The sequence below is a fragment of the Gluconacetobacter diazotrophicus PA1 5 genome (assembly GCF_000067045.1).
GTDB lineage: Bacteria > Pseudomonadota > Alphaproteobacteria > Acetobacterales > Acetobacteraceae > Gluconacetobacter > Gluconacetobacter diazotrophicus.
The window spans coordinates 3,015,001-3,130,343 of sequence record NC_010125.1 but is presented as its reverse complement, the minus strand read 5'-3'; the positions used below and the strand labels follow the sequence as shown (position 1 = coordinate 3,130,343).

The following is a 115,343-nucleotide window of genomic DNA, read 5'->3' as shown; positions in this document are numbered from 1 at the left end:
CGCTGAACCATCGGATTCGGGTCATCGTCACGACCGACGAGACGAATCCGGTGCCGTCCGTCCATCATCTGTGGCCCGCGGCGACGTGGTGGGAACGCGAATGCTACGACCTGTTCGGGGTCCTGTTCTCGGGCCAGCCGGACCTGCGCCGTATCCTGACCGATTACGGTTTCGAAGGGCATCCGCTGCGCAAGGATTTCCCGCTGACCGGCTATGTCGAGGTGCGGTACGACGAAGACCGGCGCGAGGTGGTCTACGAGCCGGTCAAACTGACGCAGGATTTCCGCAATTTCGATTTCGAATCGCCCTGGGAAGGTATCCTGACCCTGCCGGGCGACGAGAAGGCGCATGAAACCCGCCAGGGGCTGAAGCTGCCGCGATGACCGGGACATGCATGCGCAAGGTGAGGGGAGGCGGACGATGAGCGACATTGTCCTTCATGAGGATATTCCGGAATCCCTGCTGCCCGGTGGCGAGGCCGCGGCGGCCGCGACCCACACGGTGGAAATCGATTCCCACGCCCTGAATTTCGGCCCGCAGCATCCGTCCGCCCATGGTGTGCTGCGCCTGGTCCTGGAAATGGAGGGCGAGGTCGTCGCCCGCGCCATTCCGCATATCGGCCTGCTGCATCGCGGCACCGAAAAGCTGATCGAATACAAGACCTATCCCAAGGCCCTGCCGTATTTCGACCGGCTCGATTACGTCTCGCCGATGTGCGAGGAGCAGGCTTTCGCGCTGGCGACCGAAAAGCTGCTGGGGATCGACATTCCCGATCGCGCGAAATGGATTCGCGTGATGTTCGCGGAAATCACCCGGATCCTGAACCATATCCTGAACCTGACGGCGCTCGGGCTCGATTGCGGCGCGGTGACCCCGGCGCTGTGGGGCTACGAGGAACGCGAAAAGCTGATCGAGTTCTACGAGGCCGCGTCGGGCGCCCGGTTCCATGCCAATTACTTCCGTCCCGGCGGGGTCTCGCGTGACCTTCCGGCGGGGCTGGAGGATCGGATCGCCGAATGGGCGCGCCAGTTCCCGGCCTGGATCGACGATCTGGAATCGCTTCTGACCAACAACCGGATCTGGAAGCAGCGCACGGTCGGGATCGGCATCTTCACGACCGAGCAGGCGCTGGCCTGGGGCTTCAGCGGTCCGTGCCTGCGCGCCTCGGGCGTGCCGTGGGACCTGCGCCGCGCCCAGCCTTATGACAATTACGACAAGGTCGAGTTCAACATCCCCGTCGCGCGCCAGGGCGATTGCTACGACCGCTACCTGATCCGCGTCGCGGAAATGCGCGAGAGCGTGCGGATCGTCGAACAGTGCCTGGCCCAGATGAAGCCCGGCCCGATCAAGATCCAGGACCACAAGATCACGCCGCCGCCCCGGCGCGAGATGAAGCGGTCGATGGAAGCCCTGATCCATCATTTCAAGCTGTTCACGGAAGGGTACCACGTCCCGCCGGGGGCAACCTATACGGCGGTCGAAAGCCCCAAGGGCGAATTCGGGGTCTATCTGGTCGCGGATGGCAGCAACCGGCCCTACCGGTGCAAGATCCGGCCGACCGGCTTCGCCCATCTGCAGGCCATCGACGAGATGTCGCGCCGCCACATGCTGGCCGACGCGGTGGCGATCATCGGGTCGCTGGACCTGGTGTTCGGCGAGATTGACAGGTGAAAGAGATGTCCGCTCACTCCCCCATTGACCAGATCGAGCAGCCTTCCTCCTTCGCCTTCGATGCCGAGAGCGAGGCCGAGATCGCCACGATCCTGGTCAAGTACCCGCCCGAGCGCAAAGCCAGCGGCACGCTGCCGCTGCTCTATGTCGCGCAGAAGCAGATGGGCCGCGTCACCGGCAGCGCCTGGGTGCCCCGGGTGGCGATGGACGAGATCGCCCGCCGGCTGGAGGTCGCGCCGATCCGCGTCTACGAGGTTGCGACCTTCTACCTGATGTTCAACACCAAGCCGATCGGCCGCTATCACCTGCAGGTCTGCACCACCACCTCGTGCTGGCTGCGCGGTTCGGACGACGTGGTCGCGGCCTGCAAGAAGGCCACCGGCATCTCCGCCTTCGGCCAGTCCAGCGCCGACGGACTGTTCACCCTGACCGAGGTCGAATGCCTGGGGGGATGTTCCAACGCGCCGATCCTGCAGGTGGATGACGATTTCTACGAGGATCTGGACGGACCGCGCACGATCGAACTGATCGAGGCGCTGCGGCGCGGCGATCGCCCGAAGCCGGGCCCGACCATCGATAGAATGGGTGCCGCCCCCGCGGGGGGGCGCAAGACGCTGACGGACAGTCCGGCGGACAGCCGGTCGGACCAGGGTTGAGCGGGAGAGACGGCAATGCTTCAGGACAAGGACCGGATCTTCACCAACCTGTATGGTCAGCAGGACTGGCGTCTGGCCGGCGCCCGGGCGCGCGGCGACTGGGACGGCACGGCCGAGATCATCGCCCGCGGGCGCGATGCGATCATCAACGAGATGAAGGCGTCCGGCCTGCGCGGCCGGGGCGGCGCGGGCTTCCCCACCGGCGTGAAATGGTCGTTCATGCCCAAGAATTCGGACGGCCGTCCTCATTACCTGGTGATCAACGGCGACGAATCCGAACCCGGCACCTGCAAGGATCGCGAGATCCTGCGCCATGACCCGCACAAGCTGATCGAGAGCGCGCTGATCGCCTCGTTCGCCATGGGGGCGCATGTCGCCTACATCTACATTCGCGGCGAATTCTTCAACGAAGCCCGGCATCTGCAGATCGCGATCGACGAGGCCTATGCCGCCGGCCTGATCGGCCAGAACGCCGCCGGCTCGGGCTGGGATTTCGATTTCTACATTCATCGCGGCGCCGGCGCCTATATCTGCGGCGAGGAAACCGCGCTGCTGGAAAGCCTGGAAGGCAAGAAGGGCCAGCCCCGGATGAAGCCGCCTTTCCCGGCGGCAATGGGCCTGTATGGCTGCCCGACCACGGTGAACAACGTGGAAAGCATTGCCGTCGCCGCGACCATCCTGCGGCGCGGGGCTACGTGGTTCTCGTCGCTGGGACGCCCGAACAACGCGGGCACCAAGCTGATGGCCATATCGGGCCACGTGAACACGCCCTGCGTGTTCGAGGAAGAACTCGGCGTTCCGCTGAAGGACATCATCGAAAAGCATGGCGGTGGCGTGCGCGGCGGCTGGGACAACCTGCTGGCGGTGATCCCGGGCGGCTCTTCGGTCCCGCTGCTGCCGGCCTCGGTCTGCGAGACCGTGCTGATGGATTACGACAGCCTGCGGGCCGAACGGTCGGGCCTGGGCACGGCATGCATGATCGTCATGGACAAATCCACCGACGTCATCCGCGCCATCGCCCGCTTCTCGCAATTCTACAAGCATGAAAGCTGCGGCCAGTGCACGCCCTGCCGCGAAGGCACGGGCTGGATGATGCGGGTCATGCACCGCATGGTCGAAGGCCGGGCCGAAATCGAGGAAATCGACATGCTCGAACAGGTGACGCGCCAGGTCGAAGGGCACACGATCTGTGCCCTCGGCGATGCGGCGGCATGGCCGATCCAGGGCCTGATCCGGCATTTCCGCCCGGTGATGGAGGAGCGGATCCGGGCCTACAAGGCCACCCACGGCGGCGGTCAGATCACGCAGGTGCCCCCGGGTATCCCCGTGGCGGCGGAGTAAGGGCGATGGTGAAGGTTACCGTCGACGGGATTCCGGTCGAAGTTCCCGGCGGGTCCAGCGCGTTGCAGGCGTGCGAGGCCGCGGGCAAGGAAATTCCGCGCTTCTGTTTTCATGAACGGCTGTCCGTCGCGGGCAATTGCCGCATGTGCCTGGTACAGGTGGTGCGCGCGCCGAAGCCCGTCGCGTCCTGCGGCTTTCCGGTGTCGGAAGGGATGGAAATCCTGACCGACACGGAAATCGTGCGCAAGGCGCGGCGCGCGGTCATGGAATTCCTGCTGATCAACCATCCGCTGGACTGCCCGATCTGCGATCAGGGCGGCGAGTGCGACCTCCAGGACCAGGCGTTCGGCTACGGCGCGGACCATTCGCGCTACCAGGAAGCCAAGCGGGCGGTGAAGGACAAATATCTCGGCCCGCTGGTCAAGACGGTGATGACGCGGTGCATCCAGTGCACGCGTTGCGTGCGCTTCGCCACCGAAATCGCGGGCGTGCCCGAACTGGGCGCCGTCTCGCGCGGCGAGAACATGGAAATCACCAACTACGTCGAAAAGGCCCTGACATCGGAACTGTCGGGCAACCTGATCGACATCTGCCCCGTGGGCGCGCTGACATCGAAGCCCTACGCCTTCGTCGCACGGCCGTGGGAACTCAAGCGCACGGATTCGATCGACGTCTGTGACGCCGTCGGCACCAATATCAGCCTGCATGCGCGCGGCAGCGCCGTCCTGCGCGCCGTGCCCCGCGTGAACGACGAGGTGAACGAGGAATGGCTGGCGGACAAGGGGCGCTTCTCGGTCGACGGGCTGAAGCACCGCCGCCTGGATCGCCCCTGGGTCCGCGTGCACGGCAAGCTGCACTCCGTCTCGTGGCAGGAGGCCTTCGTCGCCATCGGCCGCCGGCTGGACGGCGTGGCGGGTGACAGGATCGGCGCCATCGCCGGTGACCTGTGCGACGCCGAAAGCATGCTGGCGCTGAAGGACCTGATGACGGCGCTGGGCTCGCGCAACATCGACTGCCGGCAGGACGGCGCGCAGTACGACCTGTCCAGCCGCGCCTACTATACTTTCGGCAGTTCCATCGCCGGGATCGAGGACGCCGACGCGCTGCTGATCGTGGGCTCCGTTCCCCGGCAGGAAGCACCGGTCCTGAACGCGCGCATCCGCAAGCGCTTCGTCGCGGCGGGGCGGGGCGGGTTCCCGATCGGCCTGATCGGCGCCCCCACGGCCGACCCGACCTATGCGGCCCAGGTCCTCGGGGATGGGCCGGACGTGCTGACCGCCCTCCTGGACGGCACGCACCCCTTCGCCGATACGCTGAAGGCCGCGAAGCGGCCGATGATCATCGTCGGCCACGGCGCCCTGGTGCGCGAGGACGCGCAGGCGATCCTGGCGGCAAGCTGGGCGCTGGGGCAGGCGGTGGGCGCGATCGGCGCCGGCTGGAACGGGTTCAACGTGCTGCACAACGCGGCCAGCCGCGTGGCCGGCCTCGATCTGGGCCTGGTGCCCGGGCAGGGCGGCCGCAGCGTCGCGGGGATGATGAGCGGCGGCGTGGAAGTGCTGTGGCTGCTGGGCGCGGACGAATTCCACACCGCCCAGATCGGGCCCGAGACCTTCGTCATCTATCAGGGCCATCACGGTGACGCGGCCGCGGCCCGGGCGGATGTGATCCTGCCCGGCGCGACCTACGCCGAGAAATCCGGCACCTATGTCAATACCGAGGGCCGGGTCCAGCGGTCGTTCCGCGCGGTCATGCCGCCGGGCGACGCGCGCGAGGACTGGCGTATTCTCCGCGCCTTTTCCGAGGTCGTGGGCAAGACGCTGCCCTACGACACGCTGGAAGCCCTGCGCGAGCACCTGGCTGCCGTCAACCCGGTCTTCCGGGTGATCGGGGGGCGGGACGCGGTGGACGTCTCGGGCCTGACCGGGCCGGCCGGCGATCCGCGCGCGGTATCGTCGGCGCCGTTCCGCCCGGTCTTCGACGATTATTACCAGACGAATCCGATCTGCCGGGCCAGTCCGACGATGGGCGAATGTTCGCGGATCTATGTCCCCCCCCGGGCCCTGGCGGCGGAGTAAGGCGACGTGGCGCATTTCTTTCTGCACACCCTGATCGGTCAGGTGATCCTGACGGTCCTCGAGGCCCTGGCCGTGCTGGTGCCGCTGCTGCTGGGGGTCGCCTACCTGACCCTCGGGGAACGCAAGGTCATGGCGGCGATGCAGCTCCGCAAGGGGCCGAACGTGAACGGCCCGTTCGGCGTGCTGCAGGCCTTTGCCGACGCGATCAAGATGATCACCAAGGAAACGGTGATCCCGTCCGGGGCCAACCGGTTCCTGTTCCTGTTCGCACCGTTCCTGACCTTCTCGCTGGCCATGGTCGCCTGGGCGGTCATTCCCACCAATAACGGCTGGGCGATAGCGAACATCAATGTCGGGATACTCTACCTGCTCGCGATTTCCTCGCTGGGGGTCTACGGCATCCTGATCGCGGGCTGGGCGTCCAACTCCAAATACGCCTTCCTGGGCGGCCTGCGCTCGGCGGCGCAGATGGTGTCCTACGAGGTCTCGATCGGCCTGGTCATCGTCTCGGTCCTGCTGGCGGTCGGCAGCCTGAACCTGAACGACATCGTCCTCGCGCAGCGCCATGTCTGGTTCTGCCTGCCGATGTTCCCGATGTTCATCGTCTTCTTCATCTCGGCGCTGGCGGAAACCAACCGCGCGCCGTTCGACCTGCCCGAGGGCGAGAGTGAACTGGTGGCCGGCTTCTTCGTCGAATATTCGGCGCTGGCCTTCGGTCTCTTCTTCCTGGGCGAATACGCCAACATGTTCCTGATGTCGGGGATGGTCAGCATCCTGTTCCTGGGCGGCTGGCTGCCGCCGGTGGGGATCGCGCCCTTCACCTGGATCCCGGGGCCGCTGTGGCTGATCGCGAAGATCCTGTTCTGCCTGTTCGTCTTCATCTGGGTGCGCGCGACATTCCCGCGCTACCGCTACGACCAGCTGATGCGGCTGGGATGGAAGGTGTTCCTTCCGTTCTCGCTGGTGTGGATGGTGCTGACGGCGGGCTTCCTGCTGGCGACCGGGCTTCTGCCCCAGGGAGGAGCAAGCTGATGGGACATTTCGACCGGACGGTCCGTTCCTTCCTTCTGGCCGAGCTCGTGGCCGGAATGGGGGCCACGTTCAAGGCCATGTTCAAGCCCAAGGTGACGATCAACTATCCCTATGAAAAGGGACCGCTCTCGCCCCGCTTTCGTGGCGAGCACGCCCTGCGCCGCTACCCGAACGGCGAGGAACGCTGCATCGCCTGCAAATTGTGCGAGGCGACGTGCCCGGCGGAAGCGATCACCATCGAATCCGAACCCCGCGATGACGGGTCGCGGCGCACCACGCGCTACGACATCGACATGACGAAGTGCATCTATTGCGGCCTGTGCGAGGAAGCATGCCCGGTCGATGCGATCGTCGAGGGACCGAATTACGAGTTCGCGACCGAGACGCGGGAGGAACTCATGTACAACAAGGACAAGCTGCTCGCCAACGGCGACCGCTGGGAAAGCGTCCTGGCACGGCGGCTGGAGCTCGATGCGCCCTATCGTTGAGACATCCGGCGTAGGGACATCCAGCGTGGGGACATCGAGCCCCGGGCATCGGGAGGACATATCCATGCGGCAGGCCCGCTACAAACAGCCCCGCTACAAACAGCAAGGTCACAGATGATGGCCCAAATCGTCTTTTACGTCTTTGCGACGGTGCTGGTCCTGTCGGCCGGCATGGTGGTCAGCGCCCGCAATCCGGTGCATTCTGTCCTGTTCCTGATCCTGGCGTTCTTCAACGCTGCCGGATTGTTCCTGGTTGCGGGCGCCGAGTTCCTGGCGATGATCCTGGTCATCGTCTATGTCGGCGCGGTCGCGGTCCTGTTCCTGTTCGTCGTGATGATGCTCGACGTCCGGTTCACCGAGATGCGTGAGGGACTGCAGCGCTACGCGCCCTTCGGCGCGGCGGTGGGCGCCGTCCTGTTCGCGGAGCTGGCGCTGGCCTTCGGGCACTGGCAGGTCGCGCGGAACATCGCGGACGTGTCGCACCTGGTGCCGACCCCGGGGCGGACCAATACCGCGGCCCTGGGCGATGTCCTGTATACGCATTACATCTTCCTGTTCGAATCCTGCGGCCTGGTGCTGCTGGTCGCTATGATCGGCGCCATCGTGCTGACGCTGCGCGAACGCCCGGTGGGCAGGCGGCAGAACATCGAACGCCAGCACGAGCGTACGGCAGCGGATTCCCTGGACATGATGGCCCTGCCGCTGGGGCAGGGCGTCGTGGACAATGGCGGATACCGCCGTCCGAAGCAGTCTTATTACGTCGCGTCGGTCCCCGGATCGTACGGTGTCAGCGCCGATGCCGTGCCGCAGCCCGCCCCGGCCGGCGGAACGCCCGGCACGACGCCCAGTGATACGCATGGAGGGCTGGCGCAATGACCGGCGGACTCGGAAGCATCGGCATCGGCCCGTACCTGACGGTCAGCGCCATCCTGCTGGTGCTGGGCGTGTTCGGGATTTTCCTGAACCGCAAGAACGTCATCATCATCCTGATGTCGATCGAACTGATCCTGTTGTCGGCGAACCTGAATTTCGTCGCGTTCTCATCCGCGCTCGGCGACCTGTCGGGCCAGGTCTTCACCTTGTTCGTCCTGACGATCGCGGCGGCGGAATCCGCGATCGGGCTGGCGATCGTGACGGTCTATTTCCGCAACCGCGGATCGATCGAGGTCGAAGACATCACCATGATGAAGGGTTGAGCGGGTCATGGAAACGGCATCCTACCTTTTCGAGATCGCGGTCCTCGGCCCCCTGTTCGCTGCCCTCGTGGCGGGCCTGTTCGGCCGGCTGCTGGGGGACGGCCTGGCCCAGGCGCTGACCACGGGCCTGATGATCATCGCCGCCCTGTGCGGAGCCGGCGCGCTGTTCCTGGCGATGCATGCCGGCGGCATGCCCGTCGTGGTGCAACTGGCGGACTGGATCCGTGCCGGCAGCTTCCACGCCGCCTGGACCCTGCGGCTGGATACGCTGTCGCTGTCGATGGTCGCGATGGTGACCTGTGTCTCGGCGCTCGTTCACCTCTACAGCGTCGGCTATATGGGGCACGAGACGACGCCGACCTACCGGTTCTTCTCATACCTCTCGCTCTTCACCTTCGCGATGCTGATGCTGGTCACGTCCAACGACCTGGTCCAGCTCTTCTTCGGGTGGGAAGGCGTGGGCCTGTGCAGCTACCTGCTGATCGGAACCTGGTACGACCGCCCCAGCGCGAACAGCGCCGCGATCAAGGCGTTCGTGGTCAATCGCGTGGCCGATCTGTTCTTCATGGTGGGCATCGCCCTGCTGTTCGTGGAATTCGGCTCGGTCACCTACGACAATATCTTCGCGCTCGTCCCGGCGCATGGCGACGACACGTTCACGCTGTTCGGCACCCATCATATCTATGAAGTCATCTGCATGCTGCTGTTCATCGGTGCGATGGGCAAGTCGGCGCAGCTGTTCCTGCACACCTGGCTGCCCGACGCGATGGAAGGCCCGACGCCGGTCTCGGCCCTGATCCATGCCGCGACCATGGTCACGGCGGGCGTGTTCCTGATGGCGCGCATGTCGCCGCTGGTGGAATTCGCCCCGGGCACCAAGGCCTTCGTCGTGTTCATCGGCGCGACGACGTGCTTCTTCGCCGCCACGGTCGGCCTGGTCCAGCCGGACATCAAGCGTACGATCGCCTATTCCACCTGCTCGCAGCTCGGCTACATGTTCGCGGCGGTCGGGGTCGGCGCCTATCAGGCCTCGGTGTTCCACCTGACGACGCATGCCTTCTTCAAGGCGCTGCTGTTCCTGGGCGCCGGCTCGGTCATCCATGCCGTGCATGACGAACAGGACATGTTCCGCATGGGCGGCCTGTGGAAGAAGATTCCGCTGACCTACGGCGCGATGTGGGTGGGCAGCCTGGCGCTGGCGGGCATCTTCCCCTTCGCCGGATACTGGTCGAAGGATGCGATCCTGGAAGCGGCCTGGATGGCGCATAGCGGACTGGGCTTCTATGCCTGGAGCCTGGGCTGCATCACGGCATTCATCACCGCGCTGTATAGCTGGCGGCTGATCTTCCTGGTCTTCCACGGCACGCCGCGCGACGCGCACCTGCATGAAGGCGCGCATGAAAGCCCCGCCTGGATGACCATCCCGCTGGTGCTGCTGGGCTTGGGGGCGGTCCTCGCCGGCCTGCTGCTGGCGCCGTATTTCGTGGGCTCGGGCCAGGCGGCATTCTGGAACGGTGCGATCGTGAACGCGCCGGGCAACACCATCATCGCGACGCTGGAACAGACGCCGGAACTGATCGCCCTGGTGCCGACCTTCGCCGGGATCGCCGGCATCGTGGTGGCCTACCTGTGCTACATGGCCAACCCGGCGATACCGTCCGTCCTGGCGAACAGCCTGCGGCCGCTTTACCTGTTCCTGCTGAACAAATGGTATTTCGACGAACTGTACGAACACATCTTCGTCCGGCCGTACCGTGCCCTGGCGCGCCTGCTCTGGAAGGGCGCGGACGAAGGCGTGATCGAAGCCATCCCCCAGGGGCTGGCCCGCATTACGGCGGGGACCGCCACCCAGGCGGTGCGGACCCAGACCGGGTCGATCGCGGTCTATGCCTTCACGATGCTGATCGGCCTGGTGGTGCTCGTCTCCACCATGCTGGTCTTCCACTGATCTTTCCGGGAAACGGGTCTGAACCGATGAACTGGACACTTGCACTGCCGGAAATCGTCCTGGCGCTCTGTGGCCTCGCTATCCTCGTCTTCGGCGTGGTGCAGAAGAAGGAGCAGCCGTTCCTGTCCTGCTCCATGCTGACGATCGGCGCGTTCGTGCTGACCGGTTTCCTGGTCGTGATGTCGCCGGACGGGGTCGGATACAACCATATCTTCGTCAATGACGATTTCGCCCGCTTCATGAAGATCCTCAGCCTGGCGGGCGGGGCATTCGCCACCATGCTGACGGTCGGCTACGCGCGGAACATGAAGGTGGAACGGTTCGAATTTCCCGTCCTGCTGCTGTTCTCGACCCTGGGTGCGATGATGATGGCGTCGTCCGAGAACCTGATGACGCTGTTCATCGGCCTGGAACTGTCGTCGCTTGCCATCTACATCCTCTGCGCCTTCGCACGGGACGAGGTCAGGGGCGGCGAGGCCGGGCTGAAATATTTCGTCCTGGGCTCGCTGGCCTCCGGCCTGCTGCTCTACGGCTCGTCCCTGGTCTACGGCTATGCCGGCACGATGGAATATGGCGGCATCCAGATGGCGCTCAGCACCAGTTCCACCGCCGTGCCGATGGGCCTGATGTTCGGCATCGTGTTCATGCTGGCCGGGCTGACCTTCAAGCTGTCGGCGGTGCCGTTCCATATGTGGACACCGGACGTCTACCAGGGCGCGCCGACCTCGGTGACCGCGTACATGGCCGGCGCGCCGAAATTCGCGGCCTTCGCGCTGCTGCTGCGGGTCATGGCCGGTCCCTTCGGCCATGTCGCGCCGCAATGGCAGATCCTGGTCGAAGGTGTCTCGATGCTCTCGATGCTGTTCGGTTCGCTGGCGGCCATTCCCCAGACCGACATCAAGCGGCTGATGGCCTATTCCTCGATCGGCCATATGGGCTACGCCCTGATGGGCCTGTGCGCCGGCACGGCCGAGGGCATGCGCGGCACGCTGGTCTATCTGACCACGTACCTGCTGATGAATGTCGGCGCCTTCGCCGTCATCATCGCCATGCGCCGCAAGGGGCGTGAAGTGACCGGGATCGCCGACCTGGCCGGGCTGGGCAAGACCGATCCGGGCCTGGCCACCGCCATGGCGATCTTCATGTTCAGCATGGCGGGTGCGCCGCCGCTGGCCGGGTTTTTCGGCAAGATGATGGTGTTCTATGCCGCGATCAACGCCCACCTGTTCGGCCTGGCGGCCATCGGCGTCGTCAGCAGCGTGATCGGCGGCTACTACTATGTCCGCATCGTCAAGGTGATGTTCTTTGACGACGCCGCGGCCCCCCTCGATCGCCGGCCGCTGTCGCTGTCCTTCGTCTCGGTGGGCATGGGCATCGCCACCACCGGCTTCCTGCTGGTGCTGGGACCGGTATCCAGCGCGGCGCAGGCGGCGGCCCAGGCCCTGTTCAGGTGAACGGCGCGACGCCGGTCGCACCCGTACCGCCGCCGGGGCCGACACCCTGGCGGCTGGAGATTCATGACGAACTGGACTCGACGTCCGATACCTGCCTGGCCCGGGCCGGGCAGGGCGAACGCTCCGGCCTGGCCGTCATGGCCCGCCGCCAGACGCGCGGGCGTGGCAGCCGGGGGCGGGACTGGCAGGACCCGGGCGGGAACCTCGCGTTTTCGGTCTTGCTCCGGCCGGGCGGGAAAGGGGAATGGCCCGTCGGGCTGTGGCCCTTCATTGCCGGCCTGGCTTTCCACGGGGCGATTGCACCCTGGATTCCCCACCCCATATCTCTCCGGCTGAAATGGCCGAACGACCTGCTTCTGGAAGGGCGCAAGGCGGCTGGAATCCTGATCGAGGCCGGCACGGATTCGTCCGGGCGATTGCTGGTGATCGGGTTCGGCGCCAATCTGCGGGCGGCCCCCGCCATTACGGGACGGGACCTGGCCTGTGTCGCCGAATACGGAACGGCGCCCGAGCCGGAGATCGTGGCACGGGCGATCTGCGCCGGACTGGACCATTGGATGGCGGTTTGTGGCGGGCAGGGGGACGGCCTGGGGTTCGAAGCGGTGCGGCAGGCGTGGCTGGCGCACGCGCACCCCATGGGCACAAGGCTTGTGGTGCGCGCTGAAAGCGGGCAGGTAGAAGGTTCGTTCGCTGGTCTGGACGCGCAGGGCATGCTCCTGCTGCGTTGCGCCGACGGACTGAAACGGATTTCCACCGGCGAAATCCTGCTGCTGGACTAGGTGCCGGCGGGATCGACGGTGACAGGCGCGACGCCTGAATTTTTTTGGCCTGACGGCAGGCGGGGACGATCGTCGAGCGGAGGCGCACCCTTCGGCTCCGGTCGGTTCGGATGGGGCCAGGGCCGATACGGGATTGCCGCCCGATCCGGCGGTACGGAATTCTGGCGGACAGGGCTTTGTCCGCGATGGGTGCGGACCGGCAGGTCCAGACGACGCATGAGACTGATTTTAACGAGCGTATTCATAAGATGAGGCCATCAACCCCATCACGATCTGCTCTGGTATAAAAGGACTTGGTTATGAACGATTTGAGTGATGGTCTGGCCTTTCTGCCCTTGGGCGGAACGGGCGAGATCGGCATGAATCTCAACCTTTACAGGCTGGGCGGCACATGGCTGGCGGTGGATTGCGGAATCGGCTTCAGCGGCAACGACACGCCGGAAGCCGAGATCCTGATGCCCGATCCCGTCTTCATCGTCGACCGCAAGGCGGATCTCGCCGGACTGGTCATCACCCACGCGCATGAAGACCATCTGGGCGCTGTCGCCCATCTGTGGCCGCGCCTGGGTTGCCCGGTCTATGCCACGCCGTTCGCGGCCGCCGTGCTGCGCCGCAAGCTGAGCGAGGCCCATCTGCAGCAGCAGGTGAAGATCCACATCATTCCCCCGGGCGGCGAATTCATGGTCGGCCCGTTCGACCTGCGCTTCATCCCCGTCACCCATTCGGTGCCCGAGGCCCAGGCGCTGGTCCTGCGCACGCCGCAGGGCATCGTGGTGCATACCGGCGACTGGAAGTTCGATCCCACCCCGATGGTCGGGCCGCCGACCGACATCGCGGCGTTCGAGGCGCTGGGCGACGAGGGCGTGCTGGCCCTGGTCTGCGACAGCACCAACGTGATGACCCAGGGCCCTTCGGCGTCCGAGGCCGACGTGCGGCGCGGCATGACCGACCTGATCGGTTCGCTGCAGGGGCGGATTGCCGTGACCTGCTTCGCCAGCAACGTGGCGCGGGTGGAAACCATCGCCAAGGCGGCGCAGGCCGCCGGGCGTTCGGTGGTGATCGTCGGCCGGTCGCTGCGCAACCTGGACGTGGCGGCGCGGGAATGCGGCTACCTGGTCGATGTGCCGCCCTTCCTGTCGGAACAGGAAGCCAATTCGCTGCCGGATGACGAGGTAGTGCTGATCATCACCGGCAGCCAGGGCGAGCCGCGCTCGGCCCTGTCGCGCATCGCCAGCGACAGCCATCCCAACATCTCGCTGGGCCAGGGCGATACCGTCATCTACAGCAGCCGCATGATCCCGGGGAACGAACAGGCGGTCATGCAGGTGCAGGACAACCTGACCCGCCGCGGCGTACGCGTGCTGACCGACCGCGATCATCTGGTGCATGTGTCCGGCCACGCCACCGGCGGCGACGTGCGGCGCCTGTTCGACATGGTGCGGCCGCGCTTCGCGGTGCCGGTCCATGGCGAATGGCGCCACCTGACCGCCAATGCCGCCATCGCGCGGGAAAAGGGTGTGTCCCCCATCCTGCTGGAAGACGGCGACATCCTGAACCTGGCCCCCGGCGCGGTCGAGGTCGTGGACACCGCGCCGACCGGCCGCCTGGTGCTGGACGGCGGCCGCCTGCTGCCGATCAATGGCGGGGTGCTGGCCGCCCGTCGGCGCATGCTGTTCAACGGCATGGTCATCGGCAGCTTCGCGGTGGATGATGAGGGCTACCTGATCGGCGACCCCAAGGTCAGCGCGCCGGGCCTGCTGGACCCCGAGGACCCGGAAACCTCGCGCATGACCGAGGAATTCGGTGACGCCCTGGACGAAATCCCCGACGAACTGCGCCGCGACGACACCACCTTCCGCGAGGCCGCGAAGACCGCGCTCCGCCGCGCCCTGGGCCGCAAGCTGCAGAAGCGGCCGCTGGTCGACGTCCACCTCCTCCGCGTCTGAGTCGGTCCGTAAACGCGCTCTGGTGGCGATCCGACGCGCGTTTCCTGCGCTTCGCTGCTCACGGCCCACAAGGCCGCTCCGCTGCGATGCTCGGAAACATGCGACGGGCGTGCCGCTTTGCGGCACTCTCGCTCACCAGACCACGTTTCCGGACCGACTTTTGTGGGTATATCTGAAGGGATCGGGCCCTAAAGGATTACGGCAGGAAAGGCGGTCGCCCTTCCTGCCGTTCCCGGACGTTTTTTTCCCTAGACCCGGCGTATCGTCACGACCGGATCAGACGGGCGGGACTGTAGGAGGCTGCGGCGGGCCTGTCACCTGCCTCACGCAGTTGTTGAACGGGCCGGGTTTCACGCCTGGGTGTAGGGGTGGACGGATACCTGCCGGTGGGGCGTGGCGGCGGCCCGGATTCTGGCGTATTCGTCTTCTCCTGTTTCACGATCCGCCCGGCGTCCGCCGGTTTTTCCGAGGTTGATAACGGTATGCGTCTGTCCCGCGGCTTCCTGCCCACTCTCAAGGAGAATCCTGCCGAGGCGCAGGTCATCTCGCACCGGCTCATGCTGCGGGCCGGTCTGATCCGCCAGACGGCGGCGGGGATTTATGCGTGGCTGCCGGCCGGCTGGCGCGTGCTGCAGAACATCGCCCGGATCGTGCGCGAGGAACAGGACGCGATCGGCGCGCAGGAACTGCTGATGCCCACCGTCCAGTCGGCGGAACTGTGGAAGCGGTCGGGCCGCTATGACGCCTACGGCCCCGAAATGCTGCGCATCCAGGACCGGCACGAGCGCGAACTGCTGTACGGCCCGACCAACGAGGAAATGATCACCGACCTGTTCGGCCAGGTGGTCAAGTCGTACCGCGAACTGCCGCAGGTCCTGTACCATATCCAGTGGAAATTCCGTGACGAGGTCCGTCCGCGCTTCGGCGTGATGCGCGGCCGCGAGTTCCTGATGAAGGACGCCTACAGCTTCGACCTCGATTACGCGTCGGCCGTCGATTCGTACCGGCGGATGATGCTGGCCTACCTGCGCACCTTCCAGCGCCTGGGTGTCCGGGCCATCCCGATGGTGGCCGATACCGGCCCGATCGGTGGCGAACTGAGCCACGAATTCCTGATCCTGGCGCCCACGGGCGAAAGCGGCGTGTTCTTCGACGGCGCGTTCGAGGAACAGGACTGGCTGTCCGACCCGGTGGATATCGACGACCGCGAATCGCTGGATGCGTTCTTCACCCGCATGACCTCGTTCTATGCCGCGACCGACGAAAAGCATGACGAGGCCGCCTGGGCCGACGTCCCCGCCGAGCGCCGGCGCGAGGGCAGGGGCATCGAAGTCGGGCACATCTTCCATTTCGGCCGCAAATACACCGAATCGATGGATATCACCGTCAGCGGTCCGGACGGCGCGCCGCTCTATCCGGAAATGGGCTCGTACGGCATCGGCGTGTCGCGCCTAGTCGCCGCGATCATCGAGGCCAGCCATGACGATAACGGCATCATCTGGCCGGACAGCGTGGCCCCCTTCCGCGCCGCGATCCTGAACCTGAAGACGGGGGATGCGGCCTGCGACGCGATCTGCGAACAGGTGTACGCCGCCGCCCCCGAATCCTTCCTGTATGACGACCGGGGCGAGCGCGCGGGCGTGAAGTTCGCCGATGCCGACCTGATGGGCCATCCGTGGCAGGTCATCGTGGGCCCCAGGGGCGCCAAGGAGGGCAAGGTGGAACTGAAGCGCCGCGCCGACGGCGCGCGGTTCGAACTGTCGGTGGATGACGCCCTGGCCCGAATCCTCGGGGGCTGATCGATGTTCGGTCCGTTCGAACGGGCGGTTGCCGGCCGGTACCTGCGTGCCCGCAAGGGTGAGCGGTTCGTGTCCGTCATCGCCATTTTCTCGCTGGTCGGCATCGCGCTGGGTGTGGCCACGCTGATCATCGTCATGTCGGTGATGAACGGGTTCAAGGCCGACCTGATGGGGCGGATTCTCGGCCTGAACGGCGATCTCAGCCTGTTCGGCGTGACCCGCACCATCCAGAACTACGACGACCTGGCGGCGACCGTGCGGCAGGTGCCTGGCGTCGTCACCGCCACACCGCTGATCGAAGGGCAGGTACTGCTCAATTCCGGCAGCTACAACGCGGGCGGGATGGTACGGGGCATGACCCGCGCCGGGCTGCACGACCTGCATGAAATCAGCGATTCCCTCATCGCCGGGTCGCTGGACGATTTCGCGGGCAATGATGCGATCATCGTCGGCGTGACCCTGGCGGAACGGGCCGGGCTTTCCGTGGGGTCGAAGCTGACGCTGATCTCGCCCAACGGTGCGGCGACGCCCTTCGGCACCATGCCGCGCATCCGCGCCTATCGCGTGGTCGCGATCTTCGATGCCGGAATGCACGACTATAATTCCAGCTACGTCTTCCTGCCGCTGCCGGCGGCGCAGATCTATTTCGAAATGCCCGCCCAGGTGACGCAGGTCCAGGTGACGACCCGGGATGCGACGAACGTCCAGCCGGTGCGCATGGCGATCGAGCAGGCCGTCGCCGACCCGCGCATCCGCGTGCTGGACTGGACACAGAGCAACAACGCCTTCTTCGGCGCGGTCACGGTGGAACAGAACGTGATGTTCCTGATCCTGACCCTGATCGTGCTGGTGGCGGCCTTCAACGTGATTTCGTCCCTGATCATGATGGTCAAGGACAAGACCGGCGACATCGCGGTGCTGCGCACCATCGGCGCCAGCCGGGGGGCGATCATGCGCATCTTCCTGATGTGCGGGGCCTCGGTCGGCGTGACGGGCACGGTGGTCGGCACCGTGCTGGGCATCGTGTTCTGCCTGAATATCGAACGCATCCGGCAGGGGCTGCAATCGCTGACCGGGACCAACCTGTTCAACCCGGAAATCTATTACCTGGAACATCTGCCGGCCAAGCTGGTCTGGTCCCAGGTGTCCGAGGTCATCGTCATGGCGCTGGTCCTGTCGCTGCTGGCCACGCTCTACCCGTCCTGGCGTGCCGCCCGGACCGATCCCGTCGAGGCCCTGCGCCATGAGTGAGACCGTGAATGAGGCTGGCCGGGACCCGCTGGTGCTGTCCGACGTCTGGCGCACGTTCCACAGCGGGGACGAGCGGCTGGACGTGCTGCAGGGCGCGGACCTGACCCTGCGCGCGGGCGAGATCGTGGCCCTGGTCGCGCCGTCGGGCACCGGCAAATCGACCCTGCTGCATCTGGCCGGATTGCTGGAATCCCCTGATCGCGGGCAGGTCCTGGTCGGCGGCCAGGATGCGGGGCGCCTGGACGATTCCGGGCGCACGGCCATCCGCCGCCGCCGCATCGGCTTCGTCTACCAGTTCCATCACCTGCTGGCGGAATTCACGGCGCGGGAAAACGTGGTGCTGCCGCAACTGATCGCGGGTGTGGCCAGGGCCGACGCCCGTGCCCGGGCGGACGCGCTGCTGGGCTCGTTCGGGCTGGCGCACCGGCTGGACCATCTGCCCGGTCGCCTGTCGGGGGGCGAAAAGCAGCGCGTGGCCATCGCCCGCGCGCTGGCCAACCGGCCGGGCATCCTGCTGGCGGACGAACCGACCGGCAACCTGGACGTCCACACCTCGGACGCGGTGTTCGACGAATTGCTGCGCATGGTCCGGGGCGAGGGCGTGGCCGCCCTGATCGCGACCCATAACGAGGCCCTGGCCGCCCGCATGGACCGCGTCGTGACCCTGCGCGACGGACGGTTGGTGGACGTGGCCCCCGTGGCGTAGGATCGCGCCATGCCCCACGCCGATTTCGTCCATCTTCGCGTTCATTCCGCCTATTCGCTCAGCCAGGGGGCGATCCGCATCCCCGAGATCGCGTCCCTGGCGCAGGACATGCGCATGCCGGCGGTGGCGATCACCGATACCGGCAACCTGTTCGGGGCGCTGGAATTCTCGCAATATTGCTCGGGCAAGGGGGTGCAGCCGATCATCGGCTGTCAGGTCGGCCTGCCGCCGCGCAACGACAAGCCCGGCGCGCCGGCCGAGCCCGTCGTCCTGCTGGCGCAGGACGAAACCGGGCTGATGAACCTGCAATACCTGTCTTCGCAGGGGTTCCTGACGGGCGACACCGCCGAGCCGACGGTGACGCTGGACGTGCTGTGCGAGCGGGCGGAGGGACTGATCCTGCTGACCGGCGGCACGCGCGGCCCGCTGTTCCGCATGCTGGCCGACGGGCAGCAGGACGAGGTCGCGCAGTGGCTGGAACGGCTGCACGCCGCCTTCGGAGACCGGCTGGCGGTCGAACTGCACCGGCACGGGCTGCCGGTCGAAAAGGCGGTCGAACCCGGCATGATCGCGCTGGCCGACCGGATGGGCCTGCCGCTGGTCGCGACCAACGAATGCTTCTTCCCCCGGCCGGAGATGTACGAGGCGCATGACGCGCTGCTGTGCATCGCCCAGGGCCGCACGATGGCCGAGCGCGACCGCTGGCGGGTCACGCCGGAACATTGGTTCAAGCCCCCCGCGATGATGCGCGACCTGTTCGCGGACCTGCCGGAAGCCTGCGACAACACGCTGGCCATCGCCCGGCGCTGCGCGGTGCGGGTGGAAACCCGCAAGCCCCTGCTGCCGGTCTGCCCCAAGGTGCAGCCGGGCGCGACCGAGGAGCAGACCCTGCGCGCCATGGCCGAGGACGGGCTGGCCCGCCGGCTGGCGCGCATGGACATGGATGACGCGACCCGTCAGGTCTATCGCGACCGGCTGACGTTCGAGCTGGATATCATCGCGAAGATGGGCTTCCCCGGCTATTTCATGATCGTCGCGGACTTCATCCAGTGGGCGAAGGCGCATGACATTCCGGTGGGGCCGGGGCGCGGATCGGGGGCGGGGTCGCTGGCGGCCTGGGCGCTGACGATCACCGATATCGACCCGATTCCCTTCAACCTGCTGTTCGAACGGTTCCTGAACCCCGAACGCGTGTCGATGCCCGACTTCGACATCGATTTCTGCCAGGACCGGCGGGACGAGGTCATCCGCTACGTCCGCGGCGAATACGGTCCCGACCGCGTGGCGCAGATCATCACCTTCGGCAAGCTGCAGGCCCGGGCGGCGGTACGCGACGTGGGCCGCGTGCTGGGCCTGCCGTTCGGCATGGTCAACAAGGTCGCGGAACTGATCCCCAACAATCCGGCCAAGCCCGTGACCCTGAAACAGGCGATCGACGGCGAGCCCCGCCTGCAGGAGATGCGCGATACCGACGAGGCGATCCGCCGCCTGATGGAAATCGCGCTCCAGCTCGAAGGGCTGTACCGCCACGCCAGCACCCATGCGGCCGGCGTCGTGATCGGCGACCGGCAACTGGTCGAACTGGTGCCGCTCTACCGCGATCCCAAGAGCGACATGCTGGTCACCCAGTACAACATGAAGTTCGTCGAGCAGGCGGGGCTGGTGAAGTTCGACTTCCTGGGCCTGACCACCCTGACCATCCTGCAGCGCGCCTGCCAGTTCCTGAAGGGGCTGGACGTGACGGTCGATCTGACCACGCTGCCGCTGGACGACGCCCCGACGTACGAGATGCTGGCGCGCGGCGACACGGGCGGCGTGTTCCAGTTCGAAGGCGCGGGCATGCGCGACGTGCTGAAGCAGATGCGCCCGACGCGGCTGGAGGACCTGATCGCCGCCGTGGCGCTCTACCGTCCCGGCCCCATGGCCAACATCCCCGATTACTGCCGCCGCAAGCACGGCGAGGCGTGGGAGCCCCCGCACGAGGAGATCCGCTCGATCCTGGAAGAGACCTACGGCATCATGGTCTACCAGGAACAGGTGATGCAGATCGCCCAGAAGATGGCGGGCTACAGCCTGGGCGGCGCCGACCTGCTGCGCCGCGCGATGGGCAAGAAGATCCGCGCCGAGATGGACAAGCAGCGCGAGATCTTCACCGAGGGCGCGGTCGGTCGCGGCATCGACCCCGAGAAGGCGGCCGAGGTCTTCGACCTGATGGCCAAGTTCGCCGATTACGGCTTCAACAAATCCCACGCCGCCGCCTATGCGCTGGTGTCGTACCAGACGGCGTGGATGAAGGCGAACCATCCGGTGCCGTTCCTGGCCGCCTGCATGTCTCTGGCGCGGGAAAAGACCGACAAGCTGGCGGCCCTGCGGCAGGAGGCCGAGCGGCTGGGCATTCCCGTCCTGCCGCCCGACATCAACGCTTCGGGGCCGGATTTCACCGTCGAGCGCCTGGCCGACGGCCGCCTGGGCATCCGCTACGCGCTGGCGGCGGTCAAGAAGGTCGGATTCGCGGCGATGGAGGCCCTGGTGGCGTCGCGCGGCGACCGTCCGTTCGCCGACCTGTCGGACCTGGCGGCGCGTGTGGACCCGCGCCAGTTGAACAAGATGCAGATCGAAAACCTGGCCAAGGCCGGGGCCTTCGACACGGTGGTGCCCAACCGCGCCCTGGTCGCGGCGGCGGCGGAGACGGTCCTGCGCCGCGCCAACACCAAGGCGCAGGAGGCCGCGAGCGGCCAGATCGGCCTGTTCGGCGGCGGAGGGCCCACGCCGGCGCCGGAACCGCTGCGCCTGCCGGACGTGACCGACTGGCCGGAATTCGAACGGCTGGGGATGGAGGCCGAGGCCATCGGCTTCCACCTGACGGCGCATCCGCTCGATTCCTACGGCCTGCTGCTGCGCCGGCTGGGGGCCGTGCGCGCCACGGCGCTGGAGGCCGCCGCCCAGGCCGGGCTGACGCGGGTCAAGATCGCCGGCTGCGTGGTCGACCGCAAGGAACGCCCGACCCGCACCGGCAGCAAGATGGCCTGGGTGCGCCTGTCCGATTCCAGCGGCGGGTGCGAGGTCACGCTGTTTTCCGAGGTCCTGTCGCGCACCCGCGACATCCTGACCGCCGGCACCGCCGTGCTGGTGACGGCCGATCTGCGCCTGGACGGCGAGGCCCTGCGCATCACCGGCAGCGACGTGGTGGCGCTGGAACAGGCGGCGGCCGACGCGGCGGCGGAACTGCGCATCTGGTTCGACCGCGAGGACGCGATCACCCCGATCCACGCCATCCTGTCCGAGGAGAAGGGGGGGCGCGGCAAGGTCATCCTGCTGCCGTCGGTGGCCGAAACCCGCGATGTCGAGGTGCGGCTGGGCGGCGCCTATCGCGTCACGCCGCGCATGGCGCAGATGATCAAGGCCGTCGCCGGCGTGGCCCGGGTCGAACAGGGATAGGATCAGGGGTAGGGGCAGTTTCCCGCCGCGCCGCGCTTGCATTGCACGGCAAAAAAGGTCATATCGACGCCCGTCGGCCCCTCGGCCGGCAATTCGCACGCGAAGCAGTGCCTCTGGTGTCCTGCGGGATTTCCCCCGGGACCGGCGCTTCGCGGAGGACCAACCAGAAGATCAAGGATTTGGCCGATCATGGCTATGCCCGATTTCACGATGCGCCAGCTGCTGGAAGCCGGCGTTCATTTCGGACACCACACCCGCCGCTGGAACCCGCGCATGGCGCCGTTCCTGTTCGGCGTGCGCAACCAGGTTCACATCATCGATCTGCAGCAGACGGTGCCGATGCTGGACCGCGCGCTGAAGGCGATCCGTGACACCGTCGCCGGCGGTGGCCGCGTCCTGTTCGTCGGCACCAAGCGCGCCGCCGCCGACCAGATCGCCGAGGCCGCGAAGCGGTCCGGCCAGTATTACGTCAACCACCGCTGGCTGGGCGGCATGCTGACGAATTGGAAGACCATCACCGGTTCGATCAAGCGCCTGCGCCAGATCGACGACATGCTGACCGGGGACACGCACGGCCTGACGAAGAAGGAAATCCTGGACATCACCCGCAACCGCGAGAAGCTGGAGCGGTCGCTGGGTGGTATCAAGGAGATGGGCGGCCTGCCGGACATCCTGTTCGTGATCGACACGAACAAGGAGAAGCTGGCCGTCGAGGAAGCCAACAAGCTGGGCATCCCGGTCGTCGCGATCCTGGACAGGCAATTCCGATCCGCGCGGCGGTGACTTTCCAGATCCCGGAAAATAGAAGATTGCCATCCGCGGCCATCGCCCTGTAGTTGAGAACTGGTGTGGGGCGGGGTGCTGATCGGCATCTCGACGAAGATGGGCGCGTCGGGCCAGGATTTCGGCGCCGCCGAGGAACTGCCGGTCGACACGGCGGCCGAAGCCGCCGCGGCCGAGGCTGCCCCCGCGGCCTGAGTGTCGCGGACTGGAGTTTGACGGGTTCCACCCCGCGCCGCCCGGGCGGCGCGGGGTGGGATCTTCACGATGACAGATGCAAGGGCGCGCCCTGCCGTCACGGCAGGGCGCGCGCCTGCCTTGAGGAGTGACGCATATGGCGGAGATTACCGCAGCCCTGGTGAAGGAACTTCGCGAGAAGACCGGTGCCGGCATGATGGACTGCAAGAAGGCCCTGAACGAGGCCGGCGGCGAGATCGAGGGCGCGATCGACTGGCTGCGCACCAAGGGCCTGGCGGCGGCCGCGAAGAAGTCGGGCCGCGTGACGGCCGAGGGCCTGGTGGCCGTGGCCTCGGCCCCCCGCGCTGCCGCGATGGTCGAAGTGAACGCCGAAACCGACTTCGTCGCGCGCAACGAGAGCTTCCAGGCGTTCGTCGAGGCCGTGGCCCGCGCTGCGCTGACCGCCGGCGAGGACCTGGAGAAGATCAAGGCCGTGGTGCTGGACAGCGGCCGCACCGTCGCTGACGAGCTGACCCACCTGATCGCGACGATCGGCGAGAACATGTCGATCCGCCGCGCCCGCGTGCTGAGCGTGCCGTCGGGCGTCGTCGCCAGCTACATCCATTCCGCCGTCCGTCCGGGCCTGGGCAAGATCGGCGTCCTGGCCGCCATCGAAGCCCCGTCCGAGAGCGAGGCGCTGGAACTGCTGGGCCGCCAGGTCGGCATGCATGTCGCCGCCACCCGCCCGGCCGCGCTGGACATCGACAGCGTCGATCCCGCGTCGCTGGAGCGCGAGCGTGCGGTGCTGGTCGAGCAGGCCCGTGCCTCCGGCAAGCCCGAAGCGATCATCGAGAAGATGGTCGAAGGCCGCATCCGCAAGTTCTACGAGGAAGTGGTCCTGCTGGAGCAGGTCTGGGTGCATGACGGCGAAAGCACCGTCCGCAAGGTCGTCCAGAAGGCCGGCGCCAAGCTGAGCGGCTTCGATCGCTTCCAGCTCGGTGAAGGCATCGAGAAGGAAGAGAACGACTTCGCGGCCGAGGTCGCCAAGGCGGCCGGCGTCTGACCGGCACGCGACCCTCTGATCGCAGCCTGAACGGGGCGGGGCCTTCCTGATGGAATGGGAGGCACCCGCCCTTGTGCTGTCTGCGTCCCCCTATGGCGAAAGCAGCGCCATCGTCCATCTGCTGACCGAGGATCTCGGCCTGGTCCACGGCCTGGCCCGTGGGGGCACCGCCCGCGCCAACCGCGCGCTGTGGCAGCCCGGTAACCTGATCCGCGCCTCCTGGCGGGGGCGCCTGCCGGACCAGTTGGGCAATCTGTCCGGCGAACTGGTCCATGGGTCCGCCGCGCGGCTGATGTCCGCGCCGCTGGCCCTGGCGATGCTGGCCTCGGCCTGCGCGGTGGCCGACGGCACCCTGCCCGAGCGCGAACCCCATCCCCGTATCTTCCACCTGCTGACCCGCTTCTTCAGCCTGCTCAGCCTCGACCCCGACATGGCCGGGTGGGGCGGCATGGCGGCCCTGCTGCGGTGGGAGGCCTGCCTGCTCGGCGACCTGGGCTATGGCATGGACCTGTCGGCATGCGCGGTGACGGGGGGCAGCGCGGAACTGGCCTGGGTCTCGCCCCGGACCGGGCGCGCGGTCAGCGACGCGGCGGCGGGGGAATGGCGGCCGCGCCTGCTGCGCCTGCCGCCGCTGTTCCTGGACGAATCCGATCCCGGCACCGTCCAGGACTGGCGGGACGGGCTGCGCCTGACCGGGCATTTCCTGGCCCGTGACGCCTTCGGCCAGCGCCATCGCCCGCTGCCGCCCGCGCGGTTGCGGCTGGTGGATATGATCGATGCCCTTCAGCCCGGCGCCCTCCACCCCGACGATTGAGGCACGCACGCGATGGACAAATCGCGGATTTTCTCTATCTGTTCCCGGGACAGGAGGAGTGCGCATGTCAGTGGATACCAGCGGCCATATCGAGGAAACCCGTCTCGCGGACGCGTTGAGCGAGCGGTACCTGGCCTATGCGATGTCCACCATCATGTCGCGTTCGCTGCCCGACGTGCGCGACGGGCTGAAGCCGGTGCATCGCCGGATGATCTATGCGATGCGGCAATTGCGCCTGGACCCGACATCGGGGTTCAAGAAATGCGCCCGCGTCGTCGGTGACGTCATCGGTAAATACCACCCCCACGGCGATGCTTCGGTCTACGAGGCGCTGGTGCGCCTGGCGCAGGATTTCGCCGTCCGCTACCCACTGGTCGAGGGGCAGGGCAATTTCGGCTCGATCGACGGCGATAACGCGGCGGCGATGCGTTATACCGAAGCCCGGATGACCGAGGTCGCGCGCGCCCTTCTGGAAGGGATCGACGACGATTCGGTCGATTTCCGCCCGACCTATGACGGCGAGGAGCAGGAACCCGTTGTCCTGTCGGCGGCCTTTCCGAACCTGCTGGCCAACGGCGCGGCCGGCATCGCGGTCGGCATGGCCACCAGCATTCCCCCCCATAATGTCGGCGAGATCTGTTCGGCCGCGATCAGGCTGATCCGGTCGCCTGATGCGACGGTGGCGGACCTGATGGAGGACATGCCCGGTCCGGACTTCCCGACCGGCGGCCTGATCGTCGAGGACCGCACGACCCTGTTGCAGGCCTACGAGACCGGGCGCGGCAGCATGCGCATCCGCGCCCGCTGGTCGGTCGAGCAGGGCCGATTCGGCACCTGGCAGGTCGTGGTGACGGAAATTCCGTACCAGGTGCAGAAATCCCGCCTGATCGAGCAGATCGCCGACCTGATGGAACAGAAGAAGCTGCCGCTTCTGGGCGATATCCGCGACGAAAGCACGACCGACATCCGCCTGGTGCTGGAGCCCAAGTCGCGCGGTGTGGAACCCGAAGTGCTGATGGAAACGCTGTTTCGCGCCACCGCGCTGGAAAGCCGCTTCGCCCTGAACATGAACGTGCTGGGCGCCGACCGCGTGCCCGGCGTACGCAGCCTGCGCGAGGTCCTGCGCGCGTGGCTGGACCATCGGCATGATGTGCTGCAACGCCGCAGCCGCCACCGGCTGCAGGCGGTGGACCGCAGGTTGGAAATCCTGGACGGGTTCCTGGCCGTCTATCTGAACCTGGATGAAGTCATTCGCATCATCCGCGAAGAAGACGACGCCAAGGCCGGGCTGATGGCCACGTTCTCGCTGACCGAATTGCAGGCCGAGTCGATCCTGAACATGCGCCTGCGCAGCCTGCGCCGGCTCGAGGAACTGGAGATCCGCAAGGAACACGCGGCGCTGACGGCCGAACGCGGTGACCTGACGGCCCTGCTGGGCAGCGAGCCCCTGCGCTGGAAGAAAATCACCGAGGAAGTGAAGGCCATCCGCAAGGCATTCGGCGCCGGCGCGCTGGGCACGCGGCGCAGCGAACTGGCCGCCCCGCCGCGCGCGATCGAACTGTCGGCCATCGAGGCGGTGGAGCGCGAGCCGCTGACCCTGATCCTGTCCGCCAAGGGCTGGGTCAAGACGCTGAAGGGCCACGGCATCGACCCGACGGCCCAGAAATTCAAGGAAGGCGACGGGTTCCGCCTGGCGGTGGAATGCCAGTCCACCGACCGGCTGTGCGTCTTCGCCACCGACGGCCGTGCCTTCACCCTGCGCGCCGCCGACCTGCCGCGCGGGCGCGGCGACGGCCAGCCGATCCGCCTGCTGATCGAACTGTCGAATGACGAGGATCTGGTGGCGGTCTTCCCGGTGCGCGAGGGCACGCGCCACCTGCTGGCTTCCAGCGCCGGGCGGGGCCTGGTGATCCGCGACGAGGACCTGGTGGCCGAAAAGCGTACCGGCAAGCAGGTGCTGAACCTGAAGGATGCCGAAAGTGCGCGGATCTGCCTGCCGGTCGAGGGCGACCACGTCGTGGTGCTGGGGCAGAACCGGCGCATGCTGGTCTTCCCGGTAGCGCAACTGCCGGAAATGGCGCGCGGCCTGGGCGTGGCCTTGCAGAAATACAAGGAAGGCGGCCTGATGGACGCCTGCCTCCTGTCCTCGACGGACGGCGCGGCGTGGCCCGATCCGGCGCGAATCCGTCCCTTTGCCGATTTCCGTGACTATCTGGGCAAGCGCGCCGATGTCGGCCGACCCGCCCCGGCCTGGGCGACCCGCAAGCCCAAACCGAAGACCCCGGCCGGCGGGTAGGTCGGTCTACTCGGTCAGGCTGGCCGGGAAGCGGGCGGGCCCGCGATCGCCTTCCTCGGGCAGGCGGTCGCGGTCCAGCGGCGTCCAGGCGCCGTGGAACAGGATTTCCGCCGGCTGGAAGCGGGCCTTGTACGCCATCTTGGCGCTGTCGCGAATCCAGTAGCCCAGATAGAGATAGGGCAGCCCCAGCCGCCGCGTGTGCGCGATCAGGTGCATGATCGCGTAGGACCCCAGCGACCGGGCGTCCATCGTGGGGTCGAAGAAGCTGTAGACCGCCGACAGCCCGTCATCCAGCCGGTCGATCAGGCTGACGCAGACCAGCCGGTCCTCGGGCGTGCGGAACTCGATCATCATCGTGTCGATCGGGGTGTCCTCGATCATCGCCCGGTAATCGTAGAAATTCATCGCCGCCATGTCGCCCTCGGCATGGCGGGCGAACTGGTAGCGCTGGAACAGGGTGAATTGCTCGGTCGTGGCGTGGGCCGGAACCTCGAACCCCTCGATCGTCGCATTGCGGCGCAGGGTCCTGCGCTGCGTGCGGTCGGGCGAGAAGGAGGCCACCGGCACCCGGATGGGCACGCACGCGCTGCAGGACGGGCAGACCGGGGCATAGGCGATGGTGTGGCTGCGCCGGAAACCGGCGCGCGACAGGCGGTTATGCAGCCGTTCGGCGTCCGGCCCGCCAATGTCGGTCACCACCTTGCGTTCCATCCGGCCTGCGACATAGGGACACGGCATGGGGGCGGTCGTGTAGAAAAGTTGCGGACGACGTGGCGATGTATAGGTCATACGCCTCCTCGACGGGATTCAGCGCCCCCACGGCCGATGTCAGGGGCCAACGGCGACGGGTCCGCATGTCTCCTGGCGCCACGCGGTACCGCTCCGAAACGGATGGTAACGGTACAGGGCCCGGTTTGCATCACAATCCGCCGCGTGAGCGAGGATTTGTGACGTCTGGATGAAAGAGGCTGTTCCCCCGGCCGGGTCGGGTCAGCCGCCCCGCAGCCGGCGTGCGGCGTCCACCGCGAAATAGGTCAGCACCCCGCTGGCGCCGGCGCGGCGGAAGGCCATCAGGCTTTCCAGCATGGTGCGGTCGCGGTCCAGCCAGCCATGGTCCATGGCTGCGGTCAGCATCGCGTATTCGCCCGATACCTGGTACGCGAAGGTCGGCACCGCGAAGCGGTCATGGACCCGGCGGATGATGTCCAGATACGGCATCCCGGGCTTGACCATGACCATGTCCGCCCCCTCGGCCAGGTCCTGCTCCACCTCGCGCAGGGCCTCGTCGCTGTTGGCCGGGTCCATCTGGTAGGTCTTCTTGTCGCCCTTCAGCAGCCCGCCCGATCCCAGCGCGTCGCGGAACGGGCCATAGAACGCGCTGGCATATTTGGCGGCATAGGACATGATCCGCGTGCCGGTCAGGCCCTGCGCGTCCAGGTCGCGGCGGATGACGCCGATGCGGCCGTCCATCATGTCGGACGGCGCGATGATGTCGATGCCGGCCGCCGCCTGGTTGACCGCCTGCCGCGACAGGACGGCGACGGATTCGTCGTTGACGACATATCCGTCGCGGATCAGTCCGTCATGCCCATGGTCGGTATAGGGGTCCAGCGCCACGTCCCCGATCAGGCCCATGTCGGGGAATTCACGCTTCAGCACGCGCGCCGCCCGGCACATCAGGTTGTCGGGGTTCATCGCCTCGGTCCCCTCCGCGTCGCGCAGGGAGGTGGGGGTGATCGGGAACAGCGCCAGGGCCGGAATGCCCAGCGCCGCCGCCGGTTCGACATGGGCCGCCAGCCGGTCCAGCGTCACCCGGCGCACGCCGGGCATCGAGGCGACCTCGGTCTGCGTGTCGGTGCCTTCCATGACGAAGATCGGCCAGATCAGGTTGTCGACCGTCAGCGTCGTTTCCGCGACCAGGCGTCGGGTGAAATCGTCCTGGCGGTTGCGGCGCGGACGGGTGGCGGGAAAGCGGCCGAGCGTCATGAAAGCGAACTCCGAAATTGGCGGGGGCCCAGATGGGCGGGGCCAGGTGGGGCAGTATGGACCGCGTCCACCTGTCCCGCCAGCTTCGGGCAGCGGGGCGCCTATGCGCCCCGGGCCAGATGGCTGCTGCGCCGGCTGTAACCGAAATAGATCGCCATGCCGACGATCAGCCAGACCACCAGCCGGACCCAGGTCAGCCGGTCCAGCGAAAGCATGACCGCCAGGCAGCAGACGATGCCCAGCACCGGAATCACCGGGCCGCCGGGCACGCGAAAGCGGCGTTCCATGTCCGGCGCGCTGCGGCGCAGGAACATCACCCCGATACAGACGATGACGAAGGCCAGCAGGGTGCCGATCGACGTCATGTGCGCAAGCTGGTCGATCGGCAGGAAGGCGGCCAGCCCGCCGGTGATGACCATGAACAGCAGGTTGGAATACCACGGCGTGCGCCACCGCGGATGGATGGACGAAAACAGCCCCGGCAGCAGCCCGTCACGCGCCATGGCGTAGAAGACGCGGCTCTGGCCCAGCAGCAGGACCAGCAGCACCGAGGTGAAGCCGCAGATGATGCCGAACTTCACGGCCAGCTTCAGCCAGCCGAACGGCGTCTGGTCGATGGCCGTGGCCACCGGCGCCGCATCGCCCAGCATGTCCTTGTAATTCACCAGCCCCGTCAGCACGAGCGAGAACGCCACATAGGCCACGGTGCAGATCAGCAGGCTGCCCAGGATGCCGATGGGCATGTCCCGGGCGGGATTGCGGGCCTCCTGCGCCGCGGTGGATACGGCGTCGAAGCCCACATAGGCGAAGAAGATGGTGCCCGCCGCGCGCATGATGCCCGACAGGCCGAAATGGCCGAACGTGCCGGTATTGGCGGGGATGAAGGGCACGTAGTTCGCGGTCTTGATATAGGGCAGGCCGAACGCGATCACCGCGACGATGATCGCCAGCTTCACCACCACGATGGCGCTGTTGACCCGTGCCGATTCCGACACCCCGCGAATCAGCAGCAGCGACACGACGCAGATGATGAAGGCGGCGGGCAGGTTCATGATTCCCGCGACATGGCTGCCGTCGGGCAGTACCACCGCTTCGAACGGCGAGGCCACCAGCCGGGGCGACAGGGAAATTCCCCATCCCCCCAGCAGCGACGTGACATAGCGCGACCAACTGACCGACACCGCGGCGGCGCCGACGGCGTATTCCAGCACCAAGTCCCACCCGATGATCCAGGCCACGACCTCGCCCAGCGCCATGTAGGCATAGGTATAGGCGCTGCCGGCGATGGGGATCATGCTGGCCAGCTCGCTGTAGCACAGGCCCGCGAAGCCGCAGGCGATGGCCGCGACGATATAGGACAGCACGACGGCGGGGCCGGCGTTTTCCGACGCGGCGATGCCGGTCAGCGAAAACAGCCCGGCGCCGATCGTACAACCGATTCCCAGCGCGATCAGGCTGCCCGGCCCCAGGACCCGCCGCAGCCCCTGCGCGTCGGCGGGGATTTCGATTCGTTTGCGGCGAAGCAGGCTGGAAGTCGGCGGGTTAGCGGGCGGCTGCGCCATGCAATGCGTCTCCTGAAAAAGCGGGCCCCCGAAGCGGGGGTGGTGAAAAGCGGGTCGATGAAACGCGGAACGGCGGCCAACGGGCATCGTTGTGTGGCCTCGCCGACGTGGAGACGCTAGAATGCGCGAAATCACATTGACGCATGTGCAAGGGCCATTGGAACTCTTCCGGTGACTGGCTGCGGCGTTGAAGGAACTGGAGAATATAACGATGCCGGACCAGATGAGCCAGAGCGGGTTGCACGCCTATTTCCGCTCCCCGCTTGCCGAACGCGATCCCCTGGTCGCGGAGATCATCGCGGGTGAACTGGAACGCCAGCGCGACGGAATCGAACTGATCGCCAGCGAGAACATGGTGTCCGAGGCGGTGCTGCAGGCGCAGGGCAGCGTGCTGACGAACAAATACGCCGAGGGTTATCCCGGCCGCCGCTATTACGGCGGCTGCGCCGAGGTGGACAAGGTCGAGAGCCTGGCCATCGAGCGGGTGAAGACGCTGTTCGGCGCGGGCTTCGCGAACGTGCAGCCCCATTCCGGCGCCAACGCGAACCAGGCGGCGTTCATGGCGCTGGTCAGCCCGGGCGATACCATTCTGGGCATGAGCCTGGCGGCGGGCGGCCACCTGACGCACGGGGCGGCGCCGAACTATTCCGGCAAATGGTTCCGCGCGGTGCAGTACGGCGTGCGGCGCGAGGACGGGCTGCTGGATTACGAGGAGATGGAGCGCCTGGCCCGGGCCGAGAAGCCGAAGCTGATCGTGGCGGGGGGCTCGGCCTATCCGCGCGCGATCGATTTCGCCCGCTTCCGCGCCATCGCGGACGAAGTCGGGGCCTACCTGATGGTCGACATGGCCCATTATGCCGGACTGGTTGCGGCGGGCCTGTATCCCTCGCCGATGGCGCATGCGCATGTGGTGACCAGCACGACGCACAAGACCCTGCGCGGCCCGCGCGGCGGCCTGATCCTGACGAATGACGCGGACCTGGCGAAGAAGATCAACTCGGCGGTCTTCCCCGGGCTGCAGGGCGGCCCGCTGATGCACGTGATCGCGGCCAAGGCCGTGGCGTTCGGCGAGGCGCTGCAGCCGGAATTCCGCGCCTATCAGGAAGCGGTGGCGGCGAATGCCCGCGTGCTGGCGGAAACGCTGCTGTCGCGCGGGTTCGACATCGTGACGGGGGGCACGGACAGCCACCTGCTGCTGGTGGACCTGCGCCCCAAGAAGGTCACGGGCCGCGCCGCCGAACGCAGCCTGGAACGCGCCGGGATCACCGCGAACAAGAACGCGGTGCCGTTCGACCCGGAAAAGCCGGCGATCACGTCGGGGATTCGCCTGGGCAGCCCCGCCGCCACGGCGCGCGGCTTCGGCACCGACGAATTCCGCGCGGTGGGCGAGATGATCGACGAGGTCCTGACCGCCATGGCCGGCAAGGGCGAGGACGGATGCCCCGCCACCGAACAGGCGGTGCACGACAAGGTCCGCGCCCTGTGCGCGCGCTTCCCGATCTATCGCTAGGGTCTGCAGGCTCTCAAGCACGCGTAATCAGGTGACAACACCTGATTACGCGAAAGTATTTCGGGGGGATGAGTCATTTTTAAGCCAGACCTGAGCTTCGCTGAAGCCTGCCTGGAAGTCCGCCGTACAATTATTGAGACTGCCTTCAAATGCGGACAGGCGACGCATATTGGTGGCAGTCTAAGTATGGTCGAAATCCTGAACACGCTCTTCAGTGAAATACTCGTTCATCGCCCCCATGAGCCCGAGTGGAACGATCGGGATGTATTCATCCTCAGCAAGGGCCACGCGGTTTTAGGCTACTTTGCCGTGCTTCATCGCCAGGGATATTTTTCGGCCGAAAAGCTCGCGACCTTCCAGACGAACGGCAGCGACCTGATCGCACACCCTGTCAAAAAAGAGGTACTGGGCATCGAAAGCTCCAATGGCAGCCTCGGGCAGGGCCTCGCTTATGGCATGGGCATGGCGCTGGGCATGCGCAAGCGCGGGCAGGACAGGCGTGTCTACGTCATGCTGGGCGACGGCGAGTGCAATGAAGGCTCCGTTTGGGAAAGCGCCGCCACGGCTGCGGAGTTGGGTCTCGGAAACCTGACGGCGATTATCGATGAGAACGGCTTCCGAAATGACGGTCCCAATACGACGTACGCGGGCAGGGTCGTGCTGGCGAATGTGTGGAGGGCATTTGGCTGGAACGTGATCGAAATCGACGGGCATGACCATCAGGTCATCCTGAATGCTTTCCAGAATGCGCGGCATACCACGGACACGCCTACGGCGATTGTGGCGCGTACGGTGAAGGGCAGGGGCGTGGACTTTATGGAGAACAATAACGATTGGCATCATAATCGCATCACGGCCAACGTTTTCGAAAGATGTCTGAAGGTTCTGGACGGTTGCGATCTGCCGAAGCTTGATGCGTCAGGAGAGCCGAGTGTCTGAAATTTCGAATTCCAGCGCCCGCGCACTGGCGCGCCTGGGGCCAAGGGCCACCTATGGCCAGACGCTGACCACCCTGGCGGGTGCCGACAGAAATATCATCGCCATAAGCGCGGATCTTGGACGGTCTTCGGGGCTCGACCGCTTTTCCAGGGAGCTTCCGGATCAGTTCGTGAATGTCGGCATTGCCGAGCAGACGATGGTCGGCTGTGCGGCGGGCCTTGCCCGCATGGGATTCGACGTCTTCGCCTCGACATTCGCGCCCTTCGCCTCGATGCGGGCGAGCGAACAGGTGCGGATGAACATGGGCTACATGCGCGAACCGGTTAAACTGGTAGCGCTCGGAAGCGGGTTGTCGATGGCGTATCTCGGCAATTCGCACTTCGGCCTCGAAGATGTCGCGGTGATGCGTACTGTGCCGGGGCTTACGATCATCTCGCCAGCCGATTGCGTGGAAATCCAGAAGACGCTTTATGCCTGTGTCGGATACGGCCAGCCAGTATACATGAGACTGACCGGCGCCTCGAGTACCCCCATAATTTATACCAGCGACTATGTATTCGAGATCGGGAGGGCGGTCTGGCTTACACCTGTCCGCAAGATCATGTTGATCTCAAGCGGGACAACCGTGGCGCATTGTCTCAGGGCGACCGAGACACTTGCGCAAATGGATATCGAGGCAGGCGTTCTCAACATGCACACGATCAAGCCGCTCGATGAGAATGCACTCGAAAAAATCGCGCAGGAAACCGACGCCATTTTTGTCATCGAGGAGCACAAAGTTGCTGGGGGATTGGGCAGCGCTATTTTGGAATATTATAATGCCGCGAGTATATCATGCCCCCCGATCATCCTGCATGGGATTGCCGATCGATTTGTCGAAACCGGAGACTATGCCTTCATGCTGAAACAGAACCGCCTGGATGCTGAAGGCATAGCCGGTTTTGTGAGGGAGCGTCTGGGCGCGGTGGTGTCTGCCGATGAACGATAGTCCGTGGTACGTGTATGGTGCCGGCGGTCTCGGCGTTGAAACCATGGACATATTACAAAGCGCCATAAATCATGGATCGGAAAAGCCGCATCGCCTGGCCTTCCTTGTCGATGACCCCCGGCGTGAAGAGGTCCTCGGCCTGCCCGTCACAGCCGTTGGCCGGCATGTCGCGGGGGCCAAGGTCACGATCGCCGTGGGGGAGCCATCCGATCGGGCTGCCCTCGCCGAGAAAGTCAGGATGCTCGACCTGAGGCTGGCCTCGATCGTTTCGCCGCTTGCATTTGTGTCCCGCCACGCGGAAATCGGTGACGGGGTGATCGTCGCTCCGTACGTGTCCGTGCAGGCGACGGCCAGGATCGGTCGTAACGTCGCCATCAATACGGCATCGATCGTTGGTCACGACGTCGTCGTGGAAGATAATTGCGTCCTCTCTTCCATGGTGAACCTGGGGGGCGGAGTGCATATCGAAACCCTCAGCTACGTTGGCATGGGCGCTCTTATCAAAGAAAAACTGCGTGTCGGCTGCTCCTCGATCGTCGGCATGGGGGCGGTCGTCCACTCCGACGTACCGAAAGAAGTCATTACGGTTGGCAACCCGGCCCGCGTTGTTCGTAGAAACGAAGACAGAAAAGTCTTCAGATAGGAATATGAGATGAGCAATCGTGAAAAGTACGATACTGTATTTATGGAGACCTTTGGTATCGGTTCTGAAGACTTGAATGCCGATTTGCAATATCAGAGCATCAGGGCATGGGATTCTGTCGGTCACATGGCGCTGGTCGCCGCCCTGGAAGAGACGTTCGACATCATGCTCGAAATGGATGATGTCGTCGATTTCGGCTCTTATGAGACCGGATTCGACACGCTCAAAAAATATGGCGTGACCTTCTGAGATGTTCTGGCAGGACCGCCCGAGCGACGCCGAAGACCGGACATTCCTGCTGGAAGAAGGGCGTCGCTACAGCTACCACGACATTTTCCGTTTGGGCGACGCGCTTTTCGCAGATTCCTCAAGGGCTGTCGCGGTCATTCTCTGCGACCGAACCCATGAGACCGTTGCCGCATATTTCGGTGCCTTGCGACATGGGGTCGTTCCGCTGCTTCTCGACGGCCACGCGAGATGGCCCACCTTGTCAAAGACGATCGAGGCGTACGCGCCCCGCTATCTGGTAGGCAACGCGGATGCCGTCCCGGATGGGTATATCCCGACGAAGCGGCTCGTCTCGAAAGTGCTCTTCGAGCGTGTCGTGCCGATCGACTATTCGTTAAACGAAAATCTGGCGTTGCTTATCCCGACCTCGGGCTCTACCGGTGACTCGAAATGCGTGCGGCTGACGGGGCGAAACATCGAATCCTGTACCCGGGCAATCGTGAGCTATCTCGCCATTACAGAAGAGCGCGTCACGGTAAGCCTGCTTCCATTTCATTATTCCTATGGACTTTCCGTACTTCACAATACTGCCTTCGTTCGCGGCACGATGTTGTTGACGGAACAGTCTGTTCTGGAAAAAAATCTCTGGCAACGTATCGAAGATGCGTGCGTAACGGATATTTCCGGGGTTCCTTTTACGTTCGAAACGATACGTCGGATTCGCCTGAGCGAAAAAGTGATGGGCAATCTATTGTGTGTTACCCAGGCGGGCGGAGCCTTGACGCCGCGGCTGACACAGTATTTCTGGCAGTACTTCGCGGACCACAACGTGCGCTATTTCACGATGTACGGACAGACGGAGGCGGCGCCGCGCATTTCCTACGTGCCGCCGGATCGGGCCATGGACAAGCTGGGAAGCGTGGGCATCCCGATTCCCGGCGGAAAAATCGAGATCGTCGAAGAGGTTCCAGGGGCCGGGGAGGGCGAGCTGGTCTATGAAGGCCCGAATGTTTCGATGGGCTATGCCAATTCCTGGCAAGACCTCGCCACGGGTGACCAGTTCGGAGGGCGACTGCATACCGGTGATCAGGCCCGTATCGATGCGGACGGTTTCGTGACCATCGTCGGGCGCAGGAAGCGTTTCATCAAATTGCACGGCATTTCCGTCAATCTGGATCACGTCGAATCCGTGCTCCGGAGCGCCGGGGTAAATTGCATTCTCGTGGGAAAAGAAAACTGCGTGGTCATCTGTACCATGGCTGTCGACGTAAATGCCGTGCAGACGGCGCTGAAGGAGAATTTCGATTTTCATCCCTCTGCGGTCCGCGTCGAAATTTGTGACGAACTGCCATTTACCGCGTCCAACAAGCCAGATTACGCCACGTTGACGCAGCGTTTTCTGACCTAGATGTTCGGTCCCAAGGTTTGACCACGGAAAATCCAAGGCGCAGGTCGCGGACGGCACGACGCGAGACGGGATTTGGATCAAGGAGACAAGGCGTTGAGTTTCTCGTTAAATGGTGAAGAACTGAAGGAATTTCAACCCAATCGATATCCATTTCTGATGATCGATTACGTGACCGACGTCGAGCCTGGTAAGTATGCCAAGGGCTATAAGCATCTTTCGAATAACGAATGGTATTTTCCCATTCATTTCCCCGGTCGGCCAAACATGCCCGGCGCACTTCAACTCGAAGCGATGGCACAGATGCTCACGGTCGCCATCACGACGCAGGACGGGCTGAAGGGAATGATCACGCACGCACTTCGGCATACGGTACGGTTTCGTAAGGAAGTGCTGCCGGGTGAAAGCCTGATGATCGAAGCCTATGTGGATTCCTGGCGTCGCGGCGTGTGCAAGGGGCATGCGACAGGCTACACGAACGGTACGGTCGCCTGCGAAGCCGAGATGATGATCACCATACCGGAAATCTTCGAGCAGTATCTTCCCAGGAAATGAGTCGCCTCGACTTCATCATTGTCGGTGCGGGTGCTTCCGGCGCGGCGGTAGCCTGGTCGCTCGTTTCCAGGGGATACAAGGTCCTTTGTCTGGACCGCGGTCCACGGATGGACCCATCGCATTATCCGTCTACCGGGCATGATTGGGAGATACGCAAGCGAACAGAATTCAACCCTGTCACGGCAGAGCGCCAGAACCGGTTCGACTACCCCATCGACGACAGCCGATCGCCGATCGCCGTGTGTAACTTCAATGCCGTGGGCGGATCGACGATTCTCTATTCCGGCCATTTCCCGCGCTTTCTCGAAGCTGACTTCGCACTGAACAGTCGCGAGGGAGTGGGCGCGGATTGGCCATTCGGGTACGGGGAACTGGCCCCGTACTTCACGTTGAACGAGAGGATGATGGGGCTGTCCGGCCTCGCCGGTGATCCCTACTATCCGCAGATCGAAAAAACCCTTCCGCCCGTTCCACTCGGAAGTGGGGGGGAGCGGCTGGCGAAGGCCTTCAACGCCAAGGGATGGCATTGGTGGCCGAGCTTTTCCGCAATTCTGACAAGACCGAGAGGCGAGCGAGGCGCCTGCCTCAATCTCGGTCCCTGCAACACCGGCTGTCCGCAAGGTGCCAAGGCCAGTGCGGACAACACCTACCTGAAGGAGGCCCTGCGCCTCGGCCTGATGCTCGTGCCGGAATTCGCGGTGTCCCGAGTGCTGGTCCGCGACGGCAAGGCCTACGGTGTGGAGGGCTTTGACGATGCCGGGGAAGGGCGGGTTTTCGAGGCCGATCATGTCATCCTGACGTCGAGCGCGATCGGTACGGCGCGTATCCTCCTCAATTCACGGACCGACGAGCGGCCGCAAGGGTTGGGCAATACGAGTGGTCAGGTGGGCCGCAATCTGATGATTCACCCGCTGGGCTATGTGGAAGGCATTTTCGATCAGCGGTTCGATACCGATTCCGGCCCCCAGGGCTGCATGCTGTATAGCCTGCAGTTTCATCGCACACCCGGCGCGGACCATCGCCTCGGCTACATGATGCAGGCATTGCGTGGCACCGGCCCCGTCGAAACGGCGCTTTCCGCGCTGGCTCGGCGTAAGCTCAGGTTCGGCACGCAGGTCTATGACGATTTCGACGCGTTCTACGCGAAACAGCTCGTCATCGCCATTGTCTGCGAAGACCTGCCCAGGACGGAAAACCGGGTGGAACTCGACGAGACCCGGCACGATCGCTTCGGCGATCCGGGTGTGAAAATTCACTACGTTCTGCATGACAACACGAAGAAGATGATGATCCATGGCATGAGCCGCGCGCGTGAACTGATGGCCGCTGCCGGCGCGATCAGAAGTTCCGCGTATGGTCCCGTACGCAATACGGGCTGGCACCTGCTGGGAACGGCGCGAATGGGGGACGATTCCCGCAATTCGGTTGTCGATGCCCAGGGGCGCGTCTACGATACCGCCAACCTTTATGTGGCGGATTCCAGCGTCTTCGTGACCGCGTCATGCGTCAATCCGGCCAATACCATTCAGGCAGTGGCCCTTATGTTGGCGGATCGTATAGATAAGCATGTCAGATCGACTCGCTCTTGAACTCTTCTATGCGATGTTCCCCGGGGACCCGCTCCGTCAGGTTCCGGAGGCGAGGGCCACCGGCGCTCGGCTGCGTCTCCAGAACGGCTTTCCGTATCTTGATGAAATCGACGCCCTGCTGGACGGCGATACGACCCAGGAATGGAGGCAAGACCCTAACGGCTGCCTGAAAATGCTGAAGGCGCGAGCGCCTGATGTCGTCGACTTATTCATCGAACAGGCAATTATGGCCTACTTCTCCGATCCGATCGTTTCCCATGTGTTGACGGGCAAGGCGACACCGCTGTTCCCGCATCACGTTGTCATGCCCGATATTGACTATGACCTGCTCGAACCGGTCCTGGCCCATGGATGAAAAACTCCGGCGCGTCGCTGTGGTGACGGGGGCAAGCCGAGGAATCGGCCTCGCGATCGTGACGAAACTGGCCGCGGAAGGGTTCGACGTTGCCGCCTGCAGTCGTGTCCGGTCGGACGGGTTGGAGGCGGTCATGGCATGCCACCCGGCCGTTCGTTTTTTCCTCTTCGATCTCGCCGATGTCGAATCCGTAACGTCATGCGCCCAGCATCTTCACAAGGCACACGCCCGCATTGATGTCCTGGTAAATGCCGCGGGCATTGCCGCTGGTGGTCTCTTCTCGATGACCAGGGTCGAGGACATGAAACGGGTCTTCGACATCAATTATTTCCATCAGATCCTGTTCACACAGTACGTAGCCAAGAAGATGATGCGGGCAAGGAGCGGTTCCATCGTCAATATCGCATCGGTCGCCGGTTCGAGGGCGGATGCCGGAACGTTGTCCTATGGGGGCAGCAAGGCTGCCCTTATTCACGCCACCGGCGTCCTGGCGACGGAACTTGGCCCGTTCGACATTCGGGTCAATGCGATTTCACCCGCCGTCGTCGAGACCGATATGGCCGCTGAAATGGACGAAAAGGCGAGGGCGGTGCTGAATGAACGCTCGGCCTTAGGGGGAGAGATAAAGCCGGCGGACGTGGCCGGTCTCGTGTCTTTTCTTGTTTCGGAAGCCGCTTCGAAAATGACCGGGCAGATCCTATGCCTGGATCGCGGGCTGCACTGAAGACGCCGCATCCCGCATGTCCCGTGACGGGGCGACAAGGTCGATGCGGCGGGAAAGCTGCGCCAGAATGTCCTTGCCGTCCCAGAACGGGTTGATGTCCAGCGCCTTGCCGACGGGTACGATGCGATCGACCGTGTGACGACCGCCGCGCAATGCCCGTTGCAGGACATATGGGTCGACGCCAAAATAGGTCAGGGTCTGCTCCTGTGAGCGTAGAAAAGTGGCGATACCGTCAACGGACGGAAGATCCATATCGACGAACTGGCCGAAGCGCAGAGCCAGATTTCGCGGCGGCATCCGTTCTTCCACGCACCATATATCCGGGGAATATGTCTTCAGGTTAACCGGGCGCTGAAAGGTTGCGGTGACGGCCATGAGGTCGAGAAACTTGTCGATCCGTGCCGTCGGCTCCAATCGGTAGTCTCGATTCTTCAGTTCCTCGTCCAGCGTCTTCCAGAAGCAGTCTCTCGCCGTCGTGACGGGGGCGGGATTTCCGACCCAGAACACAATACTCGGGGACGAGCAGGCATTCTGGTCCACGAGATAGGTATCGTTGAAGAAATTACGCGCCAGTCTTCGCCGGGCATCCTGCGAAGTCATGGTGTAGGCCGCGGCATCAATGACCGCTGAAGATTTGCGATCGGGAAAATAAATCTCCACGCAGCGCGGCTTCTTGATAAGGGTGCGAAACGCCGCGATCGTTGCGTCGCCGCCCCATACGATCAGGCTGTCGGCCTCTGCGATCCACGCCTCAAATACCTTGCTGCCGTGCGACGTTCGAAGCAGGAGAGTGCCATCGGCGATGGAACTGAAACGGGGGGTGCCAGCTATCCGATCGAAAATCTCGACGAAGAGGTCGTTCTGCGGGAAATGCCGACTCGGCATACGCACGATGTTCGAATTGCCCGCGAGCAACCCGAAGACCAGGGAAAAGGCAAAGTTGATCGGAATGTTGGCCGGAGCAACGTGGACCGCCGTTCCCCAGCCGGAACGCTGTGCCGAATCCGTGTAGCGTTGGAAAAGAGCGTGGAGGTTGGCCCTTCGGCAGAAATAGGCGAAGGTAGCGAGATCGGGATATTGCCGCGCCTCGGTATTCTTCAGGATAGCGTGCGAAAGTTCCTGCAGGAATTCGACGACGATTTCATCAAAAAAAGCGAAACGCGACGAAAAGTCGAAAGCGTCTGCCCATTCGCTACGCGCGGATTCGTCAATGGTAACGATAGGCATCACTGCATCCCCGAATTTCCGCCTTCTTCAGTCGGCCCCTGATCGTGACGATCGTTCCTTTTTGCCCACAGCCGCAATTCGTTCCGTCAAGAGTGGCTCCGACGTCTTCTGTCAGCAGGGCATGTCCCGGGTAGCTTTTCTGGATGGTGGAAAAGACCTGGATCAATCCTTCGGAGCCGTGGGGCAGAACCTCCAGCGAATTCGGATCGCGGATGATTGCGTCCGAGCCTGGTGCGGCATGAAGATGGCCGCGGGGACATTCCATGAAGATCGTGCCGGTTTGCTCGACCATGCCGTAATAGTTTCTGATATCGCCACAGCCGGTCCATTCCTGAACTTCGGCCTTGAATCTCTCGTTCGAGATGTTCTGGTCCGCAAGTTTCTTCCATCCCCCTCCATGCAGCAGGAAGGCATCGGACAGGTCCAGCCTGACATTCTGCCGCTTCAGTTCCTGAATGAAATGCTGCCAGACGACGAAGGTGAAACCGAACATGAAGATACGGCGGCCGCGATTTTGCTCGATAAAAGCCTGTACATGATCGATATCGATCTGGAACTCGTCGTCCAGTGCGAAACCCTGTCCTCGGGAAAACAGGCCGAAGCCATTGATGGCAGCCGTTCTGGCCGAGAATTTTCGGCGGTCCGACACCGTATTTTTCGCATCGACGACCAGCATCGGAAAACGGCTCTTCGAGAATGCGCTCGAAAACACCTCGACCAGCTTCTGCGACTGCAGCCTCGACGTCTCGCGATCCAGATAGATTCTGGAGACATCGCCGGTTGTGCCGGAAGACGTCATGATCTTGAAGACGTCCTCATCGCGAATGCTCTTGAGGGTGAAGGTCTTGAAGGCGCGAACGGGCAGATAGGGCACCTCGGCCAGAGACGCTGCATCGCCATCGCCGAAAAGCGAGGCGATGTAGGAAGAATAAAGATGGCAACTGACTCTATGATGCGACGTCAGCCGGTTGATTTCCCGTAGAAAATCCCTCGACCCATCATCGTTTGGCGTGTCGATCATATCAGGCCGACTCTCGTTTTCACATTCGTAACAAAGATATACTGCCGCAATTCAGACCGGAAGAGGGTGGCAATATAGGACGGTTTCTTCTGAGTGAATTGTATAGTGTCCCAAGTGAAAACTATAGAAACCAAATGTTGTTTTTATATAATTGATTATCTCAAAAATATCATTCGGCTTGTGATAAAGGGAAACGGCCATTTTGGGCCGAAATTTTCGAATGCTGTCTTCGGCCCCCTTTAGCGTGTCCAGTTCGGCTCCTTCCACATCAAGCTTGATGAAGTCGATTTTTCCGATCGTCCCCTGCCTGACCAGAATATCGAGGGACGTCAGTGGAATGTTCGGAGTTGCGGACGAAAATCCGGGTGCATAGTAGTTCGTTATGATCGGTGCCGCCTTCACTTCACGGTTCGAAAGGCCATAGGGCATGATTTCGACGTTGTGATAGGGGAACTGATTGGCGTTGTACGTCAATATATCGATGTGTTCCTGGACGGGGTCGAAGGAATAGACTTTTCCTTCCGCCCCTACCGCATTCGAGAATACGATCGCTGTATCTCCCGTGCAGGCGCCACCATCGATGACAGTATCGCCTTGCTCAGGTGCGATTCGGATACCGTCCTGATCGTAAAAATATTGGTGTCGGTGCAAACAATACTCGAGGCCGAGACAGTCCACCACGTAGCGCTTGCCCTCGAACTCAAAATCGAAATGCCGCAGTTTTCCGAACATTCCCGTGACGGGAAGAGAACTTTCGACCGACTTTTCGGCATTGCGATAGGCTGCCAGTTCTTCCGTCCGCCGAAGAAATTCGGCTGGAATCTTGAAGGAGAGGTGTCCCGCCATGCGGTATGCAATTAAGCATATGAAAAGTAGTTTTGAAGAATCGTCGGACAGGTTGCAATATGCCCCGAATAAATTTTCACGATTAAAGAAAAACCACGTAAAATAGAAAATTTTTGAATTCAGGTCGAAGTCCTGAGAGTGGTCCTTTTCGTCAGTGTTGAAGCGCGATGCATCAAAATTGTCCTGATAGGAATTAAATTTTAGACCGTTAATGCTTATCCCGAGAACTGACTGGTAAAATTCATCCAGGGATGATGGAAGAGCGCTTCCCATTATAACTTATCCAATCGCAAGAAATAGTTTTATATGGAAGAAATTGAGCGATACCCTGCTAAACGCCTTCCGATAAGGAGGAGGATTACGTTAAATCAGGAAATTCATCCAATCAATGGCTTGGGAAGGTGGACAAAGGCAGGACATCCGGCAGTGATGCCGCATGTCGCGGTCACGGTGTGGGGGGGACAGATTCCGGGACGACCGTCGCCAGCCGGACGGCGGTCTGCCCCAGGCCCGGGCGCAGGTTGGGCATGACCAGCATGCAGTCGGGGTAGGGGGTTCGGATCTCGTCGGGGCCGTCCTGCGCCAGCAGGGTGCCGCGCCGGCGAATGACCTCGCCGCCCCGGAAGGGACGGACGAAACGGAAGCGCGGGGTCTGCGCCGTCACGATATCCGTCACCATCATGTGCCGGGGTGGCGGCAGGGGGGCGGCCTCATCCGCCGGCAGCAACCCGGAATGCCGCAGCAGCGCGCGGACGGCGTGGTCGGTGGCCTCGACGGTGTCCTTGTTCCAATGCGCGCCCGCTTCCAGCAGGCAGGCGGCGGCCGGGCTGCCCGGGGCCGAAAACCGTTCGAAGTCGATCAGGCGCGGACCAGACTGATGCCCATGGTCCGAGACGATCAGCCGGGGATCGCCGATCATGGCTGCCAGTCTGCGCCCGCTTTCCATCCGCCCGGCCAGGATCAGCGGCGTCCCGGGCCACAGCATCGAATGCAGGTCCATCAGGATATCCGCCGATTCGATCACCGGCAGAATCGCCCGGGCGCGGTCCAGTTCCACCGAACGGCGCGGGCCGGACAGGACCTGCCGGCACCACAGCCGGTTCATGTCCTCCTCGACAAATCGCGAGGCGACGGGATTGTCCGGGTCGAAGCGTGCGAAGGCCTGCGGATTGGCGAAGACCAGGGACAGGCGTCCGCGTGCCGGGCGAATGTCCTCGCGCAGCAGCCGGTCCAGCACCACCGCTCCCGCATATTCGTTGCCGTGGATCAGCGACGTCAGGACGACATGCGGGCCGGGTTGCGCTCCCTCGCGGTGGATGATGCCGGGAATGCCGCCATGGTCCGTCAGCCAGGGTGACAGGTCGGGCGGGGCGATGTTGACCGCGAAGCGGGGCAGGGGCTGGGGGGGCGTCGGCAGCGTCTCCAGAAAGGTCGGACGCCCGCGTGTGCGGGGCGACCGGCCGAGGCGGGCTCCGGATCCACAGCTCATCATGCCGCATTCCCCCCCTGGCCGATGCGCCGGCCCGGCGGGCGTGTGTCTGTTCCGGTATCGCCACGCGCGACGGGATGGATCGGCCAGGCCATGGCGACAGACTTTATAGCGTCAGGCCGCCGCTGCAATGCCGCCAGGCGTGCGGTCTCCCTTCACGTCTCTGCGCAGGCCTGTTTCCCAAGAATGCTCAGGTGGGATCGATGACGGTGATGCGCGCGCCGCTCTGTCTTTCGATGTCGCGCAGCTTCAGCCGCTCGGCGGGATCGCACAGCGAAAGCGCCGTGCCCCGCCGTCCGGCCCGCGCGGTGCGGCCGATCCGGTGGATATAGGTTTCGGGTTGCTCCGGGATATCGAAATTGACCACCAGAGCCACGCCCTCGACATCGATGCCGCGCGCCATGACGTCGGTGGCGACCAGCACCAGCAGCCTGCCACGACGGAAATCGTCCAGCGTGCGGTCGCGCCGGACCTGGCCATGGTCGCCGTGCAGCGCGGCGGCGGTCACGCCCCCCGTATTCAGCGTCCGCGCCAGCGCGTCGGCCGCCTGTTTGGTGCGGGTGAAGACCATCGTCCGGCCGCCTGCCTCGCGGCGCAGCACCGCAAGCAGGGACGCGGCCTTTCGCGCGGCCGGGGTGAAGATCACCTGCTGGCGGATGCGCGGCGGCGGGGCGGCCTGCTCCGGCGGGGCGATCTGCAGCGGCTTGTGCAGCAATTGCCGCCCCAGCGCCGAAATGGCGGGTGACATGGTGGCCGAAAACAGCAGGGTCTGATGCCGCACCGGCAGGCGCGCCGCAATGGCCCGCACATCCTCGACGAAGCCCAGGTCCAGCATCCGGTCGGCCTCATCCAGCACCAGGCAGGTCGTATGGTCCAGCGTGATGGTTGCGTCCGCCAGATGGTCCAGCAGGCGTCCCGGGGTCGCGACCAGGATATCGACGCCGTCCAGCAAGGCGCGTGCCTGCCGGTCCTTGGGCGCCCCGCCGATGGCCAGCGCCACCGTCAGCCCGCAGCCGCGGATGCAGGTCCGCACGGTGCCGGCGGTCTGGCTGGCCAGTTCCCGGGTCGGCGACAGGATCAGGGCCCGCACATGGCCTGGGGGGCCGGACGGCGCGGCGTCTCCTGCGCCGGTCAGCAACCGATGGATCACCGGCAGGGCGAAGGCCGCCGTCTTGCCGGTTCCGGTGCGGGCCAGGGCCTCGACATCGCGGCCGTCGCGGATCGGCGGAATGGCCAGGGCCTGGATCGGTGACGGGGTGGCATAGCCGGCCCGCGCGACATTCGCCACGATGCGCGGGTCCAGGCCCAATCCATCGAATGTGGGGACGTCGCTGGGGTCGGAAAGGGGGGCGGTATCGGTCATCGTGTGACGGGATACCGCGCCCGGACGGCGGGGGGGAAGCGATTCCCGCGCCGCGCCGACATTGACGGCCCGTATGGCCTGTCGGCAGATGGCGGCATGACCGAACCGGCCCAGCCCCCTTCCGCCCGATCCGAGACGCCCCCGGTGGCCGTGGTGGCCGAAGACCTGGCCGGGATGCGCTCGCAGGCGTTCGGGCTGGCGGCACGGGCCGGGCTGGCACCGTTTTTCTGTCCGGTGAAGGCGCGCGGCGTGTGGAGGCGCATGCCGGCCGCCTGGTGGCCCGCCCCGTTGCGTGCCATCGATCCGCCGGTCGATCCCGGAACGGCCGACCTGGTGTTCAGTGTCGCCGGCAAGGGGGGCGCGGTCGGTGCCGCCTTGCGAAGCACGACCCGGCGCGTCGTGCAGATCCAGAATCCGCGCATGCGGCTGGACCGTTTCGACCTGGTGATCGCCAACCGTCACGACGAAATCGCGGGGCCCAACGTCCTGCTGTCGCGCACCGCGCTGCACGGTGTCTCCCCGGCTCTGCTGGCGGCCGCGCGGGCGGAATGGTTGCCGCGCCTGGCGCACCTGCCGCGTCCGCTGGTCGCCGTGCTGCTGGGCGGGTCCAACGGCCGCTTCCGGCTGGACGAGGCGGTCGGGCAGGTCCTGGCCGGGCAACTGGCCGACATGATGCGTCGCGACCGGGTGGGGGCGGCGGTCACGCCGTCGCGGCGGACGGGCGACGCGGTCTGCCGCATCATGCGCGATACCCTGTCCCCCTTGGGCGGCTGGGTGTGGGACATGCAGGGCGACAATCCCTATCTGGGCCTGCTGGCCTGCGCGGACGCGGTGGTGGTGACGAAGGATAGTGTCTCGATGGTGTCCGAGGCCGTAGCGGGCACGGCCCCGGTCATGATCGCCGACCTGCCGGGGCGGTCGCGACGGATCGGCCTGTTCCTGCGCGACTTGGCCGATGCCGGCCGTACCCGCCCCTTCACCGGCCGGATGCAGGACTGGCCGGTCACGCCGCTGGACGACACGATCACCGTGGCGGCGGAGATGCGCCGCCGGCTGGGTCTGGGGTAGGGGGCGCGAGGGGCTCGCGGCTATAGTTTCGAAAGAAATTCCGCAAACCCCGGCTTGGCGCCGATCAGGCGAAAATGCGCGTCCAGCCTGTTCTTGTCCACGTAAGCCGAAAGTCGCTGTACGAAGGCACGCGCCATCGAGAATCTTTTCACCCCCAGGCAGCAGGCCATGCACTGCAGAAAATCGCGGCCCGTGACAACGCTGGCAGGCAGATCCTCGATGACCTGAAGCAGTTCATCGTCCCCGAGATGGCGCCACAGGTTGAACAATCCATGGAATCCGAACGTGCGTGCGTCCGGCAGGACACGTTCATATGCGAAGCGATGGGCCACGGCCTCGGGCGCGAAAAGGATGCCGAACTCGCTCTCCAGCCGAGGGGCCAGAATGCGACAGATCAGATCGTCCTCGCCCCTTCCCGCCGGCTGGTCCGGCGCGATCTGCGCCACGGCTTTCAGCAGCTTGCGCGAGCGGAGGGAAAAGCCACCGTTTCCTACCCTGCGCTGGGCGTGCCCTCCCCATACAGCGCCGATATAGTCATAAGCCGTAAACGACGCGTCCCACGCTGAACCGTCCAGGACAAAGCCATCCCACTGCACGATCAGGACATGGGGCGTGTCGATATGGCGATGAAGATCGTGCAGCATGAAGCGCGAATAATTTTCATGGCTGGTGATGGGCGGAATCGCGATATGCTCGATCCCCTCCGCAAGGCTTCCGGGTCGGGAAGATGACAGGAGCACGGCCCGGTCGAAGCGCATTTTCCGACATGACCGCCTGAGTGCATCCGCGGCGAGCCGCGGCGTTATGTCGTCCACCGCGCAGATCGTAATCCCCACGGGACGGTCGGAATCGTGCTGAAGAAAGTCCTGGACGCTGGACGACATGCGGGGAAACTCTCTTTCTCATGGTCTGGCGTGCGCGGGCACAACGCCCCGGGCGTCCTGACCTGGAGAAGGTTTCGAAAGACCCCGGCGAGATGCGCCGCAGCATAGGCTGCCGGTCCCAGATGGTCGAGTGGCGATCGTTGGCGCGCAAAGCGCCCCTCGACCGGCTATCCCCGGGGGAATAGACTGCCGGGCCGGACTGCGCGGGTATGTCACAGAAATCAGGTCACACGCTTCATGAGCCACAATGGCGGGTCTTTTTCTTCCGATGCCTCGTCGGCAACCTCTGGACACGAGAGAGAGCGTTCGAAGGATGGAGAGGCATTGCATCGGGCCGGTCTGTTGCAGGAAGCGGCGGAGACCTACAGGCACGAACTGGTCCAGACGCCGGATGATGCGCGTACCCTGAGTAACTATGGCGGGTTGCTCTGCACCCTTGGTGATTTCCAGCAGGCGCATGACGTCTTGATTCGTGCGCTCAATCTGAAGCCGACGCTGGTCGATGCCTGGTCCAATTTCGGCAACGCATTGCTGGCACTCCAGCGCTATGACGACGCGATTGCCGCGTACAAGGAGTGCCTGACCCGTTATCCCCAGCATGTCCTGGCCCTCAGCAATCTCGGGGTCGCGCTCGACCGGCGTGGGGAGCATGCGCTGGCGCGGAACTTCCATCGCGTGGCGGTCAGGCTGGACCCGGAAAACGCGGAAAGCCACGCCAACTACGCCATCTGCCTTCTAGCCCTGGGCGAGTACCAGGAGGGGTTCGAGGAATATGAATGGCGCTGGAAAACTCGGATGCTCGGTCATCACCGCATGACCGCCCCGTTGTGGGAGGGTGGAGATTTCACCGGACGCACCCTGCTGATCCACACGGAAGGTGGCTTCGGGGATATGCTTCAGTTTTCCCGCTTCATTCCGTTTGCAGCGCAATTCGGCGGGCGCACCCTCGTTCGGGTCCGGAAGGAATTACTGTCCCTGTTTCGACTTTCGTTCCCGGACCAGACATTCATATCGATCGACGACCCTGTTCCGCCTCACGATCTGCAATGTCCGGCAGCCAGTCTTCCGCGTGCATTGGGCACGACATTGGAAACCATTCCGTCGTCAGAGGGCTTTCTGAAGGCAGACCCGCAAAAGGTGGCGTTCTGGGCTGAAAAACTCGAGGACGATCTGGAAAAAAGGGGCTTGTCTTCCGCGCCCCTTCGCGTCGGCCTCGTCTGGGCGGGGGCGCCGCATCGCGGCGTCCGCGAGGTTAACATAGCCGACCAGCGCCGTTCCACCGATCTGGCGACGCTGACACCGCTCGCCGCCGTGCCCAACACCCTGTTCTACAGCTTGCAGATCGGGGAAAAATCCGTTCAGGCCAAAACGCCCCCCGCCGGAATGCAACTGATCGACCATACGCCCTTGCTTCATGATTTCAGCGACACGGCTGCGTTCGTCAGCAATCTGGACCTGGTCATCGCGGTCGATACGTCAACCGCACATGTCGCCGCCGGACTGGGAAAGCCCGTCTGGATGCTGTCCCGCTACGATCAGTGCTGGCGATGGCTTTCCGGCCGCTTGGACTCGCCATGGTACGACAGCCTGCGCATCTACCAGCAAAACAAACCGCTTGATTGGGCGGACTCCATGCACCGTATCACGGCTGATCTGGCGAAATTTGCCCGGGCATGGGGCCGAACGTGACCACGTCATAGCATCCGGCCCGTACCCGAATGTCGTGTCAGGAGGCTATCTGCCAGATTTTCTGGTAGCCTGAATACAGGACCTTGGCTCGGATTGTGTCCATGAACTGATCGATAATCAGCCCCTTGCCGCCGCCATTCAATGGCCCGACCTGAAAATCGTCAACGCAAATCAAGGTTCCTGGTCCAATCAAGTGACGCGCTGCCATCATTTCCTTTGCATGATGAATGGCACTCGGCATCGGGTTGTTCGGATCCAGGTCAAAGCTGTCAAGGTAAATGAGGGACGCGGGAGAGGATGTCAAAGAACTCAATGCATTAAGTGCCGAAACGGAATCATTGAGTATTGTATTGGTGACATTGCTGCATGCGCGGCGGGCGCTCTCTATGCTCTCTCTGTTTAAATCGATCGTGATGACCGTTCCGCTGTTTTCTCTGGCATACCAATCAAACTGGAAAGTGCTTTGTCCATCTCCTTCCCAATTGTTCGGGATGCGCAAACAGCCTGTTTCAAGAATGAACGGACGATCATGACGAGACAGGTGTTCGAATAAAACCGAGAACCCTTCCTGACGCGCCCCCAGGCGAGGCCGCATGAATTCCTGAAATCCTGTTTCGAAACTGACGTGGCTCGCTTCGTCCGGCAAACCGACGTAATTGAAGTCCGCTTCTATTCTCCCTCCTTCGTCAGAAGTATGAGAAGCGGCTTCCTTTCTCAACATTTCAACCGGCGTTCCCGTTGAAATTTTATACAATATATCTTTGACAGAAGAGGGGTTTTGCAAGATATGATTGGCAAGTATATTGCCGTCGGTTCCGCTTAGTGCGCCCAATATAGATAAAGCAATTTTCCCATGAACGAGCTGGTTTTTCTCGTCTTCCGAGAGGATTTCATCGTTTCCCATAGTTATTTTCGCCTTCTTTCCGCGGTCCACCGTCCCATTTTGGCAGCCTGAGACTGCCCGACCGCGAGGGGTACCGACGCAACGTCTTATACCAACGGTTATAGTCCCTGACCCGTGTGTGCCCATTTCCTGAGTCCGATGGATCGGATGGTGTCAGGCAGGGCGGCAAGCTTGTTCCAAGCGGAACAGGCGGCGTCGATGATATGATCGATGCCGTCGAAGACGGTGTTGGACAGCCAGTTGGCGCGCAGGAACTGCCAGACATTTTCGACCGGGTTCAGTTCGGGCGCGCGGGACGGCAGGAAGATCAGGCTGATATTGCGGGGCAGCTTCAGCTTGTCGGTGGTATGCCATCCTGCGCGATCGAGCAGCACGACGGCGTGGGCACCGCGGACGACGCAGCGCGAGATTTCCTCGATGTGCAGTTGCATGCTGGCGGTGCCGATGAACGGGAGCGCCAGGCCGGCGGCTTTGCCACGCGCCGGACAGATCGCGCCGAACAGCCAGGCATTCTCGTAGCGCTGATCAGCCGGCTGGCGTGGCCGCGTGCCACGCCGGGCCCATTGTCGGACGATGCCGTTCTTCTGGCCGATCCGGGCCTCGTCCTTACATGAGGGTTCAGGTGTCAACGTATTTTCGCGATGGCGTGTCTCCTGTCCCTATGGTCTTAAGTCAGGTGCTTTTATGGGCTCGGGGCCCTTCCGTATCGCAGCAGCGGCTGCATCACCTTACATGCGGTCGGATCGCGCGAGCGACCCGCACCATAATGCCTCTTGCACGAGGCTCTGCCCCGACGACGCGCGACCCACCTGAAACGCGGTAGCGTGGCGCTACCAAAGAAGAAGACGGTCGCGTTCCCCGTATCGCCGCCGACGACTGATCGGCCCGCGGCACTTCTGTCTATCTATTCTGCGGTCGTTCCGGTGCCGAATGCGAGACCGTCCGGTATCGATCCTGTCTCCACATAGCGCCAAAGCGCAATCAGAAGCTTTCTCGCCATGGCCACGATCGCAATGCGGCGTGTCCGCCCTTTCAAGGTGCCGACGCGCTCACGAAACCATGAGGCGAGCCCGCTTGCGGGCTGATAGCGTAGCCAAAGCCAGGCGAGTTGGATCATCGCCGTCCGCGCTCGCGGGTTTCCGGCCCGGCTGATGCTTCGATCACGATCCATGCTGCCACTTTGATAAGGCATAGGCGTAATGCCGACGTAACTGGCCAGTTGGCGACGGTTGTCGAAGCGGCGATAGAACACCTCCCGAACGAGAACGGCAGCGAAATTCTCGCCGATGCCGCGGATCTGTTTCAGCGAGACGATCTTTTGAGTCACACGGTCATCCATCGCTGCGGCGTCCAGTGTCTTGGCCCGTTCAGTTTCCAGTTCTCGGATCAGTTCCAACGCCAGGAGAAGCCGACGACGCAGGCGGTCGAGTTCAGCACGAAGGAACGGCGGCAGTTCCCGCCCGTCGCCCGTGCGCAACGCGGCGACGTCGCGTTCCCAGGACCGTAACGACGGTCTACCCCGGATGCCCTGGGTAAACAGCAGCGCCTCTATTCTGTTTTCGATACGCAGCCTTTCCTGAACAAGGTGTTCGCGTTCGCGGTGTGTACGTTTGGCATCCTCCTCGTCGGGCGTCGGCACACGCACCATGCTGCATATCTGGCGATCACCATTGAGCCATGCCGCAAGAACACGCAGCATGCCTTCCGCGTCGAGACGGTCCGTCTTGGCCCGACGTGCGCGACGATTGACCAGAATGCTCGTGGGCTCAAGCACATACGCGGCGATGCCGTGCGCTGTCAGCAAACGATACAGCCAGAAGCCATCGCGGCCGGCCTCGAAACAGCATGACACCTCCGCGACATCACCCGGCTGGGTCGACGCGCGCGTTTGAAGCTCCGCGATCAATTTCAGCAGCCCTGAGGCGTCTCCACCTTCGAGGCGATGCAATCGGGATTTCGTGGCTCCCGAGATAGTCTTTACCGCGACAAGCCAGGAGGAAACGCTGAGTTCGATGGCAATGTGAATGGCGTTCTCGGATGACATGGCAGGAACTCCCTCGTCATTGGTGCTGACACGCTTGAGATTGAGCCTTTCTTGCCGCGGTGTCTGCCCTCATAGCATCTGGAACCAGATCTCGATCGGCTTTCCCTTCGGTAGATGGCCGGTATGGGCGTCTGCTGCCCGCCTGGAACCAGCTCGTCGACCAGCCCTGGCGCATTATGTCCCTCGGGCTACGACTTTGGGCACATGGGTTTTAACAAACAGGAGTTGGTATCAGCGCCCGGCCACGTCACCCGGGTCAGGACGCTGGCGTCATGGAGGCATTCAAAAAAACTTCCCCCGCATCCTGAATGCCCATACCGGCCATCTGCCCAAGGGCAAGCCGATCGAGATCTGGTTCCAGATGCTATGAGGGCAGACACCGCCGGCAAGAAAGGCTCAATCTCAAGCGTGTCAGCACCAATGACGAGGGAGTTCCTGCCATGTCATCCGAGAACGCCATTCACATTGCCATCGAACTCAGCGTTTCCTCCTGGCTTGTCGCGGTAAAGACTATCTCGGGAGCCACGAAATCCCGATTGCATCGCCTCGAAGGTGGAGACGCCTCAGGGCTGCTGAAATTGATCGCGGAGCTTCAAACGCGCGCGTCGACCCAGCCGGGTGATGTCGCGGAGGTGTCATGCTGTTTCGAGGCCGGCCGCGATGGCTTCTGGCTGTATCGTTTGCTGACAGCGCACGGCATCGCCGCGTATGTGCTTGAGCCCACGAGCATTCTGGTCAATCGTCGCGCACGTCGGGCCAAGACGGACCGTCTCGACGCGGAAGGCATGCTGCGTGTTCTTGCGGCATGGCTCAATGGTGATCGCCAGATATGCAGCATGCTGCGTGTGCCGACGCCCGACGAGGAGGATGCCAAACGTACACACCGCGAACGCGAACACCTTGTTCAGGAAAGGCTGCGTATCGAAAACAGAATAGAGGCGCTGCTGTTTACCCAGGGCATCCGGGGTAGACCGTCGTTACGGTCCTGGGAACGCGACGTCGCCGCGTTGCGCACGGGCGACGGGCGGGAACTGCCGCCGTTCCTTCGTGCTGAACTCGACCGCCTGCGTCGTCGGCTTCTCCTGGCGTTGGAACTGATCCGAGAACTGGAAACTGAACGGGCCAAGACACTGGACGCCGCAGCGATGGATGACCGTGTGACTCAAAAGATCGTCTCGCTGAAACAGATCCGCGGCATCGGCGAGAATTTCGCTGCCGTTCTCGTTCGGGAGGTGTTCTATCGCCGCTTCGACAACCGTCGCCAACTGGCCAGTTACGTCGGCATTACGCCTATGCCTTATCAAAGTGGCAGCATGGATCGTGATCGAAGCATCAGCCGGGCCGGAAACCCGCGAGCGCGGACGGCGATGATCCAACTCGCCTGGCTTTGGCTACGCTATCAGCCCGCAAGCGGGCTCGCCTCATGGTTTCGTGAGCGCGTCGGCACCTTGAAAGGGCGGACACGCCGCATTGCGATCGTGGCCATGGCGAGAAAGCTTCTGATTGCGCTTTGGCGCTATGTGGAGACAGGATCGATACCGGACGGTCTCGCATTCGGCACCGGAACGACCGCAGAATAGATAGACAGAAGTGCCGCGGGCCGATCAGTCGTCGGCGGCGATACGGGGAACGCGACCGTCTTCTTCTTTGGTAGCGCCACGCTACCGCGTTTCAGGTGGGTCGCGCGTCGTCGGGGCAGAGCCTCGGTGCAAGAGGCTTATGGTGCGGGTCGCTCGCGCGATCCGACCGCATGTAAGGTGATGCAGCCGCTGCTGCGATACGGAAGGGCCCCGAGCCCATAAAAGCACCTGACTTAAGACCATAGGGACAGGAGACACGCCATCGCGAAAATACGTTGACACCTGAACCCTCATGTAAGGACGAAGCCCGGATCGGCCAGAAGAACGGCATCGTCCGACAATGGGCCCGGCGCGGCACGCGGCCACGCCAGCCGGCTGATCAGCGCTACGAGAATGCCTGGCTGTTCGGCGCGATCTGTCCGGCGCGTGGCAAAGCCGCCGGCCTGGCGCTCCCGTTCATCGGCACCGCCAGCATGCAACTGCACATCGAGGAAATCTCGCGCTGCGTCGTCCGCGGTGCCCACGCCGTCGTGCTGCTCGATCGCGCAGGATGGCATACCACCGACAAGCTGAAGCTGCCCCGCAATATCAGCCTGATCTTCCTGCCGTCCCGCGCGCCCGAACTGAACCCGGTCGAAAATGTCTGGCAGTTCCTGCGCGCCAACTGGCTGTCCAACACCGTCTTCGACGGCATCGATCATATCATCGACGCCGCCTGTTCCGCCTGGAACAAGCTTGCCGCCCTGCCTGACACCATCCGATCCATCGGGCTCAGAAAGTGGGCTCACACAGGTCTGTGTCTATAACCGTTGGTATTACTTCAAATCGAGGGCATTTCAGGGGGCAAGGTCAGCGGAAAGCAACATGGTCGGGGGAATGGCAGGCTCTTCCAGTTTGAGTGTTAGCAGGCCCGAGATTAAATGGTTAGAAATGCCGGTCCGGGAATAGAAGTAGAATAATTTGGAGTTTTCAATGTTTTTGGAAGAATTTTATGGACTCATCAATGAGAGAATAGCGTCTCTTGACGCGCTGAGGGGAAAAAAAATCCCCATTGTTATGTACGGAGCTGGCGAGTATGCCTCTACCGTTGAGAAATTTCTCGCGAAAGAAAATATTTATATCGCGGATAGATTTGTTGACGAAACATACGAAAAGCGACTGGGGGTTCTGCATTTTGATGACATAAAGGAAAAATACGCCGAATTTTTTGTTGTCCTGGGAATGGCAGATATAAAGAGAGGCATGGAAGCTGTTATATCGCTAAATTGTAAGGATATTGTTTCAGTACATTATTTTTTTCTTAGCCCTCATTATCTCGACGAAATAAATTCTGAATTTATTTTAAATAATGCGCAAAAATTTTCATCTATTTTTGAAATTTTGGATGATGATTTATCCAAGGAGACATTTGTCTCCTATATTAAATCTCAAATAACAGGAAGTGATAGTTTTGTTCGGAATGTATGTCGGTCTGGTCAATATTTTCAAGATTTTATAAAAATAGATAGAAATGAAGTTTTTGTCGATGCTGGTGCATATACTGGTGACACGCTTCGAGATTTTTTAAAATTCTCCAATGGGATCTATCAGAAGTATTACGCGTTTGAGCCGAATTCGATGAATTTTCAAAAACTGAAACTCCTTATCGAGCAAGAGAAAATCCCCAATGTCCATGCAATGAATTGCGGATTAGGAAAAAGACGGGAGGCAGTGAAATTTCATCAGGAAAATAACACGTCTACTGTTTCAAAAATTTCCGTAGACGGGAACGTTGATATTCAGATTGATACCATTGATCATCTTTGCCCGGATGCCACCTTCATTAAAATGGATATAGAAGGGGGCGAAGTAGATGCTTTATTGGGAGGCATGAAGACAATAAATAAAAACAAGCCGAAATTGGCAATCTGCGTTTATCACAATCCGCTTCATTTATGGGAGGTGGCTTTGTATGTAAAAAAATGGTTCCAGATTATCGTATATTCCTTCGACAACATCAGGTATTCAGCACAGAGTTGGTTCTGTACGCGGACGCTACCCCTTCTGTCTAAATTTTTTCTAGGCCTGTCAGGGAGGGGTAATCTGTTGCTGCTATGTGAATGAGGTGAGTTGCTCTGGAACTTTCATCCAACTGAGTGTTCGTCCAAGATCATCTTGAATCATTGGAATCGTTTGTGATTCCCTGTCAGCGCGCCCGATTCGCAGGAGTTGCTGATGTGGACCGCCGAGAACCGTGCCCGATATGACCGGAGCCAGCTTCGCTATCCGAGTGACCTGACGGACAAGGAATGGTCGCTGATCGAACCTCTGATCCCGGCTGCCCGGCGTGGCGGTAACAAGCGGACAGTGGATATACGGGAGGTCATGAATGGCCTGATGTATGTTCTTGGAACGGGTTGCCAGTGGCGCGCGATCCCGAAAGACCTCCCGCCGCGCAGCACGGTGAATTACTATTTCTGCCGCTGGCAGCATGACGGAACACTCGATCGTCTGCATCATGCGCTCTACGTCCTGTGTCGGGAGCAGGCGGACCGTGAGGCCAGTCCGACAGCGGCGATCATCGACAGCCAGAGCGTCAAGAGTGCCGAAAAAGGGGGCGGCGCATCGATCCGTCCGGTTTTGACGCCGGCAAGAGGATCAAGGGCAAGAAGCGGCATGTCCTCGTCGATACGCAGGGCCTGTTGATGGAGGCAACGGCCCACGCGGCCGATATCCAGGATCGTGATGGCGGTGTCATGCTGATGGCGACATTGTTCGGATTGTATCCGTTCCTCCTGAAACTCTACGCCGACGCTGGCTATCAGGGGGGCAAAGTTTCAGCAGGGACTGGCTCATGTCTGCCGTTCTGTGAATGTCGAGATCGTGCGGCGCTGTAACGTCGGAAAATTCGTGGTATTGCCCAAGCGCTGGATCGTGGAGCGCACCATCGCCTGGTTGAACCGCTGCCGACGCCTGGGCAAGGATTGGGAGTGCCTCAATCGCAATGCACTCGCTTTCCTCCGATGGGCGTCAGTTCGATTGATGCTCAGAAAGATCTGTAATTAAAAACAATGATCTCGGACGGACACTCAGAAAATCATTTTAAGGCGACATTAAAATTATGCCTGTCGTGGGCGAAAGGTGTCCGAGATCTCAACCTTCTGCCGGGTGCGTCGTGAGCCTGAATGCCGGATCGAACGTCGCCATGAAGCAGAGAGCCGAATGCTCGGACAATTCGCTGCGGTCTGGGTCGGGCATGGATGTCCATAGCGTAATGCCCGGCCCGATTTCTGGCTGCCGGATTCTGCGGTATGAATGCCGCATGCTGGACATCCACACCTACGACGCCCAGGCGGGCGGCAATGTTCTCTACAAGGCGCTGGCCCATCCGCTGGCGGCCGAGGCGCTGTCGGTGCTGCTGGCGGAGATCCGTGCCGCCGGGCCGGTCGCTGTGTATGATCCGGACGGCATGTTCGCGATGCTGCATGCCCTGTGCCCCGATCCGGCGCCGGGGCAGGCGGCGGGACTGGGTGTGGTCGAGGGCGTGTATGTCCATGACACGCTGCGTGTCGGGCAACCGACGGCGGCGGGGCCGGCGCGGGCGCTGGTCGACCTGGGGCAGGCGCGGGCTGCGGTCGTGCTGGCCGTGACCTTCGATGGGGCGCGCGTCCGCGACCGTATCGCCCATCTGTTGCCGCCGGGGGCGCGGTTCCTGGCGCTGGACGCGCTGCGTCTGCCGGACGACTTGCTGACCGTTCGTGACCGTTATCTGGACCGGCTGAATTTCGCGACGAACCATGCCTTCTTCCGCGACGCGGACGGGCTGTCCACCCGGCTGGTCACGGCGAATTACTGGTCGCGCTATGGCGCGTCCGGGGTGCGGCTGTGGCTTCGCCTGTTCGGCGCGGACGGGACGGTGCTGGCGACGTGGCAGGAAGCCGTGCCCGACGGGGGCGGCGCCATCGTCATCGACAGCGGCGCGGTGCGTGCGCGTTTCGGCCTGGCGCCCTTCGTGGGACAGCTTTTCGTGCATGCCGTCGGCGTTGCGGGCCATGACGTGGTGAAATACGCGCTGGACACATACGGCACCGGTGGCAATCGCAGCCTGTCGGTGACGCACGACGCCAATGCCTGGCCGTCCGACCGCTACGCCAACCTGCCGGCCCCCGATGCGGGCGAGGACGTGGTGCTGTGGGTGCAGAACAGCCACGCCATGACGATTCCCCCGGGGACGATGAGCCTCAATCGCATGGGGGAGGACCGGCATGTCCCGATCACGCAGTCCATCGGTCCCTACCAGACGGTGGCGATTCGCGTTTCCGACAGCCTGTCCGGTCTGGCATGGCCGGCGCAGATCGAATTCCGCTCGGGCCGCCATGTCGTGCGCCCGCGCTACGAGGTCACCTCGGCCGCCAGGACGCGCATCGCCCACCTGAACGTCGAGCGGGCGGACCTGCGGCCCGATCCAGGCATTCCGGCCCTGCCGGCCAGCCTGGGGCGTGGCTACCTTCTGCCGTTCCCGATTCTGGACCCCGCGCGGTTCCGCACGATCGTCCAGCCGGTGCCGATGGCCGACTCGCAGATGACCCTGCCGCTGCGCCTGGATTGCTTCGATCCGGCGGGCCGGCCGACCGGCCGGAAATTCCTGGGCTGCCTGCCGCGCGACCACGATCTGGCGCAGGATCTGGCGGAACTGGGCGTGCCGGAGGGTCATGCCGAACTGGTCTATGATTTCCGCGACGGTGGGCAGGCCGATGGCTGGCTGCACGCCCTGGTGCGATTCGTGGCCCGTGACGGCGGGCATGCGGCGGAAACCAGCTTCGGCGCCCATGTCTTCAACACCGTCATGACCTATAGGGGCGAACCGCAATCCTATTCCGGGCCGCCGCCGGGCCTGAGCACGCGCCTGTTCCTGAAAGGCGGCAACGGGTTGGGCGACGCGTTCTGCTGCCTGATCTATCCGGCATCGGCGGCGTGGCGCCCGTATTCCCATACCGTGCTGGGCCTGCATGACGGGGCGGGGCGCGTCGTGGTGGAAACGGCGATGACCATCGCCTGCTCGGGCTCGGCCATGATCTGGCCGCACCGCCTGTTCGGTGCCGCCGCCATCGCGCAGGCGGGGCAGGGGGGCTATGTCATGATCCGCGACACCACATGCCGGTTGTTCGGATATCACGGCGTCATGGGCCAGGACGGGGCCTTCTCGCTGGACCACATGTTCGGTTTTTGACGTCTGTGTGACGCGCCCCCCTTGCGACGGGGGGGCAGATCCATTAAGAGGGCCCCACCGGCACGGATGGGTGCGTAGCTCAGCGGTAGAGCATCGCCTTCACACGGCGGGGGTCACAGGTTCAATCCCTGTCGCACCCACCATCCGGCTGGATCCGCCATAGAGATCCAGCTTTTCAGGCCCGGCATATTCCCAGCATATCCAGCAGCATAGCGGTGTCGCGCATCATCGCGATTCGCGGCGGGCCTGGCAGTTGCAGTGCGGCTCACTAATTTTCTTGACACTTAAATGTGATTTGGGTCATCAATGGGGTGTTGCAGCGTTGCGTGAGCACCTGCTTCTTGGACGTTTCCTCCCTAGACTTGGCGGTGCTTCGGCACCGCTTTTTTTTGCCCCGGGCGCGCAGGCCTGCGTGATAATAGGACGTTCGCGAGACGCGCGATCGGCATAGGCAGGTGGATCATGGCTGGACTCTTTGACGGACTGATGAACACGGTGACGGAACTGGCCGACAAGTTCGGCCTGACCGATCAGCTTCATCAGCATCTGGGCGAACTGACCTCGCCCCAGGGAATCTCGACTTTGCTGGCGCAGGCCGAGCAGGCGGGCCTGGGCGACAAGGTGCGATCCTGGATCGGCAACGGGCAGAACCTGCCGGTATCGCCCGACGAACTGCGTTCGATCCTGTCGAACCAGCAGGTGCAGGCCATGGTGGACCGCACGGGCCTGCCGGCCTCGACGCTGCTGCCGGCGCTGGCGCAGTTCCTGCCGGCCGCGGTGAACCAGCAGACCCCCAACGGGCAGCCGCCCGCGGCGGGCTGACCGCGTCAGGGTAACGGCACGGGGGCGCGGGACAATCCGGCAGCCACACCGGCCATCGCGCGCAGCAGCGTCGTCATGACGGTGCGCATGGCGGCGAATCCCTCGCGACGGACCAGCCGGCTCTCGTCCATATAGAGCGGCCGGCTGATCTCGACCTGCAGCGCGTGCCGCCCGGCGGCCGGGTTGCCGTAATGGCGGGTGATGTACCCTCCGGCATAGGGCGCGTTGCGGCAGGTCCTGAACCCCTGCGCACGCAGCGATTCCTCGGCGGCGGCGGTGATCGGCGCGGCGCAGGATGTGCCCCAGACGTCCCCCAGCACGAAATGCGGCGCCTCCTGCCCGATGCCGGGCCGGATTCCGGGCATCGAATGGCAATCGACCAGCAGGCAGGCCCCGTGGGCCGCGACCTGCGCGTCCAGCAGCGTTGACAGCGCGGCGTGGTAGGGCGCCCAGAACCGGCTGATTCGCGCATGCGCCTCGGCCAGGGGCAGGCGCCGGCGATACAGGGGCAGGCCGGTGGCCGATATGCGGGGAATCACGCCCAGTCCGGCCCGCACCCGTTGGGTCGTGCTGTTGCAGCCCGGCGGCAGCGGCGCGTCGAACATCGCGGGGTCCAGTTCCCCGGCCTCGCGATTCGTATCGCAATAGATGCGCGGGAACGTGGCATGGATCAGGCTGGCGCCGAGGTCGGGTGCGTCGGCCAGCAATTCGTCGACATGGAAATCCTCGCTGTGGCGCAGCGCCATATAGTCGACGCGGGACAGCGCCAGGAAATCCCGCGGATAGGCCCGGCCCGAATGGGGCGAGGCGACGACCAGCGGTATGCCCGCGACACGCGGCGGCACCAGCACGAAAGGGGCCGGCACAGGGTCTGATTCGTCATTCACCTCGGTTGCTCACAGACGCTCCGGCGCATCCATATCATGATCGTCAGGATGATTTATCCCGTTTTCTCAAAGGCTTCGCGAAAATGGATACGGGATGTCGTTTTTTCCGCACGGACGGGTTGCGCAACGCCACCAGCCCGGCTAGAAGCCTGTTCACCGAACGGATGGGCGCATAGCTCAGCGGTAGAGCACTACCTTGACATGGTAGGGGTCACAGGTTCAATCCCTGTTGCGCCCACCATCCTTCGGAATTTCCTTTTGAAATCATGCCATGTCGAACCGCCGCCGCGTTATCGTGGCGGGGTCATTCCGCCGTGGCGTCCAGCGCGCCCTGCAGCATGTAGGACGCGGCCAGCTTGTCCACCAGTTCGGCGCGGCGCTGCCGGGTCATGTCCGCATCCTGGATCAGCATGCGGTTCACGGCGCTGGACGACAGGCGTTCGTCCCACATCGCCGCCGGCAGGCCGACCTGCTCGGACAGGCTGATCATCCAGTCGCGCGCCGCCTGGGCCGCCGGGCCGAAACTGCCGTCCATGGACAGCGGCAGGCCGGACACCAGCCCCCCCACGCCTTCGCGCGCGGCGATGCGCCGGATCTCGGCCGCCACCACCGACAGCTTGCCCCGCCGCAATGCGCCGTAGGGCGAGGCCAGCATCAGCGACACGTCCGACAGCGCCAGGCCGATCGTCTTCTGGCCGGGATCGAGTCCCAGCAGCCGTTGGTCGCGGCCAAGCTGGCCGCGGATCTGGTGCATGTTGAACAGGGGCATGGTCTGGGTCTATGGTCCGCGCGGTGTCCTGCCGGCAGGATATTCCCCTCAGATCATGATGGAAAGTTATGCTTCATGTCGCTTGATCCCGCGACCGTCCGACGTATCGCCAGGCTGGCGCGGATAGGTATCGACGAATCCGACCTGCACGCCCTCCAGGGGGAGTTGAACGGCATTCTCGGCTGGATCGAGCAATTGAACGAGGTGGATATCGACGGCGTCGAACCGATGGTCGGCACCGGACATGCCGCCCTGCGCATGCGCGAGGACGTGGTGACCGACGGGGCCGCGCGCGATGCCGTCCTGTCGAACGCGCCCGACGCGGCGGGGCCGTTCTATACCGTGCCGAAGGTGGTTGAATAATGCTGACCGAACTGACGATCGCCGCGGCCCGGGACGGGCTGGGGCGCCGGGAATTTTCCGCCGTCGAACTGGTCGGCGCCCACGTGGCGGCCATCGAGAAGCTGAACGGCCGGCTGAACGCCTTCATCACCGTCACCGCCCCGCAGGCGCTGGACGCCGCGCGCCGCGCCGATGCGATCCTGGCCGGTGGGGATGCGCCCGCGCCGCTGACCGGCATTCCGCTGGGGATCAAGGACCTGTTCTGCACCGACGGCGTGCGCACCACCGCCGCCAGCCGGATGCTGGAGGATTTCGTGCCCCCGTACGAAAGCACGGTGACGGCGAACCTGCTGCGCGACGGTGCGGTGTTCGTGGGCAAGACCAATTTGGACGAATTCGCGATGGGTTCGGCCAACATCAACTCGGCCTTCGGCGCGGTGGAAAATCCGTGGAAGCGCGCGGGTGACACCGACACCGTGCTGGTCCCCGGCGGGTCGTCGGGCGGGTCGGCGGCGGCGGTGGCCGCCGGCCTGGCCATGGGCGCCACCGGCACCGACACCGGCGGGTCGATCCGCCAGCCCGCGTCCTATTGCGGCATCGCGGGGATCAAGCCGACCTATGGACGGTGCAGCCGCTGGGGCACCATCGCCTTCGCCAGTTCCCTGGACCAGGCGGGCCCGATGGCGCGCACGGTCGAGGATTGCGCCATCCTGCTGCAGTCGATGGCGGGGTTCGATCCGCGAGACAGCACCAGCGTCGATATCGCGGTGCCGGACTACCGCGCCGCCTGCGGCCGGTCGCTGAAGGGCATGAAGGTCGGCATTCCCGCCGAATACCGCGTCGCCGGCATGCCCGCCGAAATCGAGGCGGCGTGGGAGCAGGGCATCGCCTGGCTGCGCGACGCGGGGTGCGAGATCGTGGAGGTGTCGCTGCCCTACACCAAATACGGGTTGGCGACCTATTATATCGTGGCGCCGGCGGAATGTTCGTCCAACCTGGCGCGTTATGACGGCGTGCGCTTCGGCCGCCGCGTGCCGGCGGCGTCTCTGGACGAGCTGTACGAGGCGACGCGGCGCGAGGGATTCGGGGCCGAGGTCCGGCGCCGCATCCTGATGGGGACCTACGTCCTCTCGGCCGGCTATTACGACGCGTACTATCTGCGCGCGCAGAAGGTCCGCAACCTGATCCGACGGGATTTCGAACAGGCGTTCCGCACGGTCGATGTCCTGCTGACGCCGACCGCGCCGTCGCCGGCCTTCGCGCAGGGCGAAAAGATGGATGATCCGGTACAGATGTATCTGAACGACGTATTTACCGTGCCCGCCAGCATGGCCGGCGTACCCGCCATGTCGGTCCCGGCGGGGCTCAGCACCACGGGCCTGCCGCTGGGGCTGCAGGTGATCGGCCGGTCGTTCGACGAGGAATCGGTGCTTGCGGCCGCCAGCGCCATCGAACGGGCGGCGGCCTTCACGCACCGTCCCGCCCTGCGCGCGGAGGTGGTGTGATGACCTATCTGGTCGAAGGCCGTACCGGCCCCTGGGAACTGGTCGTGGGGCTGGAAGTCCACGCCCAGGTCATCAGCCGGTCCAAGCTGTTCTCGGGCGCCTCGGCCTCGTACGGGGGCGAGCCGAACACCCATGTCAGCCTGGTCGATGCGGGATTTCCCGGCATGCTGCCGGTCATCAACCGCGAATGCGTGGCCCAGGCGGTGCGGACCGGCCTGGGGCTGAAGGCGCGGATCAACCTGGAAAGCCGGTTCGACCGCAAGAACTATTTCTATGCGGACCTGCCGACGGGCTATCAGATCAGCCAGTTCGCCCATCCGATCATCGGCGAGGGCGCGGTCGAAATCGAACTGGCCGACGGCGCGACCCGCACCATCGGGATCACGCGCCTGCATCTGGAACAGGATGCCGGCAAGTCGATGCATGACCAGGACCCGACGCGGTCCTTCATCGACCTGAACCGCGCGGGCGTCGCGCTGATGGAAATCGTCAGCGAACCCGATATCCGCACGCCCGAGGAAGCCGGGGCCTATCTGCGCAAGCTGCGCATGATCCTGCGCTACCTGGGCACCTGCGACGGCAACATGGAAGAAGGTTCGATGCGCGCCGACGTGAACGTGTCGGTCCGCAAGGCGGGCGAGCCGTTCCGCACCCGGTGCGAGATCAAGAACGTCAATTCGATTCGCTATGTGATGCAGGCGATCGAGGTCGAGGCCGTCCGCCAGGTGGAAATCTGGGAAAGCGGCGGCGAGGTCGATCAGGAAACCCGCCTGTTCGACCCCGCGCGGGGCGAGACACGCTCGCTGCGCAGCAAGGAAGACGCCCACGATTACCGCTATTTCCCCGATCCCGACCTGCTGCCGCTGGTGATCGAGGAAGCGTGGGTCGAATCGCTGGCCGCCGTCCTGCCGGAACTGCCGGATGCCAAGCGCCAGCGCTTCCAGGACGAGTACGGCATCCCCCGCTATGATGCCGGGGTGCTGGTGGCCGAACAGGCGACCGCCGATTTCTATGAAACGGTCGCGCGCGGGCGGGACCCGCGCCTGGCGGCCAACTGGGTGATCGGCGACCTGTTCGCGGCGTTGAACCGCACCGGCCGCACGATCCAGGACAGCCCGATCAGCGCAGACGCACTGGGCGGCATGCTGGATCTGGTCACGGACGGCACGATCAACGGCAAGATCGCCAAGGAAGTGTTCGAGGACATGCTGGAGACCGGCGACCCCGCCGCCGCGATCGTCGAGCGCAAGGGATTGCGGCAGGTCACCGATACCGGGGCGATCGACGCCGCCGTGCAGGCCGTACTGGCGGCGAACGCGGACAAGCTGGCCGAATACCGTTCGGGCAAGGACAAGCTGTTCGGATTCTTCGTCGGTCAGGTCATGAAGGCGATGGCCGGCAAGGGCAATCCAGCCCTGGTGAACGAGGCCCTGAAGAAAGTTCTGTAACCGCCCGCCACGGGCCGGTTTGGGGTTTGACGGCGCTGTGACGACAGTCTACAAGCAGCGCTGCAAACGCCGTGTGTAAACACGCTCCTCGGCGGAGGGGTGGCCGAGTGGCTGAAGGCGGCGGTTTGCTAAACCGTTGTACGGTGTCAAGCCGTACCGTGGGTTCGAATCCCATCCCCTCCGCCAATTCCATGATTTCCAACAATGTTCTGCAGGCCGGCTCCGGTCGTGAGCGGACGTCCCAATGGTATCATAGACGAATCAGAAATCACGATTCAGTGAGCCGAGATGTCGTCGTTTCGCTCTATTTGTTTCTAACCTAAAACAAGATCGGGGCGTTTTTGTATCGTTGTCGATTTGATAACGTATTTTCGGACGTTCGGTGCCGTTTTGCCGCCTGATTTTATGGCCGGTTTTCGACAACTCCCGTTGCGGGATGACAACGCCTTCGTAGCAACCGGGGGCCTTTCTGTGTCGTTGTGTGTTCCGCACTCCCGAGGGCGCGGCAATGAGCGACGACGAAGGTGTAAGGTACGCTTCCGGCTGCGATCCTGGTCCGGGTTCGTAGGCCGCCGTGTCCGAACCGGTATTTCCCGCCCTGTCCGACGATTGTCTGGCCCGCATCGCCGGGGACATGGACCGGCAGGGATTTGGCGTGGCCGTCGATTGCATTTCCGTGGACCATCTGGCGTCCCTGAGGCTGTTCGTCGAACGCAAGGTCGCCGATGCCGGCGGGGAATATGTCGCCTTGACCGGGCTGGACGGCGTACGGGACACGCTGCTGGGCATGCTGGCATCGTCGCCGGAATTCATGCAGGCCGTCCGGACGATCTATCGCAAGGGAGTAGGGGAGCCCGCGCCGGACAAGCCGTTCTATCAGGTCCTGCGCTGCCTGTCCGGCAGGATCGGGGAACGGCACGCCTACCTGTTCCATTATGATTCCTATGTCGTCACGGCGCTTGTCCCGATCATCATGCCGTCGACCGGGCGGGCCGGAGACCTGATCATGTTTCCCAACACGCGGACAATCAGGAAGACCTATCTGCGCAACCTGGTCGACAAGGTCCTGCTGGACAACATATTGACCCAGATGGCCCTGAAAAGGATCGCCACGTCGCGCACCCGGCGGCCGACATTGGTGCGCATGCGACCGGGGAATGTCTATTTTTTCTGGGGTTATCGCTCGGTCCATGCGAACGAACCCTGCGATCACGACCAGATCCGCGCGACGGCCCTGTTCCATTACGTCAATCCGCACGCCGGCAGCCGGATTCGCCGCGTGACGACCCGCGAGGCTCCGGCGGCCTGATCGTGCGCCACGGGTCGCCATGCGCAGGTCCTGCTTGTATGGAAGATGCCCCGGACAACGGACACGAGCGTGTGGATGACGATGGAAAAAGCGACCTGGCGCGGTGCGGCATTCGATTCGGTCGCGCGATGGATCGCCCTGGCGATGATGATGGTCATGCCGTTTTTCCAGTTGCGGGGACGGGCGATCAGCGACGGCATCATGTCGGCCATCGGCCTGCTGTTCCTCGTGCATTGCATCCGCACGCGCGCGAATGACTGGTGGCGCCGGGGATGGTTCGCCTTCGCCCTGCTGTTCTGCGGGCTCGCGATCCTGTCGTCGGCCCTGCATGGATCGTCCCATGCGGTGGCCGAGGCCTGCGTCCTGATCCGGTTCTTCCTGTTCAGCGCGGCGCTGGAACGCTGGGTGCTGCGCGACGCGGCCTCACGGCGCTGGCTGGGGGCCGTCGTGACTGTGGCCGCGCTTTGGCTGGTGGTGGAATGCTGGCAGCAATATCTGCTGGGCTACAACATCTGGGGCTTCCCGCGCTGGCCGGACGGGGCGCTGACGGGGCCGTTCTATAAACCCCGCGCGGGCGCCGCGCTGCTGATGGTCGTGTTCCCCGGCCTGATGCCCTTCGCCCTGCGCCGGCTGCAGGCAGCGTCCTGGCGGCCGAAACTGGCGGGCATCGCCCTTATCATGTTCCTAGTGGTGACGATGCTGCTGATCGGGCAGCGCATGCCCACCCTGCTGTTCGGGCTGGGGCTGGTGCTGACGGCACTGTTCGTTCCCTCGACCCGCTGGGCGATCTTCGCGGCCGGAATGGCCGGCGTGGTGGGGCTGTTCCTGCTGCCGATCCTCTCGCCGCCGGCCTATGCCAAGCTGGTGGTGCATTTCCTGGCGCAGATCCGCGATTTTCCCGACAGCGATTACGGCCATATCTATATTCGCGCGGCCGCCATGGTGCGCCAGCATCCATGGCTGGGGCTGGGCGCGGACGGGTTTCGCGATTTCTGTCCGAATCCGTCCTTTGCCCGCGACCTGTCGCTGTTCGGATACGATTTCCACGTCCCCGTCGGCGCCGGCTGCAACATTCATCCCCATAATATCTATCTGGAGGTCGCGACCACGGCGGGGCTGCCCGGCCTGGCCTGTTTCGTCGCGATGGCGGCGGCCTGGCTGTGGCGGATGCTGCGGGCCCTTTCGCCCGTCGAGGCCCCGCAGCAGGCCATGCTGTGCGTGATCTGCTGCGTGATCTTGTGGCCGGTGGCCTCGAACAGCGCGCTGTTCACGGTGCGGACGGCGGGGTGGTTCTTCCTGATGGTCGGATGGGGGCTGGCGGCGTCGCGCGACGTGGCGGGCGAACGGCGGCTGAATGCAGGGCGGCGGGCCTAGGCAGAGTCAGGCCAGGTCTTCGGGGCCGAACGCGTCGGGCAGCAATTCGGCCAGCGAGCGGACAAGCAGCGGCGTGCCCTGCGGCCCGACCATGCGAACGGTCAGGCCGGGGGCGCTGAATTCACGGATCTTCTGCCGGCATCCGCCGCAGGGCGCGCAGGCCCGATCGCCCCCGCCGCTGATGACGATGTCGGCAATCTGCCGGCCGCCGCCGGCCACCATGGCCGCGATCGCTCCCCCTTCGGCGCAGATGCCTTCGGGATAGGCCGCGTTTTCGGTGTTGCAGCCCACGAAGATCCGGCCGTCCGCGCAGCGCAGCGCCGCACCGACGTGGAAGCGCGAATAGGGGGCATAGGCGTTGGCGCGGACGGCCACCGCGGCATCGATCAGCGGATCGTCGGACATTGTCGTTCCTCCCGAAGGCAGGGTCTGTCTATCGGATCGCCGGTGCTGCGAACAGTATCGCGCGGCCCATGCGCGCGGACCTTGGAACCGTGGGCCGGAGCCACTATCCTGACGGGATGACCGACCCATCTTCCCGGCTCGCCGAGCAGGACCCGACCGTGGCAGACCTGCTGGCCGCCCGCCCGCATCTGTCGATGCATGCGCTCGACGGCCTGGTGTTCGAGGACGTTCCGCTGAACGCGATCGCGGACGCGGTGGGAACGCCGACCTGGGTCATGGGGGCAGGGACCCTGCGCGCGCGCTATCGCCGCCTGGCGGGCGCCCTGCGTGACGCGGGGCTGGCCCCGTCGATCCATTTCGCGGTGAAGGCGAACGACCATCTGGCGGTGCTGCGTGTCCTGGCGGCCGAAGGGGCGGGGGCTGACGTCGTCAGCGGCGGCGAACTGCGCCGCGCCCGCGCCGCCGGCATTCCGGCGGCCGGTATCGTCTTTTCCGGCGTCGGCAAGTCGCGGGACGAACTGCACCTGGCCGTGACCGAGGGCATCGCCCACATCGCGGTCGAAAGCGCCGAGGAACTGGACGTCGTGTCCGACGTCGCCGTCGCGGCCGGCCGCACGGCGCGCATCACGCTGCGGGTGAACCCGGATGTGGACGCCGGAACGCACGAGAAGATCACGACCGGCCTTTCGACCAACAAGTTCGGCATCGCCTATGCCCGGGCCGCCGACCTGTATGCCCGCGCGGCGGCGCTGCCGGGACTGCATCCGCTGGGGTTCTCGGTGCATATCGGCAGCCAGATCGTGGCCATGGGCCCCTACCGCGCCGCATTCGCGCGGGTGGCCGACCTGGTGCGCGCGGTGCGGGCGCGCGGCCTGTCCGTCGGGCTGGTCGATTGCGGCGGCGGCTTGGGAATCCGCTACCGTGACGAGGTCGAGGGCGCGCCCATGGCCCTGGCGGGTGCGATCCGCGCCGAACTGGGTGACCTGGACGTGCGGCTGGCGATCGAGCCCGGCCGCTGGCTGGCCGGTCCGGCCGGCGTGCTGCTGTCGCGGGTGATCCTGCGCAAGGCCGGGCAGGACGGGCTGCCGCCGTTCCTGATCCTGGACGCGGCGATGAACGACCTGGCGCGGCCCAGCCTGTACGATTCGTGGCATGGTATCCTGCCGCTGTCCGCCCGTGACGCGGTCCAGCCGGTCGAATCGGTGAACGTCGTGGGACCGGTCTGCGAAAGCGCCGATTCCTTCGCCACCGGCCGGATGCTGCCGCGCATGGGTGACGGCGCGGCGGTCGCCCTGCTGGATACCGGCGCCTACGGCATGGTCATGAGCTCGACCTATAACGGCCGCCCGCTGGCCGCGCAGGTCCTGGTCGATGGCGGGCGCTGGAGCGTGATCCGCGCCCGGCAGCCGGTCGAAAGCCTGTGGGCGGCGGACCGGGTTCCCGATTGGCTTGCCCCCCAGCCGGTGGGGGCCTGAGCGCCGCATGACGGGCGGGACCGCTCCCCCCCAGGATGTCGCGGATACGGGGGCGGCGCTGTCGTCGTTTCCGGTCCGGCTGGCGGCCGCGCGGTATCGCGCGCGGCAGGTCCTGTGGGTCGAGGGCGCCTGGCCGGTCCTGCTGCCGGTGCTGGGCGGACTTGCCGCCTATCTGATCGCGGGCCTGCTGGGCCTGCCGCAGGGCCTGCCCGATCTGGCGCATGCGGCGCTTCTGCTGGCGCTGGCCGGTGGCGCGGCCGCGTGGATCGTCTGGCGCGGGCGCCGCGTGACCGCGCCCACCCCCGCCGGAGTGGACCGGCGGATCGAACGCGCGTCGGGTCTGGCGCACCGCCCGTTGCAGACCCTGGCCGACCACCCCGCCGGTGCCGATGCCGCTCCCCATGATGCCGCCGCCCGGGTCGAACGGGTCGCCCTGTGGGACGCGCATCTGCGGCGGACGGGGCGGGCGATCGGCCGGCTGCGGGCCGGCTGGCCGCGCCTGTCGCTGGCGGCGCATGATCCGTGGCGCGTGGGCTATGTGCTGCTGCCGGGATTGCTGGCCGCGCTGCTGTGGGCGGGCGGCGACGCCCCCGGCCGGCTGGAAGCCGCCTTCTGGCCTGGCCTGGACGATCCGGGGGCGCCGCGCCCGCATATCCAGGCCTGGATCACGCCGCCATCCTACGCCCCCGGGGCCCCGGTCTTCCTGGATGATCGCACGGGCCGGGCCACCGTGCCCCAGGGGGCGGTGCTGAGCATCAGCGTGACCGACCTGCGCGGCCGTCCGTCGCTGCGCGTCGTCGCCACCGGATCGGCATCGGGCCCGGCAGTGGGGCCCGACCGGTTTCGCGCCCTGGGGGCGGAAAGCTGGTCGGCGGACGTTCCGCTGCTGGCCAGCGCGTCGCTGACCCTGCGCGGACGGGGGCGGTCGTTCAGTCGGTGGACCGTGACTGTCCTGCCCGATGCGGCGCCGACGGTCGCATGGGGGGCGGGTGCCGGCGCCGGACGGGGCGAATGGCGCACGCGGCTGCCCTATGCCGCGCGGCAGGCCTACGGCATCACGTCGCTGCGGGCCGAGCTGCGTCTGGCCGGCGGCGAAAAGGGGGGAGCCCCGCGCGTGCTGACCGTGCCGATTCCGATCGACGGCCACCCGAAGGACGTCACGGGCATTGCCATGCCCGACCTGTCCGCCGACCCGTGGGCGGGCGAGGAGGTCGTGGGCCGGCTGGTGGCAACCAGCGCCAGCGGCCATGAGGGCGTCAGCCCCGAAGCCCGGTTCCACCTGGGCGCGCGCCTGTTCCGCAGCCCGATGGCCAAGGCGGTGCTGGATGTCCGGCGACGGGTCGCGACGGGCCGCGAGCGCCGCACCGCCGCCGCGAGCGACCTGATGGCGCTGGGCGAAACGCCCGATCCGTTCCAGAACGACGCCGGCCTGCTGCTGAACCTGACCAGCGCCGCCGCCCTGCTGGAAAGCCCGGATGTCGATCCGCACGCGGCCGTGGACCAGGCGGTGGCGCGGCTGTGGTACCTGGCGCTGGAGATCGAGGACGGCCGGCAGGGCGGAAGCGCCGCTGCGCGGGCGGCCCTGGACGTTCGCGCGGCGCAGGACGCCGTGGCGGCGCAGTTGAACCGCATGCGCGCGCTGGGGGCGCAGGGCCAGTCGCCCGAGGAACAGGCCGAACTGCAGCGCCGGATGGAGACGCTGCGCCAGGCGATCATGCGCCGGATGCAGGCGCTGGCGCAGCAGGCCGTGCAGTCGCACACCGCGATACCCGACCTGCAGGGCCTGACCCGCAACGGCGACCAGGCCCTGTCGCGCATGATGCAGCAGATGCAGGACGCCGCCCGCAACGGCCGCTCGGCCGAGGCGATGCAGGCGTTGCAGCGCATGGAAGACATGCTGGAGCACATGCGCTCCGCCACGCCGCAGGACCTGGCCGACATGGCGCGCCAGATGCAGGCCCGCCAGCAGGCCAACGAACAGCGCGACGCGCTGCAGGACCTGATCCGCCGGCAATCCGGCCTGCTGGACCACAGCCAGTCCCGCCTGGACCGCGTCCGCCACGCCCAGGAACGCGCCGAGGCCGCGCGCCGCGCCACCCAGGACGAGATGCCGGGACAGGGAGTGGATGGCGACCTGGCCAGCATGCCCACCGCCGAACTGCTGCGCCGGCTGGGGCTGCGCCCCCCGCCGGACATGCAGGGGCCGCCGGCCGACGAGCCGCAGCCCGGAGACGCCGGGCCGGCGCAGGGGCCCGACGCGCCGCCGTCGGGGGATGCGTCCGCACCCGGCGCGCCCAATCCGCCGAACGAGGAGGTCCGGCACGCCGACCGCGCCGTGCAGCACGCGCTGGGGCGGGCGCTGGACGAACTGGGGCAGGAATTCAAGGGCCTGACCGGAAAGGACGCGCCGTCCGGCTTCGCCGATGCCGGGGGCGCGATGAAGGACGCGCGCGCCGCCCTGGCCCAGGGCAACGACACCGCCGCCGCCGAGGCCCAGCGCAAGGCCCTGGCCGACCTGCAGAAGGGCGACCAGCAGATGCGCCAGGCGATGAAGGGTTCGGGCAAGGGCGGCGCGACCAGCTTCCTGCCCGGCTTCACCAGCGGATCGGGCGAGGGCGGCCAGGGCGAACCGGGCGGTAGCGGCGACAGTGCCCAGGGAAGTGATCAGGGAAGTGACCAGGGAGGCGACCAGGCGGACGACCAGCACGGCGACCGGGACCCGCTGGGCCGCCGGACCGGCGAGGGCAAGGACGGGCTGGATTCCGACACCCACGTGCCGGATACGATGTCGCGCGAACGCGCGCGGGAGATCGAGCAGGAACTCCGCCGCCGCGACTCCGACCGCACCCGCCCGCGCGAGGAACTGGATTACCTGGACCGGCTGCTGAAATCCTTCTGAGGCTGTCCAGAAGCCCCGGGGACAGGAAGGCAGAAAAGCGTGGACAAGCCCCGAGGCCGGTCTTTACGCTTTTTGCCGGACCCCGACAGGACAGGACATGCTCGAATGCCGTCAAGCATAAGGCAAGGCCGCAGGGTCATACTGTCGCTTCAGTATCTCCGGGCTCTTGCCGCTGTCGGGGTGGTGCTGTTTCACCAGTTTCAAAGCGTGTCGCCCGTTTTCCGCGTGGGGAAATACGGGGTTGGCCTGTTCTTCATCATCAGCGGCATCATCATGGTCTCGCTGACGGAAGGGCGGACGATCAGGCCGCTGAATTTCTATGTCGACCGGGTGACGCGTGTCGCGCCGATGTACTGGATCGCCACGGCTGCCACGTTCGTGCTGGCGTCCGTCGGGATCTGCACGCCGTCCATCTATTCCCATGGAATCGGGCATCTTCTCCTCTCGTGCCTGTTCGTTCCCTCGCCGAACGAGCACGGCGTCATGATGCCGACGCTGTTTATCGGCTGGACGCTGAATTACGAGATGTTCTTTTATCTGGTTTTCGGTGCCCTGCTTTTGATGCCCGGCCGCTACCGGCTGCCTGTCCTGGCGCTGATATTCCTCTCGCTGGCAGTCTGTGGCGTGGTCGTCCCGCAGGGGGGCGATCTCCTGCGTTTTTATACCAGTCCGTATCTGCTGGAATTCCTGGCCGGCTGCTGCCTCGGGGCGATATTCGGGCTCAATCTCGCGAAGCTGCGCCCCTGGCCCACGGCCGGTCTTGTCGCGGCCCTTGTCGGCGCCATGATCGGGGCAGGGTTTGTCTTTCCCCTTCTGTTCAGCGGCGCGGCGACGGTTTTCCTGGTCGCCATGCTGATGTGGATTGAACGCCAGGACCTGATGCCGACGCTGCCCTTCGCGCTGATGCTGGGAAATGCGTCCTATTCCATCTACCTGTTCCAGCAGGTCGCGTTCGACGCGGCCCAGGCGGCGCTCCGGCTGCTGCATTACGGACCGGGCCTGCATACGGTGCCGACACGATGTGCCGCCGTCATTCTGGCGATCGCGACCGGTGTCGCGGTCTATCGCTCTGTCGAGAGCCCGCTGACGAAGCGGATCCGCAGGGTCATCGACGGCACGCAACGGGCATCCGATCCTTCGGGAAAGGGAACCGCCCCGGCGCGTGTCTAGGAGCGGCCCCCTTAGTCGGGGGCCGGGTAGGTGCGGGGATAGGTCATCTTGGAGGCCGGGCCGGGGGCCTCGGGGGCGCCCTTCTTGCCGCAGGCCGCAAGGCTGCCGGCCAGCGCGCCCAGCAGCAGTACGGCACCCAGCAGGCCGATCGCGCGCCTCATGCCCCGTTCTCCAGCACGGCCAGCCAGCGGGCGGCCTGGGCGCGGACATTGTCCGGCGCGGTCCCCCCCTCGCTGGTGCGCGAGGCGATCGAGGATTCGACGGTGAGGACCGAGAAGATGTCCTGGGTGATGCCGGCTTCCTCGGCCTGCATGTCCGCCAGTGACAGGTCGGACAGATCGACCCCCCGGCTTTCCGCCAGGCCCACCAGCCGGCCGGTGACGTGGTGCGCGGTGCGGAACGGCAGCTTCAGCACCCGCACCAGCCAGTCCGCCAGGTCGGTCGCCGTGGAAAAGCCCGATCCGGCATAGGCCCGCATCCGGTCGGTATTGGCGGTCAGGTCGCGGATCATGCCGTCGCATGCCGCCAGCGACAGGGCGGCGGCATCGGTCGCGGCGAAGACCGGCTCCTTGTCCTCCTGCATGTCCTTGGCATAGGCCAGCGGCAGGCCCTTCATGACGGTCAGCAACCCGACCAGCGCCCCGGTGACGCGGCCGATCTTGGCCCGCACCAGTTCGGCGGCGTCCGGGTTGCGCTTCTGCGGCATGATCGACGACCCGGTGGTGAACGCGTCCGACAGGCGGACGAACGCGAACGGGGCCGAACACCAGATCACGATTTCCTCGGACAGGCGCGACAGGTGCATGGCCATGATCGACAGCGCCGACAGGTATTCCAGGGCGAAATCGCGATCCGACACGGCGTCCAGCGAATTGGCGGTGGGCCGGTCGAAGCCCAGCGCCGCCGCCGTCATCCGCCGGTCGATGGGGAAGGACGTGCCGGCCAGCGCGGCCGATCCCAGCGGGCATTCGTTCAGGCGGCGGCGCGCATCGGCCAGCCGCCCCCGGTCGCGCCCCAGCATTTCCACATACGCCATCAGGTGATGGCCGAAGGTCACGGGCTGGGCCGTCTGAAGATGCGTGAAGCCGGGCATGGGGTCGGCCGCGTGCTGCTCTGCACGGCGGCACAGCGCGCGCATCAGCGACGCCGCCTGCGCGTCCAGTCCGTCGATGGCGTCGCGTACCCACAGGCGGAAATCGGTGGCGACCTGGTCGTTGCGCGACCGTGCGGTGTGCAGGCGCTTGCCGGCCTCGCCGATCCGGTCGGACAGGCGGGCCTCGATATTCATGTGGATGTCTTCCAGGGCGGTGCTGAAATCGAAGCGCCCGGCTTCGATCTCCGCCCCGATTTCGGTCAGGCCCCGGCGGATCGCGGCTTCATCGTCCGCGCTGATGATGCCGGTCCTGGCCAGCATGGCGGCGTGAGCCAGCGACCCGGCGATATCCTGCCTCCACAGCACATGATCGAAGCCGATCGAGGCATTGATGTCCTGCATGATGGCCGAAGGGCCGCCCGCGAACCGGCCGCCCCACTGGGCGTTCGCCCGTGACGCGTCCTTGCCCGCACCATTTTCTTCGTTCACAGACATTCCATGCCCCAGATCCTGACGAAACGCGTTCTGACGGAACCCGTCGATCGCCGCGCCCTGCTTGCGAATGGCGGCACCCTACTGGCCGCATGGCTCGGGTGCAATTCCATCCTCGCGCCTCGCGCCATGGCCGAGGAGGGCCCGGCCCCGGTCGCGCTGCCGACCCGGGCGGAGCATCCGCCGCGCGCGCTGCCGGACCTTGCCTTCACGGATGAGGGCGGAGCGACGCACCGGCCGGCCGACTGGCGCGGGCGGATCGTGGTACTGAATGTGTGGGCCACCTGGTGCCAGCCCTGCGTCGCCGAAATGCCCGCCCTGTCGGTGCTGGCCCGGCAGGTGGCGCCTGCGGGCGACATCGCCGTCCTGCCCGTGTCGGTGGACCATGGCGGGGCCGCGACCGTGCGCCGATTCTACCATGCCCATGGCATCGCGGGCCTGCCGGTCCTGTGCGACCCGGACATGCGCGTCCCGACCGCGCTGCACGAGGACGGGGTGCCCGTCAGCCTGGTGATCGACCGTGGCGGGCGCGAAATCCTGCGCATCAGCGGTCCCGTGCTGTGGGACGCGCCGGACCTGCCCGCCCGGCTGCGCCATCTGGCGGCCGGCGGGTGATGCCATGCGGCTTTCGCCGCATTCCCGCACGGGGTAAAGCTGCCCGACGGACGGAGCCGGCAGGGGGCGAAGACAGGTGAGGGACGAAGCAGCGCGACGCGATGAAACCGGGCAGGGAACGCTGCTGGGGGCGGGTGATCCGGCGCCGGTCGCCGTGTGTGGCCGCAGCGGGGAATCGCCCTTTCTTCTGGTCAGCGACCACGGGGGGCGGGCCGTGCCCGCGCGGCTGGGCGACCTGGGCGTGGCGGCGCCGGACTGGGACCGTCATATCGCGTGGGATATCGGCATGGCCGGACTGGGGCGGCTTCTGGCCGAACGGCTGGACACGATCCTGATCGAACAGGCCTATTCCCGGCTGGTGATCGACTGCAACCGCGCGCCGGGCCATCCGACATCGATCGTGGGCGCCAGCGACGGGGTCGTGGTTCCCGCCAATGCGGATCTGGATGCGGAGGCGGTCGCGGGGCGCCTGTCTGCGATCTTCCACCCCTATCATGATCGCATCGCCGGCGAACTGGCCGCCCGGCGGGACCGGCCCACGGTGGTGGTGGCGCTGCACAGCTTCACCCCGGAAATGGGCGGCGTCGCGCGCCCCTGGCATGTCGGCATCCTGCACAACCACGACCCGCGCTTCGGCCTGATCCTGAAGGATCTGCTGGATGAGGAAGGCGACCTGGTCGTGGGCGACAACGAACCCTATGCCCTGACCGACGGCAGCGACTACACGATCCCCGTCCATGCCGAGGCCCGTGGCCTGCCGCATGTGGAACTGGAAATCCGCCAGGACCTGGTGGCCGATGCGGAAGGACAGCGCGAGTGGGCCGGGCGCCTGGCGCGGCTGCTGCCGCGCGCCTGGGCACGGTACTCGGCATGACCGGCGTCCCCCCCATGCGACGGGCGATCGGCGGCGGGACGATGCTGGCCGGAGTGATCGGCTGGCCGGTATCGCATTCGCGCTCGCCGCTGCTGCATAATTTCTGGCTGGCCCGGTACGGGATCGACGGGGCCTATGTCCCGCTGCCGGTGCGGCCGGGCCTGTTCGATGTCGCGGTGCGCGGCTTGCAGGCGGCGGGCTTTCGCGGCGCCAACGTGACCATCCCGCACAAGGAAGCGGCGTTCGCCATCGCCGATCACCTGCATCGCTCGGCGGTGCGTTCCGGGTCGGTCAACACCCTGGTCTTCGCCGGGGACGGCCGGATCGAAGCCCATTCGACCGATGGCGACGGCTTCGTCGCCAATCTGGAAGCCCACGGCGTCGATGTCACGCGCGGTCCCGCCCTGGTGCTGGGCGCCGGCGGTGCCGCGCGGGCGATCGTGGCCAGCCTGACGGACAGGGGGATTGCGGTTTCGATCGCCAACCGGACCCGCGCCCGGGCGGAAGATCTGGCCCACGCGCTGGCATCCCCCGAAACACGGATTGCCGTGACCGACTGGGACCGCTGGACGGACGGCCTGCCGGACCATGCCCTGCTGGTCAACACGACGTCGCTGGGCATGCATGGCGGACCGGACGACGTGTTCGCGCCCGACCTGGCGCGTGCGCCGGCCGGCATGGTGGTGGCCGACATCGTCTATGTTCCGCGCATGACCCCGCTGCTGCGGGCCGCCGCCGCGCGGGGGCTGCCGGTGGTGGACGGAACGGGCATGCTGCTGCACCAGGCGCGACTGGGCTTTCGCGAATGGTTCGGCGTCGATCCGGCGGTGGATGCCGATATCCAGGCGCTGCTCGACGCCGACCTGGCAGGGTGACATGCGGGTTCTGGGCCTGACGGGCGGAATCGGCATGGGAAAATCGACGGTCGCCCGGATGCTGCGCTCCGCCGGCTTCCCCATCTTCGATGCGGATGCCGCCGTCCATGCCCTTCAGGCGCCGGGCGGGCGGGCGCTGCCGGCGATCGCGCGGCTGGTGCCCGGATCGGTGCATGATGGCGTGCTGGATCGCGCGGTGCTGCGTCGCGCGGCCATCGCGAACCCCGCGATCCTGAAAGGATTGGAGCGGATTCTCCATCCCATGGTGCGCCAGGACCGCGACCGCTTCCTGGCGCGCGCGCGGCGCGCGGGGCATTCCTGGGCGGTGCTGGACGTGCCGCTGCTGTTCGAAACCGGGGGCGAGCGCGCCTGCGACCGGGTGGTGGTGGTGTCGGCGCCGCCGGATGTCCAGAAACATCGCGTGGCCCGGCGCCGCGGCATGGCGCCCGACCAGGTGGCGGCGGTGATCGCACGCCAGATGCCCGATCGCGAAAAGCGGCGGCGGGCCGATGATGTGATACAGACCGGATTGTCGCGGGCCGATACGATCCGCCGCGTGCGGCGACTGGTCGCACGCCTGCGCGCAACGGCCGGCCGAAAAGGGGGAGGGGCATGAAGCGAGCGATCCTGTTCGATACGGAAACGACCGGGCTGGACCCCGCGCGGGGCGACCGGGTGATCGAAATCGCGGCCCTGGAACTGGTGGGCGACCTGCCGACCGGGCGGCACTTCCATGTGCTGATCCACCCTGACCGCGACATTCCCGAAGAGGCATCGCGGGTTCACGGCTTCACGCTGGCGGACCTGGAGGGCAAGCCCCGCTTTCACGAAATCGCCGACGATTTCCTGGCCTTCATCGGGCAGGACGACCTGATTGCCCATAATGCGCGATTCGATTTCGGCTTCCTGAATGCGGAACTGAAGCGCGCCGAGCGGCCGGCTTTGTCGCTGGACCGGATGGTCGATACGCTGGACATCGCGCGCGACCGCTATCCCGGCCTGCCCAACAGCCTGGATGCGCTGTGCCGCCGCTTTTCCATCGACCTGTCGGCCCGCACCACCCACAACGCACTGCTGGACTGCCGGCTGCTGGCGGAAGTCTATCTGGAACTGATGGGCGGCCGGCAGCGCGGACTGGGCCTGACGGTGCAGGATGGCGGGGGGGCGCAGGTCTCCTATGCCTATGACCTCGCCGGCGCGCGCACCCCGCGCCTTATCGTCCCGACCGAGCAGGAACTGGCGGCGCACGGCCGTTTTCTGGACAAGATCAAGGAGCCGATCTGGTCGGCCTGATGCCGGCGCGGCGGCGGCCGGGGATATGGCGGCTTGGCGCGGGCGTTTCCGATGCCTTATTCTTTTCGGGGTTGTTTCAGAAGGCCGTATCGAACCAGGAAGAGATCATTGCCCGCTGACGAGATCGTGGACCCCGCGGACGCCCACTCGGACCAGGTCCGGCGTTTCCTGCTGCATGTCGGGGTCCCCGTCCTGGGGGTGATGCTGGTCGTCGCGGTCATCGGGGGAATCGGCCTTCATTCCTATCGCTCGATCCGCAGCGGCGCGCTGGCGCTGACCCACGACCTGCTGGTCAGCCAGCAGAATTATATCGCGCAGGAAGTCGGGGAATATCTCTCCCCGGCCTCGGCGGGGACGGTGATCGCCCGCGACATGCTGGAACACGGGGCCCAGGCGGCGATCCAGAAGATCTTCAATTCCTATGGCGGCAGCATGCTGCGCCACGTGCCGCAGATCCATTCCTTCTACCTCGCCGACGCGGACGGCCACTTCAACCTGATCGAACGCGACCCCGCGGGCCATGGGCTGGAGACGACGTACCTGACCGGCGAGGGGGCCGGGTCGCAATTCGCCCATCAGTTCTTCGACGCGAAAAGCCAGCCGTTGCGGACCGAAAGCAATCCGGCGGCGGGATACGACCCCCGCACCCGGCCCTGGTACACCGGCGCGGCGCAGTCGGGGAAGTTGTACTGGTCCGCGCCATACCTGATCGCGCAGACCGGGCAGATGATCATCACCGCCTCGATCTCCTACCAGGGGGCGGATGGCCGCAATGCGGTGTTCGCCGTCAACCTGTCGATGAACGAGCTGACCAGCTTCCTGGATTCGCTGCAGATCGGCAAAAGCGGCCATGCCCTGATCGTGGACCAGGACGGGCACCTGCTGGCCGGCCGCCACATGGCGGACGTGGCGAAGCAGGCCGGCGGCGACCCGGCGAAGATGACCATCGATCCCACCACCTATCCCGTCCTGGCGCAGGCCTTCGATGTCTATCGCGTGCAGGGGTATGGTCCGCACACCATCCGCAACCGCAAGCGCGATTTCATCAGCATCGCGGCCCCCCTGCCGGCCACGGCGCAGAAATGGGTGCTGCTGCTGGTGGCGCCGGAAAGCGATTTCGCGAATTTCGCGCTGGTGGACGGGCGGCAGAACCTGATGTTCTCGCTGCTGATCGTGGCGCTCGCGGCCCTGCTGGGGGCGCTGCTGTTCCGCCAGGGCCGGCGGAGCGAGCGCCTGTCGCAGGACCTGGAACGCCAGCGCGCGGTCTCGGGGCATGAAAGCCAGGCCCTGCAGGCGGTCGCCAGCTATCCCGGCCTGTTCGACCCGACCGACGACGCGCTGGTGCTGACGCGCGGCCTGGCCGACCAGTCCTCGGCCCGGCGGGCTTCGGTCTGGCGCATCATGCATGACGGCGCGACCCTGCTGTGCGTCGATTCCTATGATTCGCACCACGATGCCCATACCGGCGGGTTCGAACTGTCGCGCACCGAACTCAGCGCCTTCTTCGACGCGGTGGCGCATGGCGATGCGTTCAGTGTGGCAGACGCCGCCCAGGACTCGCGCACGGCCAATTTCTTCCGGCTGTTCATGCGGTCGTTCGGCAGCCGCGGCCTGTTCCTGGCGCCGGTGCTGGGCGCGACCGGGCCGGTCGGCGTCATCACGCTGGAGGACGCGCCCCGCGCCGCCCTGGTGTCGCATTTCACCACCATGATCGCCGGCATGGTGGCGGCGCGCTTTTCCGCCCAGCATTACAGCGCGGTGGCCGCCGCCGCGCCCGAACTGACCGGCGAACCCCCGGACGAGGAAGCCCGGCACGCCTTCGGGGACGGGTTCCTGGTCCCGCCCGGCAGCGTGGCCGCTTCCGCCGGCGGCCCCTCCGGCGGTGCCACGCAGCCGGTTTCGGACGGGCTGTTTCCGGCGGTGGCGGTCATGGTCATCACCTTTTCCGACCTGGTCACGTCGCCGCACGCCGATCCCGCGCAGGTGATCGCACTGGTGGAAACGCTGGCGACGCAGCTTCAGGCGGTGGCCCATCAGTGCGGGCTCTATTCCATCAAGATGCTGGGCCACCGCCTGGTCTGCGTGGCCGGTTGTTCGCACACGCCCGATCCGGGAGCGGTCGAGCGGATGGCGAACGCCGCCCTGGCGATGCGCGAGGCATCGCTGTCGATCCTGGCCAAGGCCGACCTGGACCCGGTCTTCCGCATGGGGATCGATGTGGGGCCGGTGTTCGGCGGCATGCTGGGCCGCGACCCGGCCGTCTTCAACCTGTGGGGCGACGCCATCGGCATGGCGGAGATGATGGCCCAGGGCGCGCCTGAAATCGGCACGATCCAGGTCACGCAGGACGTCTATCAGGTCCTGCGGCAGCGGTTCCTGTTCCGCGAACGCGGGCGGTTCTTCGTGCCGCAGGCGGGCATGACCCGGACCTATGTCCTGGCGGGGCGCCGGTAATGGCGGGACCGGAGGCGAACGCGGGCCCGCCTCCCGCGTCCGATCATCCGGCGTCCGGCCCGCCCGTGGGCGCGCTGCCGCACTGGCTTGCGGCGGCGGCGGCCCGGGTCCTTCCGCCGCTGGCGCGCATCGGGCGCCTGACCCGTCATCAGGTCCGTTTCGCGCTGGTGCTGGTCGGCATGGGGTGGGGGGTGCTGCGCGAAAGCGTGCGGCCCAATTCCTGGCGGCGCACGGTGCGCGACGAATTCCGCTTGTGCCTGCGCCAGGTGGTGGGCGGGGGCGTGCTCAGCACCCTGTTCACCGCCACCCTCGCGGGACTGACCGTGGTGTCGCAGGCCGCCTACTGGCTGGGTTTCGCCGGGATGGCGCAGATGACCGGATCGATCCTGGTGTCGGTCCTGGTGCGCGAAATCGCGCCGGTGCTGGTCGGGATCATCCTGCTGGGGCGCAGCGGCATGCTGACGCTGACGGAAATCGGCATGCTGACCCTGGGCGGGCAGGTCCGCGCCATGCAGGCGCAGGGACTGGACCCGTTCCTGCTGCTGGTCATGCCGCGCACCTTCGCCTTCACTGTCGGCGGCTTCACGCTGGGCATCCTGTTCGCGACCATGGCGCTGCTGATGGGCTTCATCGTCACCCACACGGCGGGGGTGATGAGCATGTCGGTCTGGACCTTCTTTTCCGACGTGCTGACGGCCATGTCGGCGTGGGACTTCCTGGTCATTCCGCTGAAATTCGTGCTGGTCGGATTCTTCGTGGGCCTGGGGGCCTGCATCACCGGCCTGCTGGTGGATGTGGACGACACGATCGCCACCATCATGCCGCGCGGCTTCGCGCGGGGCATCATGACGGTGCTGGGCGTCAACATCCTGTTCAGCCTGGGGTTCTGAGGGATGGCGACGACTGGCCCCCTGCTGGATTTGCGCGCGGCGCTGCCCTCGTTCGACGAAAGCGGCATGGCGCCCGTTCCGATCGACCTGCGGCTGATGCCGGGCGACTGCGCCGTCATCGAATGCCGCGATACGCGACGCGCGACGCTGTTTGCCGATCTGTGTTCCGGCATGGTGTCCCTTGCCTCGGGCTCGGTCCGCTTCATGGGGCTGGACTGGACCGAACTGGGCGACCGGCAGTTGAACGCCCTGCGGGGGCGCATCGGGCGGATCACCCGGCGGGGGTCGTGGCTGGACCTGTTCGGCACCCACGTCAACATCCTGATGCCGCAACTGCACCACACCGTCCGCCCGGCCGACGAGGTCATCGCCGCCGCGATGGAACTGGGCCAGGCCTTCGGCTTTCCCGGCCTGCCGCTCAGCACCCCGGGGCGCCTGTCCGCCGCCGACCTGGCCCGCGCGGCCTGCGTGCGGGCCTTTCTCGGCCGGCCCGACCTGCTGCTGCTGGAAGACCAGTCCGACACGCTGCCGCAGGATGCGCATCTCGCGTTCCTGGAAGCGATGACGGGCGCGCGCGACCGTGGGGCGGCCATAATGTGGTTCGTGCGCAATGCCGCGACCTGGGCGGATTACCGCCAGGCCGTGAATGTCCACCTGCGCCTTCTCGATGAAGGCCTCTTCCCGATGCGGGGGGTATAGATGGCCCAGGATCAAAAGACCGACCTGGCGCGCCAGTTGGTGCGCGTGCGCTATGCCGACGAATGGGTCGGCGTGCTGGTCCTGCTGTCGCTGGTGATCTGCTTCGCCGCGATCGTCGAGGCCGGGGTCCTGCGCGACTGGCTGACACCCGCCGGCCGGTTGCAGATCGTCCTGCCCGACGGCGGGGTCAGCGGCCTGTCGGTGGGTAACGATATCGAGGTGCTGGGCATCCATGCCGGCACGATCCGGCGCATCCGCATCAATCCCTCGGGCGGGATGTTCGCGGTGGCCGATATCGACCCGGATATCGAACCCTATATCCGCCGTGACAGCACGGCCACCATCCGCCGGCGCTTCGTCGTGGCGGGGGCGGATTACATCGACATCTCGCGCGGCACCGGCACGCCGATGGACTGGCATTACGCGGTGCTGACCGCGCACAGCGCCCCCAACCCCGCCGACATGATCACCCAGACCTTCGCCGACATCAGGGCGCGCATCCTGCCGGTGCTGGACAGCTCCCAGCACATGATGTCGCAGCTCGACGCCACGATCACCGACATGCATTCCGGCAAGGGCACGGTGGGGCGCCTGATGACCAGCGACGACCTGATCCGCCAGTCGGAAAAGATGGTCGCCTCGCTCAATACCGCCATCGCCCAGTTGACCCCGGTGGAAAAGCGCCTGTCGGCGGTGATGGCCAAGGCGGACAGTTCCATGGCCAATGTCCGCGCGTCGACCGACGATCTGCGCAAGGCGACGCCGCGCCTGCCGGCGATTACCCGAAACTTGCAGGAGACATCGGCCGAACTGCCGGTGCTGCTGACCCAGGCACAGGTCACGGCGGCCAGCCTGCAGAAGCTGACCGACCAGTTGCGCGGCCTGTGGCTGCTGGGGGGTGGCGGTACGTCCGCGCCCCAGCGGCGCCTGCCGGCCGCGAGAATCCAGCCATGAGGGCGCGTATCCTCCCCCTGGTCCTGCTGCTGGCCGGCTGCGCGGGCGGCAAGGCGGTGGCGCCGCAGGACGAGACACTGGCCCAGGCCATGGAATCCGGCCGGCAATCCGTGGCGCTGGACCGGCTGTCGGTGGCGGAAAGCCAGTATCGCCTGGCGGGCACCCGCGCCGTGGCGCGCGACGACGCGCCGGCGATCGGTGACGCCGGATACAATTTGGCCGTGGTGCAACTGGCGCAGGACCGACCGGCCGACGCGCTGTCCACGGTGGCTGCCACGCGCGGCGCGCTGGCGCTGCGGGGGCATGGCGGCGGCGATGCCGAACTGGACCTGGTGCAGGCGGCCGCCCTGCATCGCCTGTCGCGCGACGCCGAGGCCGCGCCGCTGGCCGCCAGCGCCATGGCCAGCCCCGACCCGGCGACCACCGAACAGGCGGCCCTGCTCGGCGGCCTGATCGCGGACGCGCGCGGCGACCGTGCCACCCTGGCCGCCGCCGCCGCCCGGCTGGCCCATACCCGCCCCGTACCGGCGAAATGGCAGGCGGACGAGGACGAATTGCGCGCGCGGATGGTGCTGGCCACCGACCCGGCGACGGCGCGGGACCTGGCGCGACACGCCGCCGACTTGCGGCAGGGGATCGTCGATTATCGCGGCATGGCGCGCGCCCTGACGCTGGCGGCCCGCGCGGCGGGGCAGGCCGGTGATGCCCAGGGCGCCGCCGCGCTGTCGCTTCAGGCGGCCCAGAGCATGAAAGCGCAGGGTGTGAAGGGACGGGACGTGAAGGGGCAGGGGATGCAGCCCGTGATCACCGGCCCCGATCCCTTCGCCACGCCTTCGGGGACGTAGCCGCCCTTACGCGCGGGCGACTTCCAGGCCCGAATGCCGGTCGATCAGCGTGGCGCTGGCGTCGTTCAGCCCCAGCAGTTCGACCGTCATGCCGTGCTGTTCCAGGCGCGCCACGATGTCTTCCAGCGTGCCGACGGCCGTGATGTCCCAGAAATGGGCGTGGCGCAGGTCGATGCGGACATGGCGCGCGGTATCCAGCGTCTCGAACCGCTCGGCGAACAGGTCGGCCGAGGCGAAGAAGATCTGCCCGGTGACGCGATAGGTCCGCGTGCCGCTGTCGGGATCGAACGTGTTCTGGACCGTGACCATGCGCGAGACGCTGGCGGCGAAGAACAGGCCGCTGAGCAGCACGCCGACCAGCACCCCGGCCGCCAGGTTGTGCGTGGCCACCACCACCGCCACGGTCGCCAGCATCACCAGGCTGGCGCCGCGCGGGTGCGTCCGCAGCGTGCGCAGCGACTGCCAGGAAAACGTACTGGCCGACACCATGATCATGATCGCCACCAGGGCGGCCACGGGCACGCGCGCCACCCATGGCCGCAGCACGACCATCAGCAGCAGCAGGAACGCCCCGGCGACGAAGGTCGACAGCCGCCCGCGCCCGCCATAGCGCAGGTTGCCCACCGTCTGCCCGATCATGCCGCACCCGGCGATGCCGCCGAACAGGCCGACCGCGATGTTCGCGATTCCCAGCCCGACGCATTCGGTGCGCTTGCTGCTGTGGGTTTCGGTCATGTCGTCCACGACAGTGGCCGTCATCATCGATTCCAGCAGGCCGACCGTCGCCATGGCGACGGCGAAGGGCAGGACGGTCTGCAGCGTCGCCAGCGACAGCGGCACCTGCGGCCAGACCAGGTGTGGCAGGCTGTCGGGCAGGCGGCCCAGGTCGGCCACGGTATGGACCGGCATGGGCCACGCCGCCGCGACCAGCGTCAGCACCACGATGCAGATCAGCGGCGAGGGGATGGCGCCGAACACGCGCGGCACGCCATAGATGATCGCCAGCCCCAGCCCGATCATGGCGTAGGTGTGCCACGTCACATGCAGCATGTGCGGCACCTGGGCCGAGAAGATCAGGATGGCCAGCGCGTTGACGAAGCCGGTGCGCACCGGCCGCGACACGTAGCGCATCAGCAGGTGCAGCCGCAGCGCGCCGGCCAGGATCTGCAGCGCGCCGGCCAGCAGCGTCGCGGCCAGCAGATACTGCACGCCATGCGCCCGCACCAGCGCCGCCGCGACCAGCGCGACCGACCCGGCGGCCCCGGAAATCATGGCCGGCCGGCCGCCGGTGAAGGCGATGACCACGCTGATGACGAACGAGGCATACAGCCCCACCTCGGGGTCCACGCCGGTGACCGAAGGAAAAGGCGATGACCTCGGGAATCAGCGCGAATGTGCCGACCATGCCGGCCAGCACGTCGCGGACCATGTTGCCGGTCCATTCGGCGCGATAACGGGCAAAACCGGTCATAGGGTCAGATATCCGCGATACTGTCGTCGGCACGCCGCCACCAGCATTGCGCGGCAGGGCGGGGGGTCGGCAGCACGTCCAGCGGCTCGCCTTCGAATTCGACGGTGTTGGTGGGGGTTTCCTGGAGGGTGATCCCGGCGCAGCGCAGCACGCCGCCATCGGCGTCCAGCAGCGCGTTCAGCTTGGCCATCATCAGGCAGGCCGTCAGTTCGGTCGTCGGGTCGCCGGGGGTCACCACGATGCGGCGCGCCCGCTCGGGCTCGTTCGCGCGGAACCACGCCAGCAGCGGGTCGTCCTCGGCCAGTTGCAGCGCATGGTCCAGCCGTTCGTCGACGAAGCGGTGCCAGCGTCCCTTGGCGCGCTGGAACGAGACGACCATGTTGCCCGCGCCATCCAGCGGGCGCGGCGCGGTGGGGCGCAGCCGCACGGTCACGAACTCGTTGTGGCCGTGGGGCAGGGCGCAGCTCTCGCTGGCGTCGTGAATCAGCCGGTGCCCCATCGAAAAGCGGCGCGTGAAGACCAGGTCAAGCATCGGCGCCGTCCGCGACATAGCGTTCCCATCCCGCGCGGCGCAGCATGCAGGCGGGGCAGGTGCCGCAGCCATGGCCCCAGGGATGCATCACGTCGCGCACGCCCAGATAGCAGCTATGGCTCTCGCGGTTGATCAGCTCGACCAGGTCGGCACCGCCCAGTCCCTCGGCCATGCGCCAGGTCTCGGCCTTGTCGATCCACATCAGCGGCGTGTGCAGCACGTAGCGGCTGGCCATGCCTAGGTTCAGCGCGACCTGCATCGCCTTGATCGTGTCGTCGCGGCAGTCGGGATAGCCGGAATAATCGGTCTCGCACATGCCGCCGACGATGTGGCGCGCGCCCCGCCGCGCGGCCAGCGCCGCCGCGAAGGTCAGGAAGATCAGGTTGCGTCCGGGGACGAAGGTGCTGGGAAGCCCGTTCTCGTTCATCGTGATCGCGGCATCGCGCGTCAGCGCGGTGTCCGACACCGTCCCCAGAGCGTCCAGCGCCAGCGTATGGTCCTGGCCCAGCCGGGTGGCCCAGTCCGGGTCCAGCGCCGCCATTCCGTCGCGCAGCCGCGCCCGGCAGGCCAGTTCCACCGCATGGCGCTGTCCGTAATCGAAGCCCACGGTTTCCACCCGGCCGAAGCGCGACAGGGCCCAGGCCAGGCAGGTCGCGGAATCCTGCCCGCCGGAAAACAGCACGATCGCGGCTTCCTGCAACGGATCGGCGGGGGTCAGGGATGTGGCCATTTCTAGGGTATCCCGATCAGCTTGTGGGTTTGCAGCGACAAGCGCCAGCGCGGGTGGGCGCGGCAATAGGCGACGGCCGCCGCCGTGTTCGCGGCCTGGGCGGGCCCGTCCATGGGTTGCAGCCAGAATTGCCGGAAATCCAGCCCCGCCACGCGCTCGGGCAGCAGGTCGGGCTGCGGATAGACCAGCTTCAGTTCGTGCCCGGTGCGCTGCACCAGGTCCGCGCCCGCCTTCGGGCTGACGCAGATCCAGTCCACGCCGGGTGGGACGGGCAGGGTGCCGTTGGTCTCGACCGCGATCTCGAAGCCCCGTTCATGCACCGCCCCGATCAGCGCGTCATCCAGTTGCAGCAGCGGCTCGCCACCGGTGAAGACGACGAAGGCATGCTCGCGCCCCGGTGCCTCCCAGGTCGCGGCGATCGCGTCGGCCAGCGACGAGGCATCGGCGAAGCGGCCGCCGCCCGTGCCATCCGTGCCCACGAAGTCGGTATCGCAGAAACGGCAGACGGCCGTGGCGCGATCGGCCTCCCGCCCCGACCAGAGATTGCATCCGGCAAAGCGGCAGAACACGGCGGCACGGCCGGCATGCGCGCCCTCGCCCTGGAGGGTCGCGAACATCTCCTTGATCGCATACGACATGGCGGTGGTTTCCGACACGCCGCTGCGCGACGCAAGTGCTAAATGACGGCGTTCAGGCCTGGGCCAGACTCGTATGCATCCCCAGCCGCGCGAGCAGCCTGGCATCGCGGCTGGCTTCGGGGTTGGGGGTGGTCAGCAGCTTCTCGCCATAGAAGATCGAATTCGCGCCGGCCAGGAAGCACAGGGTCTGCGCTTCGTCCGTCATGTCCTCGCGCCCCGCCGCCAGCCGTACCCGGCTGGCCGGCATGGCGATGCGCGCGGCGGCGATGATGCGGACGAAGTCGATCGGATCGACCGGATCGGCCCCGGCCAGCGGCGTTCCCGCCACGCGGACCAGCAGGTTGATCGGCACGCTTTCGGGGTGCCGCGGCAGGCTGGCCAGGCTGGCGATCAGCCCCGCGCGGTCGTCGTCGTTCTCGCCCATGCCCACGATGCCGCCGCAGCAGACATTGATCCCGGCATCGCGCACATGCGCCAGCGTATCCAGCCGCTCCTGATAGGTGCGGGTGGAAATGATGGACCCGTAATGCTCGGGCGAGGTGTCCAGATTGTGGTTGTAGTAATCCAGCCCGGCCTCGCGCAGGCGGTGCGCCTGCCGGTCGTCCAGCATGCCCAGCGTGACGCAGGTCTCCATGCCCAGGCTCTTCACGCCCTCGACCATGGCGCAAACGGTCTCCAGGTCATGATCCTTGGGCGAACGCCACGCGGCGCCCATGCAGAAGCGCGCGGCCCCGGCGTCCCGCGCCGCCCGGGCTTCCTTCAGCACGGCCTCCACCGCCATCAGGCGGCTGGCCTTCACGCCGCCGTCCTCGTGCTTCGCGCTCTGCGGGCAGTAGGCGCAATCCTCGGGGCAGCCGCCGGTCTTGATCGACAGCAGGGTGGAAATCTGGATCTCGGTGGGGTCGAAGCGGGCGCGATGCACGCTCTGCGCCCGGAACATCAGTTCGGGGAAGGGCAGGGCGATCAGCGCCGCGATCTCGTCCCGCGTCCAGTCGGTGCGCACCGGCGGAAGCGACGGGTCGGCATGACACGGCGAGGTGGACGGGATGACACCATCGGGCATCGGGCTGGTTCCTGGACTGTCGGCGATAAGGAACACGCTCTGCCACAGAAGGGGGGGCGGTGTCACCCAAGGCGTGCCCGGCCCGCGCAACGGGACGGGCACGCCTTGTGCGGCGGGCGGGTCAGGCGCGGCCCGCCATGACCTCCAGCAGCGTATGGCCCAGCAGCGCCGGGCTGATCGAGACATGGATTCCCGCCGCGCGCAGGGCGTCGATCTTGGCCCCCGCCGTTTCGTGCCCGCCGGTGATGACGGCGCCGGCATGGCCCATGCGGCGCCCCGGCGGAGCGGTGGCACCGGCGATGAAGCCCACCACCGGCTTCTTCGTGCCGCTGTCGCGGATCAGCGCCGCCGCCTCGATCTCCGACGTGCCGCCGATCTCGCCGATCATGATGATCGAATCCGTGTCCGGGTCCGCGATGAAGCGTTTCAGCACGTCGGTGAAGTCCAGCCCCTTGACCGGGTCGCCGCCGATGCCGACACAGGTGCTCTGCCCCAGCCCCGCCGCCGTCGTCTGCGCCACGGCCTCGTATGTCAGCGTGCCGGAGCGCGAGACGATGCCCACGCGCCCGGGCCGATGGATCGCCCCGGGCATGATGCCGATCTTGCATTCGCCGGGGGTGATGACGCCCGGGCAGTTCGGCCCGATCAGTACGCTGTCCGACCGGGCCAGCACCTGGTGGACGCGCACCATGTCCAGGACCGGAATCCCTTCGGTGATGCACACGATCAGGGGCATGCCCGCCGCGATGGCCTCCAGGATGGCATCGGCGGCGCCGTCGGGCGGCACGTACAGCACGGTGGCGTCCGCGCCCGTTGCCTCGCGGGCCTGCGACACGGTGTCGAAGACCGGCAGGCCCAGATGGACCGCGCCGCCCCGGCCCGGGGTCACCCCGCCGACCAGCCGGGTGCCGTAGGCCAGCGCCTGTTCGGAATGGAAGGTGCCCTGGGCGCCGGTGAAGCCCTGGGTGATGACGCGGGTGCCGCGATGGACCAGGATGGACATCAGGCGGCCCCCCCGGCGAAAGCGGTTTCGCGCACGGCGGCGACGATCTTGGTGGCCGCGTCGGCCAGGTCGTCGGCCGGGATGATCCTCAGCCCCGATGCCGACAGGATCTGGTGCCCCTGTTCGACGTTGGTGCCGGCCAGCCGCACCACCAGCGGCACGTGCAGCCCCGTTTCGCGCGACGCGGCGACGATGGCGTCCGCGATGATGTCGCAGCGCATGATGCCGCCGAAGATGTTCACCAGGATGCCGCGCACCTTGCGGTCGGACAGCAGGATGCGGAACGCCGCCGCCACCCGTTCGCGCGTGGCGCCGCCGCCCACGTCCAGGAAGTTGGCCGGTTCCTCGCCCTCCATCTTGATGATGTCCATGGTCGCCATCGCCAGCCCGGCGCCGTTGACCATGCAGCCGATGGTCCCGTCCAGCCCGACATAGGCCAGGCCGTGGCGCGCGGCCTCGCGCTCGCGGGGGTCTTCCTCGTTCTCGTCGCGCAGTTCTTCCAGTTCCGGATGGCGGAACAGCGCGTTGTCGTCGAAGCTCATCTTGGCGTCCAGCGCCAGAAGGTCGCCCGACCGGGTGACGACCAGCGGATTGATCTCGACGATCGCGGCGTCCAGCGCCACGAACGCGTCATAGGCCGCGCGCAGCACGGTGGTGAAGGCGCGGATCGACCGTCCATGCAGGTCCAGCCGCGCCGCCAGCGTGCGCGCCTGGTAGTCGGACAGGCCGGTGGCCGGGTCGATCGGTTCCTTCAGGATACGCTCGGGCGTGGCGGCGGCGACGTCCTCGATCGCCATGCCGCCGTCCTGCGACGCCACGATGACGATGCGCCCAGTGCCGCGATCCACCAGCAGCGACAGGTACAGCTCGCGCCCGATATCGCATCCGGCCTCGATATACAGGCGGCGGACCACGCGGCCGGCAGAGCCGGTCTGGCGCGTGACCAGGGTCTGGTCCAGCATCGCGATGGCGGCCTGCTCGGCATCCTCGGGCGTGCGGGCCAGGCGTACGCCGCCCTTGCCGCCGGGATCATGGGCGAAATGACCCGCGCCGCGGCCGCCGGCATGGATCTGCGCCTTGACCACCACCAGCGGGGCGCCCATCGCGCGGGCGGCCAGCAGGGCTTCGTCCGGGGAACGGACGACGCGCCCATCGGGAACCGGCATGCCGAAGCCCTTCAACAGGGCCTTTGCCTGATATTCATGTATGTTCATACGGTTTGATCCGCGTTTGTTATCGTTGCGCGCCCGGGTAAGCCGGGGTGGGGCGAACCGGGTGGCATGCTGGGGTGGGCATGGTCCCGATCAGCTCTGCATGGCATAATCGGATCGTTTATGCCATCTCGGAAGCTGAAAAGGATCTGTTCAGACCCGTATATGCCCCGTGCGGGATACCGGGGAACGCGGGTGGGACGAAAGCCGGGGGAAAGACAGGGCAGGATGAAACATTGGCGCATTGAACAGATGGATTGGGACAGTTTCGATCCGGCGCGCCTGGACCCCGACATCATCCCGGTGGTCAAGGCGGCTTCGGTCGTCGAACGGAACGGCGTCGATTACGCCGTGTACCTGAACAACGTGTTCTTCGACGACCCGGCCTTCCAGGCGGCCGCCGACAACTGGGCGATCGAGGAAGTGCAGCACGGCGACGCGCTGGGGCGCTGGGCGATGATGGCCGACCCGACCTGGAACTACCCCGAGGCCTTCGCGCGCTACCGCGAATCCTACAAGCTGGAACTGGAGGTCGACCGTTCGATTCGCGGCTCGCGCACCGGCGAGCTGATCGCCCGGTGCATGGTCGAAACCGGGACCTCGTCCTTCTATACCGCCCTGGCCGACGCGACGGACGAACCGCTGCTGAAGGCGATCTGCCGGCAGATCGCGGCCGACGAATACCGGCATTTCAAGCTGTTCTACGACCATATGCACCGCTACCTGAAGCGCGAACGCCTGGGCGTGTGGCAGCGCGCCCGCATCGCCCTGGGCCGGGTGACGGAAACCGAGGACGACGAACTGGCCTCGGCCTACCACACGACCAACGAACCGCCCGGCGTGCCCTACGACCATCGGCGCTGCATCGCGGCCTACATGGCGCGGGCCATGCGCGTCTATCAGCTCCGGCACACGACCCGCGTCACGGGCATGATCCTGAAGACCATCGGCGTGGCACCCCATGGCTGGGTCCATGCGCTGATCGCCCAGGTGATCTATCGTGCGATTCGCCTGCGCCAGAAGAAATTCGCCCGTCAGGCCGCCCTGGCATGACACGGCCGCCCGCTTCGAAAGGCTTGCTGCAGAAGGACTACCACATGTTCGACCGGACCAAGGCTGCGGCCGCCGGGCTGCTGGCGGCGAGTCTCCTGGCGGGCCTGCCGGCGCGGGCCCAGCCTTATTCCCTGCCAATCGCGACCTCGCCGGCGGCCCCGCCGCTGCCCGACGCCGCCGCCACCGCCGTCCAGCAGGTGATGGCCCAGGTGGGGGTCGCCGCCTTCACTGCCCCCGATTTTCGTCCCGGCCTCGTCCGGCACATGGTGCTGTTTCGCTTCCAGAAGGCCGTGACCCCCTTCCAGAAGGCCGAAATCGCCCGGCGCTTCCTGGAACTGGCGGTCGATTCGCGTCGCCCGGACGGACGGCCGCTGGTGCTGTCGATCGAAAGCGGGATACAGGACAGCGGGGAAGGCCAAGACGAGGGATACGAGATGGGATTCCTCGTCTCGTTCGCGTCCGAGGGGGATCGCAATTATTATGTGGGCCGTCCGGTTGTGACCGCGCCCGGTTTCTTCGACCCCGCGCATGACGCGTTCAAGGCGTTCGCGTCGCCGTACCTGGCAGGGGCCATGGTCTTCGACTATCGCGTCGCCGCCATGGCGCAGCCGCCTTCGGCCGCGAAGCCGGCGAAGGGCGGGGCGGCCCGCCGCAAGTAAGCCACCCGTCCGGGTGGCGAGATATAAAGGGAGCAGGATGTCAGATTTCACGGGATACGGATCGGGCCGTCGGGGCGGGCGGGCGCGTGCGTCGTTGCTGTGCGGAACGGCATTTCTGGTTGCGGCCGGACTGCTCGCCTCCGGGGGTGCCCGGGCAGCCGATATCGCGCAGACCTCCGCCGCCAAGGAGCCTGCCGCGCCGTCCTACGGCACGTGGGGCTTCGACATGGCGGGCCGCGACACCGCGATCGTGCCGGGCAACGACTTCTTCGGGTACGCCAACGGCCGTGCGGTGCATGACATCGTCATTCCCCCGGACATGACGGCCTATGGGCCGTTCAACATGCTGCATGAACTCTCGCGCCAGCGCGTGCAGACCATCCTGCGGGACCTGTCGGCCCATCCGGTGGCGCAGCCCGTGACGGTGGACCAGAAGCTGGGCACCTTCTATTCGACCTTCATGGACGAACAGGGGATCGAATCCCTGGGCGTCCGTCCGCTGGCCCCCGGGCTGGACGCGATCCGCGCGGTGGACACCCGCACGGCCTTCGCCGCCCTGCTGGGCCGGGCGCAGTCGGGTTTCCAGTATTCGCTGTTCGGGCTGGGAATCCAGCCCGACGCCAAGGACCCGACCGTCTATGCCCTGACGCTGGACCAGGCCGGGATCGGCCTGCCGGACCGCGATTATTACCTGAAGCCCGCGATGGCGGCGAAGAAGACTGCCTATCAGGCCTATGTGCGGCAGATCCTGACCATGATCCAGTGGCCGGACGCGGCGAAGATGGCGCCCGCCATCGTGGCGTTCGAAACCCGGCTGGCCGGTGCGCACTGGGCGCGGCAGGACATGCGCGACCCCGACCGGACCTACAACCCGATCACAGTGTCGGACCTGCGCAAGCGCGCGCCAGGCTTCGACTGGGCGGCCTACCTGACCGGCGCCGAACTGCCGCCCGGCATCGTCACGTCGGGCACCCTGATCGTCGGCGAACCCGATGCCGTCGTGGGCGAAGCCCGGATCGCGTCCGAAACCGACCTGGCCACGCTGCGCGCCTGGCTGGCTTTCCACCTGGTGGACAACGCGGCGCGCTACCTGCCACGCGCGTTCGTCCAGGCCTCGTTCGACTTCAACGACAAGACCCTGGGCGGCCAGCCGCAACTGCCCGAGCGCTGGAAGCGCGGAGTGACGGTCACCAGCAGCGCGATGGGCATGGCGCTGGGTCAGACCTATGTCGCGCGCTACTTCCCGCCGGCCTATCGCGATACGATGCGCGCCCTGACCGGCGAACTGAAGGCCGCCTTCCGGGTCCGGCTGCAGCATAATGAATGGATGGGCCCGCAGACCCGCGCGGCGGCGCTGCAGAAGCTCGATCATTTCACCATCCAGATCGGCTATCCCAACCGCTGGCGCGACTACAGCACCCTGCCGATCCGCCAGGGGGACGCGTACGGCAACGCGGAACGGGCGGTGGCCTTCGAATGGCGCTACTGGCTGGGTCACCTGGGCCACCCGGTGGACCGGGACGAGTGGGACATGACGCCGCAGACCGTCAACGCCTACAACAACCCCCTGTTCAACGAGGTCGTGTTCCCCGCAGCGATCCTGCAGCCGCCGTTCTTCAACCCGAAGGCCGACCCGGCGATCAATTACGGCGCCATCGGCGGCGTGATCGGGCACGAGATGACGCATTCCTTCGACGACGAGGGGCGCAAGTTCGACTACCTCGGCCGACTGAAGGAATGGTGGACCAAGGACGACGCGGCCCGCTTCGACAAACTGGCGGCCCGCTTCGGCGCGCAGTACGACGCGTTCCAGGTCCTGCCGGGCGTGCATGTGAACGGCAAGCTGACGATGGGCGAGAACATCGCCGACCTGGGCGGCCTGACCCTGGCGCTGGATGCCTATCATGCGTCGCTGCACGGCAAGCCCGCGCCGGTGATCGGCGGACTGACCGGCGACCAGCGCGTGTTCCTGGGCTGGGCGCAGGTCTGGCGGCAGAAGATGCGCGACGATACCGTGCGGGCGCGGATCATGACCGACCCGCATTCCCCGCCGCAGGCGCGGGTCAACCTGCCTATGCATAATATCGATGCCTGGTATCGGGCATGGAACGTCAAGCCGGGCGACACGCTCTACCTCAAGCCCGAGGCGCGCGTGAAAATCTGGTAACGGCGGGCCCGCGTCCCGGCTTTTTGTCCCTCCGGCCCCTTGCGCAAACGGGTTCCACCTGCTGGAACCACCCCGAATACGGGGAGAGGTGATATGACGACGGTGACGCTGGGCCATCCGGATACCATTCTGCACGCGGCGGCGGCGGCGGCCGTGGTGCGCGTGCTGGAGGCCTACGAGATGGAGGTCGAATACGTCACCGGGACCCGGAACGACCTGTCGGCGGCGATGGCGGCGGGCGGGATCGACCTGTTCGTGTCGGCCTGGCTGCCGGATATCGATCCCGACTGGCTGGCCCCCGCGCTGGGGATGGAAGCGTTCGGCGGGCTGTACAAGCCCGTCTTCGGCTGGGCCCTGCCCGAGGGCAGCGCCCCGTACGTCGTCACTATCGCCGACCTCGCCACCGATGACGGCACGGTCAGCCGCAACATCGTGACACCGGAGTCGGTGATCGAACGGGTACGGCAGGGCGTCGCCGCCTATGGCCTGACCGAATGCGGCTTCACCCTCGACGCCCGCCCCGACGAGGACGCGTTCCAGCACGCCGCCCAGGCGATCGAAACCGGCGAAGCCACGATCCTGCCGCTCTGGCAGCCCCATTTCCTGCATCATGGCGGCCGGCTGCGCCTGCTGGACGACCCCAAGGCCGGACTGGGCGGCGAACAGCAGGCACGGTTGCTGCTGCGCACGGCGGCGCGCGAGACGCTGGATTCCGACCTGCTGGACGAACTGGACGAACTGACGCTGGGCAACAAGGTCGTCAGCGCCCTCGATTACGCCATGCGTCGCGAGGGCATGAGCGCCGACGAGGCCGCCGAGGCCTGGCAGCGCGGCAAGCTGCTGCCGCGCTAAGGATGTCCGGCTTCCTGCACGAGGTCGATTACTGGCTCTTCGGTGCGCGCCGCGCGCGGTCGCAGCCGCTCTATGCGCTGGTCGAGGGGGCGGAAGGCGCCCAGGCGTTGGCCGCCGACCTTGCCCGTGCCGGCCGGCCCGGCGGCGTCACGCGCCTAGACCCCTCCGCCACGCTGCGGGACGCGCCGTATGATTTCATCGCCTGCGACCTGCGCCCCCATGCCGGCCACAACCTGATCCTGGCCGATCTGGCGGGCCTGCTGGCGCCGGGCGGCGGCATGCGGATCACGGTCGCGGCTGCGTCCTGTGACGTGCCCGGCCTGTTCGGGCTGCTGGATCGCGCGGGATTGCAGGCCGCCAGCCTGATTCCGCCCTTGCTCTATGACCCGGACGCGTTCCAGCCCGATCCCGGTCCGTATTCATGCCTTCCCACCGTGCCGGACCGCATGCGGGCCGCCGTGGGCGAATCGCTGGCGGGCGACGTGCCGGCCCACGTGGTCTACGCCCGGCGGGCCGGCGACGATATCGGCTGGGCGGACCCGATGGACCGCGCCGCCGTCCCCATCCTGCGCGATGGGTCGGGCGTCGAACTGGTACGGCGAATCCGGCTCGAGGACGACCGCCTGCCGGTCACGCTGGGTACCCGAATCGTCGCCCTGAAGGTGCCGCCGCAGACGCGGGGACTGGTGCCGCTGCTGGACGGCGCGCGCACGGTCGCCGATCTGGTGGCGATCATGGTGTCTCGCGGCGTGCCCGCCGAACGGTTCGATGCGATCTGGCGGACGATGTTCGCGACCCTGTCGGGCCTGAACCAGGTGTTGCTCCAGGCACCGCCGTGACGGCGGCGCTGCCCGTCGTGATCTTCGGGGCCGCGGTCCGTCCGGACGGCACGCCGACCGCCACCCTGCGCCACCGGACCGAAGCCGCCATCGCCTATGGGCGCACCCTGCCGTCGCCGCTGTTCATTCCCACCGGCGGCAGTCCGGACGGCCGTCCGACCGAAGCCGCCCTGATGGCGGACCTGCTGCGCGCGGCCGGGGTGCCGGATCGCGCGATCGTGGTCGAGGACACGGCGCGGGATACGCTGGATTCGGTGCTGGCCTGCACGGCCCTGCTGCGGGCCCGGGGGTATCGCGGCCCGGTCGCGGTGGCCAGCAGCGCCTATCACCTGCCCCGGTGCCTGGTCCTGATGCGCCAGGCGGGCTGGCGCGTCGTGCGTGTGCCGCCGCCCCGGGTGCCGGCCTCGCGTCATCTCGGGCGCCGGTGGTTCTGGCGCCTGCGGGAAATCCCGGCCCTGCCGTGGGACATGCTGCTGCTGGCCCGTCAGGGACGCGCGTCCGGCGATTGACCCGGGCGATTGACACGGGCGACCTCCTGCCGCCATCTCGCGGGCCGGAAGGCGCACCATCCATGCGCAACATCTTGAATAACGAGGACGCCATGCCTGTTCACGCTTTCATCTTCCCCGGCCAGGGCAGCCAGTCCGTCGGAATGGGAAGCGAACTCGCGGCAGCTTTCGCCCCGGCGCGCGAGGTGTTCCAGGAAGTCGACGACGCGCTGGACCAGAAGCTGTCGGCCCTGATGTTCGAAGGACCGATGGAGGACCTGACCCGCACCGAAAACACCCAGCCCGCCCTGATGGCCGTGTCGCTGGCGGTGCTGCGGGTGCTGGAGAAGGAAGGCGGCCTGGACCTGAAGCGCACGGCTGCCCTGGTCGCCGGCCACTCGCTGGGCGAATATTCCGCCCTGGCGGCGGCCGGCGCGCTGGGTATCGCCCAGACCGCGCGCCTGCTGCGCCTGCGCGGCACCGCCATGCAGAAGGCGGTGCCGGCGGGCGAGGGCGGGATGGCCGCGCTGATCGGCGTGGACCTGGACCAGGCCCGCGCCATCTGCGCCGAAGCCGCGATCCTGCGGACCGAGGGCCAGCCGGACCGGACCGAGACGATCGAAATCGCCAATGACAATGGCGGGGGCCAGATCGTCATTTCCGGCCGCCTTTCGGCCGTCGAGCGGGCGATCGGCGTGGCCAAGGCGCGCGGGGTGAAGCGCGCGCTGCTGCTGCCGGTGTCGGCGCCCTTCCATTGTTCGCTGATGGCCCCCGCCGCCGACGCGATGGGCGAGGCCCTGGAGAGGGCCGAGATCGCGCCGCCCGTCGTGCCGGTGGTGGCGAACGTGTCGGCGGCCAAGGTGACGGACCCCCAGGCGATCCGCGACCTGCTGGTGCGCCAGGTCACCGGGACCGTGCGCTGGCGCGAGAGCGTCGAGGCGATGGCGGCGATGGGCGTCGACAGTTTCGTCGAACTGGGCGCCGGCAAGGTGCTGTCCGGCCTGGTGCGGCGCATCGTCCCCGACGCGGCGACCCGTTCGGTCGGCACGCCGGCGGACGTCGAGGCATTTCTCGCGACCCTGTGATGGATCGCTTTATACGGACTGATATTCTAGGGACGAGGACAGGCTGATGTTCAGGTTGGATGGCAAGACCGCGCTGGTAACGGGCGCATCGGGGGGAATCGGTGCCGCGATCGCGCGGACCCTTCACGCCCAGGGCGCCCGGGTCGTCCTGTCCGGCACGCGGGAGTCCGTGCTGGCCCAGGTCGCGGCCGAGATCGCGCCCGACGGCACGCGGGTCCATGTCTGCCCGGCCGACCTGTCCGACCCGGCGGCGGCCGACGCGCTGGTCGCGGCGGCCGAGACGATCGCCGGCGCCCCGCTGGACATCCTGGTCAACAATGCGGGCCTGACGCGCGACGGGCTGGCGATTCGCATGAAGGACGAGGACTGGAACCGGGTGATCGAGGTCGACCTGGCCGCCCCGTTCCGCCTCTGCCGTGCTGTCCTGAAGGGCATGCTGCGGCGCCGGGCGGGCCGGATCGTCAGCATCGCCTCGATCGTGGGCGTGACCGGCAATGCCGGACAGGCCAATTATTCGGCGGCCAAGGCCGGCATGATCGGCATGAGCAAGTCCCTGGCCCAGGAAGCCGGGCCGCGCGGCGTGACGGTCAATGTGGTGGCCCCCGGCTTCATCCAGACCGCCATGACCGACGTGCTGTCCGACGCGCAGCGCGAAAAGCTGCTGGGCGGCATTCCGCTGGGCCGCATGGGCCAGCCGGACGATATCGCCGCCGCCGTGGCCTATCTGGCGTCGGACGAGGCGGGATGGATCACCGGCACGACCCTGAACGTCAACGGCGGAATGGCGATGCCCTGACGGGGCCGATTCCGCTGGACGGCGAAGGGGATATGACGGAAAACAGTGCGCTTTTGCCGGATTCGTCCAGGCGCCGGGCGGCAGATTGTGGCGGAAACACGATCCCCGCCTTGGCGACGGCCGAGAAACCGTGCTAATCCGCCGCTGCTTCGTCCGAAGCGGGCTGGACGTGTTTCCCGCGGTTCCGGTTTGCGGGACGTCAGACAGGACGAATGAATTTCGAACCGCCCGTTTCTATGGGGCAGACAGGAAGCGAAGACAGATGAGCGAAATCGCCGACAAGGTTAAGAAGATTGTGGTCGAACACCTCGGTGTCGAGGAAAGCAAGGTCACGCCGGAAGCCTCCTTCATCGACGACCTGGGCGCCGACAGCCTTGACACGGTCGAACTGGTGATGGCGTTCGAAGAAGCCTTCAGCGTTGAAATTCCGGAAGACGCGGCCGAAAAGATCGCGACCGTGAAGGACGCGATCGACTACATCGAGAAGCAGAAGGCCGCCTGAAGTCGGCCGGGAAATCGGATTTCGTGATCAGGGAGCGGAGCGGGTTGATACAGTCTGCCGGAGTGGCGTCGGAACGTCGACGCGTCGTTGTCACCGGTATGGGCATTGTCAGCCCGCTCGGGCTGGGGCTCGAACATAACTGGTCGCGCCTGATCGCGGGGGAAAACGGCTTCGGCCGTATTTCCTCGTTCGACCCATCCGATCTGCCCGCGCATGTCGCGGGCGAAGTGCCTGCCGGCCCGACCGCCGAGGGTCGCCTGACCCTGTCGGACTGGGTGCCCGTCAAGGACCAGAAGAAGATGGATCGCTTCATCCATCTGGGCCTCGTCGCGGCGACCGAGGCGGTCGAGGATTCGGGCTGGAAGCCGGAATCCGAGGAAGATCGCTGCCGGACCGGCGTCATGATCGGCTCGGGCATCGGCGGCCTGCAGACGATCTACGATGCGTCGGTGACGGTGCATGAGGGACGCGCGCGGCGCCTGTCGCCCTTCTTCATCCCGTCCGCGCTGATCAACCTGGTCTCGGGCCATGTGTCGATCAAATACGGTTTCAAGGGACCGAACCATTCGGTCGTGACCGCCTGCGCCACCGGCGTGCATGCGATCGGCGACGCCTCGCGGCTGATCATGCTCGGTGATGCCGACGTCATGGTCGCCGGCGGGGCCGAGGCCGCCGTCTGCCCGCTGGGCATCGCGGGCTTCAGTTCGGCGCGCGCGCTGTCCACCGCCTTCAACGACACGCCGGAAAAGGCGTCGCGTCCCTGGGACCGCGACCGCGACGGCTTCGTGATGGGCGAGGGCGCCGGCATCGTGGTGCTGGAAGAGTACGAGCACGCGAAGGCCCGCGGCGCCAAGATCTATGGCGAAGTCATCGGATACGGCATGTCCGGCGACGCCTATCACATCACCGCCCCCGCCGAGGGGCACGAGGGCGCCTATCGCGCCATGCAGGCCGCCGTGCGCAGCGCCGGGATCGACGTGGCGGATATCGGCTACGTCAACGCCCACGGCACCTCGACCATGGCGGACGACCTGGAACTGCAGGCGGTCGAACGCCTGTTCGGCGACGATGCCGGCAAGGTGGCCATGTCCTCGACCAAGTCCGCCATCGGCCATCTGCTGGGCGCGGCCGGCGCGGTCGAGGCGATCTTCTCGATCCTGGCGATCCGCGACAATGTCGCACCGCCCACGCTGAACCTGGACAATCCGTCTCGCGAGAGCGCGATCGACCGGGTGGCGCACGAGGCCCAGCGCCGCAAGATCGATATCGCCCTGTCGAACAGCTTCGGCTTCGGGGGCACCAACGCCAGCGTCATCCTGCGCGGCGTCTGACCGGCCGCGCCATCGGCCGCCGACAGGCAGGATGTTCAAGCGCCTCATTATAACCGGCCTGCTGCTGCTGGCCCTCCTGTGTATGGGGGCGGGCGGCGTCGCGGGCTGGGCATGGTGGCTGTATGGCGCGCAGGGTCCGGCCACGCAGGCCCGTGCGGTGGTCGTGCCCCGGGGCGGCCTGGGCAGCACCGTCGCCACCTTGCAGCATGCGCGGGTGATCCGGGACGGACGCCTGGCCGCACTGGTCTTTCGCGTGGCAGTGCATCTGACGCGGCGTGACGGCGTCCTGCATGCGGCGGAACTGGAATTCCCGGCCTATGGCTCGATTCGTGACGCGCTGTTCGTGCTGCGCCACGCCCGGCCTGTGCTGCATCCCATAACGGTGCCCGAGGGCCTGTCGGTCATCCAGGTCATCGACCTCGTCGATCGCGCACCGGTGCTGTCCGGCCCCATGCCGTCGCTGGCCGAGGGCGATGTCCTGCCGCAGACCTATGATTATGAATGGGGCACGTCCCGCGCCGCGTTGCTGGCACGGATGCGGGGCGCGATGGACACGACCCTGGATGCGGTCTGGCGCGATCGCACGCCGGTGCCCGAAATACCCGACCGGCGCACCCTGCTGATCCTGGCATCGATGGTCGAGCGCGAAACGGCGATTCCCGCCGAGCGCAAGCAGGTGGCGCGCGTCTTCATCAACCGGCTGCGTCTCGGCATGCGCCTGCAATCCGACCCGACGGTGGTCTATGGCATCAATCACGGGGCAGGGCCGCTAGGCCACGCGCTGACCCGCGCCGAACTGGCGGCGCCCAGCGCCTACAATACCTATACCCTGCCGGGCCTGCCCGTCGGCCCGATCTGTTCGCCGGGCCGCGCCGCGCTGGACGCGGTGGCGCACCCGGCGGACGGCGACGCCCTGTATTTCGTCGCCGACGGCACGGGCGGCCACGTCTTCGCCGGTAGCCTGGCCGATCATAACCGCAATGTCGGTGCCTATCGGGCGCGTAAGGAACCGCAGGGGGCCCTTACGGGGGCGACAGGGGCTGGGCGTTGATGGGGCCGGATGACGGCGCGGGGGTGACCTGCGCCGGTTCACCGCCCGCCGGCGAATAGGCCCCCGGCGGGCCCGCCGGGGGCGGCATCGCGGGTGCGGGCGCGGCTGAGGCCTGGGCCTGCACCTCGCTCAGCGCGCTGCGCAGCGGGTCGGCACCGGGATTGTTGACGCGCATCGAGATCACGATGTCCTCGGGGCCGACGATCTGGTTGTAGTAGGACCGGTTGGCACTGCTGTTGACCGACAGTTTCGACCCGCCCAGCGCGGCGCCGGCGAACAGGCCCTTGGATTTCTGGATGGCCATGATGTCAGTGTTGCGCTGGCCGGTGGTACCGCTCTCGATCCCCGACCCCATGGTGGCGAACGATGCCCCCGCGTCGGCGCCAAGCTGGAACTGGTTGTCCACCAGCGCCTGCAGCCCGCGATCGGTCATGACGAAGAACATGACCTGGGAATCCTGCATCCCGAGCTGGACCCCGACAGTGGCCGAATCCAGGGTGAAGAAGGCCGCGTCCGACCACGACCCCCGCGCGTCGCGCGACAGCAGGACGCATCCGCCCCCCGATCCGCCGAACCCGATCGACATGCGGAAGATCGACGGGCAGACCATCACCGCGCGGGCCTTGACCATATAGCGGGTGATTTTGCTGTCCGGACGGGCACCGGCGAACATGTCGCGTACGGTCAGGGTGGCGCGGTCCACCAGGGATTGCTGTCGCTCGCTGCTCGCCAGGGCCGAACCGGCCGGCAGCGCCAGTACCGCCGCCAGCACCGCCAGCGTCCCGCGGGAAAGACCGTCTCGCAAAGACATGCTCCGTTTTCTCCCAGAACATCCATTATCGGATGCCCGTTCAGATAATGTGCGAAATGCGTCCGGGTTTACCGAACCGTTCGGACAATGACCCGGACCAGATCCCTGTTCCTAGTGATTTTTTATGGCGCAACCATGGCCATGGGTCAGTCCAGCGGAACCTCCAGCGCGACCGCCAGATCGGCGGCTATTCCAGGCGCCGCCGCAAGAAGGGTGATCCCGCCCTCCAGCCCGCCATCGCGCAGGAAGGGCGAGACGCGTGCCCCCGCTTCCTCCAGCAGGACCAGGGCCGCCGCCACGTCCCACAGGTTGATCACGATCTCCAGATAGCCGTCCAGCCGCCCGCAGGCGACGTCGGCCAGGGCCAGCGCGCCCGACCCGCTCGAACGCGGCATGGCCCCCAGGCGCAGGATGGTCGCTGCCTTCTCGGCGAAGACGCCGTCGGGCACGCGGCTGCTCCACCCCATCTCCACCATGGCCGAGCGCGTGTCCGTCACCGCCGAGGCCCGGATCGGCCGGCCGTTGAGGAATGCGCCGTGCCCGCGCACGGCGGTATAGGTCTCGCCCAGCGCCGGGGCCTGGATGATGCCCGCGACCGGCTGGTCGCCGTCCAGCAGGCCCAGCGACACGCACCAGCGATTGCGCCCGCGCGCATAGTTCGATGTCCCATCGATCGGATCGACCACCCAGCGCAGGCGTCCGGTGCGGGTGCGGCCTTCCTCCTCGCCCTGGAATCCGTCCTCGGGGAACAGGGTGTCGATCCGCGCGGAAATCAGGGCCTCGACCGCGCCGTCCGCCTCGGTCAGCCAGTCCTGGGCGCTCTTCAGCTTCGCGGTGGGGCCGCCCGAGGGCGGACGCATGGACATGGCCAGGTCGGCCGCGTCGCGGACAATGGACCGTGCGGCTTCGAACCGGCACAGGATGGCGTCTGACATCGGTGGCCCTCTCTTGATCAGCGTCTGGCAGCCTGCATGGCGTACAATGCGGTTCCTGTCAGCCGGGTGGCGTCATTCGACCCGTCGCGCGGTCCGCAGCGCGGCGGTCACGGCGGGGTCGTCCAGGCGGCCCAGACGGGTGGCGGCCTGCATGGCGAACAGATGTGTCAGCTTGCGCCGCCGCGCGGGCGCCAGGGCCGAGGTCGCCGAGTCGCGCAGGATGGCGCTCTCCGCGATCACGTTCAGCCCGCCGGGCACGGCATCGGTATCCGCGACCATGATCCCGGCCGTATCGGGCAACAGGTCCCGGGGGAAGCCCCGGTCGACGGCGAAGAAAAGCTGGTCGCACCAATCCCGGTAGCAGGCCCATTTGGCATCGGTCAGGAAATCGCGCGGACCGGATTTGATCTCGATGCAGACGAAGCCGTTATCCGGCCGCAACGCCATGATATCCGCCCGCCGCCCGTCCGGCAGGACCAGTTCGTGCAGCGCCGCCCAGCCCATCTGGCCGCAGAGATGGACGACGGCGCGGCGAATGGCGATCTGGTTCTGGACAAGGTCGATGGGCATCGCGGCGCGTCACGGTCCCGTCCCGGCGTTCGCCGGGGGCAGGACGCGCTCCAGGATCGCCCGGCCGGCGGCGTCGAAGCGCGCGGGGGCGAAACGGTCCAGCACGTGGGCGCGTGCCGCCTGTCCCATCCCGGCCAGGGCTTCCGGCCGGCGCAGCATGTGTGCCAGCGCGGCGGCCAGGGCGGGCGCGTCTCCGGGGGGAACAAGCCGGCCGGATATCCCGTCCGTGACGGTATGGGAAATCTCGCCGACCGAGGACGCCAGCGGGGGCAGGCCGGCCTGCATGGCCTGATGCACGGCAATGCACAGGCCCTCGCGCCGCGACGGCTGCACATAGGCATGCTGCGCTGCCAGGAAGCCCGACACGTCGGTGCAGAAGCCATCCAGGCGAAGGGTCGTCAGCCGCAGGTCGCGGATCAGGGCTTCAAGCTGCGGCCGGCCGGCGCCCTCGCCGGCGATCGAGATCGAAAAGGGCGGCAGCGATCCGTCCGTCTTCAGGATTGCCAGCGCGTGGCACAGGACGTCATAGCCCTTGGCCCAGTGCAGCCGTCCCAGCGACCCGATCCGCACGGTCTCGCCCGGCTGCCAGGGGCGGGCGACGGGGCAGGCCGGGTCGGCGCGGAAGATCGGCCACAGCGCGGCCCGGTCGGCCGGAATGGCCAACCGGTCGCGCATGAAATCCATCACACAGCGTGAATCGGCCACCCAGATACGGCTCAGCCCCCGCAAGGCGCGCAGCAGGCGGATATTCGCGCGGCTCAGCCCCGCATTATGCTGCCAGCTGACGACGGGAACGCGCCGCGCCAGCCCGACGACCTGTCCCAGCACGGTGGCCCGGGTCAGCGATGTCCAGATCAGGTCGGGACGGTATGCCCCGATGCACCGGTCCAGCCAGCGCAGGGCGGCCAGATGGTCCTTTTCGCCCCCCGGTCGCACCTGCACCGGCAGGGAGGCCGCCTGCAGGGCCGGCAGCGCACGGCCGTCGCGGCGGGTCAGCGCGAACAGGGCGACGTCATGTCCGGCCCCGCGCATGACGCGGGTGATGTCCGGCACCGGAAAGGCGGCCCCCCCGCCTTCGAGCGAATTGATGACATAGGCGATGCGCATGGGATTCAGGCGGCGGCGCGCGCCAGGATCGTCTCGACCAGGGCCAGGTCGGCGGGCTTGTCCACATCCACCGCCGCACGTCCGTCGGGCAGGGCGACCAGCCTGACCGAGGCATGGCCCAGCATCCCGATCCGGGCGCACAGGGCGGCGCGCGTCAGCCGCCCGGTCAGGTAGCGGACCAGCGTCCCGATTCCCAGCAGGCGGGCCATGCGCAGCGGGTGCTTGCGTTCCTGTTCAAGGCGCTGCCATGCCCGCACCACGCCGATGGCGGCCGGGGTGCGGAACAGGAACAGGTTGCAGCCTGAAAACGCACCGTCCGCCAGGCGGATCATCGTCCGCCTCGTCGCCGGCACGTCGCGCGTGATGTCGGCCGCCATCGCGATGGCGGCGGCCATGTCGCAGGTCCCGCCGGCCGAATCCAGGAACGCATCGATCCATTCCGGCCGCAGCAGCGCGTGGTCCGCCGTCGTGACCAGCAGCGGCGTGCCCAGGGTGTGCAGGGCCGCCATCACGCTGGCGCTGGGGCCGGGCGCCGGCGGCAGGAATTCGACCGGATGGTCCAGCAGGCCGGCCAGGATATCCGGGGTCTCGATACTGATGACGATGCGGCCGATCCGGGGATTGGCGGCCAGTGCGTCCACGACCCGCGCGATCATCGGCCGGCCGGCCACCGGCAGGATGGCCTTGTGCGATACGCCGGCCGCGCTGGCCATGGGGTCGGACGCGCCGGCGCGCGTGCCCGCCAGGACCAGGACGTTCAGCGGGCCCGATGTCACGTCACGTTCCGTCGGGGCACCGCGCCGTCCGGGCGGTCGCGCGGCGGGGCGCCGGTCCGGTCCATCACCCAGGGATAGCGGGCGGCCTCGGCCGTGTCATAGCCCAGGTTGAACACGCTGGGGCTGCGCGGCCGGGCGCGCGTATCGCCATAATAGCTGCCGAAGACGCGGTCGACGACATAGCTGGTGATGCCGAAATTGCCGTCCTCGTCATGGAAATGATGCAGGACGTGAAGCTGCTTCATCTTCTGGATCCAGCGCGCCCGCGGCTTGTAGTTCAGGTGCTGGATGCAGTGGAAGAATTCATAGATGCAGGTAATGACCAGCCCGGTCCCCAGCGCGGCCGCGGCCCCGCCCACGTGCCCGATCAGGTAGCCGATCGGCAGGGTGATGATGGCGATCGTCGGGATGGTGTTCAGCGGCGAACCGAACAGGACGTCCAGAAGATGCGGGTCCTGGTGGTGGTCGAAATGAATGCGCTTCCACAGTCCCGCCGTCAGCTTGATGCGATACAGGAAGCGTCCATGCAGGATGTAGCGGTGCAGCAGGTACCACGTCACCGGATAGACCAGGATGACCGCGCCGACGGCGATCGCGGTCGGCTGGATACCGGGAAAATTCCGTCCCAGCACCGCGAAGCTGCACACGGCCAGGACGATGTAGAGAAGGATGGTCGGATAGGTCAGGTAGGCGATCCACAACTGGCGAAGATTCATCTTCCCCAGGTCGAAGCTTCGCCCGGTGCGAAGGTTCGTGTTGCGCAGTGTCGAGCCGATCATGTTTCTTCTATCCTTAACATCAGGGCGCTGACTGCGAATGTGAAGATCACGATACCGGGCAGCGTCGCCGCCAATGCCGGCAGAGAACCCGCATTTCCCAGTGCCTGCAACAATCCCTGGAATACCACGAACAGCAGGCCGGCCCCCAGGCACCAGACTGGCAGCCAGCTCCGCGTGCCGCTACGCGGTGGGATATAGACCACCGGGATTGCCAATAACAACATTACCATGAATGTCAGCGGGGTCAGGGCGCGGCCCAGCAATGCGGTGCGCAGGGCCGCGGGCGGCTGGGTGGACGGCGCGCGGTCGCGCATCATCGCAACCATGGTCGATGCCGCCAGTGGCGGCGTGTCCATCGACAGCCGGACCATGTCATCGGGGCGCAGCCCGGCAGGCCACCCCAGGCCGCGCATCGGCCCGGCCGCTTCGGCTGCCGGCTCGGCGGGCGCCGGAATCACCTCGGACGGCAGCACCGTCAGGCCGCGCGCGTCGGTGCCGGTCCATTCGCCGTTCGCATAGTGCGCGCCGCCCAGATGCGCCACCCGCGACAGGCGGCCGGAACCGTCCCGGCCATAGACGTCCACCATTCCCAGTTCCCGCCCGCCCTGCGCGACATAGCCGACATCGACCAGCGTCGTCCCGCTGCGGAACCAGAAGCTGCGGCCGGCTTCGGGGTGGGGGTCGGTCAGGTTCCACCAGCGTGCCAGCGCCAGTTCCGCGCGCGGCGTCACCTGGTCGTCGATCAGGGTGGCGGCCAGCCCCAGCCCCAGCACCGCCGGCAGCATCAGGCGCACCAGCGCCGGCGTCGTCAGGCCGGCGGCACGCAGGATCGCGATCTCGCTGGCGGTCGTCATATGGACCAGCATGACCAGCGACCCGATCAGCACCGCCAGCGGAAAGATGCTGCCCAGCAGCAGGGGGGCATGCAGGGCCATGAAATACAGGGCGCCGCGCAGCCCCTGGTGCCGTTCCAGGATGGGCGTCAACTGTTCCAGCAGGGCCAGGATTTCCATCAGTGCCAGCAGGATCGCCCCCGCCGTCAGGATACGCCCGGCCAGTTCGCGCGTCAGGTAGCGGGTCAGCACCCCGCCGATCGGCGGTCCGGCGTGGTCATGGGGGGGGCGCCTCATCGCGGCAGGCCTGCCGCCATGCGGTGCGGAAGCCGGCCCAGCAGCCGCAGTCGCGATTGCCGCTTGCCCGCCGATCCGGCCCGGCGCAGGATCAGCCAGACGCACGCGAAGCCGAAGACCGCGAACGGCCCCCAGATGACCAGCCATGGCGACATCGACCGGCTGGCGACCAGGCTCAGTCCCAGTTGCAGTGCGTGATCGAACCCGACCAGGCTGATCGCGGCGATCGCCAGCCCCGTATTGTGCCGCTGCCGCTTGGCCATCCCGGCCAGCGCGCAGGCCAGGATCGGGATGAAGGGAATCGCCATGGCCCGGGCCAGGCGGAAATGCAGTTCGGCCACCAGATGGGTGCGGCGAATGGCCAGGTCGCGGTGGCGGATGCCGTGACGCAGTTCCAGGACGGTCAGTTCGCGCTCGTCATTGCCCCGGTTGCGGAAGGCATGGGCCTTGCTGCTGGTCTGGAAGAAGCGGGTCGTGGTGTCGAACGTCGTCAGGGTCGGGCGGTCGTCATTGCGGTCGGTGACAATGACGCCATGCGCCAGGTCCAGCCGGACGGTCGTGCCGTCGTCGGTCATCAGCAGCCTGCCGCTGTCGGCGGTGATGTCGCGTTCCAGCCCGGCGCTCTTGTCGCGGATGAAGACGCGGCGCAGCCGGGTTCCCGCCCCCTGGACCTGGTCGGCGGTCAGCATCAGCGTGTCGGACGGGGCCGCGAACATCCGCGCCTGCAGGTGCGGCGTCCAGCCCGCATGGCTGGCGATATACAGCGCCTGCCGGAAATCATAGCGGGCATAGGGCTGGATGAATCCGTACAGCGAGAACCCGACCAGCCCCAGCACCGCCCCCATGACGACGAACGGGCGGGCGATTCGCAGCAGCGACACCCCGCTGGCCATCAGCGCATCGATTTCGTTGTTCTGGCTCATGCGCCGCACGACCGAGAAGACGCTGACGCAGATGGCCGCCGGCAGTGCCAGCCCCAGGTAATGCGGCACCAGGTCGGCCAACAGGCCGGCGAAGATCTTCAGCGTCCCGCCATCGGACGCCAGCACGTTCAGCAGCGTCAGCAGCCGTTCCAGCAGCAGGGCCGTCATCACCACCCCCAGCGACAGCAGGAACGGCGGCAGCATCTGTCCGATCAGGTAGCGGTCCAGCGTCCCCGGAACGATCCTCCGGATGACAGGCAGGGTAAGAGGCGCGCGTGTCATGTCGCCTAACACATAATCAGATCGGTCGCGGGACGCGATAGACATCGAAGGACCAGGGCGGCAGCGCCCGGACCGGCTGGTCAAAGCCGACGATACGGCGATGGATCTCGGCGTGAAAGCCGCGATCGGTGGCCGTGACGCGGATATGGTGCCACGCCGCCATGCGCTCCTGCCGGTGCGCCCGCATGGATGCCGACGCGATTCCGAGCACCGGCACCGATATCGCCGGGCCGGGCAGGGTGGACACCGCGGACAGGTGCGCGTGTCCGTGCAGCACCATCTCCGCCCCCGCCCGGCCGATGACGGAACGGAACAGCCCGCTATCCAGCAGGGCCTTGCGGCGCGGCACCATGCCATCGACCGGTGGATGATGGATCATGACCACGCGAAACGCCCCGGCGCGCCCGGTCTCGTGCAGGATGTCGGCCAGGCGGTCCGCCTGCGCCGCGCCGATGCGCCCGGCGGCGGTAAACCACGGCATCGGCCGTGCCGAATTGACGCCGATCAGCGCCACGGACCCGACATGCCTTACATAGGGAAAATCATCCGGTGCCGCCGCCATCCATGCGGCCCATTGCCCGACCGAGTCCGGCCATGACTCGCGCACCAGCATGTCGTGGTTGCCCGGCACCACGAAGGTTGGTTCCGGCATGTTCTTTCGCAGCCATGCCGCCGCATGCCGGCATTCCACCGGCAGGCCCAGATTGGTCAGGTCCCCGGTCAGCGCCACCGCATCGGGCGCCGCGTCCCGCACATCCGCCGCCACGCGCTCCAGAATCGCGTCGACATGCAGGAAGCGCCGCCTGCGCCGCCAGGACCACTGGCTCATGATGCGCTTGTTCATCAACGCGCCGACCGGTAGGCGCAATCCGTCATGGGCCAGATGCGGGTCGGACAGGTGCGCCAAGGTGGTTGTGGTCGTGTTTGCGGTCTCGATCACGCGTCGTGCACTCCTCCGCCCCGCCATCCGGGCGGCCACCGCGTTGCGGCGTTCGGGACCAGGCCCGGCTTTCCGATCTTGCAATGCCGCCGGGAACGCGGCTTATGACCCTACGGATGTTTAAGGCACAGAGAAAGGGCGACACGGAGTGACCGAACGGTTCGCCTTGATTCACAACCCCCGCAGCCGCCGCAACGGGCGCGAGGACGGCACGTTTCGCAAGCGCGCGGCCCGCGCGCTGGGGGCGCTGTTCGTCCATTCGGCCACCCGGACCTCCCTGCCGGACATCGTGGCCGACCTGGCCCGGCGCGAGGTCGGGGTGATCGCGATCGACGGCGGCGATGGTACCGTCAGCGACGTCATGTCGGCCATCTATCGCTTCTATCCGGCCGATTCGCTTCCGGCGCTGGTGGTGCTGCCGTCGGGCAACACCAACCTGATCGCGGCCGATGTCGGGTTCGGCCTGCGCGGAAGCGCCGCGCTGGAACGCCTGACCGCCTTGGCGCGCGACGGTCATCTACGGCGGCACACGGCCCGGCGCGACGCGCTGACCGTTCGCTGGTCCGATCCGGCGCGCCCGGCCACACTGGGCATGTTCCATGGTGCCGCGGCCTTTACCCGGGGGATTCGGATCGCCCATCGGCCGGTCCTGCTGAACCGCTTTTCGCATGATCTCGCGGTGGGAATGGCCATCGCATCGTCGGTCGGGCGGCTGCTGCTGCGCTCCACGCGCCGCAAATGGCTCGCCGGCGATCCGGTCACGCTCACGGTCGGACAGGACGCGCCACGGACGCTGGACTGTTTCCTGTTCCTGGCCACCACTCTGTGCTGCCTGCCCGGCGGCATGTGGCCGTTCACGTCGCATAACGGGGCCGGACTGTCCTATCTGAACGTCCATGCCTTCCCCGAGCGTCTGGCTGCCGCGACATGGTCGTCGCTGCGCGGCGATCCCGGTGCGTGGATGGATGCGTCGCCCTCCTATGACCGGGGCAGGACCGACCGGCTGGGGCTGCGGATCGGCGCGGATTTTGTCCTGGATGGCGAAACCCTGGATTCCGGACCGGATGGCCAGACCTTCCTGTCGGCCGGGCCGGCCTTCGATTTCATCCGGGGGAGCTGATGGACCACCCGCATTTCGATTCGCCGGCGGCGGGACAGGTCGCGCGCCTGCTGATCGGCGAATTGATCCAGCCCGTCGCCCCCGACGTGACCGCGTTCGTCAGCCGGCTGGTGGGTGACGCCCCCGTCCTGGGGGTACTGTTCTACGGCTCGGGCCTGCGGCAGGCGGACCCGGACGGTATCCTCGATTTCTACGTCGTGCTGGACCGCCAGTCCGACTGGCCGCGCGGAGGCGCGGCGCTGGCGGCGAATACCCTGCTTCCGCCGAATGTCGAGTACCATGAATGGACGGAACAGGGGCGCTGCATCCGCGCCAAGGTCGCGATCCTGACGCTGTCGCAGTTCCGGGCGCTGACCGGGCGCGCCACGCTGGACACCACGATGTGGGCGCGTTTCTGCCAGCCGGTGCGTCTGGTCTGGGCGCGCGACGACCAGGCCGCCGACCGGATCCTGCGCTGCCTGGTGCGCGCGGTCGGCGTGGCGGCGTGGTGGGCGGCTTGCCTGGGTCCCGAACAGGGAACGGCGGCGATCTACTGGCAGCAGCTTTTCGCCCATACCTATGAAGCCGAGTTGCGTGTCGAATCCGCCGGCCGCGCGCAGGTGCTGCTCGCCGGACAGCAGGACCGGTATCGCGACCTGCTGATCGCGGCCTGGACGGCCTCGGGCCTGCCCTTCACCCAAACGGGGGATGTCCTGCATCCGCTGCTGTCGGCCGCGACGCGCGCCCGCGCGCGCCGGCAATGGCAGGTGCGCGCGGGAATGGGGCGGCCCCTTAACATCGCGCGCCTGGCCAAGGCCGCGTTCACCTTCGCCGGGGGGGCCGGCTACATCGCCTGGAAGATCCGGCGCCATTCGGGTTTCGATCTGAAAATTCCGCCCTTCGCGGCGCGGCATCCGCTGCTCTGCCTGCCGTGGCTGTTGTGGAAGCTGCGGCAGGCAGGCATCTTTACACGGCGGTAACGCGCTACCCGGCCGCGCGCAGGCCCATTTCCCCGGCCACGGTGGCGAAGATCTCCACGGCACGATCGACCTGCGCCGGGCTGTGCGTCGCCATGACCGACGTGCGCAGCAGCGGGTGCTGGTCCGGGGTGGCCGGCGGCAGGCTGAGATTCACGTACACGCCCAGGTCCAGCAGCCGGTTCCAGAAATGGACCGCCTGGCCGACCTCGTCCAGCACCACCGACACGACCGGGCTGGCCTGCGGGCCGGTGCGCAATCCGGCGGCATTCAGTCCGGCATGCAGGCGCCTGGCATTGTCCATCAGCGCGTGCCGCAGTTCCGGCCGCCGCTCCAGTTCGTCCAGCGCCGCCATGGTGGCCGCGATGACGTCCGGCGGCAGCGAGGCTGTGAACATATACGGCCGCGAGCACAGGCGGATCAGGTCCAGCCCGTCATGGTCCGACACGCAATAGCCGCCGACCGTGCCCAGGCTCTTGGAGAAGGTGCCGACCACGAAGTCGATGTCGCTTTCGACCCCGTCGGACTCGGCCACTCCGCGGCCATGCGCGCCCATGACGCCGAACGAATGGGCTTCGTCCGCCAGCAGCCACGCCCCGGTCTCGCGCTTCACGGCGGCGAATTCGGCCATCGGGACCACGTCGCCCATCATGGAATAGATGCCTTCGACGACGATCAGCTTGGCGCCGGGCGTGCCGTCCAGGCGGCGCAGGCGCTTGTGCAGGTCGTCGGGGTCGTTGTGACGGAAACGGATGACCTGCGCCTGGCTCAGCCGGCTGCCGTCATAGATGCTGGCATGGCTGTCGGCATCCAGCAGCAGGTAATCGTCCTTGCCGGCCAGGGCCGAGATCGTGCCCAGATTGGCCTGGTACCCGGTCGAAAACACCATGCAGTGGCGGCGCCGGAAGAAGCCGGCGATACGCTCCTCCAACTGGCGGTGCAGTCCCTGGGTTCCGTTGGCGATCCGCGATCCGGTGGTGCCGACCCCATGGGTCCGCAATGTCTCGATCGCGGCCTCGATCGCCGCTTCGGACTGGCTGAGGCCCAGATAGTTGTTGGTGCCGAACAGCAGCGTCTCCCGTCCCTCAATCAGCCCCACGGTCGAGGACAGGGGACGGTCGATGACGACGGAAAATGGATTCCGGCCTCCTCCCGCCGTCACGGCCGCGAGCGACCGGGACAGCCCATCATATTTGCTGAAGATCGACATGGCTCAGCCGGCCTGTTTCAGGGACACGATGCAGGCGGCCAGGTCGTCGATGGTGCGAATGTCGGCAAGCCGGTCGAGCGGGACGGACACGTCGAGCGAATCCTCGATTTCCATCACGAAATTCATGACCGCGAGTGAATCGAAGGCCAGGTCCTCGACGATCTTGCTGCTGCCGTTGATGTCGCGGGGAACCTTCGGGTTCGCCAGCAGCGTCTGGATGATCAGGGCAGAGACGTCTGCTACCGTTTCACTCATATATTTGCGTCCTTTTGCGTGGCCCGTCCGGGCCGCGCGGTGCGGCGCGCCGCAGTCGCGTCCCGGGCGGCGGCGGCCATCCCTGCCGGGCTGGCCGCCGCCCTCCGTGGAAAGAGGACGTCCTTATGATCGAAATCCGGTGCCTTGGCCAGCATCGAAGCGCGGGGCATCGTTGCGGGTACGACGGGGCGCCGCTTCAGGCGACGGATGCGGTTTCGGTAATGGTTTCGAACGCGCCGGACAGCAGCATGGCCTTGGCGCGCGCGCGCGTCAGTTTTCCCGAAGATGTCTGGGGCAGCGTGTGCGGCGGCACCAGGATGACCGAGACATCGACGCCGTGCTGCCGGCGGAACAGGCTCGCGGCCTCGCTGCGCAGCAGTTCACGTGCCTCGGGGGTGGACGCCCGGCACTGAATCAGCGCCACCACCGTCTCGCCCGTTTCCTGGTCGATCGAAAACACCGCGACGTCCCGGCTGCGCAGGGACCCGATCTCGGTCTCGGCCGACCATTCCAGGTCCTGCGGCCAGATGTTGCGGCCGTTGATGATGATCAGGTCCTTGGCCCGTCCGGTCACGACCACCTGCCCATCGAGCATGTAGCCAAGGTCGCCGGTGTTCAGCCATCCCGCGCTGTCCAGAACCCGCTGGGTCTCCTGCGGCTGGTTGAAATAGCCGCGCATCAGGCTGGGCCCGCGCACGAAGATGGTGCCGACCTTGCGGTCGGGCAGCGGCCGGCCCGCCGGGTCGCGAACCTCCAGTTCGTGCTCGTCCAGGACCTGCCCGCACAGCACGAACGTCCGCAGGGCATGCGACGGATCGTCCGAAGGGCGTGCCACGCCCTGGGTTTCCAGCACGCGCAGGTCGACCGTATCAGTCTGGATTCCGGTCTGCAGGGGAACGAAGCTGATGGCCAGCGTCGCCTCGGCCATCCCGTAGCTGGCGGTGAAGGCCCGCCCGTCGAACCCGGCGCCCGCGAATCGCTCGGCGAATTCTTCCAGGATGTGGTGGCGGATCATGTCGCCGCCGATCCCCGCGATCCGCCAGCAGGACAGGTCCAGCGCGATCGACGTGGCCCGCCGGGCGCACAGTTCGAAGCCGAAGGACGGGCTGTAGGAAATGGTGGCGCGATTGCGGCTGATCAGGTCCAGCCAGACATGCGGGCGCCGCGCGAATTCCCGCGTCGGCAGCATATCCACGGTCAACTGGCAGGTCATCGGGGTCAGGAAGAAGCCGACCAGCCCCATGTCGTGATACAGCGGCAGCCACGAGACGCAGCGGTCCCCGGTCTCGCGCACCTTCAACCCGTCGCGGGCGATGGCGCGGGCATTGGCCATGCCCGACCGCTGGGTGACGGCGACGCCCATCGGGAAGCGGGTGCTGCCCGATGAGAACTGCAGGTAGGACAGGTCGTCGGGGGACACGACGGGCAGGTCGATCGTATCCGCCGGCAGCGCCATCAAATCCGCCGGACGCCCCGCGAAGCGCAGATCGAAACCGCCCACGATGTCGTCGGTCCAGCCCGCGATGATATCGGGCACGATGACGGCGGCGGCGCCGGCGCTCTGGATCATGCCGCGCAGGGTGGCGACATAGCCCTCGCGGCCGCCGAATGCGACCGGCAGCGGCAGCGGCGCCGGCACCAGGCCGGCATACTGGCACCCGAAGAAGATGCGGGCGAAGTCGCCGTCGCTCTCCGCCACGACCGCGACCCGCTCGCCCGGGCGCAGCCCCAGCGTCAGCAGGCGGCGCGCCACCTCCACCGCCTGCGCGCGCAGGGTCCGGTAGGGCAGGGCTTCCAGAAGCTGGCCACGGCCGGAATAGATGTTGAAGCCGGCGTCACCGAGGGCCGCGTAATCCAGCGCTTCCGGAAAC

The 115,343-nt window shown here is 66.2% G+C and carries 104 protein-coding genes, 3 tRNA genes and 5 pseudogenes (2 of these 112 only partly in view); 76 read left to right on the top strand and 36 right to left on the bottom strand.

Going from position 1 to position 115,343, the window contains the following annotated elements; genetic code table 11:
- From GDI_RS14375 to parC, 21 genes and pseudogenes are all read left to right on the top strand, one after another.
- Positions 1-383 carry the 3' portion of an NADH-quinone oxidoreductase subunit C gene (locus GDI_RS14375; protein ID WP_012227327.1) on the top strand. Its footprint begins 259 nt before the window's first position, so the window shows 383 of its 642 coding nt (coding positions 260-642); its start codon lies off the left edge, out of view; it ends in the stop codon at positions 381-383.
- Between the two features lie 37 nt (positions 384-420).
- Positions 421-1,671 (top strand): NADH-quinone oxidoreductase subunit D, encoded by a 1,251-nt coding sequence (locus GDI_RS14370; RefSeq protein WP_012554886.1) that lies wholly within the window; start codon positions 421-423, stop codon positions 1,669-1,671.
- A 5-nt stretch (positions 1,672-1,676) separates the two neighbouring features.
- Positions 1,677-2,327: a complex I 24 kDa subunit family protein gene (locus tag GDI_RS14365; protein ID WP_012554887.1), complete on the top strand. Its 651-nt coding sequence runs from the start codon at positions 1,677-1,679 to the stop codon at positions 2,325-2,327.
- A 15-nt stretch (positions 2,328-2,342) separates the two neighbouring features.
- On the top strand, positions 2,343-3,668 hold the full coding sequence (gene nuoF, locus GDI_RS14360) for an NADH-quinone oxidoreductase subunit NuoF (protein ID WP_012227321.1): 1,326 nt from the start codon (positions 2,343-2,345) through the stop codon (positions 3,666-3,668).
- A 5-nt stretch (positions 3,669-3,673) separates the two neighbouring features.
- Positions 3,674-5,743 carry an NADH-quinone oxidoreductase subunit NuoG gene (gene nuoG, locus GDI_RS14355; RefSeq protein WP_012227319.1) on the top strand — a complete coding sequence of 690 codons (2,070 nt, stop codon included), beginning with the start codon at positions 3,674-3,676 and terminating at the stop codon, positions 5,741-5,743.
- Positions 5,744-5,749: 6 nt separating this feature from the next.
- Entirely contained in the window at positions 5,750-6,775 is a 1,026-nt protein-coding gene (nuoH, locus tag GDI_RS14350) for an NADH-quinone oxidoreductase subunit NuoH (RefSeq protein WP_012227317.1), read from the top strand.
- Positions 6,775-7,263: an NADH-quinone oxidoreductase subunit NuoI gene (gene nuoI, locus GDI_RS14345; protein ID WP_012227315.1), complete on the top strand. Its 489-nt coding sequence runs from the start codon at positions 6,775-6,777 to the stop codon at positions 7,261-7,263. The genes nuoH and nuoI overlap by 1 nt, the downstream gene beginning before the upstream one ends.
- Before the next feature lie 114 nt (positions 7,264-7,377).
- A complete protein-coding gene (locus GDI_RS14340) occupies positions 7,378-8,139 on the top strand; it encodes an NADH-quinone oxidoreductase subunit J (RefSeq protein ID WP_012227313.1) in 762 nt (253 codons plus the stop codon).
- Complete coding sequence (nuoK, locus tag GDI_RS14335; RefSeq protein ID WP_012227311.1) at positions 8,136-8,459, top strand: NADH-quinone oxidoreductase subunit NuoK; 324 nt, start codon at positions 8,136-8,138, stop codon at positions 8,457-8,459. The genes GDI_RS14340 and nuoK overlap by 4 nt, the downstream gene beginning before the upstream one ends.
- Before the next feature lie 7 nt (positions 8,460-8,466).
- Positions 8,467-10,407: an NADH-quinone oxidoreductase subunit L gene (gene nuoL / locus GDI_RS14330; protein ID WP_041249509.1), complete on the top strand. Its 1,941-nt coding sequence runs from the start codon at positions 8,467-8,469 to the stop codon at positions 10,405-10,407.
- Positions 10,408-10,433: 26 nt separating this feature from the next.
- The gene (gene nuoN, locus GDI_RS14325) at positions 10,434-11,861 is read left to right on the top strand and encodes an NADH-quinone oxidoreductase subunit NuoN (RefSeq protein ID WP_012227309.1); all 1,428 of its coding nucleotides are present in this window, start codon (positions 10,434-10,436) and stop codon (positions 11,859-11,861) included.
- Positions 11,858-12,640 (top strand): biotin--[acetyl-CoA-carboxylase] ligase, encoded by a 783-nt coding sequence (locus GDI_RS14320; RefSeq protein WP_012227308.1) that lies wholly within the window; start codon positions 11,858-11,860, stop codon positions 12,638-12,640. The genes nuoN and GDI_RS14320 overlap by 4 nt, the downstream gene beginning before the upstream one ends.
- A 299-nt stretch (positions 12,641-12,939) precedes the next feature.
- Positions 12,940-14,586, top strand: coding sequence for a ribonuclease J (locus GDI_RS14315; RefSeq protein ID WP_012554890.1), 1,647 nt, complete (start codon positions 12,940-12,942; stop codon positions 14,584-14,586).
- A gap of 482 nt (positions 14,587-15,068) precedes the next feature.
- Positions 15,069-16,385 (top strand): proline--tRNA ligase, encoded by a 1,317-nt coding sequence (proS, locus tag GDI_RS14310; RefSeq protein WP_012554891.1) that lies wholly within the window; start codon positions 15,069-15,071, stop codon positions 16,383-16,385.
- Positions 16,386-16,388: 3 nt separating this feature from the next.
- On the top strand, positions 16,389-17,636 hold the full coding sequence (locus GDI_RS14305) for a lipoprotein-releasing ABC transporter permease subunit (protein WP_012227302.1): 1,248 nt from the start codon (positions 16,389-16,391) through the stop codon (positions 17,634-17,636).
- Entirely contained in the window at positions 17,629-18,342 is a 714-nt protein-coding gene (locus GDI_RS14300) for an ABC transporter ATP-binding protein (protein WP_012227300.1), read from the top strand. The genes GDI_RS14305 and GDI_RS14300 overlap by 8 nt, the downstream gene beginning before the upstream one ends.
- A 9-nt stretch (positions 18,343-18,351) precedes the next feature.
- Entirely contained in the window at positions 18,352-21,780 is a 3,429-nt protein-coding gene (gene dnaE / locus GDI_RS14295) for a DNA polymerase III subunit alpha (RefSeq protein ID WP_012227298.1), read from the top strand.
- A gap of 189 nt (positions 21,781-21,969) precedes the next feature.
- Positions 21,970-22,758 (top strand): annotated as a pseudogene (gene rpsB / locus GDI_RS14290) (30S ribosomal protein S2).
- Between the two features lie 136 nt (positions 22,759-22,894).
- Entirely contained in the window at positions 22,895-23,800 is a 906-nt protein-coding gene (gene tsf / locus GDI_RS14285) for a translation elongation factor Ts (protein WP_012554894.1), read from the top strand.
- A gap of 49 nt (positions 23,801-23,849) precedes the next feature.
- Positions 23,850-24,614 (top strand): DNA repair protein RecO, encoded by a 765-nt coding sequence (gene recO, locus GDI_RS14280; RefSeq protein WP_012227289.1) that lies wholly within the window; start codon positions 23,850-23,852, stop codon positions 24,612-24,614.
- A 64-nt stretch (positions 24,615-24,678) separates the two neighbouring features.
- On the top strand, positions 24,679-26,910 hold the full coding sequence (gene parC, locus GDI_RS14275) for a DNA topoisomerase IV subunit A (RefSeq protein ID WP_012227287.1): 2,232 nt from the start codon (positions 24,679-24,681) through the stop codon (positions 26,908-26,910).
- Between the two features lie 6 nt (positions 26,911-26,916).
- On the opposite strand, the gene GDI_RS14270 is transcribed toward parC, so the two are convergent.
- The 3 genes from GDI_RS14270 to GDI_RS14260 all read right to left on the bottom strand — a co-directional run bounded on the left by GDI_RS14270 (position 26,917) and on the right by GDI_RS14260 (position 30,458).
- Positions 26,917-27,699, bottom strand: a complete 783-nt coding sequence (locus GDI_RS14270) for an arginyltransferase (protein WP_012227285.1) — start codon at positions 27,697-27,699, stop codon at positions 26,917-26,919.
- A gap of 201 nt (positions 27,700-27,900) precedes the next feature.
- Positions 27,901-28,896: a porphobilinogen synthase gene (gene hemB / locus GDI_RS14265; RefSeq protein ID WP_012227283.1), complete on the bottom strand. Its 996-nt coding sequence runs from the start codon at positions 28,894-28,896 to the stop codon at positions 27,901-27,903.
- Positions 28,897-28,997: 101 nt separating this feature from the next.
- Positions 28,998-30,458: an amino acid permease gene (locus tag GDI_RS14260; RefSeq protein WP_012554898.1), complete on the bottom strand. Its 1,461-nt coding sequence runs from the start codon at positions 30,456-30,458 to the stop codon at positions 28,998-29,000.
- A 211-nt stretch (positions 30,459-30,669) separates the two neighbouring features.
- Here GDI_RS14260 and glyA point away from each other — a divergent pair, with 211 nt between their 5' ends.
- From glyA to GDI_RS14210, 10 genes are all read left to right on the top strand, one after another.
- Positions 30,670-31,968, top strand: coding sequence for a serine hydroxymethyltransferase (glyA, locus tag GDI_RS14255; RefSeq protein ID WP_012554899.1), 1,299 nt, complete (start codon positions 30,670-30,672; stop codon positions 31,966-31,968).
- A gap of 75 nt (positions 31,969-32,043) precedes the next feature.
- A complete protein-coding gene (locus tag GDI_RS14250; RefSeq protein WP_050935058.1) occupies positions 32,044-32,907 on the top strand; it encodes a transketolase in 864 nt (287 codons plus the stop codon).
- Positions 32,900-33,895 carry a transketolase family protein gene (locus GDI_RS14245; RefSeq protein ID WP_041249506.1) on the top strand — a complete coding sequence of 332 codons (996 nt, stop codon included), beginning with the start codon at positions 32,900-32,902 and terminating at the stop codon, positions 33,893-33,895. The genes GDI_RS14250 and GDI_RS14245 overlap by 8 nt, the downstream gene beginning before the upstream one ends.
- On the top strand, positions 33,885-34,538 hold the full coding sequence (locus GDI_RS14240) for a NeuD/PglB/VioB family sugar acetyltransferase (RefSeq protein ID WP_041249505.1): 654 nt from the start codon (positions 33,885-33,887) through the stop codon (positions 34,536-34,538). Before GDI_RS14245 ends, GDI_RS14240 begins: the two co-directional genes overlap by 11 nt.
- Before the next feature lie 9 nt (positions 34,539-34,547).
- A complete protein-coding gene (locus tag GDI_RS14235) occupies positions 34,548-34,787 on the top strand; it encodes an acyl carrier protein (RefSeq protein ID WP_012227265.1) in 240 nt (79 codons plus the stop codon).
- A gap of 1 nt (position 34,788) precedes the next feature.
- Positions 34,789-36,174 (top strand): AMP-binding protein, encoded by a 1,386-nt coding sequence (locus GDI_RS14230; protein ID WP_012227258.1) that lies wholly within the window; start codon positions 34,789-34,791, stop codon positions 36,172-36,174.
- Between the two features lie 93 nt (positions 36,175-36,267).
- Positions 36,268-36,726, top strand: a complete 459-nt coding sequence (gene fabZ / locus GDI_RS14225; protein WP_041249504.1) for a 3-hydroxyacyl-ACP dehydratase FabZ — start codon at positions 36,268-36,270, stop codon at positions 36,724-36,726.
- Entirely contained in the window at positions 36,723-38,315 is a 1,593-nt protein-coding gene (locus GDI_RS14220; protein WP_012227254.1) for a GMC family oxidoreductase, read from the top strand. The genes fabZ and GDI_RS14220 overlap by 4 nt, the downstream gene beginning before the upstream one ends.
- The gene (locus GDI_RS14215; RefSeq protein WP_197535938.1) at positions 38,293-38,670 is read left to right on the top strand and encodes a hypothetical protein; all 378 of its coding nucleotides are present in this window, start codon (positions 38,293-38,295) and stop codon (positions 38,668-38,670) included. The genes GDI_RS14220 and GDI_RS14215 overlap by 23 nt, the downstream gene beginning before the upstream one ends.
- Positions 38,663-39,394 carry an SDR family NAD(P)-dependent oxidoreductase gene (locus GDI_RS14210; protein ID WP_012227252.1) on the top strand — a complete coding sequence of 244 codons (732 nt, stop codon included), beginning with the start codon at positions 38,663-38,665 and terminating at the stop codon, positions 39,392-39,394. Before GDI_RS14215 ends, GDI_RS14210 begins: the two co-directional genes overlap by 8 nt.
- On the opposite strand, the gene GDI_RS14205 is transcribed toward GDI_RS14210, so the two are convergent.
- The 5 genes from GDI_RS14205 to GDI_RS14185 all read right to left on the bottom strand — a co-directional run bounded on the left by GDI_RS14205 (position 39,368) and on the right by GDI_RS14185 (position 45,340).
- Positions 39,368-40,621 carry an acyl-CoA reductase gene (locus GDI_RS14205; protein ID WP_012227251.1) on the bottom strand — a complete coding sequence of 418 codons (1,254 nt, stop codon included), beginning with the start codon at positions 40,619-40,621 and terminating at the stop codon, positions 39,368-39,370. The two genes, GDI_RS14210 and GDI_RS14205, sit on opposite strands and share 27 nt — an antisense overlap.
- Complete coding sequence (locus GDI_RS14200; RefSeq protein ID WP_012227250.1) at positions 40,602-41,642, bottom strand: LuxE/PaaK family acyltransferase; 1,041 nt, start codon at positions 41,640-41,642, stop codon at positions 40,602-40,604. The genes GDI_RS14205 and GDI_RS14200 overlap by 20 nt, the downstream gene beginning before the upstream one ends.
- Positions 41,643-41,693: 51 nt before the next feature.
- Positions 41,694-42,761: an FkbM family methyltransferase gene (locus GDI_RS14195; RefSeq protein WP_012227249.1), complete on the bottom strand. Its 1,068-nt coding sequence runs from the start codon at positions 42,759-42,761 to the stop codon at positions 41,694-41,696.
- A 172-nt stretch (positions 42,762-42,933) separates the two neighbouring features.
- Positions 42,934-43,980 carry a M14 family metallopeptidase gene (locus GDI_RS14190; RefSeq protein ID WP_012227248.1) on the bottom strand — a complete coding sequence of 349 codons (1,047 nt, stop codon included), beginning with the start codon at positions 43,978-43,980 and terminating at the stop codon, positions 42,934-42,936.
- 187 nt (positions 43,981-44,167) lie between these two features.
- Entirely contained in the window at positions 44,168-45,340 is a 1,173-nt protein-coding gene (locus GDI_RS14185; RefSeq protein ID WP_012227247.1) for a DEAD/DEAH box helicase, read from the bottom strand.
- Between the two features lie 96 nt (positions 45,341-45,436).
- On the opposite strand from GDI_RS14185, the gene GDI_RS14180 reads away from it, so the two are divergent.
- Entirely contained in the window at positions 45,437-46,408 is a 972-nt protein-coding gene (locus GDI_RS14180; protein WP_012227246.1) for a mitochondrial fission ELM1 family protein, read from the top strand.
- Between the two features lie 20 nt (positions 46,409-46,428).
- On the opposite strand, the gene GDI_RS14175 is transcribed toward GDI_RS14180, so the two are convergent.
- Entirely contained in the window at positions 46,429-47,166 is a 738-nt protein-coding gene (locus GDI_RS14175; protein ID WP_041249503.1) for a DUF5672 family protein, read from the bottom strand.
- 363 nt (positions 47,167-47,529) lie between these two features.
- On the opposite strand from GDI_RS14175, the gene GDI_RS14170 reads away from it, so the two are divergent.
- Positions 47,530-48,981: a tetratricopeptide repeat protein gene (locus GDI_RS14170; protein ID WP_012227243.1), complete on the top strand. Its 1,452-nt coding sequence runs from the start codon at positions 47,530-47,532 to the stop codon at positions 48,979-48,981.
- 37 nt (positions 48,982-49,018) lie between these two features.
- On the opposite strand, the gene GDI_RS14165 is transcribed toward GDI_RS14170, so the two are convergent.
- From GDI_RS14165 to GDI_RS14155, 3 genes and pseudogenes are all read right to left on the bottom strand, one after another.
- Complete coding sequence (locus GDI_RS14165) at positions 49,019-49,885, bottom strand: O-methyltransferase (RefSeq protein ID WP_041249501.1); 867 nt, start codon at positions 49,883-49,885, stop codon at positions 49,019-49,021.
- Between the two features lie 98 nt (positions 49,886-49,983).
- A pseudogene (locus tag GDI_RS14160) lies at positions 49,984-50,493 on the bottom strand (IS630-like element ISGdi5 family transposase); the annotation flags it as partial.
- Between the two features lie 296 nt (positions 50,494-50,789).
- Complete coding sequence (locus GDI_RS14155) at positions 50,790-51,929, bottom strand: IS110-like element ISGdi7 family transposase (protein WP_012553902.1); 1,140 nt, start codon at positions 51,927-51,929, stop codon at positions 50,790-50,792.
- Between the two features lie 230 nt (positions 51,930-52,159).
- Here GDI_RS14155 and GDI_RS19850 point away from each other — a divergent pair.
- The 10 genes and pseudogenes from GDI_RS19850 to GDI_RS14125 form a co-directional block, all read left to right on the top strand.
- Positions 52,160-52,290 (top strand): annotated as a pseudogene (locus GDI_RS19850) (IS630 family transposase); the annotation flags it as partial.
- Between the two features lie 79 nt (positions 52,291-52,369).
- On the top strand, positions 52,370-53,509 hold the full coding sequence (locus tag GDI_RS14150; protein ID WP_041249500.1) for an IS110-like element ISGdi7 family transposase: 1,140 nt from the start codon (positions 52,370-52,372) through the stop codon (positions 53,507-53,509).
- A 296-nt stretch (positions 53,510-53,805) separates the two neighbouring features.
- A pseudogene (locus GDI_RS14145) lies at positions 53,806-54,315 on the top strand (IS630-like element ISGdi5 family transposase); the annotation flags it as partial.
- Positions 54,316-54,481: 166 nt separating this feature from the next.
- Positions 54,482-55,612, top strand: coding sequence for an FkbM family methyltransferase (locus tag GDI_RS19305; RefSeq protein WP_081482900.1), 1,131 nt, complete (start codon positions 54,482-54,484; stop codon positions 55,610-55,612).
- A 111-nt stretch (positions 55,613-55,723) separates the two neighbouring features.
- A complete protein-coding gene (locus GDI_RS20335) occupies positions 55,724-56,194 on the top strand; it encodes an IS5 family transposase (protein WP_041249499.1) in 471 nt (156 codons plus the stop codon).
- The gene (locus tag GDI_RS20330) at positions 56,113-56,385 is read left to right on the top strand and encodes a transposase (protein ID WP_322786482.1); all 273 of its coding nucleotides are present in this window, start codon (positions 56,113-56,115) and stop codon (positions 56,383-56,385) included. The genes GDI_RS20335 and GDI_RS20330 overlap by 82 nt, the downstream gene beginning before the upstream one ends.
- Complete coding sequence (locus GDI_RS20325) at positions 56,357-56,554, top strand: transposase (protein ID WP_322786470.1); 198 nt, start codon at positions 56,357-56,359, stop codon at positions 56,552-56,554. Before GDI_RS20330 ends, GDI_RS20325 begins: the two co-directional genes overlap by 29 nt.
- Before the next feature lie 256 nt (positions 56,555-56,810).
- Positions 56,811-58,718 carry a hypothetical protein gene (locus tag GDI_RS14135; RefSeq protein ID WP_041249498.1) on the top strand — a complete coding sequence of 636 codons (1,908 nt, stop codon included), beginning with the start codon at positions 56,811-56,813 and terminating at the stop codon, positions 58,716-58,718.
- 68 nt (positions 58,719-58,786) lie between these two features.
- Positions 58,787-58,861, top strand: a tRNA-Val gene (locus GDI_RS14130).
- A 319-nt stretch (positions 58,862-59,180) separates the two neighbouring features.
- The gene (locus GDI_RS14125) at positions 59,181-59,540 is read left to right on the top strand and encodes a YidB family protein (protein ID WP_012227234.1); all 360 of its coding nucleotides are present in this window, start codon (positions 59,181-59,183) and stop codon (positions 59,538-59,540) included.
- Positions 59,541-59,545: 5 nt separating this feature from the next.
- On the opposite strand, the gene GDI_RS14120 is transcribed toward GDI_RS14125, so the two are convergent.
- Entirely contained in the window at positions 59,546-60,427 is an 882-nt protein-coding gene (locus GDI_RS14120) for an N-formylglutamate amidohydrolase (RefSeq protein ID WP_012227233.1), read from the bottom strand.
- 166 nt (positions 60,428-60,593) lie between these two features.
- Here GDI_RS14120 and GDI_RS14115 point away from each other — a divergent pair.
- A tRNA-Val gene (locus GDI_RS14115) sits at positions 60,594-60,668 on the top strand.
- Positions 60,669-60,731: 63 nt separating this feature from the next.
- Here GDI_RS14115 and ruvX read toward each other — a convergent pair.
- Positions 60,732-61,196, bottom strand: coding sequence for a Holliday junction resolvase RuvX (gene ruvX, locus GDI_RS14110; protein WP_012227231.1), 465 nt, complete (start codon positions 61,194-61,196; stop codon positions 60,732-60,734).
- A gap of 75 nt (positions 61,197-61,271) precedes the next feature.
- Between ruvX and gatC the strand changes: the two genes are divergently transcribed.
- The 6 genes from gatC (at position 61,272) to GDI_RS14080 (ending at position 67,174) form a co-directional block, all read left to right on the top strand.
- The gene (gene gatC / locus GDI_RS14105) at positions 61,272-61,559 is read left to right on the top strand and encodes an Asp-tRNA(Asn)/Glu-tRNA(Gln) amidotransferase subunit GatC (protein ID WP_012227230.1); all 288 of its coding nucleotides are present in this window, start codon (positions 61,272-61,274) and stop codon (positions 61,557-61,559) included.
- Positions 61,559-63,043 carry an Asp-tRNA(Asn)/Glu-tRNA(Gln) amidotransferase subunit GatA gene (gene gatA, locus GDI_RS14100; protein ID WP_012227229.1) on the top strand — a complete coding sequence of 495 codons (1,485 nt, stop codon included), beginning with the start codon at positions 61,559-61,561 and terminating at the stop codon, positions 63,041-63,043. Before gatC ends, gatA begins: the two co-directional genes overlap by 1 nt.
- The gene (gatB, locus tag GDI_RS14095) at positions 63,043-64,491 is read left to right on the top strand and encodes an Asp-tRNA(Asn)/Glu-tRNA(Gln) amidotransferase subunit GatB (RefSeq protein ID WP_012554914.1); all 1,449 of its coding nucleotides are present in this window, start codon (positions 63,043-63,045) and stop codon (positions 64,489-64,491) included. Before gatA ends, gatB begins: the two co-directional genes overlap by 1 nt.
- Before the next feature lie 93 nt (positions 64,492-64,584).
- Positions 64,585-64,677: transfer RNA gene (locus tag GDI_RS14090), tRNA-Ser, on the top strand.
- 388 nt (positions 64,678-65,065) lie between these two features.
- Positions 65,066-65,800, top strand: a complete 735-nt coding sequence (locus GDI_RS14085; RefSeq protein WP_012227227.1) for a hypothetical protein — start codon at positions 65,066-65,068, stop codon at positions 65,798-65,800.
- Positions 65,801-65,875: 75 nt separating this feature from the next.
- Positions 65,876-67,174 (top strand): O-antigen ligase family protein, encoded by a 1,299-nt coding sequence (locus GDI_RS14080; protein ID WP_157871061.1) that lies wholly within the window; start codon positions 65,876-65,878, stop codon positions 67,172-67,174.
- A gap of 6 nt (positions 67,175-67,180) precedes the next feature.
- On the opposite strand, the gene GDI_RS14075 is transcribed toward GDI_RS14080, so the two are convergent.
- On the bottom strand, positions 67,181-67,579 hold the full coding sequence (locus GDI_RS14075; RefSeq protein WP_012227224.1) for a cytidine deaminase: 399 nt from the start codon (positions 67,577-67,579) through the stop codon (positions 67,181-67,183).
- Positions 67,580-67,695: 116 nt separating this feature from the next.
- Here GDI_RS14075 and lysA point away from each other — a divergent pair, with 116 nt between their 5' ends.
- The 3 genes from lysA to GDI_RS14060 all read left to right on the top strand — a co-directional run bounded on the left by lysA (position 67,696) and on the right by GDI_RS14060 (position 73,123).
- The gene (gene lysA / locus GDI_RS14070) at positions 67,696-69,054 is read left to right on the top strand and encodes a diaminopimelate decarboxylase (protein WP_041249497.1); all 1,359 of its coding nucleotides are present in this window, start codon (positions 67,696-67,698) and stop codon (positions 69,052-69,054) included.
- A gap of 7 nt (positions 69,055-69,061) precedes the next feature.
- The gene (locus tag GDI_RS14065) at positions 69,062-71,953 is read left to right on the top strand and encodes a DUF4175 domain-containing protein (RefSeq protein ID WP_012227221.1); all 2,892 of its coding nucleotides are present in this window, start codon (positions 69,062-69,064) and stop codon (positions 71,951-71,953) included.
- A 105-nt stretch (positions 71,954-72,058) separates the two neighbouring features.
- Positions 72,059-73,123, top strand: coding sequence for an acyltransferase family protein (locus GDI_RS14060; RefSeq protein WP_041249496.1), 1,065 nt, complete (start codon positions 72,059-72,061; stop codon positions 73,121-73,123).
- Between the two features lie 11 nt (positions 73,124-73,134).
- Here the strand turns inward: GDI_RS14060 and GDI_RS20075 are convergent, their stop codons facing one another.
- The gene (locus tag GDI_RS20075; RefSeq protein WP_012227218.1) at positions 73,135-73,284 is read right to left on the bottom strand and encodes a hypothetical protein; all 150 of its coding nucleotides are present in this window, start codon (positions 73,282-73,284) and stop codon (positions 73,135-73,137) included.
- Positions 73,281-74,711 (bottom strand): argininosuccinate lyase, encoded by a 1,431-nt coding sequence (gene argH / locus GDI_RS14055; protein ID WP_012227217.1) that lies wholly within the window; start codon positions 74,709-74,711, stop codon positions 73,281-73,283. Before argH ends, GDI_RS20075 begins: the two co-directional genes overlap by 4 nt.
- Before the next feature lie 3 nt (positions 74,712-74,714).
- Here argH and GDI_RS14050 point away from each other — a divergent pair, with 3 nt between their 5' ends.
- From GDI_RS14050 to GDI_RS14005, 10 genes are all read left to right on the top strand, one after another.
- Positions 74,715-75,323 carry a TlpA family protein disulfide reductase gene (locus GDI_RS14050; protein WP_012227216.1) on the top strand — a complete coding sequence of 203 codons (609 nt, stop codon included), beginning with the start codon at positions 74,715-74,717 and terminating at the stop codon, positions 75,321-75,323.
- 76 nt (positions 75,324-75,399) lie between these two features.
- Positions 75,400-76,197: an N-formylglutamate amidohydrolase gene (locus GDI_RS14045; RefSeq protein ID WP_012227215.1), complete on the top strand. Its 798-nt coding sequence runs from the start codon at positions 75,400-75,402 to the stop codon at positions 76,195-76,197.
- Positions 76,194-77,072 carry a shikimate dehydrogenase gene (locus GDI_RS14040; protein WP_012227204.1) on the top strand — a complete coding sequence of 293 codons (879 nt, stop codon included), beginning with the start codon at positions 76,194-76,196 and terminating at the stop codon, positions 77,070-77,072. Before GDI_RS14045 ends, GDI_RS14040 begins: the two co-directional genes overlap by 4 nt.
- Position 77,073: 1 nt before the next feature.
- Positions 77,074-77,688 (top strand): dephospho-CoA kinase, encoded by a 615-nt coding sequence (coaE, locus tag GDI_RS14035; RefSeq protein WP_012227202.1) that lies wholly within the window; start codon positions 77,074-77,076, stop codon positions 77,686-77,688.
- A complete protein-coding gene (gene dnaQ, locus GDI_RS14030) occupies positions 77,685-78,365 on the top strand; it encodes a DNA polymerase III subunit epsilon (RefSeq protein ID WP_012227200.1) in 681 nt (226 codons plus the stop codon). Before coaE ends, dnaQ begins: the two co-directional genes overlap by 4 nt.
- A 108-nt stretch (positions 78,366-78,473) precedes the next feature.
- Complete coding sequence (locus GDI_RS14025) at positions 78,474-80,819, top strand: adenylate/guanylate cyclase domain-containing protein (RefSeq protein ID WP_041249495.1); 2,346 nt, start codon at positions 78,474-78,476, stop codon at positions 80,817-80,819.
- Complete coding sequence (locus tag GDI_RS14020; RefSeq protein ID WP_012227193.1) at positions 80,819-81,709, top strand: MlaE family ABC transporter permease; 891 nt, start codon at positions 80,819-80,821, stop codon at positions 81,707-81,709. Before GDI_RS14025 ends, GDI_RS14020 begins: the two co-directional genes overlap by 1 nt.
- 3 nt (positions 81,710-81,712) lie before the next feature.
- The gene (locus tag GDI_RS14015; RefSeq protein ID WP_012227188.1) at positions 81,713-82,408 is read left to right on the top strand and encodes an ABC transporter ATP-binding protein; all 696 of its coding nucleotides are present in this window, start codon (positions 81,713-81,715) and stop codon (positions 82,406-82,408) included.
- Positions 82,409-83,362, top strand: a complete 954-nt coding sequence (locus GDI_RS14010; protein ID WP_012227186.1) for an MlaD family protein — start codon at positions 82,409-82,411, stop codon at positions 83,360-83,362. It begins immediately after the preceding gene.
- Complete coding sequence (locus tag GDI_RS14005) at positions 83,359-84,207, top strand: hypothetical protein (RefSeq protein WP_012227184.1); 849 nt, start codon at positions 83,359-83,361, stop codon at positions 84,205-84,207. Before GDI_RS14010 ends, GDI_RS14005 begins: the two co-directional genes overlap by 4 nt.
- Positions 84,208-84,213: 6 nt before the next feature.
- Here the strand turns inward: GDI_RS14005 and GDI_RS14000 are convergent.
- The 7 genes and pseudogenes from GDI_RS14000 to sucC form a co-directional block, all read right to left on the bottom strand.
- A pseudogene (locus GDI_RS14000) lies at positions 84,214-85,678 on the bottom strand (SulP family inorganic anion transporter).
- Between the two features lie 4 nt (positions 85,679-85,682).
- Positions 85,683-86,210, bottom strand: a complete 528-nt coding sequence (locus GDI_RS13995; RefSeq protein ID WP_041249849.1) for a 6-pyruvoyl trahydropterin synthase family protein — start codon at positions 86,208-86,210, stop codon at positions 85,683-85,685.
- Positions 86,203-86,940 (bottom strand): 7-cyano-7-deazaguanine synthase QueC, encoded by a 738-nt coding sequence (queC, locus tag GDI_RS13990; protein ID WP_012227177.1) that lies wholly within the window; start codon positions 86,938-86,940, stop codon positions 86,203-86,205. Before queC ends, GDI_RS13995 begins: the two co-directional genes overlap by 8 nt.
- Before the next feature lie 2 nt (positions 86,941-86,942).
- The gene (queE, locus tag GDI_RS13985; RefSeq protein ID WP_012227176.1) at positions 86,943-87,578 is read right to left on the bottom strand and encodes a 7-carboxy-7-deazaguanine synthase; all 636 of its coding nucleotides are present in this window, start codon (positions 87,576-87,578) and stop codon (positions 86,943-86,945) included.
- 52 nt (positions 87,579-87,630) lie between these two features.
- Positions 87,631-88,641, bottom strand: coding sequence for a biotin synthase BioB (gene bioB / locus GDI_RS13980; protein WP_012554931.1), 1,011 nt, complete (start codon positions 88,639-88,641; stop codon positions 87,631-87,633).
- 121 nt (positions 88,642-88,762) lie between these two features.
- Positions 88,763-89,644: a succinate--CoA ligase subunit alpha gene (gene sucD, locus GDI_RS13975; RefSeq protein ID WP_012227174.1), complete on the bottom strand. Its 882-nt coding sequence runs from the start codon at positions 89,642-89,644 to the stop codon at positions 88,763-88,765.
- Positions 89,644-90,858 carry an ADP-forming succinate--CoA ligase subunit beta gene (gene sucC / locus GDI_RS13970; protein WP_012227172.1) on the bottom strand — a complete coding sequence of 405 codons (1,215 nt, stop codon included), beginning with the start codon at positions 90,856-90,858 and terminating at the stop codon, positions 89,644-89,646. Before sucC ends, sucD begins: the two co-directional genes overlap by 1 nt.
- Positions 90,859-91,083: 225 nt before the next feature.
- Between sucC and GDI_RS13965 the strand changes: the two genes are divergently transcribed.
- The 11 genes from GDI_RS13965 to mltG all read left to right on the top strand — a co-directional run bounded on the left by GDI_RS13965 (position 91,084) and on the right by mltG (position 101,678).
- On the top strand, positions 91,084-91,908 hold the full coding sequence (locus GDI_RS13965; protein ID WP_012227171.1) for a ferritin-like domain-containing protein: 825 nt from the start codon (positions 91,084-91,086) through the stop codon (positions 91,906-91,908).
- 44 nt (positions 91,909-91,952) lie between these two features.
- Positions 91,953-92,567, top strand: a complete 615-nt coding sequence (locus GDI_RS13960) for a Dabb family protein (RefSeq protein ID WP_231854133.1) — start codon at positions 91,953-91,955, stop codon at positions 92,565-92,567.
- Between the two features lie 37 nt (positions 92,568-92,604).
- The gene (locus GDI_RS13955) at positions 92,605-94,734 is read left to right on the top strand and encodes a M13 family metallopeptidase (protein WP_050935055.1); all 2,130 of its coding nucleotides are present in this window, start codon (positions 92,605-92,607) and stop codon (positions 94,732-94,734) included.
- Between the two features lie 93 nt (positions 94,735-94,827).
- A complete protein-coding gene (locus GDI_RS13950; RefSeq protein ID WP_041249493.1) occupies positions 94,828-95,586 on the top strand; it encodes a glycine betaine ABC transporter substrate-binding protein in 759 nt (252 codons plus the stop codon).
- Between the two features lie 2 nt (positions 95,587-95,588).
- Entirely contained in the window at positions 95,589-96,425 is an 837-nt protein-coding gene (locus tag GDI_RS13945) for a hypothetical protein (protein ID WP_012227167.1), read from the top strand.
- The gene (locus tag GDI_RS13940; RefSeq protein WP_012227166.1) at positions 96,422-96,934 is read left to right on the top strand and encodes a YdcF family protein; all 513 of its coding nucleotides are present in this window, start codon (positions 96,422-96,424) and stop codon (positions 96,932-96,934) included. The genes GDI_RS13945 and GDI_RS13940 overlap by 4 nt, the downstream gene beginning before the upstream one ends.
- A 92-nt stretch (positions 96,935-97,026) precedes the next feature.
- On the top strand, positions 97,027-97,998 hold the full coding sequence (gene fabD / locus GDI_RS13935; protein WP_012554936.1) for an ACP S-malonyltransferase: 972 nt from the start codon (positions 97,027-97,029) through the stop codon (positions 97,996-97,998).
- Positions 97,999-98,044: 46 nt separating this feature from the next.
- On the top strand, positions 98,045-98,794 hold the full coding sequence (gene fabG / locus GDI_RS13930) for a 3-oxoacyl-[acyl-carrier-protein] reductase (RefSeq protein ID WP_012227164.1): 750 nt from the start codon (positions 98,045-98,047) through the stop codon (positions 98,792-98,794).
- A 262-nt stretch (positions 98,795-99,056) separates the two neighbouring features.
- Positions 99,057-99,296 carry an acyl carrier protein gene (locus GDI_RS13925; RefSeq protein WP_012227163.1) on the top strand — a complete coding sequence of 80 codons (240 nt, stop codon included), beginning with the start codon at positions 99,057-99,059 and terminating at the stop codon, positions 99,294-99,296.
- Positions 99,297-99,340: 44 nt separating this feature from the next.
- A complete protein-coding gene (gene fabF / locus GDI_RS13920; RefSeq protein WP_012554938.1) occupies positions 99,341-100,627 on the top strand; it encodes a beta-ketoacyl-ACP synthase II in 1,287 nt (428 codons plus the stop codon).
- 31 nt (positions 100,628-100,658) lie between these two features.
- Positions 100,659-101,678 carry an endolytic transglycosylase MltG gene (mltG, locus tag GDI_RS13915; protein ID WP_012227161.1) on the top strand — a complete coding sequence of 340 codons (1,020 nt, stop codon included), beginning with the start codon at positions 100,659-100,661 and terminating at the stop codon, positions 101,676-101,678.
- Here the strand turns inward: mltG and GDI_RS13910 are convergent.
- From GDI_RS13910 to GDI_RS13870, 9 genes are all read right to left on the bottom strand, one after another.
- Positions 101,650-102,489 carry a lipid-binding SYLF domain-containing protein gene (locus GDI_RS13910; protein WP_012227160.1) on the bottom strand — a complete coding sequence of 280 codons (840 nt, stop codon included), beginning with the start codon at positions 102,487-102,489 and terminating at the stop codon, positions 101,650-101,652. The genes mltG and GDI_RS13910 overlap by 29 nt on opposite strands.
- A 146-nt stretch (positions 102,490-102,635) precedes the next feature.
- Entirely contained in the window at positions 102,636-103,424 is a 789-nt protein-coding gene (locus GDI_RS13905; RefSeq protein WP_012227159.1) for an inositol monophosphatase family protein, read from the bottom strand.
- Between the two features lie 72 nt (positions 103,425-103,496).
- A complete protein-coding gene (locus GDI_RS13900) occupies positions 103,497-103,994 on the bottom strand; it encodes an MmcB family DNA repair protein (RefSeq protein ID WP_012227158.1) in 498 nt (165 codons plus the stop codon).
- Positions 103,995-104,003: 9 nt separating this feature from the next.
- Entirely contained in the window at positions 104,004-105,101 is a 1,098-nt protein-coding gene (locus tag GDI_RS13895; protein WP_012227157.1) for a glycosyltransferase, read from the bottom strand.
- A 5-nt stretch (positions 105,102-105,106) separates the two neighbouring features.
- Positions 105,107-105,877, bottom strand: coding sequence for an NTP transferase domain-containing protein (locus GDI_RS13890; RefSeq protein ID WP_012227155.1), 771 nt, complete (start codon positions 105,875-105,877; stop codon positions 105,107-105,109).
- Complete coding sequence (locus GDI_RS13885; RefSeq protein ID WP_012227153.1) at positions 105,874-106,656, bottom strand: sterol desaturase family protein; 783 nt, start codon at positions 106,654-106,656, stop codon at positions 105,874-105,876. Before GDI_RS13885 ends, GDI_RS13890 begins: the two co-directional genes overlap by 4 nt.
- Positions 106,653-107,786: an LptF/LptG family permease gene (locus tag GDI_RS13880; RefSeq protein ID WP_012227151.1), complete on the bottom strand. Its 1,134-nt coding sequence runs from the start codon at positions 107,784-107,786 to the stop codon at positions 106,653-106,655. The genes GDI_RS13885 and GDI_RS13880 overlap by 4 nt, the downstream gene beginning before the upstream one ends.
- Positions 107,783-108,991 (bottom strand): LptF/LptG family permease, encoded by a 1,209-nt coding sequence (locus GDI_RS13875; RefSeq protein WP_012227149.1) that lies wholly within the window; start codon positions 108,989-108,991, stop codon positions 107,783-107,785. Before GDI_RS13875 ends, GDI_RS13880 begins: the two co-directional genes overlap by 4 nt.
- Positions 108,992-109,007: 16 nt before the next feature.
- Positions 109,008-109,931, bottom strand: a complete 924-nt coding sequence (locus tag GDI_RS13870; RefSeq protein ID WP_012554944.1) for a metallophosphoesterase family protein — start codon at positions 109,929-109,931, stop codon at positions 109,008-109,010.
- 166 nt (positions 109,932-110,097) lie between these two features.
- On the opposite strand from GDI_RS13870, the gene GDI_RS13865 reads away from it, so the two are divergent.
- Positions 110,098-111,051 (top strand): acylglycerol kinase family protein, encoded by a 954-nt coding sequence (locus GDI_RS13865; RefSeq protein ID WP_231854132.1) that lies wholly within the window; start codon positions 110,098-110,100, stop codon positions 111,049-111,051.
- Positions 111,051-112,010: a hypothetical protein gene (locus GDI_RS13860; RefSeq protein ID WP_012227145.1), complete on the top strand. Its 960-nt coding sequence runs from the start codon at positions 111,051-111,053 to the stop codon at positions 112,008-112,010. The genes GDI_RS13865 and GDI_RS13860 overlap by 1 nt, the downstream gene beginning before the upstream one ends.
- A 4-nt stretch (positions 112,011-112,014) precedes the next feature.
- Here GDI_RS13860 and spt read toward each other — a convergent pair whose 3' ends face one another.
- The 3 genes from spt to GDI_RS13845 form a co-directional block, all read right to left on the bottom strand.
- On the bottom strand, positions 112,015-113,217 hold the full coding sequence (gene spt, locus GDI_RS13855) for a serine palmitoyltransferase (protein WP_012227144.1): 1,203 nt from the start codon (positions 113,215-113,217) through the stop codon (positions 112,015-112,017).
- A 3-nt stretch (positions 113,218-113,220) separates the two neighbouring features.
- Positions 113,221-113,472 carry an acyl carrier protein gene (locus GDI_RS13850; RefSeq protein WP_012227143.1) on the bottom strand — a complete coding sequence of 84 codons (252 nt, stop codon included), beginning with the start codon at positions 113,470-113,472 and terminating at the stop codon, positions 113,221-113,223.
- Between the two features lie 196 nt (positions 113,473-113,668).
- On the bottom strand, positions 113,669-115,343 hold the 3' portion of the coding sequence (locus GDI_RS13845; RefSeq protein WP_012227141.1) for a fatty acyl-AMP ligase. It continues 62 nt past the right edge of the window; the window shows 1,675 of its 1,737 coding nt (coding positions 63-1,737); its start codon lies beyond the right edge, outside the window; it ends in the stop codon at positions 113,669-113,671.

Coding starts and splice junctions, on each gene's coding strand:
- GDI_RS14370 (WP_012554886.1), top strand. CDS start 421: ATGAGCGACATTGTCCTTCATGAGGATATTCCGGAATCCCTGCTGCCC.
- GDI_RS14365 (WP_012554887.1), top strand. CDS start 1,677: ATGTCCGCTCACTCCCCCATTGACCAGATCGAGCAGCCTTCCTCCTTC.
- nuoF (WP_012227321.1), top strand. CDS start 2,343: ATGCTTCAGGACAAGGACCGGATCTTCACCAACCTGTATGGTCAGCAG.
- nuoG (WP_012227319.1), top strand. CDS start 3,674: ATGGTGAAGGTTACCGTCGACGGGATTCCGGTCGAAGTTCCCGGCGGG.
- nuoI (WP_012227315.1), top strand. CDS start 6,775: ATGGGACATTTCGACCGGACGGTCCGTTCCTTCCTTCTGGCCGAGCTC.
- GDI_RS14340 (WP_012227313.1), top strand. CDS start 7,378: ATGATGGCCCAAATCGTCTTTTACGTCTTTGCGACGGTGCTGGTCCTG.
- nuoK (WP_012227311.1), top strand. CDS start 8,136: ATGACCGGCGGACTCGGAAGCATCGGCATCGGCCCGTACCTGACGGTC.
- nuoL (WP_041249509.1), top strand. CDS start 8,467: ATGGAAACGGCATCCTACCTTTTCGAGATCGCGGTCCTCGGCCCCCTG.
- nuoN (WP_012227309.1), top strand. CDS start 10,434: ATGAACTGGACACTTGCACTGCCGGAAATCGTCCTGGCGCTCTGTGGC.
- GDI_RS14315 (WP_012554890.1), top strand. CDS start 12,940: ATGAACGATTTGAGTGATGGTCTGGCCTTTCTGCCCTTGGGCGGAACG.
- proS (WP_012554891.1), top strand. CDS start 15,069: ATGCGTCTGTCCCGCGGCTTCCTGCCCACTCTCAAGGAGAATCCTGCC.
- GDI_RS14305 (WP_012227302.1), top strand. CDS start 16,389: ATGTTCGGTCCGTTCGAACGGGCGGTTGCCGGCCGGTACCTGCGTGCC.
- GDI_RS14300 (WP_012227300.1), top strand. CDS start 17,629: ATGAGTGAGACCGTGAATGAGGCTGGCCGGGACCCGCTGGTGCTGTCC.
- dnaE (WP_012227298.1), top strand. CDS start 18,352: ATGCCCCACGCCGATTTCGTCCATCTTCGCGTTCATTCCGCCTATTCG.
- tsf (WP_012554894.1), top strand. CDS start 22,895: ATGGCGGAGATTACCGCAGCCCTGGTGAAGGAACTTCGCGAGAAGACC.
- recO (WP_012227289.1), top strand. CDS start 23,850: ATGGAATGGGAGGCACCCGCCCTTGTGCTGTCTGCGTCCCCCTATGGC.
- parC (WP_012227287.1), top strand. CDS start 24,679: ATGTCAGTGGATACCAGCGGCCATATCGAGGAAACCCGTCTCGCGGAC.
- GDI_RS14270 (WP_012227285.1), bottom strand. CDS start 27,699: ATGACCTATACATCGCCACGTCGTCCGCAACTTTTCTACACGACCGCC.
- hemB (WP_012227283.1), bottom strand. CDS start 28,896: ATGACGCTCGGCCGCTTTCCCGCCACCCGTCCGCGCCGCAACCGCCAG.
- GDI_RS14260 (WP_012554898.1), bottom strand. CDS start 30,458: ATGGCGCAGCCGCCCGCTAACCCGCCGACTTCCAGCCTGCTTCGCCGC.
- glyA (WP_012554899.1), top strand. CDS start 30,670: ATGCCGGACCAGATGAGCCAGAGCGGGTTGCACGCCTATTTCCGCTCC.
- GDI_RS14240 (WP_041249505.1), top strand. CDS start 33,885: ATGAACGATAGTCCGTGGTACGTGTATGGTGCCGGCGGTCTCGGCGTT.
- GDI_RS14235 (WP_012227265.1), top strand. CDS start 34,548: ATGAGCAATCGTGAAAAGTACGATACTGTATTTATGGAGACCTTTGGT.
- GDI_RS14230 (WP_012227258.1), top strand. CDS start 34,789: ATGTTCTGGCAGGACCGCCCGAGCGACGCCGAAGACCGGACATTCCTG.
- GDI_RS14220 (WP_012227254.1), top strand. CDS start 36,723: ATGAGTCGCCTCGACTTCATCATTGTCGGTGCGGGTGCTTCCGGCGCG.
- GDI_RS14215 (WP_197535938.1), top strand. CDS start 38,293: ATGTCAGATCGACTCGCTCTTGAACTCTTCTATGCGATGTTCCCCGGG.
- GDI_RS14210 (WP_012227252.1), top strand. CDS start 38,663: ATGGATGAAAAACTCCGGCGCGTCGCTGTGGTGACGGGGGCAAGCCGA.
- GDI_RS14205 (WP_012227251.1), bottom strand. CDS start 40,621: ATGCCTATCGTTACCATTGACGAATCCGCGCGTAGCGAATGGGCAGAC.
- GDI_RS14200 (WP_012227250.1), bottom strand. CDS start 41,642: ATGATCGACACGCCAAACGATGATGGGTCGAGGGATTTTCTACGGGAA.
- GDI_RS14195 (WP_012227249.1), bottom strand. CDS start 42,761: ATGGGAAGCGCTCTTCCATCATCCCTGGATGAATTTTACCAGTCAGTT.
- GDI_RS14190 (WP_012227248.1), bottom strand. CDS start 43,980: ATGATGAGCTGTGGATCCGGAGCCCGCCTCGGCCGGTCGCCCCGCACA.
- GDI_RS14185 (WP_012227247.1), bottom strand. CDS start 45,340: ATGACCGATACCGCCCCCCTTTCCGACCCCAGCGACGTCCCCACATTC.
- GDI_RS14180 (WP_012227246.1), top strand. CDS start 45,437: ATGACCGAACCGGCCCAGCCCCCTTCCGCCCGATCCGAGACGCCCCCG.
- GDI_RS14175 (WP_041249503.1), bottom strand. CDS start 47,166: ATGCGCTTCGACCGGGCCGTGCTCCTGTCATCTTCCCGACCCGGAAGC.
- GDI_RS14170 (WP_012227243.1), top strand. CDS start 47,530: ATGAGCCACAATGGCGGGTCTTTTTCTTCCGATGCCTCGTCGGCAACC.
- GDI_RS14165 (WP_041249501.1), bottom strand. CDS start 49,885: ATGGGAAACGATGAAATCCTCTCGGAAGACGAGAAAAACCAGCTCGTT.
- GDI_RS14155 (WP_012553902.1), bottom strand. CDS start 51,929: ATGTCATCCGAGAACGCCATTCACATTGCCATCGAACTCAGCGTTTCC.
- GDI_RS14150 (WP_041249500.1), top strand. CDS start 52,370: ATGTCATCCGAGAACGCCATTCACATTGCCATCGAACTCAGCGTTTCC.
- GDI_RS19305 (WP_081482900.1), top strand. CDS start 54,482: ATGTTTTTGGAAGAATTTTATGGACTCATCAATGAGAGAATAGCGTCT.
- GDI_RS20335 (WP_041249499.1), top strand. CDS start 55,724: ATGTGGACCGCCGAGAACCGTGCCCGATATGACCGGAGCCAGCTTCGC.
- GDI_RS14135 (WP_041249498.1), top strand. CDS start 56,811: ATGCTGGACATCCACACCTACGACGCCCAGGCGGGCGGCAATGTTCTC.
- GDI_RS14125 (WP_012227234.1), top strand. CDS start 59,181: ATGGCTGGACTCTTTGACGGACTGATGAACACGGTGACGGAACTGGCC.
- ruvX (WP_012227231.1), bottom strand. CDS start 61,196: ATGCCCCTGTTCAACATGCACCAGATCCGCGGCCAGCTTGGCCGCGAC.
- gatC (WP_012227230.1), top strand. CDS start 61,272: ATGTCGCTTGATCCCGCGACCGTCCGACGTATCGCCAGGCTGGCGCGG.
- gatA (WP_012227229.1), top strand. CDS start 61,559: ATGCTGACCGAACTGACGATCGCCGCGGCCCGGGACGGGCTGGGGCGC.
- gatB (WP_012554914.1), top strand. CDS start 63,043: ATGACCTATCTGGTCGAAGGCCGTACCGGCCCCTGGGAACTGGTCGTG.
- GDI_RS14080 (WP_157871061.1), top strand. CDS start 65,876: ATGACGATGGAAAAAGCGACCTGGCGCGGTGCGGCATTCGATTCGGTC.
- GDI_RS14075 (WP_012227224.1), bottom strand. CDS start 67,579: ATGTCCGACGATCCGCTGATCGATGCCGCGGTGGCCGTCCGCGCCAAC.
- lysA (WP_041249497.1), top strand. CDS start 67,696: ATGACCGACCCATCTTCCCGGCTCGCCGAGCAGGACCCGACCGTGGCA.
- GDI_RS14065 (WP_012227221.1), top strand. CDS start 69,062: ATGACGGGCGGGACCGCTCCCCCCCAGGATGTCGCGGATACGGGGGCG.
- GDI_RS14060 (WP_041249496.1), top strand. CDS start 72,059: ATGCCGTCAAGCATAAGGCAAGGCCGCAGGGTCATACTGTCGCTTCAG.
- GDI_RS20075 (WP_012227218.1), bottom strand. CDS start 73,284: ATGAGGCGCGCGATCGGCCTGCTGGGTGCCGTACTGCTGCTGGGCGCG.
- argH (WP_012227217.1), bottom strand. CDS start 74,711: ATGTCTGTGAACGAAGAAAATGGTGCGGGCAAGGACGCGTCACGGGCG.
- GDI_RS14050 (WP_012227216.1), top strand. CDS start 74,715: ATGCCCCAGATCCTGACGAAACGCGTTCTGACGGAACCCGTCGATCGC.
- GDI_RS14040 (WP_012227204.1), top strand. CDS start 76,194: ATGACCGGCGTCCCCCCCATGCGACGGGCGATCGGCGGCGGGACGATG.
- coaE (WP_012227202.1), top strand. CDS start 77,074: ATGCGGGTTCTGGGCCTGACGGGCGGAATCGGCATGGGAAAATCGACG.
- dnaQ (WP_012227200.1), top strand. CDS start 77,685: ATGAAGCGAGCGATCCTGTTCGATACGGAAACGACCGGGCTGGACCCC.
- GDI_RS14020 (WP_012227193.1), top strand. CDS start 80,819: ATGGCGGGACCGGAGGCGAACGCGGGCCCGCCTCCCGCGTCCGATCAT.
- GDI_RS14015 (WP_012227188.1), top strand. CDS start 81,713: ATGGCGACGACTGGCCCCCTGCTGGATTTGCGCGCGGCGCTGCCCTCG.
- GDI_RS14010 (WP_012227186.1), top strand. CDS start 82,409: ATGGCCCAGGATCAAAAGACCGACCTGGCGCGCCAGTTGGTGCGCGTG.
- GDI_RS14005 (WP_012227184.1), top strand. CDS start 83,359: ATGAGGGCGCGTATCCTCCCCCTGGTCCTGCTGCTGGCCGGCTGCGCG.
- GDI_RS13995 (WP_041249849.1), bottom strand. CDS start 86,210: ATGCTTGACCTGGTCTTCACGCGCCGCTTTTCGATGGGGCACCGGCTG.
- queC (WP_012227177.1), bottom strand. CDS start 86,940: ATGGCCACATCCCTGACCCCCGCCGATCCGTTGCAGGAAGCCGCGATC.
- queE (WP_012227176.1), bottom strand. CDS start 87,578: ATGTCGTATGCGATCAAGGAGATGTTCGCGACCCTCCAGGGCGAGGGC.
- bioB (WP_012554931.1), bottom strand. CDS start 88,641: ATGCCCGATGGTGTCATCCCGTCCACCTCGCCGTGTCATGCCGACCCG.
- sucD (WP_012227174.1), bottom strand. CDS start 89,644: ATGTCCATCCTGGTCCATCGCGGCACCCGCGTCATCACCCAGGGCTTC.
- sucC (WP_012227172.1), bottom strand. CDS start 90,858: ATGAACATACATGAATATCAGGCAAAGGCCCTGTTGAAGGGCTTCGGC.
- GDI_RS13965 (WP_012227171.1), top strand. CDS start 91,084: ATGAAACATTGGCGCATTGAACAGATGGATTGGGACAGTTTCGATCCG.
- GDI_RS13960 (WP_231854133.1), top strand. CDS start 91,953: ATGTTCGACCGGACCAAGGCTGCGGCCGCCGGGCTGCTGGCGGCGAGT.
- GDI_RS13955 (WP_050935055.1), top strand. CDS start 92,605: ATGTCAGATTTCACGGGATACGGATCGGGCCGTCGGGGCGGGCGGGCG.
- GDI_RS13950 (WP_041249493.1), top strand. CDS start 94,828: ATGACGACGGTGACGCTGGGCCATCCGGATACCATTCTGCACGCGGCG.
- GDI_RS13945 (WP_012227167.1), top strand. CDS start 95,589: ATGTCCGGCTTCCTGCACGAGGTCGATTACTGGCTCTTCGGTGCGCGC.
- fabD (WP_012554936.1), top strand. CDS start 97,027: ATGCCTGTTCACGCTTTCATCTTCCCCGGCCAGGGCAGCCAGTCCGTC.
- fabG (WP_012227164.1), top strand. CDS start 98,045: ATGTTCAGGTTGGATGGCAAGACCGCGCTGGTAACGGGCGCATCGGGG.
- GDI_RS13925 (WP_012227163.1), top strand. CDS start 99,057: ATGAGCGAAATCGCCGACAAGGTTAAGAAGATTGTGGTCGAACACCTC.
- mltG (WP_012227161.1), top strand. CDS start 100,659: ATGTTCAAGCGCCTCATTATAACCGGCCTGCTGCTGCTGGCCCTCCTG.
- GDI_RS13910 (WP_012227160.1), bottom strand. CDS start 102,489: ATGTCTTTGCGAGACGGTCTTTCCCGCGGGACGCTGGCGGTGCTGGCG.
- GDI_RS13905 (WP_012227159.1), bottom strand. CDS start 103,424: ATGTCAGACGCCATCCTGTGCCGGTTCGAAGCCGCACGGTCCATTGTC.
- GDI_RS13900 (WP_012227158.1), bottom strand. CDS start 103,994: ATGCCCATCGACCTTGTCCAGAACCAGATCGCCATTCGCCGCGCCGTC.
- GDI_RS13895 (WP_012227157.1), bottom strand. CDS start 105,101: ATGCGCATCGCCTATGTCATCAATTCGCTCGAAGGCGGGGGGGCCGCC.
- GDI_RS13885 (WP_012227153.1), bottom strand. CDS start 106,656: ATGATCGGCTCGACACTGCGCAACACGAACCTTCGCACCGGGCGAAGC.
- GDI_RS13880 (WP_012227151.1), bottom strand. CDS start 107,786: ATGAGGCGCCCCCCCCATGACCACGCCGGACCGCCGATCGGCGGGGTG.
- GDI_RS13875 (WP_012227149.1), bottom strand. CDS start 108,991: ATGACACGCGCGCCTCTTACCCTGCCTGTCATCCGGAGGATCGTTCCG.
- GDI_RS13860 (WP_012227145.1), top strand. CDS start 111,051: ATGGACCACCCGCATTTCGATTCGCCGGCGGCGGGACAGGTCGCGCGC.
- spt (WP_012227144.1), bottom strand. CDS start 113,217: ATGTCGATCTTCAGCAAATATGATGGGCTGTCCCGGTCGCTCGCGGCC.
- GDI_RS13850 (WP_012227143.1), bottom strand. CDS start 113,472: ATGAGTGAAACGGTAGCAGACGTCTCTGCCCTGATCATCCAGACGCTG.